The organism is Microbacterium sp. GW823-FHT02G05 (genome assembly GCF_058797175.1).
Map to the genome: position 1 here is coordinate 168745 of NZ_JBXAJK010000001.1, position 114518 is coordinate 283262.

103 protein-coding genes and 6 tRNA genes (2 of these 109 only partly in view) are annotated in these 114518 nt (G+C 67.9%); 55 read left to right on the top strand and 54 right to left on the bottom strand.

Annotated features, from left to right (window positions below):
* The 5 genes in view from AC1REM_RS00820 to AC1REM_RS00840 are tightly spaced (at most 11 nt apart) and all read left to right on the top strand, a layout consistent with a single transcriptional unit that may run on beyond the window.
* Positions 1–238, top strand: the 3' portion of a protein-coding gene (locus tag AC1REM_RS00820; RefSeq protein WP_492512868.1) for a dipeptide ABC transporter ATP-binding protein. Its footprint begins 1487 nt before the window's first position; the window shows 238 of its 1725 coding nt (coding positions 1488–1725); its start codon lies off the left edge, out of view; it ends in the stop codon at positions 236–238.
* Positions 225–1259 (top strand): LLM class flavin-dependent oxidoreductase, encoded by a 1035-nt coding sequence (locus tag AC1REM_RS00825; protein ID WP_492512869.1) that lies wholly within the window; start codon positions 225–227, stop codon positions 1257–1259. The genes AC1REM_RS00820 and AC1REM_RS00825 overlap by 14 nt, the downstream gene beginning before the upstream one ends.
* 11 nt (positions 1260–1270) lie before the next feature.
* Positions 1271–2404 carry an LLM class flavin-dependent oxidoreductase gene (locus AC1REM_RS00830; RefSeq protein WP_492512870.1) on the top strand — a complete coding sequence of 378 codons (1134 nt, stop codon included), beginning with the start codon at positions 1271–1273 and terminating at the stop codon, positions 2402–2404.
* On the top strand, positions 2401–3138 hold the full coding sequence (locus tag AC1REM_RS00835) for a DUF1684 domain-containing protein (RefSeq protein ID WP_492512871.1): 738 nt from the start codon (positions 2401–2403) through the stop codon (positions 3136–3138). Before AC1REM_RS00830 ends, AC1REM_RS00835 begins: the two co-directional genes overlap by 4 nt.
* On the top strand, positions 3135–4142 hold the full coding sequence (locus AC1REM_RS00840) for a ketopantoate reductase family protein (protein ID WP_492512872.1): 1008 nt from the start codon (positions 3135–3137) through the stop codon (positions 4140–4142). Before AC1REM_RS00835 ends, AC1REM_RS00840 begins: the two co-directional genes overlap by 4 nt.
* 62 nt (positions 4143–4204) lie before the next feature.
* Here the strand turns inward: AC1REM_RS00840 and AC1REM_RS00845 are convergent.
* Both AC1REM_RS00845 and AC1REM_RS00850 read right to left on the bottom strand, forming a co-directional pair.
* Positions 4205–4280: transfer RNA gene (locus AC1REM_RS00845), tRNA-Arg, on the bottom strand.
* Between the two features lie 121 nt (positions 4281–4401).
* Positions 4402–5019, bottom strand: coding sequence for an asparagine synthase (locus AC1REM_RS00850; protein ID WP_204938157.1), 618 nt, complete (start codon positions 5017–5019; stop codon positions 4402–4404).
* 134 nt (positions 5020–5153) lie between these two features.
* On the opposite strand from AC1REM_RS00850, the gene AC1REM_RS00855 reads away from it, so the two are divergent.
* Positions 5154–6002, top strand: coding sequence for an SDR family NAD(P)-dependent oxidoreductase (locus tag AC1REM_RS00855; RefSeq protein WP_492512873.1), 849 nt, complete (start codon positions 5154–5156; stop codon positions 6000–6002).
* A 20-nt stretch (positions 6003–6022) separates the two neighbouring features.
* On the opposite strand, the gene AC1REM_RS00860 is transcribed toward AC1REM_RS00855, so the two are convergent.
* The 4 genes from AC1REM_RS00860 to AC1REM_RS00875 all read right to left on the bottom strand — a co-directional run bounded on the left by AC1REM_RS00860 (position 6023) and on the right by AC1REM_RS00875 (position 10170).
* On the bottom strand, positions 6023–6679 hold the full coding sequence (locus AC1REM_RS00860) for a GntR family transcriptional regulator (RefSeq protein WP_492512874.1): 657 nt from the start codon (positions 6677–6679) through the stop codon (positions 6023–6025).
* Positions 6680–6795: 116 nt separating this feature from the next.
* The gene (gene pntB, locus AC1REM_RS00865; protein ID WP_492512875.1) at positions 6796–8205 is read right to left on the bottom strand and encodes a Re/Si-specific NAD(P)(+) transhydrogenase subunit beta; all 1410 of its coding nucleotides are present in this window, start codon (positions 8203–8205) and stop codon (positions 6796–6798) included.
* A 17-nt stretch (positions 8206–8222) separates the two neighbouring features.
* Positions 8223–9770 carry a Re/Si-specific NAD(P)(+) transhydrogenase subunit alpha gene (locus tag AC1REM_RS00870; RefSeq protein WP_492512876.1) on the bottom strand — a complete coding sequence of 516 codons (1548 nt, stop codon included), beginning with the start codon at positions 9768–9770 and terminating at the stop codon, positions 8223–8225.
* Between the two features lie 232 nt (positions 9771–10002).
* Entirely contained in the window at positions 10003–10170 is a 168-nt protein-coding gene (locus AC1REM_RS00875) for a hypothetical protein (RefSeq protein ID WP_378907633.1), read from the bottom strand.
* Between the two features lie 158 nt (positions 10171–10328).
* Between AC1REM_RS00875 and AC1REM_RS00880 the strand changes: the two genes are divergently transcribed.
* Together AC1REM_RS00880 and AC1REM_RS00885 are read left to right on the top strand one after the other, a co-directional pair.
* The gene (locus AC1REM_RS00880; protein ID WP_492512877.1) at positions 10329–11411 is read left to right on the top strand and encodes a carboxylate-amine ligase; all 1083 of its coding nucleotides are present in this window, start codon (positions 10329–10331) and stop codon (positions 11409–11411) included.
* A 58-nt stretch (positions 11412–11469) separates the two neighbouring features.
* Positions 11470–13143: a serine hydrolase gene (locus AC1REM_RS00885; protein ID WP_492512878.1), complete on the top strand. Its 1674-nt coding sequence runs from the start codon at positions 11470–11472 to the stop codon at positions 13141–13143.
* A gap of 9 nt (positions 13144–13152) precedes the next feature.
* On the opposite strand, the gene AC1REM_RS00890 is transcribed toward AC1REM_RS00885, so the two are convergent.
* Entirely contained in the window at positions 13153–14037 is an 885-nt protein-coding gene (locus AC1REM_RS00890) for an SDR family oxidoreductase (protein ID WP_492512879.1), read from the bottom strand.
* 72 nt (positions 14038–14109) lie between these two features.
* Positions 14110–14460: a DUF7882 family protein gene (locus tag AC1REM_RS00895; protein ID WP_492512880.1), complete on the bottom strand. Its 351-nt coding sequence runs from the start codon at positions 14458–14460 to the stop codon at positions 14110–14112.
* Positions 14461–14524: 64 nt separating this feature from the next.
* Between AC1REM_RS00895 and AC1REM_RS00900 the strand changes: the two genes are divergently transcribed.
* Positions 14525–14839, top strand: coding sequence for a DUF7882 family protein (locus tag AC1REM_RS00900; RefSeq protein WP_492512881.1), 315 nt, complete (start codon positions 14525–14527; stop codon positions 14837–14839).
* A 6-nt stretch (positions 14840–14845) separates the two neighbouring features.
* On the opposite strand, the gene AC1REM_RS00905 is transcribed toward AC1REM_RS00900, so the two are convergent.
* From AC1REM_RS00905 to AC1REM_RS00930, 6 genes are all read right to left on the bottom strand, one after another.
* The gene (locus AC1REM_RS00905; protein WP_492512882.1) at positions 14846–15796 is read right to left on the bottom strand and encodes a magnesium transporter CorA family protein; all 951 of its coding nucleotides are present in this window, start codon (positions 15794–15796) and stop codon (positions 14846–14848) included.
* Positions 15793–16860, bottom strand: a complete 1068-nt coding sequence (locus tag AC1REM_RS00910; RefSeq protein ID WP_492512883.1) for a DNA topoisomerase IB — start codon at positions 16858–16860, stop codon at positions 15793–15795. Before AC1REM_RS00910 ends, AC1REM_RS00905 begins: the two co-directional genes overlap by 4 nt.
* Positions 16861–16871: 11 nt before the next feature.
* A complete protein-coding gene (locus tag AC1REM_RS00915; RefSeq protein ID WP_492512884.1) occupies positions 16872–17141 on the bottom strand; it encodes a DUF7218 family protein in 270 nt (89 codons plus the stop codon).
* A gap of 78 nt (positions 17142–17219) precedes the next feature.
* Positions 17220–17972 (bottom strand): 5'/3'-nucleotidase SurE, encoded by a 753-nt coding sequence (gene surE, locus AC1REM_RS00920; protein WP_492512885.1) that lies wholly within the window; start codon positions 17970–17972, stop codon positions 17220–17222.
* Positions 17969–19018 (bottom strand): PfkB family carbohydrate kinase, encoded by a 1050-nt coding sequence (locus AC1REM_RS00925; RefSeq protein ID WP_492512886.1) that lies wholly within the window; start codon positions 19016–19018, stop codon positions 17969–17971. The genes surE and AC1REM_RS00925 overlap by 4 nt, the downstream gene beginning before the upstream one ends.
* An 11-nt stretch (positions 19019–19029) precedes the next feature.
* Positions 19030–19227, bottom strand: coding sequence for a hypothetical protein (locus AC1REM_RS00930; protein WP_492512887.1), 198 nt, complete (start codon positions 19225–19227; stop codon positions 19030–19032).
* A 215-nt stretch (positions 19228–19442) separates the two neighbouring features.
* Between AC1REM_RS00930 and AC1REM_RS00935 the strand changes: the two genes are divergently transcribed.
* Positions 19443–19958, top strand: a complete 516-nt coding sequence (locus tag AC1REM_RS00935) for an FHA domain-containing protein (RefSeq protein ID WP_492512888.1) — start codon at positions 19443–19445, stop codon at positions 19956–19958.
* Positions 19959–19997: 39 nt separating this feature from the next.
* Positions 19998–20177: a hypothetical protein gene (locus tag AC1REM_RS00940; protein WP_492512889.1), complete on the top strand. Its 180-nt coding sequence runs from the start codon at positions 19998–20000 to the stop codon at positions 20175–20177.
* Here the strand turns inward: AC1REM_RS00940 and AC1REM_RS00945 are convergent.
* Positions 20174–20821 (bottom strand): GntR family transcriptional regulator, encoded by a 648-nt coding sequence (locus AC1REM_RS00945; protein ID WP_492512890.1) that lies wholly within the window; start codon positions 20819–20821, stop codon positions 20174–20176. The genes AC1REM_RS00940 and AC1REM_RS00945 overlap by 4 nt on opposite strands.
* A 71-nt stretch (positions 20822–20892) precedes the next feature.
* Here AC1REM_RS00945 and AC1REM_RS00950 point away from each other — a divergent pair, with 71 nt between their 5' ends.
* Both AC1REM_RS00950 and AC1REM_RS00955 read left to right on the top strand, forming a co-directional pair.
* Entirely contained in the window at positions 20893–23733 is a 2841-nt protein-coding gene (locus tag AC1REM_RS00950; RefSeq protein WP_492512891.1) for an FAD-binding and (Fe-S)-binding domain-containing protein, read from the top strand.
* 89 nt (positions 23734–23822) lie between these two features.
* Positions 23823–26729, top strand: coding sequence for an exo-alpha-sialidase (locus AC1REM_RS00955; RefSeq protein WP_492512892.1), 2907 nt, complete (start codon positions 23823–23825; stop codon positions 26727–26729).
* A gap of 68 nt (positions 26730–26797) precedes the next feature.
* Here AC1REM_RS00955 and AC1REM_RS00960 read toward each other — a convergent pair whose 3' ends face one another.
* A complete protein-coding gene (locus AC1REM_RS00960; protein WP_492512893.1) occupies positions 26798–27175 on the bottom strand; it encodes a thioredoxin family protein in 378 nt (125 codons plus the stop codon).
* 37 nt (positions 27176–27212) lie between these two features.
* A complete protein-coding gene (locus AC1REM_RS00965; protein WP_492512894.1) occupies positions 27213–27329 on the bottom strand; it encodes a DUF8730 family Cys-rich protein in 117 nt (38 codons plus the stop codon).
* Positions 27330–27493: 164 nt separating this feature from the next.
* Between AC1REM_RS00965 and AC1REM_RS00970 the strand changes: the two genes are divergently transcribed.
* Positions 27494–30619, top strand: coding sequence for a hypothetical protein (locus AC1REM_RS00970; protein WP_492512895.1), 3126 nt, complete (start codon positions 27494–27496; stop codon positions 30617–30619).
* A gap of 40 nt (positions 30620–30659) precedes the next feature.
* Here the strand turns inward: AC1REM_RS00970 and AC1REM_RS00975 are convergent.
* The 6 genes from AC1REM_RS00975 to serS form a co-directional block, all read right to left on the bottom strand.
* Positions 30660–30751 (bottom strand) — tRNA-Ser (locus AC1REM_RS00975).
* 94 nt (positions 30752–30845) lie between these two features.
* On the bottom strand, positions 30846–32081 hold the full coding sequence (locus tag AC1REM_RS00980) for an LCP family protein (protein ID WP_492512896.1): 1236 nt from the start codon (positions 32079–32081) through the stop codon (positions 30846–30848).
* Between the two features lie 59 nt (positions 32082–32140).
* A complete protein-coding gene (locus tag AC1REM_RS00985) occupies positions 32141–33388 on the bottom strand; it encodes an LCP family protein (protein ID WP_492512897.1) in 1248 nt (415 codons plus the stop codon).
* An 18-nt stretch (positions 33389–33406) separates the two neighbouring features.
* Positions 33407–33491, bottom strand: a tRNA-Ser gene (locus AC1REM_RS00990).
* A gap of 127 nt (positions 33492–33618) precedes the next feature.
* Positions 33619–34482 (bottom strand): HAD family hydrolase, encoded by an 864-nt coding sequence (locus AC1REM_RS00995; RefSeq protein WP_492512898.1) that lies wholly within the window; start codon positions 34480–34482, stop codon positions 33619–33621.
* The gene (gene serS / locus AC1REM_RS01000) at positions 34479–35801 is read right to left on the bottom strand and encodes a serine--tRNA ligase (protein WP_492512899.1); all 1323 of its coding nucleotides are present in this window, start codon (positions 35799–35801) and stop codon (positions 34479–34481) included. Before serS ends, AC1REM_RS00995 begins: the two co-directional genes overlap by 4 nt.
* 86 nt (positions 35802–35887) lie before the next feature.
* On the opposite strand from serS, the gene AC1REM_RS01005 reads away from it, so the two are divergent.
* Positions 35888–36886 (top strand): diacylglycerol/lipid kinase family protein, encoded by a 999-nt coding sequence (locus tag AC1REM_RS01005; protein ID WP_492512900.1) that lies wholly within the window; start codon positions 35888–35890, stop codon positions 36884–36886.
* A 50-nt stretch (positions 36887–36936) separates the two neighbouring features.
* On the opposite strand, the gene AC1REM_RS01010 is transcribed toward AC1REM_RS01005, so the two are convergent.
* From AC1REM_RS01010 to AC1REM_RS01020, 3 genes are all read right to left on the bottom strand, one after another.
* Positions 36937–37653, bottom strand: a complete 717-nt coding sequence (locus tag AC1REM_RS01010) for a hypothetical protein (protein WP_492512901.1) — start codon at positions 37651–37653, stop codon at positions 36937–36939.
* Between the two features lie 53 nt (positions 37654–37706).
* Positions 37707–39170 carry a cardiolipin synthase gene (gene cls, locus AC1REM_RS01015; RefSeq protein ID WP_492512902.1) on the bottom strand — a complete coding sequence of 488 codons (1464 nt, stop codon included), beginning with the start codon at positions 39168–39170 and terminating at the stop codon, positions 37707–37709.
* A gap of 84 nt (positions 39171–39254) precedes the next feature.
* A complete protein-coding gene (locus tag AC1REM_RS01020) occupies positions 39255–39428 on the bottom strand; it encodes a hypothetical protein (RefSeq protein ID WP_204938188.1) in 174 nt (57 codons plus the stop codon).
* 146 nt (positions 39429–39574) lie between these two features.
* On the opposite strand from AC1REM_RS01020, the gene AC1REM_RS01025 reads away from it, so the two are divergent.
* Positions 39575–40741 carry a DUF4192 family protein gene (locus AC1REM_RS01025; protein WP_492512903.1) on the top strand — a complete coding sequence of 389 codons (1167 nt, stop codon included), beginning with the start codon at positions 39575–39577 and terminating at the stop codon, positions 40739–40741.
* Between the two features lie 13 nt (positions 40742–40754).
* Here the strand turns inward: AC1REM_RS01025 and lysS are convergent, their stop codons facing one another.
* The gene (gene lysS, locus AC1REM_RS01030; RefSeq protein WP_492512904.1) at positions 40755–42278 is read right to left on the bottom strand and encodes a lysine--tRNA ligase; all 1524 of its coding nucleotides are present in this window, start codon (positions 42276–42278) and stop codon (positions 40755–40757) included.
* 78 nt (positions 42279–42356) lie between these two features.
* Between lysS and AC1REM_RS01035 the strand changes: the two genes are divergently transcribed.
* Complete coding sequence (locus AC1REM_RS01035; protein WP_492512905.1) at positions 42357–44177, top strand: DUF2207 family protein; 1821 nt, start codon at positions 42357–42359, stop codon at positions 44175–44177.
* Positions 44178–44214: 37 nt separating this feature from the next.
* On the opposite strand, the gene AC1REM_RS01040 is transcribed toward AC1REM_RS01035, so the two are convergent.
* The 10 genes from AC1REM_RS01040 to hpt form a co-directional block, all read right to left on the bottom strand.
* Positions 44215–44955 (bottom strand): DUF2520 domain-containing protein, encoded by a 741-nt coding sequence (locus AC1REM_RS01040; RefSeq protein ID WP_492512906.1) that lies wholly within the window; start codon positions 44953–44955, stop codon positions 44215–44217.
* Positions 44916–46703 carry a PH domain-containing protein gene (locus tag AC1REM_RS01045; RefSeq protein WP_492512907.1) on the bottom strand — a complete coding sequence of 596 codons (1788 nt, stop codon included), beginning with the start codon at positions 46701–46703 and terminating at the stop codon, positions 44916–44918. The genes AC1REM_RS01040 and AC1REM_RS01045 overlap by 40 nt, the downstream gene beginning before the upstream one ends.
* Positions 46700–47275 carry a PH domain-containing protein gene (locus AC1REM_RS01050; protein WP_492514459.1) on the bottom strand — a complete coding sequence of 192 codons (576 nt, stop codon included), beginning with the start codon at positions 47273–47275 and terminating at the stop codon, positions 46700–46702. Before AC1REM_RS01050 ends, AC1REM_RS01045 begins: the two co-directional genes overlap by 4 nt.
* 67 nt (positions 47276–47342) lie before the next feature.
* Positions 47343–47858, bottom strand: coding sequence for a DUF3180 domain-containing protein (locus AC1REM_RS01055; RefSeq protein WP_492512908.1), 516 nt, complete (start codon positions 47856–47858; stop codon positions 47343–47345).
* On the bottom strand, positions 47855–48388 hold the full coding sequence (gene folK / locus AC1REM_RS01060) for a 2-amino-4-hydroxy-6-hydroxymethyldihydropteridine diphosphokinase (protein ID WP_492512909.1): 534 nt from the start codon (positions 48386–48388) through the stop codon (positions 47855–47857). Before folK ends, AC1REM_RS01055 begins: the two co-directional genes overlap by 4 nt.
* Positions 48385–48753, bottom strand: a complete 369-nt coding sequence (gene folB / locus AC1REM_RS01065; RefSeq protein ID WP_492512910.1) for a dihydroneopterin aldolase — start codon at positions 48751–48753, stop codon at positions 48385–48387. Before folB ends, folK begins: the two co-directional genes overlap by 4 nt.
* A gap of 121 nt (positions 48754–48874) precedes the next feature.
* Positions 48875–49666, bottom strand: a complete 792-nt coding sequence (gene folP, locus AC1REM_RS01070) for a dihydropteroate synthase (protein WP_492512911.1) — start codon at positions 49664–49666, stop codon at positions 48875–48877.
* Positions 49663–50271 (bottom strand): GTP cyclohydrolase I, encoded by a 609-nt coding sequence (gene folE, locus AC1REM_RS01075; RefSeq protein WP_492512912.1) that lies wholly within the window; start codon positions 50269–50271, stop codon positions 49663–49665. Before folE ends, folP begins: the two co-directional genes overlap by 4 nt.
* Position 50272: 1 nt before the next feature.
* A complete protein-coding gene (gene ftsH, locus AC1REM_RS01080; RefSeq protein WP_492512913.1) occupies positions 50273–52285 on the bottom strand; it encodes an ATP-dependent zinc metalloprotease FtsH in 2013 nt (670 codons plus the stop codon).
* Positions 52286–52396: 111 nt separating this feature from the next.
* Positions 52397–52948 (bottom strand): hypoxanthine phosphoribosyltransferase, encoded by a 552-nt coding sequence (gene hpt, locus AC1REM_RS01085; protein WP_204938199.1) that lies wholly within the window; start codon positions 52946–52948, stop codon positions 52397–52399.
* Between the two features lie 140 nt (positions 52949–53088).
* Here hpt and AC1REM_RS01090 point away from each other — a divergent pair, with 140 nt between their 5' ends.
* Entirely contained in the window at positions 53089–53688 is a 600-nt protein-coding gene (locus tag AC1REM_RS01090) for a DUF937 domain-containing protein (RefSeq protein ID WP_492512914.1), read from the top strand.
* Positions 53689–53949: 261 nt separating this feature from the next.
* On the opposite strand, the gene tilS is transcribed toward AC1REM_RS01090, so the two are convergent.
* Complete coding sequence (gene tilS / locus AC1REM_RS01095; RefSeq protein WP_492512915.1) at positions 53950–54942, bottom strand: tRNA lysidine(34) synthetase TilS; 993 nt, start codon at positions 54940–54942, stop codon at positions 53950–53952.
* 104 nt (positions 54943–55046) lie between these two features.
* On the opposite strand from tilS, the gene AC1REM_RS01100 reads away from it, so the two are divergent.
* Both AC1REM_RS01100 and AC1REM_RS01105 read left to right on the top strand, forming a co-directional pair.
* Positions 55047–55694, top strand: a complete 648-nt coding sequence (locus AC1REM_RS01100; RefSeq protein WP_492512916.1) for a TMEM175 family protein — start codon at positions 55047–55049, stop codon at positions 55692–55694.
* Positions 55695–55738: 44 nt separating this feature from the next.
* On the top strand, positions 55739–56230 hold the full coding sequence (locus AC1REM_RS01105; protein ID WP_492512917.1) for an inorganic diphosphatase: 492 nt from the start codon (positions 55739–55741) through the stop codon (positions 56228–56230).
* Between the two features lie 88 nt (positions 56231–56318).
* Here the strand turns inward: AC1REM_RS01105 and AC1REM_RS01110 are convergent, their stop codons facing one another.
* Positions 56319–57665, bottom strand: coding sequence for a peptidoglycan DD-metalloendopeptidase family protein (locus tag AC1REM_RS01110; protein WP_492512918.1), 1347 nt, complete (start codon positions 57663–57665; stop codon positions 56319–56321).
* Positions 57666–57921: 256 nt separating this feature from the next.
* Between AC1REM_RS01110 and AC1REM_RS01115 the strand changes: the two genes are divergently transcribed.
* The 6 genes from AC1REM_RS01115 (at position 57922) to AC1REM_RS01140 (ending at position 61205) form a co-directional block, all read left to right on the top strand.
* Positions 57922–57994: transfer RNA gene (locus tag AC1REM_RS01115), tRNA-Glu, on the top strand.
* Between the two features lie 25 nt (positions 57995–58019).
* Positions 58020–58093: transfer RNA gene (locus tag AC1REM_RS01120), tRNA-Asp, on the top strand.
* A gap of 70 nt (positions 58094–58163) precedes the next feature.
* Positions 58164–58236, top strand: a tRNA-Phe gene (locus AC1REM_RS01125).
* 131 nt (positions 58237–58367) lie between these two features.
* Positions 58368–59864, top strand: a complete 1497-nt coding sequence (locus tag AC1REM_RS01130; RefSeq protein WP_492512919.1) for a deoxyguanosinetriphosphate triphosphohydrolase family protein — start codon at positions 58368–58370, stop codon at positions 59862–59864.
* Positions 59865–59951: 87 nt separating this feature from the next.
* Positions 59952–60209 (top strand): hypothetical protein, encoded by a 258-nt coding sequence (locus tag AC1REM_RS01135; protein ID WP_492512920.1) that lies wholly within the window; start codon positions 59952–59954, stop codon positions 60207–60209.
* A gap of 75 nt (positions 60210–60284) precedes the next feature.
* The gene (locus AC1REM_RS01140) at positions 60285–61205 is read left to right on the top strand and encodes an NADP-dependent oxidoreductase (RefSeq protein WP_492512921.1); all 921 of its coding nucleotides are present in this window, start codon (positions 60285–60287) and stop codon (positions 61203–61205) included.
* A gap of 30 nt (positions 61206–61235) precedes the next feature.
* On the opposite strand, the gene AC1REM_RS01145 is transcribed toward AC1REM_RS01140, so the two are convergent.
* The 7 genes from AC1REM_RS01145 to AC1REM_RS01175 form a co-directional block, all read right to left on the bottom strand.
* Complete coding sequence (locus AC1REM_RS01145) at positions 61236–61766, bottom strand: histidine phosphatase family protein (protein WP_492512922.1); 531 nt, start codon at positions 61764–61766, stop codon at positions 61236–61238.
* On the bottom strand, positions 61763–62905 hold the full coding sequence (locus AC1REM_RS01150) for an ABC transporter ATP-binding protein (RefSeq protein ID WP_492512923.1): 1143 nt from the start codon (positions 62903–62905) through the stop codon (positions 61763–61765). The genes AC1REM_RS01145 and AC1REM_RS01150 overlap by 4 nt, the downstream gene beginning before the upstream one ends.
* Positions 62906–62957: 52 nt before the next feature.
* The gene (locus AC1REM_RS01155) at positions 62958–64631 is read right to left on the bottom strand and encodes an ABC transporter permease (RefSeq protein WP_492512924.1); all 1674 of its coding nucleotides are present in this window, start codon (positions 64629–64631) and stop codon (positions 62958–62960) included.
* Positions 64631–65674, bottom strand: coding sequence for an ABC transporter substrate-binding protein (locus tag AC1REM_RS01160; protein WP_492512925.1), 1044 nt, complete (start codon positions 65672–65674; stop codon positions 64631–64633). Before AC1REM_RS01160 ends, AC1REM_RS01155 begins: the two co-directional genes overlap by 1 nt.
* A 43-nt stretch (positions 65675–65717) precedes the next feature.
* Complete coding sequence (locus tag AC1REM_RS01165) at positions 65718–66506, bottom strand: metallophosphoesterase family protein (RefSeq protein WP_492512926.1); 789 nt, start codon at positions 66504–66506, stop codon at positions 65718–65720.
* Positions 66503–67195: a tyrosine-protein phosphatase gene (locus tag AC1REM_RS01170; protein WP_492512927.1), complete on the bottom strand. Its 693-nt coding sequence runs from the start codon at positions 67193–67195 to the stop codon at positions 66503–66505. The genes AC1REM_RS01165 and AC1REM_RS01170 overlap by 4 nt, the downstream gene beginning before the upstream one ends.
* A gap of 130 nt (positions 67196–67325) precedes the next feature.
* Positions 67326–68156 carry a MurR/RpiR family transcriptional regulator gene (locus AC1REM_RS01175; RefSeq protein WP_492512928.1) on the bottom strand — a complete coding sequence of 277 codons (831 nt, stop codon included), beginning with the start codon at positions 68154–68156 and terminating at the stop codon, positions 67326–67328.
* Between the two features lie 99 nt (positions 68157–68255).
* Between AC1REM_RS01175 and AC1REM_RS01180 the strand changes: the two genes are divergently transcribed.
* Complete coding sequence (locus tag AC1REM_RS01180; protein ID WP_492512929.1) at positions 68256–69080, top strand: M15 family metallopeptidase; 825 nt, start codon at positions 68256–68258, stop codon at positions 69078–69080.
* Positions 69081–69141: 61 nt separating this feature from the next.
* Here AC1REM_RS01180 and AC1REM_RS01185 read toward each other — a convergent pair whose 3' ends face one another.
* From AC1REM_RS01185 to AC1REM_RS01205, 5 genes are all read right to left on the bottom strand, one after another.
* Positions 69142–70392 carry a M28 family peptidase gene (locus AC1REM_RS01185; protein WP_492512930.1) on the bottom strand — a complete coding sequence of 417 codons (1251 nt, stop codon included), beginning with the start codon at positions 70390–70392 and terminating at the stop codon, positions 69142–69144.
* Positions 70392–71150 carry an amino acid ABC transporter ATP-binding protein gene (locus tag AC1REM_RS01190; RefSeq protein WP_378788476.1) on the bottom strand — a complete coding sequence of 253 codons (759 nt, stop codon included), beginning with the start codon at positions 71148–71150 and terminating at the stop codon, positions 70392–70394. The genes AC1REM_RS01185 and AC1REM_RS01190 overlap by 1 nt, the downstream gene beginning before the upstream one ends.
* Positions 71147–72106, bottom strand: a complete 960-nt coding sequence (locus tag AC1REM_RS01195; RefSeq protein WP_492512931.1) for an amino acid ABC transporter permease — start codon at positions 72104–72106, stop codon at positions 71147–71149. Before AC1REM_RS01195 ends, AC1REM_RS01190 begins: the two co-directional genes overlap by 4 nt.
* Entirely contained in the window at positions 72103–73047 is a 945-nt protein-coding gene (locus AC1REM_RS01200; RefSeq protein ID WP_492512932.1) for an ABC transporter substrate-binding protein, read from the bottom strand. Before AC1REM_RS01200 ends, AC1REM_RS01195 begins: the two co-directional genes overlap by 4 nt.
* A gap of 73 nt (positions 73048–73120) precedes the next feature.
* A complete protein-coding gene (locus tag AC1REM_RS01205; protein ID WP_204938229.1) occupies positions 73121–73807 on the bottom strand; it encodes a FadR/GntR family transcriptional regulator in 687 nt (228 codons plus the stop codon).
* Between the two features lie 81 nt (positions 73808–73888).
* Here AC1REM_RS01205 and AC1REM_RS01210 point away from each other — a divergent pair, with 81 nt between their 5' ends.
* From AC1REM_RS01210 to AC1REM_RS01220, 3 genes are all read left to right on the top strand, one after another.
* Positions 73889–74650, top strand: coding sequence for a sulfite exporter TauE/SafE family protein (locus AC1REM_RS01210; RefSeq protein ID WP_492512933.1), 762 nt, complete (start codon positions 73889–73891; stop codon positions 74648–74650).
* Between the two features lie 126 nt (positions 74651–74776).
* Complete coding sequence (locus AC1REM_RS01215) at positions 74777–75451, top strand: hypothetical protein (RefSeq protein WP_492512934.1); 675 nt, start codon at positions 74777–74779, stop codon at positions 75449–75451.
* A gap of 138 nt (positions 75452–75589) precedes the next feature.
* Entirely contained in the window at positions 75590–77038 is a 1449-nt protein-coding gene (locus AC1REM_RS01220) for an aldehyde dehydrogenase family protein (protein WP_492512935.1), read from the top strand.
* Between the two features lie 81 nt (positions 77039–77119).
* On the opposite strand, the gene AC1REM_RS01225 is transcribed toward AC1REM_RS01220, so the two are convergent.
* Positions 77120–80389 carry an MBG domain-containing protein gene (locus AC1REM_RS01225; protein ID WP_492512936.1) on the bottom strand — a complete coding sequence of 1090 codons (3270 nt, stop codon included), beginning with the start codon at positions 80387–80389 and terminating at the stop codon, positions 77120–77122.
* A 381-nt stretch (positions 80390–80770) separates the two neighbouring features.
* Here AC1REM_RS01225 and AC1REM_RS01230 point away from each other — a divergent pair, with 381 nt between their 5' ends.
* From AC1REM_RS01230 to AC1REM_RS01255, 6 genes are read left to right on the top strand one after another with little or no spacing between them, the layout of a single operon-like run.
* On the top strand, positions 80771–81772 hold the full coding sequence (locus AC1REM_RS01230; protein WP_204938232.1) for an amidohydrolase family protein: 1002 nt from the start codon (positions 80771–80773) through the stop codon (positions 81770–81772).
* A 30-nt stretch (positions 81773–81802) separates the two neighbouring features.
* Entirely contained in the window at positions 81803–82819 is a 1017-nt protein-coding gene (locus tag AC1REM_RS01235; RefSeq protein WP_204938233.1) for a DODA-type extradiol aromatic ring-opening family dioxygenase, read from the top strand.
* A 1-nt stretch (position 82820) separates the two neighbouring features.
* Positions 82821–83489, top strand: a complete 669-nt coding sequence (locus AC1REM_RS01240) for an RraA family protein (RefSeq protein ID WP_492514460.1) — start codon at positions 82821–82823, stop codon at positions 83487–83489.
* Between the two features lie 11 nt (positions 83490–83500).
* Positions 83501–84154, top strand: a complete 654-nt coding sequence (locus AC1REM_RS01245; RefSeq protein WP_492512937.1) for an RraA family protein — start codon at positions 83501–83503, stop codon at positions 84152–84154.
* On the top strand, positions 84151–84819 hold the full coding sequence (locus AC1REM_RS01250) for a 4-carboxy-4-hydroxy-2-oxoadipate aldolase/oxaloacetate decarboxylase (RefSeq protein WP_492512938.1): 669 nt from the start codon (positions 84151–84153) through the stop codon (positions 84817–84819). Before AC1REM_RS01245 ends, AC1REM_RS01250 begins: the two co-directional genes overlap by 4 nt.
* Positions 84816–86480: an FAD-dependent oxidoreductase gene (locus AC1REM_RS01255; RefSeq protein ID WP_492512939.1), complete on the top strand. Its 1665-nt coding sequence runs from the start codon at positions 84816–84818 to the stop codon at positions 86478–86480. Before AC1REM_RS01250 ends, AC1REM_RS01255 begins: the two co-directional genes overlap by 4 nt.
* 159 nt (positions 86481–86639) lie before the next feature.
* Here the strand turns inward: AC1REM_RS01255 and AC1REM_RS01260 are convergent, their stop codons facing one another.
* Positions 86640–88028: an aldehyde dehydrogenase family protein gene (locus AC1REM_RS01260; RefSeq protein ID WP_492512940.1), complete on the bottom strand. Its 1389-nt coding sequence runs from the start codon at positions 88026–88028 to the stop codon at positions 86640–86642.
* 109 nt (positions 88029–88137) lie between these two features.
* Complete coding sequence (locus tag AC1REM_RS01265) at positions 88138–89319, bottom strand: PucR family transcriptional regulator (RefSeq protein ID WP_492512941.1); 1182 nt, start codon at positions 89317–89319, stop codon at positions 88138–88140.
* Positions 89320–89461: 142 nt separating this feature from the next.
* Between AC1REM_RS01265 and AC1REM_RS01270 the strand changes: the two genes are divergently transcribed.
* The 19 genes from AC1REM_RS01270 to AC1REM_RS01360 form a co-directional block, all read left to right on the top strand.
* Positions 89462–91072, top strand: coding sequence for a thiamine pyrophosphate-binding protein (locus tag AC1REM_RS01270; RefSeq protein ID WP_492512942.1), 1611 nt, complete (start codon positions 89462–89464; stop codon positions 91070–91072).
* Between the two features lie 130 nt (positions 91073–91202).
* The gene (locus AC1REM_RS01275; protein WP_492512943.1) at positions 91203–91880 is read left to right on the top strand and encodes a FadR/GntR family transcriptional regulator; all 678 of its coding nucleotides are present in this window, start codon (positions 91203–91205) and stop codon (positions 91878–91880) included.
* A gap of 123 nt (positions 91881–92003) precedes the next feature.
* Positions 92004–93053: a pyridoxal phosphate-dependent aminotransferase gene (locus tag AC1REM_RS01280; RefSeq protein ID WP_492512944.1), complete on the top strand. Its 1050-nt coding sequence runs from the start codon at positions 92004–92006 to the stop codon at positions 93051–93053.
* 281 nt (positions 93054–93334) lie between these two features.
* Positions 93335–95098 (top strand): ABC transporter permease, encoded by a 1764-nt coding sequence (locus AC1REM_RS01285; protein ID WP_492512945.1) that lies wholly within the window; start codon positions 93335–93337, stop codon positions 95096–95098.
* Between the two features lie 22 nt (positions 95099–95120).
* On the top strand, positions 95121–96251 hold the full coding sequence (locus AC1REM_RS01290) for an ABC transporter substrate-binding protein (RefSeq protein WP_492512946.1): 1131 nt from the start codon (positions 95121–95123) through the stop codon (positions 96249–96251).
* Between the two features lie 36 nt (positions 96252–96287).
* Positions 96288–97445, top strand: a complete 1158-nt coding sequence (locus AC1REM_RS01295; protein WP_492512947.1) for an ABC transporter ATP-binding protein — start codon at positions 96288–96290, stop codon at positions 97443–97445.
* A gap of 29 nt (positions 97446–97474) precedes the next feature.
* Positions 97475–98740 (top strand): amidohydrolase family protein, encoded by a 1266-nt coding sequence (locus tag AC1REM_RS01300; protein ID WP_204938246.1) that lies wholly within the window; start codon positions 97475–97477, stop codon positions 98738–98740.
* A gap of 1 nt (position 98741) precedes the next feature.
* Positions 98742–99053: a hypothetical protein gene (locus AC1REM_RS01305; protein WP_204938247.1), complete on the top strand. Its 312-nt coding sequence runs from the start codon at positions 98742–98744 to the stop codon at positions 99051–99053.
* Positions 99050–99433: a Rieske (2Fe-2S) protein gene (locus AC1REM_RS01310; protein ID WP_204938248.1), complete on the top strand. Its 384-nt coding sequence runs from the start codon at positions 99050–99052 to the stop codon at positions 99431–99433. The genes AC1REM_RS01305 and AC1REM_RS01310 overlap by 4 nt, the downstream gene beginning before the upstream one ends.
* Positions 99434–99588: 155 nt before the next feature.
* Positions 99589–100065 (top strand): DUF2975 domain-containing protein, encoded by a 477-nt coding sequence (locus AC1REM_RS01315; RefSeq protein ID WP_492512948.1) that lies wholly within the window; start codon positions 99589–99591, stop codon positions 100063–100065.
* Positions 100066–100305, top strand: coding sequence for a helix-turn-helix domain-containing protein (locus AC1REM_RS01320; RefSeq protein WP_492512949.1), 240 nt, complete (start codon positions 100066–100068; stop codon positions 100303–100305).
* Positions 100302–104123 (top strand): SCO7613 C-terminal domain-containing membrane protein, encoded by a 3822-nt coding sequence (locus AC1REM_RS01325; protein WP_492512950.1) that lies wholly within the window; start codon positions 100302–100304, stop codon positions 104121–104123. The genes AC1REM_RS01320 and AC1REM_RS01325 overlap by 4 nt, the downstream gene beginning before the upstream one ends.
* 36 nt (positions 104124–104159) lie before the next feature.
* On the top strand, positions 104160–105329 hold the full coding sequence (locus AC1REM_RS01330) for a polysaccharide deacetylase family protein (RefSeq protein ID WP_492512951.1): 1170 nt from the start codon (positions 104160–104162) through the stop codon (positions 105327–105329).
* Positions 105330–105636: 307 nt separating this feature from the next.
* Positions 105637–107172 (top strand): sugar transferase, encoded by a 1536-nt coding sequence (locus AC1REM_RS01335; RefSeq protein WP_492512952.1) that lies wholly within the window; start codon positions 105637–105639, stop codon positions 107170–107172.
* On the top strand, positions 107172–107852 hold the full coding sequence (locus AC1REM_RS01340; protein WP_492512953.1) for a hypothetical protein: 681 nt from the start codon (positions 107172–107174) through the stop codon (positions 107850–107852). Before AC1REM_RS01335 ends, AC1REM_RS01340 begins: the two co-directional genes overlap by 1 nt.
* Positions 107853–107880: 28 nt before the next feature.
* Entirely contained in the window at positions 107881–111567 is a 3687-nt protein-coding gene (locus AC1REM_RS01345) for a fibrinogen-like YCDxxxxGGGW domain-containing protein (protein WP_492512954.1), read from the top strand.
* Complete coding sequence (locus AC1REM_RS01350) at positions 111564–112268, top strand: CDP-alcohol phosphatidyltransferase family protein (RefSeq protein WP_492512955.1); 705 nt, start codon at positions 111564–111566, stop codon at positions 112266–112268. Before AC1REM_RS01345 ends, AC1REM_RS01350 begins: the two co-directional genes overlap by 4 nt.
* Before the next feature lie 9 nt (positions 112269–112277).
* Positions 112278–113621: an O-antigen ligase family protein gene (locus AC1REM_RS01355; RefSeq protein ID WP_492512956.1), complete on the top strand. Its 1344-nt coding sequence runs from the start codon at positions 112278–112280 to the stop codon at positions 113619–113621.
* A protein-coding gene (locus AC1REM_RS01360) for a lipopolysaccharide biosynthesis protein (protein WP_492512957.1) crosses the window boundary here: on the top strand, positions 113611–114518 show its 5' portion. The gene runs 604 nt beyond the window's last position; 908 of the gene's 1512 nt are visible here — the first part of the coding sequence; its start codon is at positions 113611–113613; the stop codon falls past the right edge of the window. Before AC1REM_RS01355 ends, AC1REM_RS01360 begins: the two co-directional genes overlap by 11 nt.

The following is a 114518-nucleotide window of genomic DNA, read 5'->3' on the forward strand; positions in this document are numbered from 1 at the left end:
GGACCTGCGCGACCGCACCGGCGTCGCGCTTCTGTTCATCTCGCACGACCTCGGCGTCGTCCACCACATTGCCGACCGCGTTCTCGTCATGAAGGACGGACGCGTCGTCGAGCACGGCGATGTGCAGGAGATCTTCACAGCTCCGCAGCATCCCTACACGCAGCAGCTCCTCGCCTCGCTGCCGACCCTTCCCGCACGCATCAGCTCCTCCGAAAGGACATCCCATGCCCAGGATTGACCTGTTCTACTACGGCGACACGTCCCCCGGCCAGTCGGCCGTCCAGCTCTACCGCGACATCGAGGAGCAGGTCGTTCTCGGAGATCAGCTCGGTTACAACGGAGTATGGGTCACCGAGCATCACCTCGACATGCGCGGAGAGATCCCCGACCCACTGCTGATGCTCGCCCGGCTCAGCGGTGTCACACGCAGCATCCGGCTGGGAACGGCAATCGTCTGCGCGCCGTTCTACCACCCGATCCGCCTGGCTGAATCCGCGCTGCTGCTCGACGCGATCTCGGGTGGGCGACTTGACCTGGGTGTCGGATCCGGCGTCGGCGATGAGCGCTTCCTCTCTGTGTGGGGAGTGTCGCGCGCGGAATCCTCTGCGCGCGCGGCCGAGGTGTTCGAGATCCTCCGTCAGGCGATCGACATCGGCACCGTGAACTTCGAGGGCGAGCACTACCGCTTCGCCGATGTGGTGGTCTCGCCGCCTGCCGGCCGTCCTGCTCGTGAGCTGATCTGGACGGCGGCCGGACGCAACGCGATCCCGCTGGCAGCGGAACACGGATACCGCCTGATGATCCCCCGCCCCCTCCCGCTGGAAGAGCGTCTCCGGTTCAACAGCGAGTACCGATCCGTGACCGGAATCTCCGGCGAGGTGATCCACCTGCGCAGTGGTCTCGTGGCTCCCACCCGCGATCACGCTCGTCGCGACGCCGTCGAGTTCCTGCGTGAGTATGCCCGCATCTATCTGAAGCTCGACTGGACGGGCGGGCCGGACAGCGCGCAGTTCGACGAGATCGCCGAGCGACTGAGCTTCGCGATCGGCACCCCCGGAGACGTCGCCCAGAAGATCTGGGACTGGACCGACCAGTTCGACGGCACCGAGCAGACGGCGATCCAGTTCCAGGGCCCCGGTGTCACCCACGCGCACGTTCTTCGCGCGATCGAGCTGTTCGCCGACGAGCTGCCTGGCCTTCAGGGCAGCGACACGACCCCGGGCTCCGCCCCCGCCGCACACCTGGCCGCCTCGGCCTGAGAGGAATCACCATGACTCACGCGCTCCCCCGCACGCATCAACCGCTCGACACATCCAGCAACCCACACCTGCGTCTCGGGTTCATCACCCACTTGGATCAGACCGAGGATCTCGACCAGGTCTACAGCGACAACCTGCGGTTCGTTCAGGAGCTCGAGCGGCTCGGCTACGACAGCGCCTGGATCGCCACCCGGCACTTCCACTCGGGCTGGGCGAACCTACCAAGCCCGTTCGCTTTCTACGGCGCGGCCGCCGCACTGACCTCGACGATCACACTCGGCACGGCTGTCGTCCCGATCATCGTCGACGACCCCGTGCGTCTCGCCGAAGAGGCATCCGTACTCGACCATCTGAGCCGCGGGCGTCTGCAGCTCGGCCTCGGCAAGGGCGTGCCATCGACCGGCTACCACGTGTTCGCCCGATGGGGTCAGGAACGCGACGACGACTACCTTCGCAAGGTCGAGCAGCTGCATTGGGCCCTGCGCGGCGAACAGGTGCCCGACTCGAACGCCCGGATCCACCCGCCCAACCACGACCTCCGAGGACGGATCTACCATGGCACCTCGACCTGGTCGACGATCCGGCGCGCAGGGCAGCTCGGTGACGGGTTCATCCTCGAGCGCTTCGGGAACGGAGCCGAACGCACGCCAGAGGGACGTCCGCATTTCCTGAAGCGGCAGGCCGACTCGATCCTCGAATACCGTTCCGAGTTCACGCGTGCATGGGGCGACAGCCGGACGCCCCATGTGGTGCTCTCCCGCACGGCGTGGCCCGCAGACACGACGGCCGAGGCACTCGCCGAGGTCAGCGCAGCCACGCGCGAGTGGAACGCTGCGGCGCGCACGGTCGGACGCCTCGACGAGGGGTTGAGCCCCGCAGACGAGTTGCTCTCGGACAACGTCGCCTGGGGCACGGTCGACGACCTCGTCGCCTCTCTGGTCGCTGATCCGTCATTCGCGCTCACCGACGAACTCGTGCTCGGACTGCACCCGGGGCGACACACGATCCCGGTCGGGATCGCGAAGGCACGCCCCCTCATCGAGAAGGCGTATCCGCTCCTTGACGCCGAGTGGCGTCGCGCCCGCGCGTCACTCGACGAGCGCGTGGCCGAGCATGAGGCATCCCGAGCGGCGGTGACCGCATGACCACCATCGCAGCCGACACCACGTCGGCCCGCTGGCGCGCGGTCTCGTCCGAGTTCGGCATCGCTGCCCTGCGCCACACCCACTGGCTCGACGCGGAGTCGCGGACGTACGATGGCACACCCGGGACGTGGGCGGCGCGCGACGGTGCGATCATCGGCAGCATCGCCGAGCACGCAGGGAAGCATGTGCTTCGGCCGGGCGAGGCGATCCGCGTCGGTCGGCTCGAGTTGCGCGCGTTCTCCCGTGACGGCGCGCTCGCGTTGCGAGTGATCGATCCGGATGCTCCCTCGCGTCGCCGCCTGCGTGGCATTCTCTCCTATCCCTGGCGGTCGGACTGGGTCCTGCGCGGAACATTCGAACCGGCGTCCGACGGCGAGACGCGCGTCGTGCGCAGCATCGACGGCCACGAGCGCACGGAGGTCGGTGTCGGAGTCGTCGAGCTCTCCCTTCCCGGTGAGAAGGTACGGCTCACAGTGTCAGCCAGCGCATCAGGGCTGCAGGCCGTGATCGCGGATGCGACGTCGGGCGATGATGCGTACCGATTCCGCTTCCTGCCGATCGAGGCCCCGAACGCCGACGGCGCAGTGACCGTGGACTTCAATCGCGCCTACCTGCCGCCCTGCGCCTTCAGCGATCAGTACGTCTGCCCACTGCCGCCCGCAGGCAACCGTCTGAGCGTGCGGATCGAGGCCGGCGAGCGCCTGCCGGACGTGGCCGAAGGCGAGAACGGATGAGCCGCTACATCGTGGTGGGCGCCGGCGCGCTCGGCACCCTTCTCGCTGCGCAGTGGAGCAGCGCACGCGTCGCCGTCACCCTCGTCGGACGTGGCACGGCACTTGAGGTCATTCGACGCGACGGCGTCCGAGTGCGCCGCCCGGAGGGCGACGAGACAGTGGAAGTGGACATCGTTGGCTCGATCGCCGACGCGCGCCCACGGGCGAACGACGCGATCGTACTTGCCGTCAAGGCGCAGGATGTCGAGAGCACGATCGCCGAGATCGCGTGGGTGCAACTCGCCGATGGGACCGGCGTCGTCGCCGATCTGCCGATCCTCACGATCCAGAACGGGCTGGCGTCCGAAGCTGTCGCGCTACGCCGTTTCGCGAATGTGATCGGGATTTCAGTGGCCATTCCCGCCAGCCACCTCGAACCGGGGGTGGTCGTCTCGCCGGGTCGTCCCGTCGTCGGCGTCGCCTGGCTGGGCGGCTATCCTCGGTCCGCACCCGCGGAGGAAGAACGCCACCGGGCGGCGTTCACCCGCGCCGGATTCGCGGCCATCATCGAGCCGAACATCCTCGCAGCAAAACGACGCCGCCTCGTCGCGAACCTTCGCAATGTCGTCGATGTCTTCGGCGCCTCCCCCGAACAGCGCGAACGTGCGGAGAACGCACTGGCGAGTGAAGCACGTCGCGTGTTCTTCACCGCCGGTCTCGCCGTCGCCCCCGACGCATGGGATGCGCCGCGACTGGAGGTCGCCGACGTGCCAGGACACACGCCCGGGAGGCTCTCCACCTGGCAGAGCTTCGCCCGCGGCACATCGAGCGAGGTCGACTTCCTGAGCGGCGAGATCGTGCTCCTCGCGCGACGACACGGCATCGACGCCCCCCTCAACGCTGCGGTCTCTCGCGAGCTGGGCGTACTGTCCGCGCGTCGGGGTCGCCCGGGCGAGGTGCCGTTGCCGCCCGAATTCACCTCCGGGTCGCTGACCTCGGAGTACGCCTATGGGCACAGCGTCTGATCCTTCACCCGCCTGCGCAAGAATGAGAAAACCCCGCCGCTCACGCGACGGGGTTTTCTTGGTGGTGCGCCCCGAGGGACTCGAACCCCCAACCTTCTGATCCGTAGTCAGATGCTCTATCCATTGAGCTAGGGGCGCATCGTTTTCTTTCGAAAACTTCCCGCGTAGCGGGCCTCGTCAACAATACCCCAGGACCTGCCGGAAAGTGAAACTGAGCGAGGACGCCCGCGCGCGTCGCGCAGAAACTCCCGCTCAGCGGCTATTTCTGCTTGCGAGCGCTGCGGGCGTCTTTCGCGACTGCGGCTTCTTCCTTCTTGGCGGCGGCCGCTTCGCGCTTGCGCTTCGCCCGGGCGTCCGAGGCGAGCTCCTGCAGATCGACCAGACGGAGTGCCTGCATTCGCGCTTCGCGCATGACTTCGTAGTCCGGATCCTGGTCGGGACGCATGCCCTCGACCTGAAGTCGTCGTTCGAGGTTCGTCGCGACATCCGCCCATGCCGCTTCGCGCGCCTGCTCGACAAGCGCACGCAGCTCGTTGAGGTCGTCAGCGAACGCACGCAGACGCTGAGCGACACCGGCAGACTGCTTCGCGCGGCGACGCAGGTTGCGCACATCACGGTCGCGGTAATCGTGCGTGCCTCGCGGATCCGAGTACCGACCGTGCGCGCGCTTGCGCAGACGGGTCGTCATCTCGGCGGCCTCTTCGGCTTCCTTGGCCAGGGCGAGGATCGCCTCACGGGCATCGGTCACGTAGGCGTCGACGTTGAACGACTCATCGTGAGCGATCGTGCTGACGAGGATGCGGTTCTTGACAGCCAACCGCGCAGCCGACGTGGCGATCGCCACGCCTTCGGCGATCGCATCCGCTGTCCGTCCCACCGCTACCTCCCTCGCTCCGAGCGTACCCGTTCCACACCGCCGCAGTGTGAGTCAGAATAGGGAAGACGCGTGCCGACACCCGAAGTCGACGGACGCGGAGGGCCGCGATGGTGCGTGCGTCTCAAGGAGGAGAAATGCCCCGACTGACGGTTGCGGGTGCGACCAGTGTGATCACCGGCGCCGCGAGCGGGATGGGAGCCGAGATCGCACGCAATCTTGCGGCTCGCGGTGCACATCTGGCGTTGATCGACCGGGACTCAGGGGGCCTCGGAGAACTCGCCGGCGAACTGGCCGCGACGCACGTCACAACGCACACCGTCGACCTTCGCGACGACACCGCCGTCCAGGCTGTCGCGGAGGAGGTCATGGCACAGCATCCGCACATCCAGACGCTGATCACCTGCGCCGGGTCCTCGATGCTCGGATCCCTCGAGCAGCTCACGATGGAGGAGATGCGCTGGCTCATGGATGTGAACCTGTGGGGCACGGTGTCGATCACCCAGGCGCTGCTGCCGGCGTTGCGCCGCGCGCCGGAGGCGCACATCACGCACCTCGCGAGCGTCTATGCGCTCGCCTCCCCCGCCGGCCGCATCCCCTACGCGATGAGCAAGTACGCCGTGCGAGCATTCTCGGAGGCGCTGCGGCACGAACTCGAGAGCACGCGCATCACCGTCGGCGCCGTCTACCCCGCGGGCGTTCGCACGGGGATCATCCTGCACGGCCGGTACGCCGCTGCGATCGATCCGAACGTCGCCTCACGGGCCGCCGCCGCGCAGGCGGCGATGTACACGACCGACCCCGACGACGCAGCCGAGCAGATCGTGCGCGGCACGATCCACCGAAGAGCGCGTGTCTTGGTCGGCCGCGAAGCGCGTCTGATCGACGCTCTCGTCCGCGTCGCCCCCACCGGTTATTGGCGCGCGATGCGTGGCGCCCTGCGGGAGGCCATCGACACGACGACGCCGATGCCTCCGGTGTCCTGACGGCTGAAGAGCGGCTCCCGTCAGATCGACCACATCGTGCGTGCGTTCAGCCTCTCGACGGCCTCTTGACGGCCCGATTCCAGATGGTCGATGACGAGCCCCCGCACCCGTTCGGTGTCGCGCTGCTCGACAGCAGCGAAGATCGCCTCGTGCGCCTCGACCATGCCCGCCAGGTCCTCGTGGTGACCGAAGATCCAGCGCAGGCGTGGCGCCATTCCGGCGACCATCTCGTTGACCATGGCGTTTCCCGCCAGCTGCGTGACGAGGATGTGGAAGTCGGATGATGCACTCCACGCCGCCCGCAGGTCGTCCGCTCCCACAGCCGCACGCTGCCGATCGATGACCTCGCGCAGCGCGGCAAGGCCCTCGGGCGTATGCCGCTTGGCGGCGAGGACGAACGTCAGCGTCTCGATCGCCTCTCGCAGCTCCGCGAAGTCGTCGATGTCCTGCAGAGTGAACTGCCGCACGACCGCTCCGGAACGCGGCTTCGCGACCACCAACCCCTCAGCGGCGAGCTGCTTGATCGCCTCCCGCACCGGCAGACGACTCACGTTCATCGCGGCGGCGATATCCCGTTCGACAAGGCGGGTCCCCGGTTCGCGGTCGCCGATGATGATCTCTTCCCGCAGCACGCGCGCGACGCGAACCGACTCCAGTTCTCCCTCGTACTCCCCCATGCGCACATTGTCGCATCCGCTGCTCCCTTACCGAAGAGCGGGCCTGCAACGCAAGGAAAGGCGGATGCTGTCATCGGAACTTCCCGAGACAGCATCCGCCCTTCACTCGCCATTAATCAGAGCGCGCGCAGGATGTCCTCCACCCGCTCCTTGGCATCGCCGAAGAGCATCTGCGCGTTGTCGCGGAAGAACAGGGGGTTCTGTACGCCGGCGTAGCCCGAGGCCATGGAGCGTTTGAACACGACGACGTTCTCCGCTTCCCAGACCCGCAGCACCGGCATGCCGGCGATGGGGCTTCCCGGATCCTCCGCCGCGGCAGGATTGACGGTGTCGTTCGCGCCGATCACGAGAACGACGCTGGTGGCGGCGAGATCGTCGTTCACCTCGTCCATCTCGAGCACGATGTCGTACGGTACCTTCGCCTCCGCCAACAGGACGTTCATGTGCCCCGGCAGACGGCCGGCGACAGGGTGGATGCCGAAGCGCACATCGACGCCGCGGTCGCGCAGACGCGAGGTGAGCTCTGCAACCGGATACTGCGCCTGCGCGACGGCCATGCCGTAGCCCGGGGTGATGACGACGCTCTTCGCCCCCTGCAGCATCCGCGCGACCTCCTCTGCGTTCACCTCGTGGTGCTCGCCGTGCTCTTCCTCGTCGCCGCGGGCGGCGACAATCCCGAAGCCGCCCAGGATGACCGAGAAGAACGAGCGGTTCATCGCCTTGCACATGATGTACGACAGGTAGGCACCGGAGGACCCGACGAGCGCGCCTGTGACGATCAGCAGATCGTTGTTGAGCAGGAAGCCGGCCGCGGCCGCCGCCCATCCGGAGTAGCTGTTGAGCATCGAGACGACCACCGGCATGTCGCCACCGCCGATGGATGCCACGAGGTGCCATCCGAGCGCGAGCGCGACGAGGGTGACGGCGATCAGCAGCCAGAGCTGCGAGTCGATGACGTACCAGACGGTGAGCGTGAGGAACGCGACAAGCGCCAGCACATTGAGCACGTTCTTGCCGGGCAGCATGAGCGGCTTCGACGAGATCTTTCCCGAGAGCTTGAGGTAAGCGACGATCGATCCGGTGAAGGTCACGGCGCCGATGAAGACGCCGATGAACACCTCCGCGTGGTGGATGTCGCTCAGGGCGCCGGTGAGCGCCGGCGGGTTGAGGTGCCCGTTCCAGCCGACGATGACGGCGGCGAGACCGACGAAGCTGTGCAGCAGCGCGATCAGTTCGGGCATGCCGGTCATCTCGACGACGCGGGCGCGCCAGAGTCCGATCGCCGCACCGACGATGACGGCGGCGAAGAGCAGGACGATGCCGGTCGTGGCGGCCGGGTCGCCCCACGCACCGCTGATCGAGACGCCGACGGTCGCGATCAACGCGATGGCCATGCCGATGATGCCGTAGGTGACGCCCGCGCGCGAGGTCTCGTGCTTGCTGAGACCGGCGAGGCTGAGGATGAAGAGCAGCGCGGCGACGATGTAGGCCGCACCGACGAGGGCTTCCGCAGAGAAGAGGTTCATTGTGGTTCGGTCTTCCTCTACTTGCCCGCAGGGCTCGCGCCCTTGGAGAACATGGCCAGCATCCGCTTTGTCACCGCGAAGCCGCCGAAGATGTTGATGCTCGCGACCAACACGGCGATCGCCGCGAGGATCTGCACGAGAAGGTTCGGCTGCGTGATCTGCAGGAGCGCGCCGACCACGATGATGCCGCTGATCGCGTTGGTGACGCTCATGAGCGGGGTGTGCAGCGCATGCGCGACCTTGCCGATCACGTAGAACCCGATCACGACCGAGAGCATCAGCACGGTGAAGTGCTGCGGCAGGGGGTCGGGCGCGAAGAGGTTCACCAGGAACAGCGCGACGATGCCGACAGCGAACCAGGCGATCTTCACGCCACGGCTGATGCCCTTCTTGGGCTCGGGCGCGGGGATGGATGCGGCCGGCGCAGCCTTCGGTGCGGCCGATACCGTCACCGGGGGCGGCGGCCAGGTGCTCGCCCCATCGCGCACGACCGTCGCGGAGCGCTGCACGACGTCATCGAAATCGAGGACGAGCCGGCCGTCCTTGCCGGGCGTGAGAAGGGACATCAGGTTGACGAGGTTCGTACCGTAGAGCTGCGAGGCCTGCGCGGGAAGGCGCGAGGCGAGGTCGCTGTACCCGAGGATCGTCACGCCATTCGCTGTGACGACCTTCTCGCCCGAGATCGAGCCGGCGACGTTTCCGCCCTGCGCGGCCGCCATGTCGACGATGACGCTGCCGGACTTCATGCTCGCGACATCCGCTTCGGTGATGAGGCGCGGCGCGGCCCGGCCCGGGATCTGCGCCGTCGTGATGATGATGTCCACGTCGCGCGCCTGCTCGGAGTAGATCTCCGCAGCGCGACGATCGTAGGCCTCGCTCGTGGCCTTCGCATAGCCGTCGGTCGACTGATCCACCTGCACGTCGACCGGGAGATACTCACCGCCGATCGAGCGCACCTGGTCGGCGACCTCGGGGCGCGGGTCGGTGGCACGCACGATCGCGCCGAGACTCGAGGCGGCGCCGACCGCCGCAAGCCCTGCCACGCCGGCTCCGGCGACGAGCACCTTGGCAGGCGGGACCTTTCCGGCCGCGGTGACCTGTCCCGTGAAGAAGCGACCGAATTCGTGAGCCGCCTCGATCACGGCGCGGTAGCCGGCGATGTTCGCCATCGAGGAGAGGACGTCCATCGACTGCGCTCGCGAGATACGCGGCACGGCATCGAGAGCGATCGCGGTGATACCGCGCTGCGAGAGGGCTTCGATGAGATCCGGACGCAGGTTCGGGCTGAGCATGCTCACGAGGGTGGCGCCATCGCTCAGCATCGCGATCTCCGCCTCCGTCGGCGGGTTGACCTTCAGCACCACATCGGCCGCCCACGCGGTGTCGCGGTCGACGATGCGCGCTCCGGCCTCGGTGAACGAGGCGTCGCTGAACGACGCCGTCTCTCCTGCGCCGTATTCGACGACCACGTCATATCCGAGCCCGATGAGTTTTCCCACCGTCGTCGGAGTCGCGGCGACGCGTGTTTCGCGATCGCCCTCGACCACGATTCCCATCACTGTCATGCAAGTGCTCCCTCATAGCGACCTCCGGCAGGATGCGCGGAGATCCGATCAAACAGCCTCATAGTGGCGGACAAGATGGCCTGAAATCGAGATATTTCCGGCAGATCTCCGGAAAGAATCACCCTTCTTACGCTTGCGCAAGGACTGTCGGGCGATCCGCCGTACACGCAGACGAGGATGGCCGCCCCGGAACATCCGGAGCGGCCATCCTCGCCTGCGATGGTGACGGGCGTCAACGCGTGGTGTTGCGCCCCGAGATTGAGCGGAGCAGCCAGGCGATGACCGCGATGGCCAGCAGCACAAGGCCGACCCAGAGCAGGAAGTTGAGCGACTGCACCAAGCCACCAGTGATCGCCAGGATCACTGCGATCACGACGACGACGACCAAGAGAATGTTCATCTGCGTTCCTTTCGTCTCGGCACTGTTGCACCGTGAGGGAGATACCGACTATAGGGATCGGGATATCGCCCCGAAAGGGGGTTGACAGCGGCACTCCTTTTGCGCGAGCGTCACGGCACGCGCGACATCCGAGCGAGCGCAGGAGCGGGAGGCAGACGATGGCGAGGTTCGGCGTCGAAGAGGAATTCATGGTGCTCGATCGACGCACGCTGGCGCCCGCACCGAGGGGCATGGCCGCTCGCGCCGCACTGCACAGCGAAGCTGTGCGCACACATCAGGCGGATGCCCCCGTCGGCGGCGATTCCGAAGCGGAGTTCCTGGACTGCCAGGTCGAGATCTCCACGACACCCGCAACGACCCTGGCAGACGCCGCGCAGGAGCTCCGCGGGTTCCGTCGGGCTCTGGGAGAGTTCGCCGAAGGAGCGGATGCGCTCATCTGCAGCGCGGGCACCCCCTATGGCTCCCCGCGCTCCTCCGCTGTCACACCCAAGGAGCGCTATCGCGTGATCGCAGACCTCATGGGAGGTCTGACCCAGGAGCATTTCGTGAACGGGCTCCACGTGCACACCGAGGTCACCGACGTGGAGGACCGGATCAGGGCGCTGAATGCCCTGCGCCCCTGGCTCCCGGTGCTTCTGGCGATGACCGCGAACTCGCCGTTCTGGCGGCATCAGCCCTCGGGCTTCGTCAGTTGGCGCAGCATTCTTCTGCGCAGACTCTCGACCATGTGGTGTCCGCCGCTCTTCGTCGATGCCGACGACTACGAGCGGCGCATCGATCGCCTGGTGCAGACCGGCGCTGCTGTCGACCGTGGCGCAATCGCGTGGGCGGCGCGCGTCTCGGACAACTACCCCACCGTCGAGGTGCGCGTGTTCGATGCTCAGCTGACGACGGAGGACTCGCTCTTCGCGGCCGCGCTCACCCGCGCGCTCGTGACCGAACCTCCGGAGGCCATCACCCTCGAGTCCGAGGCCATCGATGCGTCGTTCTGGATGGCGGCGCGCGCCGGCATGCAGGCGCGACTCGTCGATCCGCGCACGGGCGAGGTCGCCCCCGCGACGGCGATCGCGGACGGGCTCGTGCATGCACTGCGCAACAGTCTCGACGCGCACGGTGACCTCGAAGTCGTGCACGCTCGCCTCGCCGTGATCCAGGCTCACGGAACCGGCGCGGACATCCAGCTGCGCGCGCTCGAAGAGGAGGGCATCGCCGGGCTCCGCCGGTTGTTCGCGGCGCACTGACCGGCCACCACTCGCAGACCCATCGACAATCGGGCTCACGGGCGCGCACAATATGACGGTGAGCACACGCAGAGCGGGACTCGACACCATCCATCGCGCACGTCCGGCTCTCGTCGGAGTGCTGGCCATCGCGCTGATCGGCGGGGCGACCGGATGCACATTCGGTGCCGCGTCCGCCTCTCCGGCGACGATCGCCATCACCACCGGCGACGTGCCCAGCCAAGACGTCGTCGCGCTGCCGGTCGACCGCGACGACGCCGTCGCGGCAGCGCTGGAGCAGCTGCCCGCGCTCGTCGAGGACGGCATGAAACGCACGGGCGTTCCCGGGGCCAGTGTGGCCGTCGTCTCGAAGGGCGAGACGATCTACGAGGGAGCGTTCGGAGTGCGCGACAACACGACGGATGACCCCGTCGACACCGAGACGCTGTTCATGATCGCTTCGCTCTCGAAGCCGCTCTCAGGCACGATCATCGCCAAGGCCATCACCGAGGACGAGAACCTGTCGTGGCAGACGCCGGTCTCGGAGCTCATGCCCGACTTCGAGATGAACGATCCGTACGTCACCGCGAACGCGCAGATCGGGGACTACTTCGCGCACCGCACGGGAATCCCCACCGGCGGCGGGGATGACCTGGAGGACCTCGGGTTCGACCGCGAGTACATCCTCGACCACCTGCGGTACATCCCGCTCGCGCCATTCCGGATCACCTATCAGTACTCGAACTTCGGCCTCACCACCGGCGCCGAGGCGGTCGCCGTCTCGCGAGGTGAGACCTGGGAGGAGACGGCGCAGGAACTGCTGTTCGACCCGCTGGGCATGACGTCGACGACCGCCTCGCACCAAGCATTCGTTCAGACGGACAACAGGGCCGTGCAGCATGCGCGCATCGGTGAGGATGACTTCCAGCCGCTCTTCGACCGCAACCCCGATGCGGAGGCACCCGCAGGAGGTGTCGCCTCGACGGCGGGAGACATCGCGAAATGGATGGCACTCGTGCTCGCCGACGGTGAACTCGACGGCACGCCGTTCATCGATCCGGTGCCATTCACGCAGACGTTCTCGGCACAGGTCATCAGCTCGCACAACAGCACCCTCGAAGAGCGCCCCAGCCACTACGGCTTCGGCATCAACGTCGGCTCGGGCGCCGGCGGTCGCGTCACCCTCAGCCACTCCGGGGCCTTCGGTCTCGGCACAGCCACGGGTGCGACGATGGTCCCCGATCTTGATCTCGGCATCGTCGTACTCACCAACGGCGCCCCCATCGGCCTGCCCGAGGCCATCACGCAGTCCTTCGTCGAGACGGTCATGTACGGCGCTCCGGCACGCGACTGGGTCGACGTCATGAGCGGCTTCTTCGCGGACTACAACGCGCCGGCCGGTGACCTCGCCGGCGAAGAGCCTCCCGCGGATGCGGCACCGCAGGGCCCGGCATCCGACTATGTCGGCACCTACACGAGCGACTACTTCGGCACCTTCACCGTGACCGAGTCCGGCGGGGCGCTCCAGGGAGCACTGGGACCGGACGGCGGCTACACGTTCGCACTCGATCCCTGGAACGGCGACACCCTGTCGTTCGCGCCAGTCGGGGAGAACACGCTGCCCGGCTCGCTCTCATCTGCGGTGTTCACGCGTGAGGGCGGAGCGATCACCGGGGTGACCCTCACGGTGTTCAACAAGTTCGAGCACGTCGAGGAGCCGTCGGGCCTCGGAGTCTTCACCCGAGTCGGCTGAGCCCGTCCCTCACAGCGCCTTCCCGCCCGTGACGGGGAGCACTGCACCGGAGGTGTACGTGGCCTCATCCGAGGCGAGATAGACATATGCTCCCGCCAGCTCTGCGGGCTGCCCCGCGCGCCCCAGCGGCGCATCCTGTCCGAAGGTGCGCACGCGCTCCTCACCCCACCCGGTCGCGGGGATCAGCGGCGTCCAGATCGGGCCGGGCGCGACCGCGTTGACACGGATGCCGCGCGGTCCCGCCTCTTCGGCGAGCGCTTTGACGAAAGCCACCTGGGCCGCCTTCGTCATCGCGTAATCGATGAGTCCCGGTGAGGGGTTGTAGGCCTGGATCGAGGCGGTGACGATGATGCTGCTGCCCGGTTCGAGCGTCGGATATGCGGCGCGTGCGGTGAAGAGCATCCCTGCGAGGTTCGTGTCGAACACGCGCCGCATCTTCTCGGTGTCGAGCGACTCGAAGCCGGCGACATCATGCTGGTACCCCGCATTGAGAACGAGGGTGTCGAGCCCGCCCAGGGCCTCCCGAGTTTTCTTGACGATCGCGGTCGCGAACTCCTCGTCCCGCAGATCTCCCGCGAAGCCGACCCCGATTCGGCCCGCGGCGCGCACCTGGTCGAGCGTGACATCCGCGTCGACCTGCTCCTCGTCCTGATGCACGATCGCCACATCCGCCCCCTCCCGGGCGAAGGCGATCGCCACGGCGCGTCCGATGCCCGAGTCACCTCCGGTGATGAGCGCGCGGCGCCCGTGCAGACGATCACTGCCGCGGTAGGTGTCCTCTCCGTGATCCGGAGTGGGATCCATCGGCGCGGTCTTGCCCGGCTGGCGTTGAGATTGCGCGGGGAACTCCGCCGAGTGGTGCACCGTGCGGGGATCAGTGAGCGAGTCAGTCATGAGGAGCTCCTCCGTTTCGATCTGGAGTCCTCTACCCTGCCGCCGCCCATCCGCCGTCGACAGGGGGTTGACTCAGCTCAGAAACGGCACCACATTCGATCCGGTCGCCGCCTCGTCGATGTCGTTCTCCGTGGGCTCGGGAACGAGATAGAGGCCCGTCGGGGCGTTGGCCGTGAACGCGAGGGCTTCGATCCATGCACGGTTGATCGACGGCTGCCTGCTGCCGTAGTACTTGAAGACGAGCGAACTGTTCGCATGAACCCACACGGTCGTGCGTCCGCCGCCGACGCTGCTGTCTTCCTTCCAACTGAAGGAGAAGGGCTCACCGCGACGGAGCTTGGCCGTGATCACGTGCTGGAGGTGCGTGAGCGCACGGTCCTCGATCTCGGTCTTCACGCTGCCGTTGTAGATGAACTTGCCCACGGGCTGTCTCCTCACCGCGCCGTACGCGCTATCGCACTTGATCGGGTGTGAGTAGCCTAGCCACATGGGAACGCTCTTCTACGGAGGTGCGGCGGAGCCGATCCATATAGAAGATCGTGCACTGGCGCACCTCAAGGTCGTCATCGCGACCAAGCTTCGGCGCAACGAGTGCTTCACGCTCTCGTGGGTTCACCCTGACGGCGATACTCCGGGACGTTCCACGCTGTGGCTGCACCCGGCGATCCCGCTCCGTTTCGTCTTCGATTCAGCCGAGCCGGACGAGCTTCGATCGGACTGGATCGTGGCTCTCGCGAACTCCGCGAGTTCCAGCGGTGGCATCTCGCTTCTTCCGGAGTTGATGACGCCCCCGTCCTCATGAGGTGACTCACGGGTCGTCGCCGTCACGGCGAGCCTGCTGGGCCCCGCCGAACCAGCCGAGGCGCAGAAACCACATCGCCAGGACGAAGTCCGCGATCACCATGGCGATCACGACGACGATCCATCCGAACTCCCACTGGAACGGCGGAAGGTTGTCGAAGTTCATTCCGTAGATTCCGGCGATCACCGTCGGGACGGCGAGAAGCGCCGCGAACGCGGAGATCGTCCGCATGTCCTGATTCTGTCGCGTCGCGACGTTGCTCTCGTGACTGGAGACAACGGCGTCCAGCGACGAGTGCGCAGAGTGCGCCAGGGTCGCAAGCCCACGAATCGTGCGATCCAGATAACCGAACCGCTCACGCAGGCCCGTGTCGTTCACCATGAGCACGTCGAGCGCTGCGTCGGCTGAGCGCATCGCCTCTCTGAGGCCTGTGATCGCTCGATCGATGCGTCCGATCCGACGGCGCAGCCGGTAGATGCGACGGTAGTCCTCTCGGACCGACGAGTCGAAGACATCCGCCTCGACCTTGTCGAGTTCCTGTTCGATCGCGGCGCCGGCATCCATGAACTCGTCGACGATCTCATGGAGCACGCGATAGACGCCCTCGCAGGGCGATCCGACGTCATCGACACCGAGCACGCGCCCCACATCCCGGAGAGATGCCCTGGGACCGGTCTGCAGGACGAGCAGCCGCGACGCATCGAAGACGAAGGTGAGTTGCGGATCTGCACCGCTGCGCTCAGAGCGGGTCTTCGTGGCATCCCACAACGACAAGGAAAGGAGCCCGCCGATGTTCTCGAACCTCGGCTCCTGCCGTCCATTGCGAAGATGCTCGGCGAGGAGCGGATGAAACTCGAGAGCGCGCGCGGCGTCGTCGAAGCCCTCCGTGGAAGGATTCTCCAGCAACCAGAAACGAACGCCCTCCTGCGCGATCGTCAGTTCTCGCATCCCACTCATGTCGTCGCCACCTTCGCTTCTCTCGCGGATGACCGTGTCTTCGGGCTCCTCTGTCGCCGCGGACGGGCGCGACGCGGGGCGCTGCGACGCGGTTCGGCCAGGAGGCGCCGCAGAGCCGACTCCGGCGAGACGGTGAGATCAAGCAGCTCACCCTGGGCATGTCGGCGAAAGACCCGCGGATCGATGTAGCTGTTGCGCGCCACGGTCGGGGTGTTCCCGAGCACGGCGGCGGCAGCACGCGCCGCCGCCGCGTGCGCACCTCGGCGCTCCCGGGGCGTGGTGGCGTTGCCGAACTCCGCGAGAGTCTGCGCGGCGACGATCGTGCCACGAAGGGTGCGGAAGTCCTTTGCCGTGAAGGACCCACCCGTGAGTTCGCGCACGTACGCGTTGACATCAGCAGGGGTCAGCGGCCGCTGACGGCGACCGTCTCGATACCAGAGCAGCGATGCACCGGGGCGGCCCGCGGCGAGCGCCGCGAGCACGGCGGCCAACTCGGGATCGACGACCTCCAGCTGGGCGCGCTGTCCGCTCTTTCCGGGGAACGACAGCGCGACCGTCTCGTCGTCCACCCTCGCATCTCTTCGCACCAGGGTGGTGAGCCCCCGGCTCCCGTGCCGCTCCAGGTAGCGACTCGATCCGATTCGGGGGGCCAGCTCATCGAGCATCCGGAACGCGACGGCAAGTGCGTTCTCGCGCTCAGGGTGTTCGCTGGTCGACGCGGCCCGCAGCGTTCGAGTCACCCGTGCGCGTGCTCGGGGCAGCGCCTCGGCAAGAGCCAGAGCACGGGCGAACTTGCCGCGGCTGCGGCGCTGCTGCCACTGCGAGTGATAGATGTACTGTCGGCGGCCCGCAGCGTCCGTGCCGACCGCCTGAATGTGGCCGTGCGGGTCGGCGCAGATCCATACGTCCGTCCAGGCCGGAGGGATGGCGAGCGCGTCGATGTCTTCACGCGCTCGGGCTTCCACGGCGCCCCCCTGGGGCTCGACGTAGCGGAAACCGGATCCCGCACGTACGCGGCGCACCCCCGGGTCGACATCGGGGTGCACACGGATGACCTTCGCCATATCCCCTCACCTCAATGGTTGCGAAGCATCTCGACCAGCGCGGACTTGCGCTTGTCGGAGTATCCGCGCAGACCCAGTTCCTTGGCTCGCGCGCGAAGCTCGGAGACCGTCCGATCCTCATAGTCCTCGGATTCCCCTCCGCGTCGACCCACCGCTGAACGGCCGTCGCGCGCCGCCGCATTCGAGATGCGAGCCGCCTTCTCCTTCGAGTCCCCCTGCTTCCGCAGCTCCTCATAGAGCTCCGGATCTTTGAGGCTGTTGGATCCTTGCTGTCGGGGCATGGCGTCCTCCTTCACTCATTCGCAGGTTAGAAACCCCGGCACGCGAGCAGAAGGGGGTTGACACCCGAAACGAGGACGCTAAGTGGACGAAGAATCCCAGCCGAACGGTTCGCTGGAAACCGGAAGGATGCCCGTCAACGTCGCCCACCCCTCGGCGAGCGCGGCCGCATCGCTACCCGGTTCGGGGGTGTTCGGAAGATCCTCCACCGCAAGGCGCACGCGGTGCTCGCTGCTCTCGCTCAGGGTGGTCTGCACGATGCCGAACGGCGCCAGAGACGCCTCGCGCACGCCGCGAGGCGTCTCGACATTCGGCACGTTCACGTTCACGATCGTGCCGCGCGGGCGCTCCTGCAGCGCCGGCAGCACCTCGAGGGCGACCCTCGCAGCGGCATCCCAGTGGAACTCGTGGGGATTCATCCCCACATCGAGCGAGACCGCCATCGCCCAGGCGCCGTTGAGACCGCCCGTGAGAGCGGCGCCGACGGTTCCGGAATGCAGGATCGCGCGGCCCACGTTCGCTCCGTGGTTGATCCCCGACAGCACGATCTCCGGCGGGTCGCCGAACGCGCCGTGCGCGGCGATGAGGGAGATGAGTCCGGGCCCGCCGTGCACGGCGAACACCGGCACCTCCGGGAGTTCAGCGAGATCGCGTCGTTCGACGCGAATGTGTCCGTCTTCCTCCGCGGCCATGATCGATGCGCTGGAACCACTGGACTGTCTCGCTGGAGCCGCGAGGGTCACACCGAACCCCGCCGCCTGCACCTCCCGCGCGAGGACGAGAAGTCCCGGCGCGTCGATCCCGTCGTCGTTGGTGACGAGGAGCCGGGTCATGCCGTGTCCTCCGCACGACCTGCAGCTGCGGCATCCGGTGCCTGGTCCGCGCCGGTATCGACCATCGACGCGAGCGCATCCGGAGTGACGTGCTCGGTCGTCGGCTGCTCGGGCTGCGGCTCGGGGGAATCGGTGACCGTGCGCACGGTGACCATCTCGCGCAGCGCGAGGACCGTCTGTGGGTCCCCGGTACCGAGGCCGTGCCGGGTGACGTTCATCGCCCCCGCCGCGGCACCCAGCGTGAGTGCATCGCGCACGGACTCTCCGCGGACGATCCCTGCCGCCACGCCGGCGGTGAGCGAGTCCCCCGCGCCGCGCGTGTCTGCGACCTCCAGGCGTTTCATGGTCGCCTCCAGGAAGCCGTCGTCATCGAGCAGCAGGGCCGGCTCCGCCTCGCGGGTGACGATGACGGTGCCGACGCCTCGCGTCCGAAGGTCACGCATCGCACGCATGACCTCGGACGCAGAACCCTCCGTGATCAGACCATCGGCACGCAGTTCTTCGTCGCTCATCTTGAGGACGTCAATGCCGCCGTCGATGGATGCCGCGAGCCGCTCGCCGGCGAGGTCGACCATCACGGTCGTTCCCGCTGCGCGCAGATCCGCCGCGAGTCGTCGGTATGTGTCTGCGGGCAGGGTGTCCTCGTCTCCCGGACCGCTCAGCAGAACAAGGCGCGACCCGAGACCCTCACGAAGAACGGCCCCGTAGACCTCGTCGAGGTCATGACGCCCGAGCGGCTCTCCGTGCTCCTCCGCGATGACGGTGCGCTGCCCGTCGCGACGATCGTGCACGTAGGCGGCACCGCGCGCATCTCTGCGGGTCTCGGCAACGGTGACACCCTCTTCTTCCAAAAGGTATCGCAGAACAGTCCCGGTCTCACCGCTGAGCACGCAGCACATCGTGACAGAGGCGCCGAGCCTCAGCAGCATCCGGGCCTGCCACACGCCCTGACCGCCAGCGTGGACGTGGATCTCGCTGCCAGCGGGATGATCCTCCACGGTGACGGTCAGGATGGGCGATGGCGCGAAGATCGTGACATCACTCATAGTTCTCGTTCTCAGTCGCCGCGCAGATCTTCCTTCAGGTCGTTGCGCTTGCGAACCGACTCGGCCTCTGCTTCCGCCTTCTTCACCTCAGCGTCGGCCTTCATCTCGTCGACCTTGTCGCCGATGCGATCGGTCGTGTCTTCCCAGGCGTCCTTGGCCTTGCGTCCGAGCGTCTCAGCGGTTTCCTTGGCGTCGTCCAAGAGTCCCATGTCGGTGCTCCTTTCCTGAGCGTGTTGAAGCCTCGACGATAGGCGGGGCTTGCGATTCTCTCCAGGGGATTGCGTTGCGCGCCTCGACTTGCTAACGCTCTGTGATCGCCCCGCTGAAGCATGCCCCGGGGTCGTCGTCAACCCCCTCGATCCGCTGCGGTGGCCGGCTTAGATTCTCTTCACACGAAGCAACCGACATCGTGAGAGGTGCTGAGATGACGCACGAGACACCGCACTACGCTCCGGGCAATCACCCGACGACGACGCACGCAGGATGGGGCGCGGGAGAACCGCACCTTCTCATCTCGCGTGGCGATGATCACTTCGTCCACCACCTGACCGCCGATCTGACGCGCATCGGGTCGGATGTCGGGTGCGATGTGCTCGTCGCGGACACCGCGCTCCTGCACGCCACGATCCTGCATGACGACAATGACGAGTACGTGCTGACCCTGCACGGCGACGGCGAGATGAACGCGCGTGCCACGACGGCCGGCGACGCCGTCGGCGAGCACTCGGAGATCCTGCGCACGGGTGCGCGCTTCACCGCGGGTCCGTGGACATTCGTCTTCGCGCGCGCAGAGTTCGCCGACCACGGTCGCCCCTACGGAGGCCGCGAAGGCGGCGAACTGTCTGATCAGCCGCCGCAGCCGATGCGCCCGGACTACGACGCCGAACGAGGCCACACATCGGATGACTCCGGCGCCCAGTACGAGGTGAAAGACGGCTGACCGCCGATTTCCACACCACACGAGAGAAAGGACACGATCATGAGCAATCCGATGGTTCCCCCGGTGCCGCTTCCGGACGGTGACGACGGCATCGACGCCACCGTCACCGACGAGCAAGGCAAGGAGCGGATCGACCCCGACATCAACGACGACCTGATCGACAGCGCCGAGGCCGACCGGGCCGCCGCCGGTGCGGACGAGGGCGAACCGCGCGTCTAGTTCTCGATCAGGGTTGCAAGCCGCTCTGCGGCGCGTTCCAGATGCTGGGACAGCGCCGCAGCAGCGGCTTCTCCATTGCCTGCGGCGAGGTGATCGAGGATCTCACCGTGCTCGCGAATGATGAGGTCATTGGGGAGAAGCGACGCACCCTGCACGTGCGACATGCACAGCATGACCTCGGACGCGAGGGCGGCGTAGGCGCGGCTGATCCGTTCACTGGCGAACGCGTCGACGAGTGCTCGATGGAAGCGCATGTCGGGCTCGACGAGTTCGCGCGGTGCGGCATCGGCAAGGGCGACGAGTTCGTCCTGGGCGGCACGCGCCGCGGACGGGACGTCGCCCGTCGCAGCGAGTTGCCGCAGCACCGGGGACTCGATCAGCAGCCGGGAACGATAGATGTCGCGCACATCCTCAGCACTGAGGGTCACGACGCGGGCAGTCTTGTGTGCTCTGCGGACGAGCAGCCGCTCACTCACCAGGCTCTCGATTGCCGCCTTCGCCGTCGTGCGCGCGATGTCATAGGTGTCCGCGACCTCGGCCTCGGTCAGCGCTGCGCCCGCACCCAGTTCGCCGGCGAGCACACGACGGCGCAGGTCGACGATGACCGCATCGACGATCGAGACGACTCCGAGGGCTTTGGGCACTCTTGAATGGTAGCCACCGCCGCGACGCTTGTCTGTTTGACTTGCCAGCCCACTTGTCTAACAATTTGTCTATGTCCGCTGTCGCACACGCTCCCCTCCTCGCTTCCGGCACCGTGCCTGAGTCACTGTCTCGCGCCGTACGCGATGACGCCCGCGTGAGCACGCGTGCGATCGATCGCGTGGCGTACGCGTCCGACGCATCGCACTTCCTCCTCACTCCCACCGGTGTCATCACCGCAGCGGATGCCGCGGAGGTCGCCGCACTGCTGCGCGGAGCCGCGGAGAGCCGCACACCCATCACTTTCCGCTCGGGCGGCACGAGCCTCTCCGGACAGGCCTCGAGCGCGAGCATCCTCGTCGACACCCGCAAGAACTTCCGGGGCATCGAGGTTCTCGACGGAGGCACCCGCGTGCGCGTCGAGCCCGGCGCGACGGTGCGCCAGGTGAACACCCGACTCGTCCGCCACGGCTACCGCCTCGGACCCGATCCGGCCAGCGAAGCCGCGTGCACGATCGGCGGCGTCATCGCCAACAACTCCAGCGGCATGGCCTGCGGTATCGACGAGAACACGTACCAGACGCTCGAGTCGATGGTCTTCATCCTGCCGTCCGGCACGATCGTCGACACGGCCGCGTCCGATGCCAACGCGCACCTGAGGGCGACCGAGCCCGAGCTCTTCGACGGTCTGCAGCGTCTGCGCCGACGCGTCGTCGACAACCCCGCCTCTGTCGAGATCATCCGCCGGCAGTTCTCGATGAAGAACACCATGGGCTACGGCATCAACGCGTTCGTCGACTTCGAGTCGCCCGTTGAGATGCTCATGCACCTCATCATCGGCAGCGAGGGCACGCTCGCCTTCGTGGCATCCGCGACCTATCGCACCGTGCCGATCCAGCGCGAGATCACGACGACGCTCGCGGTCTTCTCGACTCTGGAGGAGGCGACGCAGGCCCTGCCGGCACTCGTGAGCACAGGAGCCGCGACGCTCGAGCTGATGGATGCGACGAGCATCCGCGTCGGTCAGGGATTCGCGGATGCGCCGCCGGAGATCCTCGGATTCACCCCGACCGGCGAGGCAGCGCTGCTCATCGAGTACCACGCGAACTCGGCGGAAGAGCTGGCCGCGCTCACGAGCCTCGGCACGAAAACGCTCGGAGCGCACCCGCTGCGCACGGCCGCCGCATTCTCGACCGACGCGAAAGAGCGCGCCCGGGCCTGGAAGCTCCGCAAAGGCCTCTACGCGACCGTGGCCGGTGCGCGCGCCGCAGGCACGACAGCACTTCTCGAGGACATCGTCGTGCCGGTGCCGCGCCTCGCGGCGACCTGCGAGAGTCTGCAAGACCTGTTCACGCAGTACTCGTACGCAGACAGCGTGATCTTCGGGCACGCGAAGGACGGCAACATCCACTTCATGCTCACCGACCGCTTCGGTGAGACGGAGGCGATGGACCGCTTCGAGCGCTTCACGGAGGACATGGTCGATCTCGTGCTCGACGCCGGCGGCAACCTCAAGGCGGAGCACGGAACCGGTCGTGTCATGGCGCCGTTCGTCGAGCGCCAGTACGGCGCTGAGCTGTACGGCGTGATGCGCGAGTTGAAGACGCTGTGCGACCCAGGGAACATCCTCAATCCCGGTGTCATCATCACGGATGATCCTGCTGCGCACCTCGCCGACTTCAAGCCGACGACACAGATCGAGGTCGAAGCTGACCGCTGCGTCGAGTGCGGATACTGCGAACCCGTCTGCCCGTCGAAGGACCTCACCCTCACCCCGCGTCAGCGCATCGTCGTGCGCCGGGCGATGAACCGCGCCGAGGAATCCGGCGACCATGCGCTCGCACGCGAGTTGGATCGCGACTACGGCTACGACGCCGTCGACACCTGCGCCGCCGACGGCATGTGCGTCACCGCGTGCCCGGTGCTGATCAACACCGGTTCCCTCGTCAAGCGCCTGCGCCGCGAGAAGCAGAACCCTGTGCTCGCTGCCGGATGGAGCGCCGCCGCGAAGGCCTGGGGTCCGGTGACCCGTGTCGGCGCGACGGCGCTGACGGTCGCCGACAAAGTCCCCGTCGGACTCGTTCGCGCGGCGACCACTGTCGGTCGTGCGGTCCTGGGCAGCGACACCGTGCCTGAGTACTCGGCGGAACTGCCCGGGGGTGGCACAGATCGACGCCGACTCCGCGGCATCCAGGGTTCTGCGGAACTCACACCGAAGGCGCTGTATCTGCCTGCCTGCGTCAACAGCATGTTCGGTCCCGCCGACGGCGGACAGGGAGTCACCGACGCCTTCCTGCAGCTCTGCGAACGGGCCGGCATCTCGGTCATCGTGCCCGACGCGATCGAGTCGCTGTGCTGTTCGACGCCCTGGACCTCGAAGGGCTACACGGCCGGGCGCAGCACGATCAGCGACCGCGTGGTCGAGGCGATCCGCTCCACCGACCCGGGCGGGACCCTGCACATCATCAGTGATGCGGCCAGCTGCACCGAGGGCTTCGCGCACCTCCTCGAGGACGCAGGTGTCACCGCGGTGGTCGAGGATGCTGTCGCGTTCACCGCCCGTGAGATCCTCCCCCGCCTCGGTGAGATCACCCCTTCGATGGACACACTCGCCCTGCATGTCACCTGCTCCTCGACGCAAATGGGCCTGAACCCTGATATCCAGACCATCGCCGCAGCGATCGCGACGACGCCGGTGGTGCCGGATGCCTGGGGATGCTGCGCCTTTGCCGGCGATCGCGGGATGCTGCATCCCGAACTCACCGCGTCCGCCACGGCCGCCGAGGCCGCCGAGGTGCAGACTCTCGATGCCGACGCCCACGCGTCGTGCAACCGCACCTGCGAGATCGGCATGACACGCGCCACCGACAAGAACTACAAGCACATCCTGGAACTGCTTGCGGAGGCCGTGTAGAGCCGAGCCTCTTGCAACTCACGCGCACCTCGGATACCTTCCGAATGTACGACGTCTGATGTCGTACATTCAACGAGGAAAGGATCCACGTGCGCTCTCCCCTCTTCCGTCGACGACTGGCGCTCGCCGCTGCCACCGTCACCGCCTGTCTGGCCCTGTCGACGTTCGGCGCCTCCGCCGCTCTCGCCGCGACACCGTCAGAAGGCGAATTCACCACCACCAACATCGGGGCCGACCGAACATCGGCCAACTTCTTCTATCGCATTCCCGCGCTCGCGCATCTGGGCGACGGCGTCGTGCTCGCATCGTGGGATGGTCGTCCGGGCAGCGCCGCCGACGCCCCCAACCCGAACTCCATCGTGCAGCGACGCTCGACCGACAACGGTCAGACGTGGGGGCCGATCGAGACGATCGCGGCCGGACACCTCGGCACCGCGTCGGCCCCGAAGTACGGATACTCCGACCCGAGCTACATCGTGGACCGAGAGACGGGCCGCGTGTTCTCGTTCTTCGTCTACTCGAAGGATCAGGGCTTCCACGGCTCCATCCACGGCAACGACGATGCCGACCGACGCGTCATCAGCAGCGCCGTGATGCACTCCGATGATGGCGGCGTCACCTGGAGCGAGCCCCGACTGATCACCTCCGTGACCAAGCCCGCAGGCGGCACCACCTCGGGCGGCACCTACACACCGACCGCAGGAGACGTGCGCACCACGTTCGCGACCTCCGGAGAGGGCATCCAGCTGCAGTACGGCGAGTACGCCGGACGACTCATCCAGCAGTTCGCCGGATGGGTCGTGCAGGCCGACGGATCCTCGCTCCTGCAGGCGTACTCGGTGTACTCCGACGACCACGGCGAGACCTGGCACAAGGGCGAGAACGTCGGAACGGGCATGGACGAGAACAAGGTCGTCGAACTCTCCGACGGCACGGTCATGCTCAACTCCCGCGACAGTGACAACGGACGTCTGCGCAAGATCGCGCTCTCCACGGATGGCGGCCACTCCTACGGCGCCGTGACCCGCGATGACGAACTGCCCGACCCCACCAACAACGCCTCGCTGATCCGCCTGCACCCCGATGCGGCCGCCGGCACCCCGGAGGCGAGGAAGCTCCTCTTCACGAACTCCAACAACGGCGCGAACGGGAACCGTGTGAACGGTGCGGCACGGGTGTCCTGCGATGACGGGCAGACCTGGCCAGGACTCGCGTCGATCGACCGCGGCTCGTTCGCGTACTCATCCGCCACCATGCTCGACGACGGTCGCATCGGCGTGCTCTGGGAACGCAACTACACGAATGACATGCAGTTCTCGACGTTCGATGAGAAGTGGCTCAACTACGTCTGCGCGCCGCTGTCTGTCGCTGAGACTCCGCTCGCTGCGGGCGAGACCCGTGCGATCGATGTGACGGTCGCGAACCAGGAGGCCGTCGCACTCTCAGGCGCTGTCACGATTGCCGTGCCGTCGGGCTGGAGCGCCACGACAGCCCAGATCGCCGACCTCGCCCCGGGCGCCTCGGCGACGGTGTCGGTCGACGTCACCGTGCCCGCATCCGCCACGGGTGCACAACGCCCCCAGGCGACGTTCACCGCCGCTGACGGACGAGTGAGCCAGACCACGACGACGCTGCGCCTGCCCGTGGCATCCGTCATGGATCTGACCCTGACCGCAACCAACACGAGCCCCACCCGCGACGTCGTCGCGAACCCCTACACCGCGGGAGAGGTGCTGAGCTTCAGCCTGCGCGTGACCAGTCGCGCCGACGTGGCCACGGTGGTGACCCCACACGAGACCACCTTCACGTCCGGCTTCCTGCCCACCGCATGCCGGTGGCAGAACCTGGGCGCGCTCGGCGCGTACGACTGCAAGACGCCCAAGCGCACCCTCACCGCCGAGGACATCGAGCGCGGTTGGTACACTCCGGAGTTCAGCTTCACGATCGCGCCGATGAGCGACACGGCGAACACCACGGTCGTCCGGCACGTCGGCACACCGGTCGTGCTGCGCGACGGCGTGCTCGATGCGACCATCACCGGTGCCCGCACCGACACCGATCGGGACCTCGCCGGTAGCCCCTACGCGGTCGGCGAGAAGGTGCCGTACGCATTCCGCGTGGACAGCGCATCGCCGGTCACGGCCGATGTGACGCCCACAGCCGGGTCGTTCTCGCCATTCCTCCCGGCAGGTGCCGGCAACTGCAGGTTCCGCGGTCTGGCGGCCTTCAGCGGTTTCGACTGCGCGACGCCGCGGCATACGGTGACGGATGCTGACCTGGCCGACGGCTTCTTCATCGCCGACACCACCTGGACGGTCAGCGCAGCCGGCCAGAGCAGCGCGACGATCGAGGTGGAGGGCGGCGAGGTCGACGTGGTCGCGCGTGCCCCGCAGCTCACCGCCGGCGAGACCGGCGTGTGGAATGACACGAACGGGAACGGCGTCGCGAACGTCGGCGATACCGTCGCCTGGACGACCACCGTGACCAACACCGGCAACGTCCGCCTCACGGACGTGTCAGCGCCCGGCATCGAGAGCGCCGCGCTGGCCGTCGGTGAGAGCGCGACCGGAGCGACCCGCGTGAGCGTGCTCGATGCCGCCGCCCTCGCCGCGGGTCACGTCTCCGCCGAGGCTGTCGAGGCAACCGCCCAGAACGGCTCTCGAGCGGCGGAGATCATCGCCGCCGCTGAACCGCTGCCGCTGACGCTCGCCCCGACGTGGACGGCGAGCGCCGCCTACGTCACAGGCGAACTCACCACGCACGACGGCCAGCTCTGGGTCGCCAGCTGGTGGACTCGCAACCAGACCCCTGGCAGCCCGCAGGGCCCCTGGCAGCAGATCGCGACGGATGCGGACGGCACCGCCCTCTGGGCAGCATCACGCATCTTCGTGACGGGCGACGAGGTCACGCACGACGGCCAGTCGTACGTCGCCAAGTGGTGGACCCGCAACCAGATACCGGGCGACAAGAACGGCCCCTGGCGCCTGCTTCCGTAGCCGCGACGCGCAGCCAGAGAAGAGGGCGGCACCAGGATGACCCGGTGCCGCCCTCTTCTCGTCGAAGGTCAGGCCTGCGCGGGGTCTTCCTCCTGTGCGGCAACGGCTGCGCGCACCTCGTCCATGTCGAGGGCGCGGGCACCGGCGATCACCTGGTCGAGCTGCGCGGCGTTGAGCGCGCCGGGCTGGGAGAAAACGATGATGCCGCCGCGGAAGACCATGAGCGTCGGGATCGACGTGATCCGGAAACCGGCGGCGAGTTCGCGTTCGGCTTCCGTGTCGATCTTTCCGAAGACGATGTCGGGGTTGGCTTCGGCCGCCTTCTCGAAGACCGGCCCGAATGCGCGGCACGGACCGCACCACTCTGCCCAGAAATCCAGGAAGACGATGTCGTTCTGATCGATCGTGTCGTTCAGCGTGTCAGCGGTGATGGCGATGGAGCTCATGAGGTGATCCTCTCAAACCTCTGGACAGGGCGAGGTATCACGCCGCGGCGGAGTGCCCCGGGCAGCGGTCGGCCTCCGCGACGCCGACGAGGGCCTCTTCGATGTGCTGGCCGCAGCCGTCCCAGGTCGGCTTGCCGCAGGTGTCACAGGTCACGCGAGCGCACATACTCGTCCTTTCGATGTTTCCCCGAGCGTAACATACCCCTAGGGGTATATCCTGGAAGCCTGCCAGCCTCCCCCTGTTCCCGCCCGCACGACCGGACTATGATCTGACCTCACACAGGCGCGCAGGGCGATTTCGTTTCATCGGGGAGACGAATGAGAACACGTAGTGCGATGCAGACCAGGCCGGGAGCCACAGACTCTGGGCTCTCCCCTGGCGTGCCTCTGACGCTCGGGACGAAACTCGAGACCACCCGGCGGTGGGTCACGCTGGCGACCGTCATCGCCGCTGTTCTCATCGCGATGGCCGAGATCGATCGTCTCATCTCGGCGGTCGTGAGTCTCGACGACGATGGACGCGAATCCGGGGCCAGCCATTCGTTGAGCTCCGTGACCGGGCTGCTCCCCTTCAGTGCCACGGATGCATGGTCGAACTGGCAGTCGAGCGCGTTCGCCGAGCAGGTGGCCCTGTGGATCGTGTTCTCGGTCGCACTCGATGCCGTGTTCATCGTCTGCTACGCCCGAGCCGCTGGGCGGTTCATCTCGAGCTTCGGCTCCCGCAGCACCGTCGCGATGCGGTGGACGCTGCGCCTCTTGATCAGCGCGGACGTCGCGGAAGGCGTGGGGCTCCTGCTCGGCGCACTCTGCGTCGCCGTTGGATTCCCGACCGCGGTCGTGGCCGGCGTTCTCCCCGCCGTATCGATGGCGAAGTGGGCGCTGACAGCGGTCCTGCTCGTGCTCTTCCTCCGCGCTCAGACGACGCGCGGCGCACTGCGCGCAGCGGCTCGACGTGGGTCGCAGGCACTGTGGACCCACCGACTCTCGGCCGTCACCGTGCTGCTGCTGGGCGTTCTGGCATGCATCCCGAAAGACGGGGTGCTCGATCAGTTGCCTGACGTGCAGAGGCAGTGGATCGGCGGGGAACACCTCGGGCAGGCCGCATGGGCGGGGGTGGCCGTCGTACTTGCAGCCCTCTCGGCATTCGCGCTCGGAAGGGCGCGCACGCGCCTGGTCGTCGCGCGCTTCGCGCGCACTCCCGCCCAGCGTCAGGTCGAGCGGACGGCACGAGAAGTCGCGTGGTGGTGGGCGATCCCACTCATCGCCTGGCTCGTCGTGGCCGCGATCGCCTTCGCGCTCAGCAGAGATCTGCCATCTGTGCTCGGCGCGGGTGCGATCGCGTTCGTTGCGATTCCCATCACCGTCTGGTGCGTGTCCTGGCTCCTGGAGCGCGGGCGACGGATGCCGAAGGACCCACCGCAGCCGAGCGATGTCGACCGCGCTCGCTACGCGTGGCTCACCGGAGACGTGCTCGCATTCGCGGTCATCACGACGGCCGGCCTCGGCCTCGTGCGCTCCGCCACGGTTCCGGCGGCACTCGCACTCGCCGACCTCGACGTCGCCCAGGCCGGGTGGAGCGTCGTGACTCTCGCGCTCTCGGCCGCACTCGCGATCGCCTCGCCGCGCCTTCTCCGCGCGCTCAATCCCGTCACTCGGCCGCCGTCGCGGATTCTGGCACCTCTCCTCGACTCGAATGACCCCAACGAGGCGCGCATTCCCGCTCGCGCGATCGGCGCGCCGCACGATGCGCGCTCCAGTGCCGAGCAGCGCAGGTGGCGAGTTCACCAGGGATGGCTCACCGCAATCATCGTCATCGCGCTGCTCATCCTGCTGCTGCTGGCTCTGCTCCCCGCCGTCGCGGGCGCCCTCGGGATCGTTGCGACGGCGGTGCTCGTCATCACCTGCTGGACCGCAGCTCTGGGGGCGTTCACGGTCGCTCTGCAGGAGTACCAGCCACTCGCACTCTTTCGCAGGCTGCGTCTGCGGGCGACTCCGGTCCTGACGCTCGCGCTCGTACTCCCCCTGCTCTACGGTTCGACCTTCGGGGTGCTGGCGATCGATGGCAATCCGCACCTGATCCGCGTCCTGCCCACGGCAGAGGCCGAAGCCGAGAATCCGAATGCGCTCGCCGACCGACTGTCTGAGAACACCTGCACGATCACGGTCGGCGATGGCATCAGAATCCGCCCCGTCCTGCTCGTTGCCGCGGAGGGCGGGGGCATTCGCGCGGCGTACTGGACGGGTCACGCGATGCAACGGATCCTCGGCACCGGGTGCTACGACTCCACCGTTCTCGTCTCGAGCGGCGTGAGCGGCGGATCGGTGGGGCTCACGCTCGCTGGCCTCGATGACGGAGCTGCGACGATGACCGATCGGCTCGTCTCGCTGGCATCGCCCGACACGCTCGCCATGGCGGTATCGGGCCTTCTCGTCGGCGATGTGAGCGCGAGCGCGCTGGGCGTCAAACTGCCGTCGATCATCGCTCAGCCCGCCACTTTCCCCGAGAGCGACGCCACGTCGAACCCGTTCGGTGTGCAGTGGCGCGACCGGGCCGCGCTCATCGAGACCGGGTGGATTCAGGATGTCACTGAACTGAGCGCCCCCTACTCGACACGAGCCAACCCGCGAACCGGAATCACTGTGCTGAACTCGACCGACGCCGACTCCGGGTGCCGCGTCGGCGTCGGTTCGGAATCGGCGCTCGGGATCACAGACACGGCCCCCACGAACGATGAGTCCCCCTCCGCCGCCGAGCGCTGCGAACAGGCGTGGGCGGCGCCGGCGATGACCTGGTGGGCGGGAGAAGAGTGCCTTGCGCATCTCGACAGCGCGACGGCGGCGATGCTCTCGGCCCGCTTCCCGATCGTCACCCCGGCCGGCCGCCTGCCCGACGACGGATGCGACCCACACGCGCAATTGATCGACGGCGGGTACGCCGAGGGCACCGGCATCGGCACGATCGCCGACGTGTCCACCCGCATCGCCGCTGCTGTGCGCGCCGAGAACAGCACGTCTGCGGTGCCGCTCGTGCCGATCGTCGTGTATCTGCGGAACTCCTCCGGGTTCGACCTGTTCGAATCTCTCAACGGGATCACGGCCGAGCCTCTCGTGCCGCTCGTCGGCTACGGCGCCAAGGCGCAGCAGCTCACCGACACGGCCTGGCTGCAGCGTGCCTCACTCGCGCTGGCAGACGTGTGCGACGGGGCCTATGAGCCCAGGTGCGAGACGGCCATCACCGGCGTCGAGAAGATCCTCCCGAGCCGACTGGTCGTCGTCTCACCTCAGACACGGCCCGCTGTCGTGCCGCCGCTCGGATGGGCGCTCTCGGAGTACAGCCGCACGTCGCTCGACGATGCCCTCAGTGCGGAGGCCAAATGCGGTCGAGAGCCGCTCAGCGACGACAGTCCCGCTCGCCTGTGCAACCTGCTGAAGCTCGGCAAGTAGTGCACAGAACGAAGAAAACCCCTGCCTGAGCAGGGGTTTGTGGCGGAGACGGAGGGATTTGAACCCTCGGTCCCCTTGCGAGGACTCCACCTTAGCAGGGTGGTGCACTAGGCCTGACTATGCGACGTCTCCAGGCATCCAGCTGGAGTGCAGTGGATGCGCGTAGCTATCCTAACCTCTCAGTGACGCCCGCGCGAACCACGCCCATCGGGCGCGTCCACATCGCTCATCCGTTGCCGTTGGAGCACGTGCGCGTCGCCGCACTGTTGCCCTTGACGGTCGACGGCAGTTCGACCGTGGCCTCATCAGGCGTCGGGGCCTCCGCGGGTGGCGCTGCAGGCTCCGCCAGCACGACACCGTCGTCCTCGGTCGGCACGTTCGTGATCTGCAGCGGTTGATTGGCATTGATCGCCGCGAACAGGACGCCTGCCGCCTCGAGGTCCGGGACCACGTGGTTGGCGTTGTCGGGATCTTCGACCGTCGGGTACTGCACGAAGACGATATCTTCGATCGGAACGCTCTTCATCGCCAATGCGATCTGCGTCAGCAGAAGCGGGTTCGTCAGGCTCGTACTCGGTGTCACATTCGCGAATGCTGTCGAGACGAGTCGCATAAGTGCACCCGTGTCCTTGAGCACCTCATCGCTCGTGACCTTACGCGCGAGGCTCGACATGTACTGCTGCTGATTGCTGATGCGTCCGAGGTCTCCTCCGTTGCCCACACCGTGGCGCGTCCGAAGGAACTGCAGCGCCTCGATCCCGGCAATGGTGTGGTCACCTGCTTCGAGGAAGAGGTTCGCATCGGGGTCGTTGATCGGGCTCGCCACGCAGACGTCGACCCCGCCGATCGCATTGGTGATCTCAATGACACCGCCGAACGTCACTGATGCCGCGAACTCGATGTCCTGCCCCGTCAGAGCAGTGATCGTCGCCGCCACGCACCCCAGCTCGCCGTATGAGTACGCCGAGTTGATGGGCTGCTTGGTCATCGCAGAGCGGGTATCACCGTCGGCGTCCACACACGACGGAATCGGGATCTGCAGATCCCGCGGGAAGCTCACGGCCGTCACGCGGCGGGGCTCAGGCGACACATGCACGAGGATGTTCACATCGTTCAGCGTCGCGGTCTCATCCGGCAGCAGAATGCCGTTCTCATCGACCGGGCAACGGTCGCCGAACAGATAGGCGTAATCCTGTTCGCAGGTATCGACGCCGACGAGCAGCAGATCGAAGCCGCCGTTCAAGGCGCCGATATCGGGCGGGAGGTTCTCCTGCCCAGGCAACGTCACCGCATTGCTGGCGTACGGACGGGTGATGTCGTACGCGACGTAGGCGCCGACGCCGACCGCACTGACGAGGACCACCGCGGTGGCGATACCGAGAGCCTTCAGCACCTGCTGCCACCATCGGGGTCGACGCAGCTGTCCATGCCGCGCCAAAGGCACCTGTGACCTACGAGCCATCTGAAATCCCTCGTTACCCGTCCCTCACGCACGGGGAAGCGCGAGAAGCTGGGTTCAGCCTAACCGGCGCCGTTCGCGCAACTCTGAGTGGCAGCCGACTGTCCCTTGATGTTCTCGGGCAGGCCCACGGGCCCGGCCGGCGTCACAGGGGCCGCTTCCTCGACGGATTCACCCTCACCGGGCGTCGGTTCGACGGTGGTTGAAGGCAGCGCGCTGCCATCGGCCGTGACGGCATCGGTGCCCCCGGTAACCTGCATCGGCTGGTTGGCTTCGATGAGAGCCCAGAGCTGTTCTGCACTGGCGAAGTCGGGGACGACACGCCCCGCGCTGTCCGGGTCGTCGAAGACCGGGTACTGCAGGAAGTTGATGTCTTCGAACGGCACGTTCTTCACCGCCATGGCGATCTGTGCGAGCAGCACGGGATTCGTCAGGCTCTGACTCGGAGTGACGTTACTCAGTGCGGTGTTGGCGAGGCGCAACAGGGTTCCGAAGTTTCCGAGCACCTCATCGCTCACGAGCTTGCGGGCAAGCGAGGCCATATAGACCTGCTGATTGCTCACGCGCCCCAGGTCGCTGCCGTCGCCGACTCCGTAGCGGGTGCGCAGGAACTGCAGTGCCTGCCACCCTGCGAGCGAGTGCGTTCCCGGGGGGAGGCTCAGTTCGGTATAGCTGTCTTCGATGCCGTTCGCGATGCAGACCTCGACGCCGCCGATGGCGTTCGTGATCTGGATCACGCCGTCCCAGGTGATCTTCGCGGCGAACTGGATCTGCTGCCCGGAGAGCTCCGCCACCGTGTTGACGACGCAGCCGAGACCCCCGCGTTCGTTCGTCGTGTTGATCTGACCGTACCCGGCGCTGACGGTGTTGCCGTTCTCATCCGTGCACTGAGGGATGTCGACCATCAGATCCCGCGGGAAGGTGATCACCGTGACGCGACGCGGCTCATCCGAGATGTGCAGCAGCATGTTGACGTCGTTGCGCGCGCCGCCGTCGTCTTCCGTGCACCGGTCGCCGAAGGAGGCCTCGTAACCCTCTTCGCACTCGTCGCTGCCGACGAGCAGCATGTTGACGCCGCCCTTGAGCTCACCGATGTCGGGCGGAATCGCCTCCTGGCCCTCGATCTCGACCGCGTCGGCGACGAATGTCTGCGAGAGGTCGTAGACGATGTACGCGGCGACACCCACACCGCTGACGAGGACCACCGTCATCGCGATGCCGATGATCTTCAGCAGTTGCGTCCAGGCACGTGGGCGACGGAGCTGTCCGTGGCGGGCGACGGGTCGCCGCGTGCGGGAGTTCGCGCTCACTCAGTGCCTTTCACTCTGCGGAGGGTGTGGGATTCGAACCCACGAGACATTTCTGCCCACTGGTTTTCAAGACCAGCTCCATCGGCCGCTCGGACAACCCTCCTCGGCGTCGAAGTGCACACGCCGATCAGGGGTCGAGTCTAGTCGATCAGTCGGGTCGCCCTGTTCGGGCGTGCCCCTATTGTCTCGGGCGCGCCTGGAGACAGCCTGGAAGAGGGCTAAGGAACTGCTCAGTCCGCAGTAGCAGCGGATGCTTCCGCCGAGACGTCCACGAGCGCGCGCAGGGCGAGCGCCAGACCACCGCGCTCGACCTCGACGGTCACACCGGTGGCCGCCGCCTTGACCTCGTCAGGGGCCTGCCCCATCGCGATCGCGTGCCCGCCGATCCGGGACGACCATTCGAACATGCCGATGTCGTTGCGACCGTCTCCGGCGACGAAGACCTGGTGCGGGTTCCATCCGAGATGGTCACGCACCCGCTCGAGGGCCGTGCCCTTGTCGACACCGTACGGGGCGATGTCGAGCCAGGCCGTCCAGCCGATGGCGTAGGAGACGTCGTTGAGACCGGCTTGCTCGACGATGCGGTGAAAATCCGCCTCGTCGTGGCCGGGGGCCACGACGACCACACGCGACACCGGTTCGTGAGACAGCTCGGCGAACGTCACCTGACGACCGCCGTCGAGCGTCCAGTCATCCAGATGCTCCGTGAACAGACGCTTGCCCGAGCCCAGCTCCACCATGTACTGCGCCTGGGGAAGATGCTCGCCCAGCAGCTCCAGTACCACGGTCGGATCGAACGTCTCGACGTGCCAGCGCTCGTACGACGCCGCAGCCGGAGACGCGAGCGCCTCGTCGACGGAGACCGTACGACGCATCGTGACGGCACCGTTCGAGGACACGACGAACTCGGGCCGCAGGCCCAGCAGGTCAAGGAACGGGTGCGTGGCCATCCAGCTGCGGCCGGTCGCCAGCGTCACCTCCGAACCGCTGTCGCGCAGATGCGCGATCGCCTCGGGAACGCCGGGGCTCATCTCCTCGGTCTGCAGGATGATCGTGCCGTCGACGTCGAGCCCGATGAGCCACGGCGCCGTCATGCGGTCGTGCTCTCTTCGGCGCCCTTGCGTCCCTTCGACGGCAGTGGGTCGATGACCTCCAGCCCGCCCAGATAGGGACGGAGCACCTCGGGCACACGGACCGAGCCGTCCGCCTGCTGGTGCGTCTCGAGCAGAGCGACGATCCAGCGGGTGGTGGCGAGCGTGCCGTTGAGCGTCGCGACGAACTGCGTCTTCGCCGCCTTGGGGTCATCGCTCTCAGGGCGGTGGCGCACGTCGAGGCGTCGAGCCTGGAACGTCGTGCAGTTCGAGGTCGACGTCAGCTCGCGGAAGGCATCCTGCGTCGGAACCCAGGCCTCGATGTCGTACTTGCGCGCGGCGCTCGAACCGAGGTCGCCCGCAGCGACATCGATCACCCGGTAGCTGAGGCCGAGCGCGGTGAGCATCTCCTCCTGCAGCGCGACCAGGCGCAGATGCTCGGCCTCGGCCTCTTCGACCGTCGTGTAGACGAACATCTCGAGCTTGTTGAACTGGTGCACGCGGATGATGCCGCGGGTGTCTTTTCCGTGCGAACCGGCTTCACGGCGGTAGCAGGTCGACCAGCCCGCGTAACGGAGCGCACCGTCCGACAGATCGACGATCTCGTCCTTGTGGTAGCCCGCGAGAGCGACCTCGCTCGTGCCGACGAGATACAGGTCATCGCCCTTGTCGAGGTGGTAGACCTCATCGGCGTGCTCGCCGAGGAAGCCGGTCCCCTGCATGATCTCGGGCCTTACCAGCGTCGGGGTGATGAGGGGCACGAAGCCCGCCTGCAGCGCCTTGTCGAGCGCGAGGTTCATGAGCGCGATCTCAAGACGTGCGCCGATGCCGCGGAGGAAGTAGAAGCGCGCACCGGAGACCTTCGCACCCCGCTCCATGTCGATCGCGCCGAGCATCTCGCCGAGCTCCAGGTGGTCGCGCGGCTCGAAGTCGAACGTGGGCGTCTCGCCGACACGACGCAGCTCCACGAAGTCGGCTTCGCCACCGGCGGGCACGCCGTCGATGACGACGTTCTCAATGCGTCCGAGCGCGTCAGCGGCAGCATCCGCGGCTTCATTCGCCGCCTGCTGTGCCTGCTTGACCCGGTCGGCGAGGTCTTTCGCCTGCGCGACGAGCGCAGCTTTCTCGCCCTTCGGAGCCTTCGCGACGAGTTTGCCGAACGCGTTCTGCTCGGCGCGCAGCTCTTCGAACGCGGCGAGCGCGGCGCGGCGCGATCGATCCGCTTCGATGGCCGCATCGACGGTCTCGGGCGCGTTGCCGCGCGCGGTCTGGGAGCGACGGACGAGCTCGGGCTCGTCGCGGAGAAGTGCGAGATCGATCACCCGTCAAGTCTAGTCAACCTGCCTGACCGCCCATCCGGGTGCCGGCGAATCACGAGGGCGACCAGACCGCGCAATAGAGTACAGACATGACCACCCCTGCCGCCGATGCACGTCGCGCGGCCCTCGTGGTGAATCCGGTGAAGGCGGATGCTCCGAAGCTGCGTTCCCTGCTGACGAGCCTCTCTGCAGCCGCGGGCTGGGCGCCGCCGCTCATCCTGGAGACGACAGTCGAAGATCCCGGGCAGAGCATCACCCGTCGCGCGATCGACGACGGCATCGACGCGGTGCTCGTGGCGGGTGGAGATGGCACAGTGCGCGCCGTGTCCGAAGCGATCGCCGGCAGCGGAGTGCCCCTCGCGATCGTGCCGAGTGGCACCGGAAACCTGTTGGCGCGCAACCTGAACCTGCCGCTCGACGATCCCGCCGCGGTCATCCGGGCGGTGTTCGCGGGAGACGAGCATCCCATCGACATCGGCTGGGCCGAGATCACCGCTCCCGACGGCAACCAGAGCACGCATGCCTTCGTCGTTCTCGCCGGCATCGGCCTCGACGCCGACATGATCGCGAACACGCGCCCCGATCTCAAGAAGTCCGTGGGCTGGGTCGCCTACATCGACGGCGCTGCGCGCTCGCTCCCCAAGGCCAAGCCTTTCCGTGTCGTCTACCAGATCGACTCACGACGCCTGCACTCGACCAAGGCCTACAGCATGCTGTTCGCGAACTGCGGCACGCTCCCGGCCGGCATCGCGCTGATCCCGGATGCCTCCATCACCGACGGCGGCCTCGACATGGTGATCTTCCAGCCCCGCGGCCCGTTCGGCTGGCTGGCCGTGTGGCGCACGGTGTGGTGGCAGAACTCGGTGCTACGGCGCACGAAGACCGGGCGGCGGATGCTGGAGCTCACCGGCACCGGCGGATCGGTGCGCTTCCTCCAGGGAACCGCCGTCGAGGCGGCGGCATCCTCGGCCGTCCCTGTGGAGCTCGACGGCGACGAATTCGGGCTCGCCTCACGAATTCATTGCCGCATCGACGAGGGCGCACTGCGAATCGTGCTGCCTGCGGGCCACGACGTCTCAAGGCTGTGATATGACGAACGCCCCCTCACACGGAGGGGGCGTTCGCACAGCGTCTGCGGTCAGTCGCCGAGGATCGTGACGGTGCCGTCGAGGTTGTCACCGACGAGCGTCAGCGTGGTGATGTCGTCGTTCGTGGCCTGCAGGACCGTCGCACGCGGAACCATGTCGAAGGTGCACGGCGCTTCACTGGCCGCGAACGTGACCGTGAGGGCATCCGCGGTCTCTGCAAGGTCTTGCACGACAGGACGGCACGTGCTCGATCCCCAGGTCAGCAGGACGAGGCCGTTGTCATCGAACCAGCCCGCGCTCGGCAGGTAGTCGGTGGGCTCGCCCGGAACACCGGTGACGCCCTTCGCCCCGTCGAGGTCGGTGTCGAACTTCTGGTCGCCCATCGCGACCGTGACAGTGATCTCCTTGGTGGGATCCACTCCCGCCGGAAGCGCCACCGGCGTCGCGCGTGCGGTGAAGTCTGCGGTGCAAGCGACGGTGCCCTCAGCCTCGGCCATCGTCACGGTGATGTTCTGCCCGTCGGCGGTGACATCTGCTGCCTGCGGAGTGCAGTCGACCGAGGAGGAGCCCCAGGTGATGACCGCGATCATGCGGCCGTTGTCGAGCCATGCGGCATCGATGTCATCCGGCTGCGGTTCGGTCGTCTGCGGTGCATCCGTGGGCACCGGGCTCGGCGCAGGAGTCGCGGGCGAGGTGGCGCAGCCTGCGAGGACGAGAACGGCGCTCGCGAGCACAGCGGCTGCGGCGATACCTGCACGAATCTTCATGCTCCCCACGGTACTCCGCGCGGTATAACGCTGGGTAACGAGTCGCTGTGCGTCTACTGCAGGGCCGAGGTGAGTCGGGCGAGGTTGTCGAGCACGGTGGAGCGCAGCGGCTGCTGCTTCCACTCCTCCAGTGTGAGCTCACGGCTGAGATCGCGGTACTGGTCTTCGACCGCGCGCATCTCCTGCACGAATTCCTCGCCGCGCACGAGCATCGAGATCTCCATGTTGAGACCGAAGGAGCGCATGTCCATGTTGCTCGATCCGATGACGGCGACCTCATCGTCGATCGTGAGGCTCTTGGTGTGCAGGATGTACGGCTTCTTGTACATCCAGATGCGCACACCCGCGCGCAGGAGCACCTCGTAGTAGCTGCGCTGCGCGTGGTAGACCATCGCCTGATCGCCCTCTTCGGAGACGAACAGCTCGACCTGGACGCCACGGTCGCAGGCCGCTGTGACAGCCAGCAGCAGAGCCTCATCCGGAACGAAGTAGGGGCTCACGATCATGATCTCGCGCTTGGCGGCGTAGAGCAGTCCGAGGAAGAGGCGCAGGTTGTTCTCAACCTCGAACCCGGGGCCGGAGGGAACGATCTGGCAGTCGAGGTCCCCGCTGCCGATCTTCGCAGCGGTGAAGTCGACGGAGGTGAGCACCTGATCGGTCTCGCTGTACCAGTCGCTCAGGAAGACGGCATTGACGCTCGCGACGACCGGTCCGTCAACGCGCACCATGAGGTCGACCCAGTGCAGTCCGCGCTTGATGTTCTTCGGCAGGTTGTAGGTGGAGTCGGTGACGTTCTGCGACCCGAGGAAGGCGACGTCGCCGTCGATCACAAGAAGCTTGCGGTGATTGCGCAGGTCGGGGCGCTGCGTCTTGCCGCGCAGCGGCTGCACCGGAAGCATCACATGCCAGTCCGCGCCCATCGCGTCCAGGCGACGGACCGTCTCCTTGTACCGCGGCTTCCACCGGTTCGCCCAGTGATCGAGCAGCACCCGCACGGGGAGACCGCGCGCCGCGACCTCCTCCATCGCACGGAAGAAGTTGTCGGTGGAGGCATCCGCCTGCAGGATGTAGAACTCGACGTGGACGTACTCCTTGGCCTGACGGATCGCGTCGGCCATCTCGTCGAGTGACTCCTGATATCCCGAGATCAGGTGCGCACCGTTGTCCCCCGAGATCGGCATCGCACCCAGCGACTGGTTCATGTGCACGAGGGCGCCGAACCAGTCCGGCGCGTGGGGACGGAGCGTGCCCAGCTGCAGGCTCGCGCTCGTCTCGGAGATGTACTCGTTGATCGCTGCCTGCTTGCGGCGGCGCGGACGGGGAAGTCGCGGGTTGCCGATCAGCAGGAAGAGGAAGACCCCGATGATGGGGATGAAGTAGATGGCCAGGAGCCACGCCATCGCGGCGGTGGGGCGGCGGTTTCGCGGGACGACGATGATCGCGGTGATGCGAATCGTGAGGTCGACGATGACCGTGAGGGCGATGAACCACCACGACAGCGTGAAGTCAAAGTTCATTCGGCTCCTCCGCCATACGCCTCACCGAGACCGGTAGGCCTCGTCCCCACAGTAGTGGGGCGATCGACAAAGGTCGCGCGCGACTCAGGCGCGCGGGGGCAGGCCGCGCGCGGCGCGCTCTTCGGCCTCGATGCGCGCGTGCGTGCGTCGTTCGGTGCGGTCGAAACGCAGGATGCCGCGAAGCACGATGAAGAACGCAACGCTGACGCCGACCGTCGGGATGAGCGACCAGGCGGCTGCGAGCCAGAAGTTCTCCATGCCCCCAGTGTACGTCGTGGGCCGAGGAGATGCCTGGGCGCAGGAGATCCCGTCGTTTCCTCCACAATCGCCTCCCCGACGAGCCCTTCGCACCGTTCCCGCAGCCCGCGAGAGCGGGCAGGACCCGGATGCTCAGGATGGTGGCCATGACGACGATTCTCACCGCCTCCGGCCCGGCCGATCTGCTCGGCCTGATCCCCACACTCGCCGGGTTCACTCCGCGCGAGAGCCTTGTGCTGCTCCCCTTCACCGGTTCTCGGGCGGGCGGCGCATTGCGCGCGGACCTGCCGAAGAACGATGACGTCGACCTGCACGAGTACGCCGCAACGCTCGTCGGGATGACCTGCCGTGTCCCGTCCGTCGACGGGCTCGCCGCCGTCATCTACACCGACGACGAGATCGACCCCGACGCCCTCCCCTTTGCGGAGGTCGCCGACATCACGATCGCCTGCGCGGAATCGTGCGGGCTGCGTATCGTCGAAGCCCTCTGCGTGGGTGCCGACGGATGGGCAAACTACCTCGTAACGGCACCGATCGTGCACGGCCTTGCAGAGATCCCGGATCCGCCGTCCGTGCCGGGCATCGTCGACGTCGCCGCCGATCAGGCCGCGGGCGGGGAGCTGCCGACCGTCGACCTCGCTGAGAAAGAGCGTGTCGGTCAGGCTCTGGCCGCCGTCGACCAGATGTTCACCGCGCTCATGCCGGACGGTGAATCGGCGGAAGAGCCCCTCGACGGCGAGAGACCCGCGGATGCGGAGAGCCGCCTCGACCCGCGTGCGTATCTGTCCGCCCTCGCGCTCGACGACCTGCCGCAGTTCCTGGAAGATCTGCTCGACTCTCCGGAGAACATCGATCCGTTCGCAACCGCTGCGCTGATCTGGTGCCTCGAACGGCCCCTTCTGCGCGACGTCGCCCTCGCGCAGTGGGCCACCGATCTGCCGACGGGCGACGAGGTCCTCGCGGCGCAACTGGCATTCCGCGGCGACATCTCAACGTTCCCGCCCCACCTCGGAGACATCATGCTCGGCCAGGGACCGCGTCCTGATGCCGACCGGCTCCGCCTCGCGCTCACGCTCACGCGTAATGCCGCCGCTCGCGCTCCGCGTGCCTCACGCGTCGGCGCACTCGTGGCATCCGGGTGGCTCTCGTGGGCACTCGGGCGTGCCACACATGCCCACCACTACCTCACGCTCGCCCACGAGATCACGCCGGAGCACACGTTCGCAGGCATGCTGCGCACGATCATCGACGCCGGGCTGCTTCCGGCGTGGGCGTTCTCCGCCGCAGGAGCGGCAGAACAGCCCGCCCCGTGAGCCCCGCGCGGGTCTACTTGACGAGCGGGAAGAGGATCGTCTCGCGGATGCCGAGGCCCGTGATGGCCATCAGCAGGCGGTCGATGCCCATGCCCATGCCACCCGAGGGCGGCATGCCGTGCTCAAGTGCACGCAGGAACTCCTCGTCGACCGGCATCGCCTCGACGTCGCCGCGCGCGGCGAGCTTCGCCTGCTCGACGAAACGCTCCCGCTGAATGACCGGGTCGACCAGCTCGGAGTAGCCCGTCGCCAGCTCGAAGCCGCGGATGTAGAGGTCCCACTTCTCGACGACCCCCGCGATGGAACGGTGCTCGCGCACCAGCGGAGATGTGTCGACCGGGAAGTCCATGACGAACGTGGGCCGCACCAGATCGCCCTTGACGAAGTGCTCCCAGAGCTCTTCGATCAGCTTTCCGTGCGTCGCCTGCGCGGGGATCTCGACCTCGTTCGCCTCCGCGAACGCGATCAGGTCTTCCACGGCGTCGGTCGGGGTGAAGGTGCGACCGGCAGCCGCCGAAAGCGAGTCGTACATCGAGATGCGGTCCCACTCGCCACCCAGGTCGTACTCGGTGCCGTCGGCCCAGGTCACGGTCGTCGAACCGGCCACCGCGATCGCCGCGTTCTGCACGAGTTCCTGCGTGAGCGCGGCCATCTGGTTGTAGTCGCCGTACGCCTGGTACGACTCCAGCATCGCGAACTCGGGGCTGTGCGTGGAATCGGCGCCCTCGTTGCGGAAGTTACGGTTGATCTCGAACACGCGCTCGAGGCCACCGACGACGGCACGCTTCAAGTAGAGCTCCGGCGCGATGCGCAGATAGAGCTCGGTGTCGAACGCGTTCGAGTGCGTGACGAAGGGACGAGCGGATGCGCCGCCGTGCTGCACCTGCAGCATCGGCGTCTCCACCTCGAGGTAGTCATGCTCGGCGAACGTGGCGCGCAGGCTCGCGTTCACCGCGGCACGGGCGCGGACCGTCGTGCGGGCCTGCTCGCGGACGATCAGGTCGAGGTAGCGGCTGCGGACGCGGCTCTCCTCGCTCAGGTCGCCGTAGACGTTCGGCAGCGGGAGGATCGCCTTCGCGGCGATCTGCCAGCTCGTCGCCATGATCGACAGCTCACCTCGGCGGCTGGAGATGACCTCGCCCTCCACGAAGACGTGGTCCCCGAGGTCGACGAGCTCCTTCCACTCCTGCAGCGACTCCTCGCCGACGTTCGCCAGCGAGATCATCGCCTGGATGCGGGAGCCGTCGCCGGCCTGCAGCGTCGCAAAGCAGAGCTTTCCGGTGTTGCGGCTGAACACCACGCGACCCGCGACGCCTGCGATCACGCCGGTGGCGGTGTCGGGCTCGAGCTCGCCGTACTGCGCTCGCAGCTCGGGGATGCGGTGCGTCACGGGAACGGCGACCGGGAAGGCGCCACCCGCGGCATCCGCCCGCGCAGCGATCAGGCGCTCGCGCTTCGCGAGGCGCACGGCCTTCTGCTCGAAGACGTCGTCCTCAGCGGGGGTGTTGTCAGCGGGCGCGGCGGACGCGTCAGTCATTCGGAGCTCCTTGGAAAGTCAGCGCTCAGTTTACCGGCGTCGCCTGGATGTCTCGGCCAGCCCGGCTACCCTCGGAGCATGGCCGTCCGTCTGCGCTCGCGTCCGCTGATCATCGCAACCCTGGGGATCGCTCTGCTCGCCGGAACCAGCACCGCCGCGGCTGCTGCGACGGCCACGGACGTCAACGACTTCTCCTACGCCAGCTGGGACGCCGACCTCCGCGTCGGGATCGATGAGCGCGGCCGCTCGACGCTGCACGCCGTCGAGACCCTGCAGGCGCAGTTCCCCGAGTTCGACCAGAATCGCGGCATCGTGCGCGGCCTGCTGCAGCACTACCAGGACGCCAGCCTCGACACCGACGTTCTCTCCGTCCGGGACGACACAGGCGCAGCCGTGCCCTTCGAGCTCGAAGAGGACGACGACATGCTGTTCGTCCTCATCGGCGACGATGAGTTCCAGCACGGACTCACCACCTACGTCATCGAGTACACGATGCAGGACGTCATGATCGCCGCGTCCGAGACGGGCATCGACGAGTTCTACTGGGATCTCCTCCCCCTCGACAGCACCCAGCCCATCAACGCCTTCCAGGCCGAGATCACGTTCGACGAGACCCTCAGCGCAGCGCTCATCACCGATGCCACCGCCTGCTATCAAGGCCCTGCGGGCGCCGCCGATCCCTGTGCGGGCTCCGGCTTGCGTGGTCCGACCGTCTCCGCGGGCGAAGCATCCTTCTCAGTCGAAGCGCAGAACCTGCCCGCGGGCGACGGAGTGACCGTCGCCATCGGCATGGACGCCGGAACGGTCGTTCAGCCCGGTCGGCGCATCCCGAACCTCTTCCTCGAGCTCGCACCGGTCGTCTTCGGCGGCGCCGGGATGCTCGTCGCCGTCGCCAGCCGGTTGATGCTCGGGGCGTTCGTCCGCCGCTCGCGGCGCGGCACCGGCCTCGTGATCGCGCAGTTCGATGTGCCCGCGACGCTGCCGCCGCTGGTTGCCGCCGCGGTCCTGCCGAAACCGGACAACGTCATACCGGCCGAGATCGTGCACCAGGCGGTGTCCGGCATGCTGATCATCCACGACGCCGACGGCCGCCCCGTGCTGCGTCGACTGGCCGGCGCCGTGGCGCCCGATCCGCTCGACGCCGAGGCCCACGAGAAGATCTTCCGCGGCGCCGATGCCGAGGGAGATGTCACGATTCCCGAAGAGGACGAGGCCTTCGGCACGCGGATGCGCAGACTCATCGCCCGCGGCGAAGAGGAGGCGGAGACCCGCGGACTCATGACGAAGCGCCGCAGTCGCGCAGCCGCCGCGGTGCTGCTCCTCGGACTTCTCCTCGGTGCGGCAGGGGTCGCGATCGGCATCGCCGGGCTCATCTTCGGCCGTCCCATCGCCGCGGGGGCCTTCGTCGCCGCGCTCTTCGCAGTCATCCTCGCGCTCATCATCGGCGGACCGGCGCTCACAAAGAGACGCGTGCACACGCCCGAGGGGGCGCTGGCGTACGAGTATCTACTCGGCGTGAAGGAGTTCATCCGGGTCGCCGAAGCCGATCGTCTGCAGATGCTGCAGTCGTACTCGGGTGCGGAGCGACGCGACGACGGCACGATCGACGTGATCCACGTCTACGAACGGCTTCTGCCCTACGCGATGCTGTTCGGGATGGAGAAGGAGTGGGGCCGCGTGCTCGAGGTGTCCTACGCGGAAACCGGCGAGACCGCGCTCTGGACGACGAGTCCGACGACAGCACTCGCGCCGGCGCTGTACACCTTCGCGCACACCACCACATCCTCCTCCGCGTACCACGTCACGGCCGCCAGCACCTCGTCCTCGGGATTCGGCGGATCGAGCGGAGGCGGGTTCTCCGGCGGAGGCGGCGGAGGCGGGTTCTCCGGAGGGCGCTGAGCCGGCGGCACCCCGGACCGCCCGTTCCATCGAGTGGTCAGCCCTCGTCGGGGAGGCGGAACTCAGGCGGGGTGACGTCACGCAGCGCACGGTCGAACGTCGACGAGACCAAGGCCGACAGATATCCCCCGGGGTTCTCCACGCCGATGCCGCGCAGCAAGCCCGTCGCCTGTCCGACGATGGAACGCGCGAACTCGGATGCTGTCGAAATGGCCTCGGCGTACGCAGCGCGATCCGCTTCGGCGATCACGACCGGTTCGCAGCCGAGCTCCACCGCGAGAGCCTGGCCGATCGGCAGGACGGCGGCAGGCGCGGTGACCGCGGCATAGGCGGCACGCAGCTGGCGCAGGTCGATCGAGGTGCCCGTGAATGAGATCGCCGGATGCACCGCGAGCGGAATCGCCCCGCGCTCCATCGCAGGGGCCAGCACCGCCGTGCCGTATCCGGGGTCGGTGTGGAGGACGAGCTGCCCCGGCTGCCAGGACTCGGTCTCGGCGAGCCCGGCGACGATCCCCGGAAGCTGATCCGAAGGCACGGCGAGCACGACCAGCTCGCTGATGCGCACGATCTCGTCGGCATCGCGCACGGGCACATCCGGGAGGATCGCCGCGACGCGGTCCGGGTCGGAGCCCGCCGTGATCCCCGTCAGGGCGTGGCCGGCGCCGGCGAGCGCCGCGCCGATGACCGGCCCCACCCGCCCGGCACCGATAATGCCGATGCCGAGGCGTCCTGCCTGCGTCACGCCGATGGTCCGTCCTGACGCGGTGATTCCGGCCATTCGACCGTCACGGTTCCGGCGCCCGTCGCCGCCGTCGGGGCCACGGGAGGAACCGCCGCCATAACGTCCGAGGCTGAGGCCTGATCGAGCGCTTCCTCCAGTGCCTCCGCCCAGCGGTGGCCACGGTCCTGGGCGGCCGCGAGCGCCGTGAGCCGGGCGACCTCGTCGAGAAGTCCGAGTGCGGAGTCCCGCTCGATGCCGGCGAGAACGCCCTGCACAGGCCCGGTCACCGAGTGCGCCTGCACACCGGTGACCCGCTGTACCCGGTCGATTGGACCCTGCGAGAGCGAGAAACCCTGCAGACGTGCCAGCGGGAAGATCACGAGTTTGCGCCACACCACACCGCGGCGCTGGAACAGCGCGAAGGGGGTGACCGCGTAGCCGTGGCGTTTCCACGAAAGCGGGCGGCGCCATGCGGCACGGCGCGGCATGGTCTCGTACGGGTCGTTCTCGCTCGGTCCCAGCGCGCCGTTCTCCCAGATCAGCGAGCGAACGCTCTCGGGGGCATCCGGAAGGATCAGCGCGAGCACCCGCTCCACATCCGCCCGCGTGCCCACGGGGAGCACGACGTTGAACTGCTGCGCACTGCTGGACTGCTGCTGCGCGAGGCTCTTGCCCGACATGCGGTTGATACGAACGACCCACCAGCCGAACGGCCGCCACAGCAGCGACTGCGTGATGTCGACGGCGAAGATGCGGCCCGGGGGGATCGTCTCCGTGACGGTCGTGAGCAGACCGTACGTGATGCGCACACCATCCGGGGTGGACGCGATCGAGTACCGCAACGACTTGGAGATCTGCGCCCAGGTGACACCGATCGTCGCGATGATGAACGGCACCGCGAGACCCACGGACATCGTCAGGATGATGATGCCGCCCTCCGGATCTCCGTCGCGGAACACGCTCCAAGCCACGCCACCCAGCGCGGCGACGTAGATGAGTGCGAAGAACAGGAACCAGAGCACGCCCGAGAGCAGGTGCGATCCGACGAGTCGTCCGGTCGGAATCTTGACGACGCTCTCCGCCTGCACGTCGGCAAGGTCGACGCCCGTGATGAGATCGGTGACCCCGTGGTTCACGGAGTTCACGAGCTGCGCCCGCGCCGTCGCCGGTGCGCCGGGAGCGATTCCTGCGATCCGGTCCTGTCGTGCCGCGCGCGCACCGGATGCGAGGCGCAGGATGTCGGCACGCACGGATTCGGCGCGCGCGGTCGCCAGGTACTCCAGGGGCACGTTCGCGTCGGTTCCGGCTCCGACCACCTCGAGCTTCGCCAGGCCGATGATGCGGGCGGGGAAAGGACGAGTGAGGTTGACGCCCTGCACGCGGTCGAGCGGTGCACGACGCTGCGAGCGGAACAGGATGCCCTTGCGGACCTCGACGTGCTCGCCCGTGATGCGGAACTCCTGGAAGCGCCACACGAGCCAGAAGATCCCGATGAAGAGGACCAGCACGCCCAGCACGACGCCGAGCCCGACGAGCACGAGATTGTTCTCCAGCACCCAGTCGAGCGGGTCGCCGCCCGTGAGACCGTCGATGTCGGCGTCGGGCGCGACGAGACTGAAGAACCAGAACCCGAGCCGCTCGCGCATGTTCGAGATCACGATGCCCGCGATGATGATGAGCACCAGTCCGCCCTTGAAGAGCGGGGTCAACGGGTGCATCCGATGCCATTCGCCGTCCGCGAGCGTGATGTGCTCGTCGACCGGCGGAGTGGGCGCGGATGCCGGGGGCAGCAGCGGCTCGCTCACAGGCCGGTCCGACGGGTCTCAGCGACCTCGATGAGCGTGTCGCGCAGCGCCTCCGCCGCGCCCTGCGTGAGGCCGGGGATCTCCACACCCGTGGTCGCCGCCGCGGTGACCATCTTGAGTTTGGCGATGCCGAAGGCGCGGTCGAGCGGACCGTGCGTGATGTCGACGAGCTGCATGCGGCCGTAAGGCACCGCGATCACGCGCTGCCACAGGATGCCCTTGCGGAACACGATGTCGTCGGCGCGCAGCTGGTAGCCGATCGCTCGTGCCTGCCGCGGAAGGATGATGAGCGTCGCGAGCGTGAAGAACGCCAGGATGCCGGCCGGAATCCAGACCCAGTTCATATGCAGCACCAGTCCGCCGACGAGTGCGGCAGCCAGGATGAGCACGAGGATGACCACGTTCTGCAGCACCTGCGAGACGACGTAGCGCGGTGAGATCTGGTGCCAGACGCCGTCCAGCGCGAGAGCCGCCGTCGACTTCGGCGCGCGCAGCGACTCGTAGGTGCCCTCGTCGAGAGCGGCGGCTGCGGTGGGGGCGACGGCGAGAGGCGCGTCGACGGGCGGTGCCACCGGCGCAGCATCCGCTACCGGAGCCGTGTCCGGGACCACTGGTGCCGCGGGCGGTGCCGCTGCGAACTCAGTGGGCGGGGTGGCCTGCGGGTCGGGGATGTTCGTCATCGTCGCCTTTCAATGCTCCGGGGCCGTCAGGTCCGTCGGAGTCGGTCGGAAGCGTGCAGAAGTGTTCCGCGACGAGCGCCGCGATCACGAGCACAAGCGCTGCGCCCAGCGTGACTGTCAAAGCCAGCACCGAGCCTATCGGTGGTCCGACCGGCCGCGTGGAGATGTAGGCGAGGGCCCCGGCGGCGAACCCGAGCAGAAGTGCGCCGACAATGCTCGAAGCGCGGGCGAGCACAGCGATGCGCAGCGCACGGAACGGGTTCATGCGCGGATGCTCCGGGCTGCGGATGCTGCGCCGCACCGTCCATCCGAGGGCCAGCACCGCCACTGCGAGAAGGGCGAGCAGCAGCGGAAGTCCGAGCGCGGGGGTGAACGTGGCGCGACCCGAGACCGTCAGCGCGTGGTCGAGAAGGAAGCCGCCCGCGCCGCCCCCGAGGGCGACGAGCAGCAGCACGGTGATCGATGTGCGCTTCATGCCTGCCCCTTCAGCGCCGCGACAAGATCGGCGACGCGCCCGCGCCCGGGGAGGGTCGCGTCGGGGTCGACGTCGAGCCAGGGCTCCAGCACGAAGAGGCGCTCGGCGGCACGCGGATGCGGCAGCAGCAGACGCTCGTCCTCACTGCGCTCGTCGCCGTAGGCGATGAGGTCGAGGTCGAGCGTGCGGTCGCCCCAGCGCTGTGCACGGACGCGGCCATGCTGCTCCTCGATCGCGTGCAGCATTCCGAGCAGCACCGAGGGCGCGAGGCGGGTCGTCACGATCGCGACCGCATTGACGAACACCGGGGCATCCGGATCGGGTCCGCCGAGGCGCATGGCGACCGTCTCGAACGGCTTAGAGACACGCACCTCGTCGACGAGCGGAAGGCGCGCGATCGCAGCGACCGCCTCGTCGATCGTCTCTGCACGGTCGCCGAGGTTCGAACCCAGGGCGACGACGGCGTCGACCGCCTCGCGCCCCGGTCGCGGATCGTGCGCCGGGAACTTCCTGCCGGGCTGGTAGATCACGCGGCACCCCGCTCACGCGTGACGCTCACCGAGACATCCGTGAACGTCAGCGGGATCGGCGCATGCGGCTTGTGCACGGTGACGCTCACGCTCTGCACCCGGGCATCCGCGAGCGCAGCGTCTGCGATGCGCTCGGCGAGCGTCTCGATGAGGTTGACCGGTTCGCCCGCGACGATTGCGGCGACCCGCTCGGCGAGCTCACCGTAGTGCACGGTGTCTCGTACGTCGTCGGATGCGGCGGCGGGAGCCAGCGGCAGACGCAGGCGCACGTCGATCGTGAACTCCTGCCCCTCAGCGCGCTCGTGGTCGAAGACGCCGTGATAGCCGAAGACAGTCAGCCCGGTGAGGGCGATCTCGTCGCTCATGCATCCAGGGTACGGGGCAGGCGCAACAGCGCACCGCCCGGGGGCAGGGCGGTTGCGCGATTGCAGGGCGACACGCCGTCATCCGACCCGCCGGACGCGCATACTCCCTGCAGACGCGAGCTCAGCCGTCCCAGGCACCGAGCACGGAGAGGGCGTCGCGGGTCGCAGCGACGTTGTGCACGCGCACCGCCCACGCACCGGCGCGCGCGGCGAGCACGCTCGTGACGGCGGTCGCCGCATCCTTGCGCTCTTCTGTCGCATCATCGCCGAGAGCGGTCGCGAGCAGGCGCTTGCGCGAGGTGCCGACGAGTACGCGCGGGCCGAGAGCGACGACGTCGGACAGGTCGCGCAGCAGCTCCCAGTTCTGTTCGGCGGTCTTCGCGAAGCCGACACCCGGGTCGATGATGAGCCGCGACGGGGCGATGCCCGCGGCGGCCGCGACCCCCATGCGCTCGCGCAGCTCACCGGCGACCTCTCGGCCGACCCGCACGTAGTCTGCGCGGGCGTACATGTCGGAGGACGGCCCGCGCCAGTGTCCGAGGGCGAAGTCGGCTCCGGATGCGGCCACGGCGGCGAGCATCTCCGGGTCGGCGAGACCGCCGGAGACGTCGTTCACGATGCGTGCGCCCGCCTGCACGGCAGCTGCCGCGGTCGAAGCGTTCAGCGTGTCGATACTGACCGGCACGCCGTCGGCGGCGAGAGCGGCGATGACCGGCAGCACACGGCGCTGCTCTTCGGCGACGCCCACCCGTTCGGACCCCGGACGCGTCGACTCACCGCCGACGTCGATCACCGCGGCACCCTGTGCGCGCAGCAGGCGCGCATGCGCGAGGGCGATCTCCGGGTCGAGGTAGCGGCCACCGTCGCTGAAGGAGTCGGGGGTGACGTTCAGAATGCCCCAGATCGCGGTCACTCGGCGGTCATCCCGTGGTCAGGCCGAGCACCGATCAGCGCGATGAGCTCGGCGCGGGCCGCGGCATCCGCATAGGCGTCGCGGGCCGCGATCGTGACCGTGGATGCCTCGGGCTGACGCCCGCCGCGCATCGTCACGCAGCCGTGGCTCGCATCCAGCACGACGAGCACGCCGCGCGCGTCAAGGTTGCCTGCGATCGTGTCGGCGATCTGCTCGCCGAGGCGCTCCTGCACCTGCGGTCGCGAGGCCAGCGTCTCCACGACCCGCACGAGAGCGCCGAGACCCACGACCTGCTCCCCCGGCAGGTACGCGATGTGCGCGACGCCGGCGAAGGGCAGAAGGTGATGTTCGCACACGGAACGGAAGCGGATGTCACGCAGCAGCACCGCGCCCGAGGGCAGGGTGTCTGGCGCAGGCCCGCGCGCCACGCTGATCGTGTGCGCGAGCGGCGCCGCGGGATCTTCGCCGACACCGGCGAAGAACTCCGCGTAGAGCTCGGCCATGCGCGCAGGGGTCTGCTTCAGCCCCGGGCGCTCCGGGTCTTCGCCGATGGCTTCCAGCAGTTCACGAGTGAGGGCGGCGACCCGCTCCCGGTCGACCGCCATGTCAGGCCGTCGCGGGACGGGGGTGACCGGTGCTGCCTGCGGTGCCCGTGGCCGTGCCGGGCTTCGCGGGAGCCTCCGCCTCAGTCGACGCGGCAAGTCCTGCCTCGCTGGCCGTGACGGGCACGTCGATCGGGGGCAGCGTCGAGACCGGGCGATCTTCGCTGGAGAGCCACAGCTCACGCGGCGGCAGCTTGCGCACGTCCTTGAAGATCTCGGCGATCTGGTGGTGGTCGAGCGTCTCCTTCTCGAGCAGCTCGCGGGCGAGCGTGTCGAGAATGTCGCGGTTCGCGCTGATGACCTCGTAGGCCTCGTTGTGCGCCTGCTCGATGAGCTTGCGCACCTGCTCGTCGACGCGCTCGGCGATCGACTCGGAGTACTCACGTCCGCGGTTCATGTCGCGTGCGACGAACATCTCGGCGGAGCCGGATCCGAGCTTCACGGGGCCGACCTCGGTCGTCATGCCATACTCGGTGACCATCTTGCGGGCGATGTCGGTCGCTTTCTCGATGTCGTTCGATGCACCCGTCGTCGGATCGTGGAAGACGATCTCTTCCGCGACGCGACCGCCCATGGCGTAGGTGAGCTGATCCTGCAGCTCGTTGCGGGTGACCGAGTACTTGTCATCGACCGGCAGCACCATCGTGTAGCCGAGAGCGCGGCCACGCGGCAGGATCGTGATCTTGGTGACCGGGTCGCTGTAGTTCATCGCGGCGGCGGCGAGGGCGTGGCCGCCCTCGTGGTACGCCGTGATGAGCTTCTCCTTGTCCTTCATCACACGGGTGCGGCGCTGCGGACCGGCGATCACACGGTCGATGGCCTCGTCCAGCGCGCGGTCGTCGATGAGCTGAGCGTTGGAGCGCGCGGTGAGCAGAGCGGCCTCGTTGAGGACGTTGGCGAGGTCGGCACCCGTGAAGCCGGGCGTCTTGCGCGCGACGGTCTCGAGGTCGACGCCGTTCGCGAGGGGCTTGCCCTTGGCGTGCACCTCGAGGATCTTGTGACGGCCCTTCATGTCGGGGGCGTCCACGCCGATCTGGCGGTCGAATCGGCCGGGACGGAGAAGAGCGGGGTCGAGGATGTCGGCGCGGTTCGTCGCGGCGATCACGATGACATTCGCGTTGGGGTCGAAGCCGTCCATCTCGACGAGCATCTGGTTGAGGGTCTGCTCGCGCTCGTCGTTTCCGCCGCCCATGCCGGCGCCGCGGTGGCGACCGACGGCGTCGATCTCATCGATGAAGATGATCGCGGGGGCGTTCTCCTTCGCCTGGGTGAAGAGGTCGCGCACACGCGACGCTCCGACACCGACGAACATCTCGACGAAGTCCGAACCCGAGATCGAGTAGAACGGCGCTCCGGCCTCACCGGCGACGGCGCGGGCGAGCAGGGTCTTTCCTGTTCCGGGAGGGCCGTACAGCAGCACGCCCTTCGGGATGCGCGCACCGATCGCCTGGAACTTGGCGGGGTCCTGCAGGAACTCCTTGATCTCGGCGAGCTCTTCGAGCGCCTCTTCCGCACCGGCGACGTCAGCGAACGTGACGGTCGGGGTCTCCTTGGAGACCAACTTCGCGCGGGACTTGCCGAACTGCATGACCTTGCTTCCGCCGCCCTGGGCAGAGGACAGCAGCCACCAGAAGAGCAGACCGAGCAGGATCAGCGGCAGCAGCAGCGAGAGGATGCCGTCGAACCAGGTGGGCTTGGGCACCGTGTCGTTGAAGCCGTCCTTGGGCTTCGCATCGTTGATCGCGCTGATCACGCTGTCTGCACGCTCGGAGACGTAGTAGAACTGCACGGACTCGGAGCCCTCGAAGGGCTTCGAGAGCTGCATGTCGACGCGCTGGTCGCCGTCGGTCATGACGACCTTCGTGACCGTGTCTCCCTTGAGCAGCTCGAGGCCCTCCTGGGTCGAGATCTGCTTGGCAGCTCCGAGGCTCGAGATCAGCATGAACCCGCCGATCAGCAGCAGGCCGATGAGCGCCACGTAGATCAGGGGGTTCTTGGTGATCTTCTTCACATCCATGATGTGAGCCAGCGTAGCGCGGAGTCCCTTAGGCCTCGCTGGGATTCGCCGAGGGCGTACCCTCCGCGCGGTGCGATTCAGAGACGCGGATGCCGCAGCATCCGCGTCTTGTCAGCTGTAGACGTGCGGCGCGAGAACCGCGACGTCACGCAGGTTGCGGTAGCGCTCGGCGTAGTCGAGGCCATAGCCGACCACGAAGTCGGTCGGGATGTCGAAGCCGACGTACTTGCAGTCGATGACGACCTTCGCGGCTTCGGGCTTGCGCAGCAGGGCAAGCACCTCGATCGACTCGGCGCCGCGCGACTCGAAGTTCTCGAGCAGCCAGCTGAGCGTCAGACCCGAGTCGATGATGTCTTCCACGATGAGGACGTGCTTGCCGTGGAGGTCGGTGTCGAGGTCCTTTCGGATCTGCACGACACCGCTCGACTTCGTGCTGGCGCCATAGCTCGACACGGCCATCCAATCCATCGGCGCGTGCATCGGCAGCGCGCGGGCGAAGTCAGCCATGACCATGACCGCACCCTTCAGCACACCCACGAGCACGAGGTCTTTTCCGGCGTAGTCGTCGGCGACGCGAGCGGCGAGCTCGTCCAGCTTGGCGATGATCTGCTCCTCGGTGACGAGGATCTTGGCGAGGTCTTGCTGGATGTCGGCTGCACGCATGCATCGATTTTACGGGGCGAAACCGGATGCTGCGCCGGGCGGCACCGGGCGCCGTTCGCGCGCAGTCATTCCGCACGCCGACCGCGCCCACTACTGTGAGCGGAGAGAGCGCAGGCAGCGCGCCCAGGGGAAGGAAAAGCATGGACGTCAACGACATCCTCAAACTCGCACCGATCGATGACATCGCCGAGAAGTTCGGCGTCAGCACCGACGTCGCACGCCAGGCCGTGCAGGAGGGCAGCGCGACGCTGCTCGGCGGCCTCGCGAAGTCGGCGGAGACCGAGAGCGGATCCGCCGCGATCGAAAAGGCGCTCGGAAAGCACGGCGGCTTCAGCGGCGCCTCGAAAGTCGATGACATCGACCAGGCCGACGGAGAGAAGATCGTCACGCACATCCTCGGCGACAAGAAGCAGCAGGTCGCGGAGACCCTGACGAAAGAGCCCCAGACCGCCGGCATCGACTTCGGCAAGCTCCTTCCGATCCTCGCGCCCATCGTCATGGGACTGATCGCCAACAGCCAGAAGGGGTCGACTCCGGCCGGTCAGCAGTCCGGCGGTGGCATCGGTGACATCCTCGGTGGCCTGCTCGGTGGCGGTAACCAGAGCGGCTCGGGCGGTGGCGGACTCGGTGACATCATCGGTGGCCTCGGCGGCCTGCTCGGCGGCGGCAACCAGGGCGGCTCCGGTGGCGGCATCGATCTCGGAGGATTGCTGGGCGGTCTGCTCGGCGGCAAAAAGTAGCATCCGCTGCATGACGGGCGCTCACCTTCGGGTGGGCGCCCGTTTTTCTGTGCGGACGTTTCGTCTCGCTCGCTGCGGTCCCTCGCTCAACGTCCGATTCAAGCGGTCCCAGAAACTCCGCCTCGTACCCCGTGCGTTGCTGAGTTGTTGGGACCGCTCAGAGGGCGAACAGGTCACACGTGCGAGCGGTCCCAGGAACGCAGGGCCGGACGCGGTGGCGGGCGGTGTTTTTGGGACCGGTCGGATCTGCGCGGGTCGTGCTCAGCCCCGGGCGGTGAAGACGATCTGCCCGCCGACGCGCTGCGCGGAGCAGCCCGGCAGGTCGATCGGGCCCTGACCGGACCAGTCGGTCGCGAGGCGCGCGACTTCGAGCGTCTGGACGCGACTGAGGCTCGCGCCGAACTCGGCATCGACGACAAGGCGGATGATGCGGTTGCGCAGCGCCGCCGGGTTCGCGGCGAGCGCGGCGACGCTGACCGAGATGCCCGCTTCGGCGTGCTCGACGATGTCTTCGATCGTCTCGTGGATCATCTCCTCGAACGCGTCGGCGTCTTCTCGCAGCTGCTCGGCGGTGCGGGCGAGCGCCTCGGCGATGCCCGGGCCGAGCTCTGCCTCAAGGACGGGAAGAACCGACTCCCGCACCCGCACTCGTGCGTACCGCGGATCGAGGTTGTGCGGGTCGTCCCAGAATTCGAGGGCGGATGCTGCGCACGCGGCCCTCGTCGTCTCGCGGCGCACGCTCAGCAGCGGCCGCACCCAGCGCAGCCCCTCGTCGTCGACGCGCTCCGGCGCCATGCCTTGCAGGCTCGCAGCACCCGAGCCGCGGGCCAGTCCCAGCAGCACGGTCTCGGCCTGATCGTCGAGCGTGTGTCCGAGCAGCACCGCCGCCGCGCCCTCTTCGAGCGCGACGGTGCGCAGTGCGGCGTAGCGGGCCTCGCGCGCGGCGGCCTCCGGCCCGTCGGGGTGCGCGAGATCCACCTCGACGCGAACGACGCGGGCGTCGGCGCCGAGGGCACGCGCAGCATCGGCGGCTCGCGCTGCGACAGCATCCGACCCCTCCTGCAGACCGTGATCGACGACGACCGCGACGACCGTGGCATCCGCCTTCTGCGCTTCGAACACGACCGCAGCGGTCAGCGCGAGCGAATCCGCTCCGCCCGACAGCGCGACCGCCAGGCGGCGCTCCGCAAGGTGAGCGAGCACGGGACGAACAGCCCGGCGCAGCTCGGCGACGGCAGGAGACAGGGAAGGCACGACTCCACGGTAGACGAGGCGTGCGGCGCCGCGCGCACCGACGGGATCGGAAACCGGCGATACGACCTCTTCCGCCGTCGCGCCCGCTCCCCTACCCTGGTGGCGTGTCGCGCGCGTCATCCTCCCGTCAGCTGAGTGTCGAGCGGTTCACCGCGTTCGTCGACGCGGTGGTCGCGATCGCGATGACGCTGCTGATCCTGCCGCTCATGGAAGCGGTGTCCGACGCCAGCGGCGAGCACCTCTCGACGCTGGAGTTCCTGGCCGATCATCGCGGGCAGCTCATCAGCTTCGCGCTCAGTTTTGCGCTGATCGCGATGTTCTGGATGGAGCACCACCGCGTGTACGGGCAGGTGCGCAGCGTCACCGCACCGCTCGTCGTGATCAACGTGGCGTGGCTGTTCACGATCGTGTGGCTTCCGGTCGCGACGGCGATGGTCGGGCAGATGCCGTTCGACTCTGCACAGGCGGCCGTCTACATCGGCTCGCTGATCGCAACCCAGCTGCTCACCCTCACGGCCAAGGCCTATCTGCTGCGGCATCCGCAGATGCACGACTGGGGTGACGAGCGCATGCGCTCAGGCATCATCGGGGATACCGCATCGACTCTCCTCTTCGGTGTCGCTCTCGCCCTGGCCGTCAGTGTGCCGGGAATCGCCTACGCCAGCCTGCTGCTGACCGCGCTGACCTGGCCGGTCTCGCTGCTGATCCGTCGGATTCTCCGCCAAGACACGCCCGCTCGCACACGCGGGTAGGCTAGTCCGCGGCATCCCCCGATCATTCTTTGAGGAGCACACGCATGGGCGCACACGACGCCGTTATCGAGATCCCGCGCGGCAGCCGCGTGAAGTACGAGGTCGACCACGAGACCGGACGAGTGCACCTCGACCGCGTGCTCTACACGGTCTTCGGCTACCCCGCCGATTACGGCTACTTCGACAACACGCTCGGCGAAGACGGCGACCCGCTCGACGTGCTCGTGCTCATGGACCACTCCGTGTACCCGGGCGTCGTCGCCTCGGTGCGCCCCGTCGCCGTCCTCAAGATGAGCGACGAGGCCGGCGGAGACGACAAGCTCGTGGCCGTCCTCGCGAAGGACCCGCGCTGGGAGCGCATTCAGGACATCGGTGACCTCGCCGAGTACACGAAGAAGGAGATCGAGCACTTCTTCGAGCACTACAAGGACCTCGAGCCCAACAAGTGGGTCAAGGTCGACGCGTGGGGCGACGCCGCTGAGGCGCAGCGCATCCTCGACGAGGCCATCGAGCGTTTCGGCGCAGAGGGCCACTGATCTGACGCAGAAGACCCCCGGTTCCGCAGAGCGGGCCGGGGGTCTTCTGCATTTCCGGATGCTGCGAGGCGCAGCATCCGCGAGGTTCTCAGCCCATCCAGACGCCGCGGTTCTCCATGAACCAGATCGGGTTGATGACGTCGCCCCACTCGTACACCTCGAAGTGCAGGTGGCAGCCGAAGGACGCACCGGTGTTGCCGGCATAGGCGATGACCTGCCCGGCCGACACCCACTGGCCGTAGCTGACGGCGATGCCGCCCTCAGCGATGTGCGCGTAGCTGGTCTGGATGCCACCGCCGTGATTGATGCGCACCCAGTAGCCGTAGCCGCCGTTGTAGAACGCGGCATCGACGGTGCCGTCTGCCGCAGCGTAGATCGGAGCCCAGCATCCGGCGGCGAGGTCGACGCCGCGGTGGAAGCTCGACGAGCATCCGGACGAGTCGCAGTCAGGAACACGCGGACCGTAGCCGGACGACTGGTAGCCGCCGTGCGGACGAACCCAGCCGTTACCGGGCCCGGTTCCGCCGCCACCGCCGCCACCGTTGTTGCCGCCGCCGCCATTGTTGGCGTTCTCCTGCTCCTGCTTCCGGCGCTCTTCTTCCAGGCGCTTCGCCTCGGCGACACCGGCTTCGTAGTCGGCGATCGTCTTGGCGGTGTCATCCTGGAGCGCGGCAAGCTGCGCCTCGAGCTGAAGAAGGTACGTCTGCTGCTCGGCGAGAGCGGCCTCTGCGGCGGCCTGCGCTTCCTGTGCGGCCTTGAGCTTCTCTTCTGCGAGCTTCTGCAGGCGGTCGCGCTCGGTGCGCGCAGTGACCGCCTGGTCGCTGAGGTTCTGGGCCGAGTTGCGGGCAGACACGGCGTCGTCGTAGACAGCCTGGTTGCGCGAGAGCAGCTTGTCCATCTGGCCGAGCTTCGAGAGCAGCTCGTCAGCGCTGGCAGCGGAACTGGAGAAGAAGAGCTCCAGCGAGGTGTTGTCGCCGCCGTTGCGATAGATCTGCGAGGCGACCTGACCCGCCTTGCGTGCAGAGTCGAGTGCGAGCGCATCCTGGGCGTCGGCCTGCGACTGCAGATCCGTGGCGCGCTGCGCGGCTTCGAAGAACGCCTGCTGCGCGTTGTAGTACTCGGTACCGGCGGCGCGAGCAGCGGCCTGCGCATCGGCGACCTTCTGCGTGAGGCCGCTGATCAGTCCCTGGATGCGCGCGATCTCGTTCGCCTTGGCGGCTTCGTTGTTCTTCGCGTTCTGCACGTCGTCCCAGCTGGGGTAACTGGCGGCGTACGCAGCGTTGAAGCCGGCGCCGACACCGAAGGTGCTCAGAGCGGCGACCGTCAGGGCGCCGAGACCGATCGCGCTCCGTCGCGAGACGGAGCCCTTCTCCCAGAATCCGCGCTTTTCTGCATCGGTCGGGCCGCAGCCGCAGTCAACATCCTGCTCGCTCACACGCTTCCCTTCCTCAGCAGTCACAGGTGCCACAGTAACAACATCTGTCACATACACAACACCCCTCGGATGCGCAACACGGCATCTCAGGGCGATTCTGCGCGCACGACGCGGCGTGGACAAGGGGTATCGGTCACACTCATCGTGCATCGAACACGCCCGGGAAACAGGAGGACGCGCCCTCGATTGGCATTTTGCTCTCGGAATCACTTATGCTTGAGCGTCGGCAAGGAAGACCTGCGAAGGTCAACCAGACGGCCCCATCGTTTAGCGGCCTAGGACGCCGCCCTTTCACGGCGGTAGCACGGGTTCGAATCCCGTTGGGGTCACTCTCCGATATAACTTAACAAGCATGGCCCTGTAGCGCAGTTGGTTAGCGTGCCGCCCTGTCACGGCGGAGGTCGCGGGTTCAAGTCCCGTCAGGGTCGCTCCGAGCGACAGGCCCTTTTTTACGAGAGGGCCTTTCGTCTAGGATGTGACAGGCTCGGCCAGTCACATGGCTCTGTAGCTCAGTTGGTAGAGCGCACGACTGAAAATCGTGAGGTCACGGGATCGACGCCCGTCGGAGCCACAAGGATCATCATTACAGTGATCCCAGAAACCCTCGTCTAGCTTCTACATGACGGGGGTTTTGCTTTGCCCTGCTCCGGCCCTCCGGTCGTCGAGCACGCACCGGGTCACGGTCTCTGAAACACTGGCCTCATGCCTCAGTCGATGACCGACCCCCGCCAGGCGCGTCGCCTGCCCGAGACTCTCAACGAGTTCCAGCAGGCGGAGGGCCATCCGCAGTTCCGGGTCGATGTGGAGCGCATCCGCTTCTCCCCCTTCTACTCGCGGCTCTCCGCAGTCACGCAGGTCATCTCGCAGGCCGGCGCGGGGCTCGCGGTGCACAATCGTCTGACGCACTCCGTGAAGGTCGCGGCCGTCGCGCGGGCGATCGCCACACACCTGTCGACGCGCGACGATGAGCGCGCGAGCATCGCCGCCGAGCTCGGCGGCGCGCATCCGGTCGTCGTGCAGGCCGCATCCGCCGCCCACGACCTCGGGCACCCGCCCTTCGGACACCTCGGCGAGCAGACGCTCGACCGTCTCGCGCGCACCCGCTTCGGGCTCGACGAGGGATTCGAGGGCAACGCGCAGACCTATCGCATCCTCACCCGCCTCGACGAGCACGACCGTCCCGGCGTCGGCCTCAACCTCACCGCGGCGGTGCGCACGGCGGTGTTGAAGTATCCGTGGCGGCGCGGCGAAGGAGGAATCCGCCGCGGCGGTGCGAGCAAGTTCAACTACTACGCCATCGACGAGCAGGACGCCCTGCAGGCGCTCTCGGCGTACCCGCTGATCGAACGCGGGCAGCAGACCGTCGAGTGCTCCATCATGGACATCTCCGACGACATCGCCTACTCGCTGCACGACCTCGACGACTTCTACCGTGCCGGCCTGCTCAACCCCGCGACGATCTCGGCCGAGTTCCGCACCTGGAATCGCGACCTCGCGAAACTGCGCGCGCTCGACGTCGAGGAACTCGCCGCCGACACCCGCACGCCCGGCCACTCCCTCGAACTCCTCTGGCGCCGCCTGCTCAGCAAGGATGCCTGGATCGCCGACGCCGACGCCTTCCGCGACGCCGTCACGAAGGTGCAGGCCGAGGTCATCGACGGCCTCGTCGCCGTGCCTTTCGACGGCTCACTTGAGAGCGAGCGCGTGCTCGCTCGCTTCACGTCGGCGTGGATCGCGCGCCTGCAGTCCTCGATCGAGGTGCACCGGCACCCCGACATCCGCTCAGGTCATGTCAGCCTCAACCAGCAGGCCTGGCACGAGGTCGCCGTGCTGAAGTTCCTGCACGAAAGGTTCATCCTGGAGCGCCCCGACCTGGCCGTGTACCAGCGCGGGCAGGCCAGTGTACTCGAACGTCTCGTCGACGGCTTCGCCGCCTGGCTCGACGACCCCCGTGACGCTCGTCGTGCACCGCGTCGTCTCATCGACCTCGTCGAGCTCGCCACCGACGACTACCGTCAGCTCGCGCAGGATGCTCCACAGCTCGTCGACTCCCCCACGAACGCCGACCTCGCCCGGCTCGGTCGTGGCCGCGGCATCATCGACTACGTCGCCGCCCTCACCGATGCGCAGGCGATCTCGCTCGACGCACTGCTCGCCGGGCAGACCGAACGCCTGTGGGATGCCGGGCAGGGGCTCTAGACCTCGGACCGCTCGAGATCCTCACCCATGGATGACAACCTCCCTCCTCGACCACCGCGTTCCGCCGGAGCGGCGTGGATACTCACCGTGCTGACCGCACTGATCGCACCTGTCACCATCGCCATCAACGCCATCCCCACCATGACTCAGGGCGGTGAACTCAAGAGCGCCGCGACCGTCACCGCGTTCTTCGGCAGTGCCGTCGTGCTGGTCGTCGCGGTCATCGCTGGGATCATCGGACGGAGATCACCGCGAGCGCGGCGCATCATCCCTGCGGCCGCCCTCACCGCGGTCATCATCGTCACTGTCATCGCATCCGTGCTCATGTGGATGTCGGCGCAATAGCGGGTCACACCGGAATAGCCTCCGCCTTCCGAGCGCTTACCCCTTCCACGAGCATCACCGACCGAAGGACTTCTCATGCGCGCTGCTGTCTACGACCGCTACTCCACTGACGCCGCAACACTTGAGGTGCGCGACCTCGACGCCCCGACGCCCGCGCCGGGGCAGGCGCTCATCAAGGTGCACGCGGCGGGTGTGAATCCCGTGGACTGGAAGGCGATGGCCGGATACATCGACGCACTCTTTCCCGCGGCCTTCCCCGTGATTCCGGGATGGGATGTCGCCGGCACCGTGGTCGCCGTCGGCACCGACACCCCGGAGTTCCAGGTGGGCGATGAGGTACTCGGCTACGCCCGCAAGCACGTGCTCTCGGGCGGAACGTTCGCCGAGTATGTGGCGGTCGATGCGGTGAGCCTTGCGCACAAGCCGGCGTCGCTCAGCTGGGAGACGGCGGGCGCACTCCCCCTCGCGGGCGGCACAGCCCTGCGCACGATCGAGGCGCTCGGCGACATCGACGGGAAGACCGTTCTCATCCACGCGGCCGCCGGTGGCGTGGGCAGCCTCGCCGTGCAGATCGCCGTCGCCCGCGGTGCACGGGTGATCGGCACCGCATCCGAGGCGAACCATGACTTCGTCCGCTCCCTGGGCGGCGAGCCCGTGACCTACGGCGACGGTCTCGCAGAGCGCGTGCTCGCTCTCGCCGGAGGTGCCGTCGATGCCGTCGCAGACTTCGTCGGCGGGCAGCGCGAAACCACGCTCGCCGTGCTGCGCGAGGGCGGCCGGCACGCCTCCATCGCGGATGGCTCAGTGGAGGAATTCGGCGGACGCGCGATCTGGGTGCGCCCCGACGGCGCCGTGACCGCACAGCTCGCGAACCTCGTCGCCGACGGCACGCTGAACGTCGAGATCGCGCAGACGTTCGGACTCGACGGTGTCGCGGACGCCTTCGCGCAGAGCCGCTCTGGTCACACGCGCGGAAAGCTCGTCATCGTCCCCTGACGGCGGGTGGGGGATGCGCGTGCGCGCCGCCTAGCTCACGATCCGCGCCGTGAATCCCTCGCCAGCACGTCGCTCGATCAGCACGACCTGTCCGTTGATGATGCGCGGGCAGGTCGTGCCGGTGAGTGCCTCGATGCCGATGCGCAGGAAGGTTCCGTGCGCGACGACGATCGTTCCGCTCGCCTCCGCCTGGGCGCGCAACGCTGCTCCCGCGCGCGCGGTCAGCACGTCCAGCGGCTCTGCCCCCGGGTAGTCGCCGTCGGGCCAGCGCTCGTGGGCTTCACTGACCGACAGCCCCTCGGCAACGCCGTAGTCGCGCTCGATGAGCGTGGGATCCCGCACGACCTCGACACCGGCCAGTTGTCCGATGATCTGCGCGGTCTCGTGCGCACGCTCCAGCGGCGAGCTCACGATCCGCCGCCACTGCGCCCGCGCGAGCAACCGGCCAGCCCCGAGCGCCTGCACCCGCCCCTCGTCATCGAGCGGAAGGTCAGAGCGCCCCTGCATCCGACGATCCCGGTTCCACTCCGTGCGACCGTGGCGCACCAATGCCAACGTCATGCGGATACCGCCGCGCGGTCGGGTGCAGCGATCCCCCACGGCGCGGTCAGCATTGCCACACGATCCGGGCGGGCCGTCACACCTGCGCCATTCGACGGGTAGACGATCCCCCGCCGCACCGACACCGAGACGCGCGCGCCGACCGCAGGCCGCAGTCCCCGCGTCTTCACCCGCAACGGCACCCCCGCCCACTCGACCACGAGGTCGCCGCCGTCCGCACTGAACAGCGACGAGCGCACGACCGCATCACCGAGCGGGTCGACAATCACGTCCACATCTGAGGGGAGCACCGCGAGCGTCGCCGGGCCGGATGCCGCAGCATCCGTGAGCGACAGGCGAAGCGGATGCTGCGCTGCAGCGAACTCCGCGCCAGACACCTCGCCCTCGATGAGGGTCGCATCCGACAGGAACCGTGCGACGAGTCCGGTGGCGGGCCTCGTGACGAGCTCTTCGGGCGTGCCGATCTGCTGCACCCGGCCGGCGTCGAGCACGACGAGCCGGTCGGCGAGCGCGAGCGCCTCGGAGCGGTCGTGCGTCACGTGCACGACCGTGAGACCGAGCTCGCGGGTGAGGCTGTGCAGCTCGAGCCGCAGCCGGTCGCGCAGCGGCTCATCCAGTGCCGACAGTGTCTCATCGAGCAGCAGCACCCGGGGGCGCGCGACGAGCGCGCGAGCCAACGCGACGCGCTGTCGCTGTCCGCCCGAGAGCGTCGCCGGATCACGCCGCGCGTACCCGGCGAGGCCCACGAGTTCCAGGGCCTCGTCGATCCGTGCGGCGCGCTCCGCACGGGCGAGGCCCGCGCGACGCAGCGGATACTCGACATTGCGCCCGACGTTCCAGTGCGGCCACACGGCATGCTGCTGGAAGACCATGCCGAGCTCGCGATGCTCGGGCGGAACCGTGACAGCGCGGTCGCGCGGTCGCGCCGCATCCGCCACTGTCCTGTCCCCGATCTGCACGGTTCCCGTCGTCGGAGTGAGGAAGCCCGCGATCGTGCGCAGCAGTGTCGTCTTGCCCGAGCCTGAGGGCCCGACCAGCGCGATGAACTCGCCATCGGCGATCTGCAGATCGATCTCATGCAGACCGACAGCACCGGAGGGGTAGCGGAGCGAGACGGTGTCGAGGGTGACAGAGGCCACGGGACTCTCTTTTCTGACGGTGAAGGGGCTTTTCTGACGATGAAGGGACGGTTTAGGTGTCTGCGGGGCGACGCGTCGCGAAGCCGATCACAGCGATGCCGACGATCGCGACGATGAGCGACCACGCCGCCGCCGTGCTGAATGCGCCTGCCTGTTGGAAGCTGAAGATCGCGACGCCCAGCGTCTGTGAGCCCGGCGACAGCAGCAGCACCGACAGGGTGAGCTCGCGCACGGCCGTGACGGCCACGATGACGGCTCCCGAGAGCGCCGCGGGCAGCGCCATGCGGCAGGAGATGTCGAACAGTGCGCGCAGGCGACCGGCACCGGAGACGCGAGCCGCTTCCTCGGCGCTCGACGGTGTGCTCGCAAGAGGCGCGTTCACGGCCTGCAGGACAAGCGCCGTGAACGAGGTGACGTACGCGGCGAGGATCAGCCAGGGCGTGTTGAACAGGCCGATGCGCGGGGCGATGATGAGCCACGCGACCGCGATCACGATGCCCGGGATCGCCTGCGGCAGCATCGCCGCACCTCCCAGTGCCCGGGATCCGCGCAGCGAGGTGCGCGTGGAGAGCACGCCGATGCCGAGGCCCAGCACCCCGCAGATGACCGCGGCCAGCACGGCGAGCATGACGGAGTTCTTCGCGCCGTCGAGCGCCGTCTGGGTCGTGAGCGCGCGCACAAGGTGATCGAGGGTCAGGTTGTCCCAGACCAACGGCACGCCGGGTGCTCGCAGCAGCGCCTGCACGAGCAGCGCCAGCAGCGGCAGCACCGTGATCATCAGCACGAGCACCCAGACCACGATTCCCGTGACGGCGCGAGCGCGCCCGAGCGCAAGAACCTGCGGCGGTGCCGAAGAGGCATCCAGCTCCCACCCACGACGCCCGATCAGCAGGTTCAGCAGCAGCGCGCCGATCGCGAGCACGAGCAGCACGACGCCGATCGCCGCAACCACCGCGAGCGGATCATCGACCGTGCCCGACTGCAGATAGCGGTACACGAGGGTCGCGAGCGTCACGAACCGCTCGGGCAGCCCGATGATCGACGGGATGCCGAAGTCTGCGAGATTTCCCACCGCGATCAGCAGGAATGACGACAGCAGCGCCGGACGCAGGAGGGGTAGCGTAACAGCGAAGAGCGCCCGCGCAGGGCTCGCACCGGCGATGCGCGCGGCCTGTTCCAGGTCAGAGGGCACGCGGCGGAGCGCCGCCGCGACGATGATCATCGCGAGCGGATAGCTGTGCACCGTCAGCAGGAAGATCACGCCATCGGCCCCGTAGATGGACCACAGCGGAGCGCCGAAGGTCTCACGCCACCACAGGTTGACCGGGCTCGTGGGGCCGGCGACCCCGAGCCATGCGATCGCCCCGACGAAGGGCGGCATGAGAAGAGGGGTGAGCGCCAGCAGGCGCAGGGGGCGACGCCCGGGAAGGTCGGTGCGATCGAAGAGGATCGCGAAAGCGGCACCGATCACCACAGCGAGCAGGGCGGATGCCACGGCGGAGACGAGGCTGTTCGTCGCCGCCTCGACGACGTCGCCTTCGAGCAGCATCCCGAACTGCGATCCCCCGACCGCGAGCACGAGGATCGCTCCCAACGGGAGCAGCACGAAGAAGGCGCACGCGATCCACAGGGCAAGGCTCACCCCGGTCAGCCCGTCGCGGCGCGGGCGCACGGAGCCGCGGGCCCGGCGCATGGCCGGACCCGCGGTGCCTGTGAGAGTGGTCACTACTGGAACAGCCCGCGGAAGGTCTCGACCGCAGCATCCTGCGTCGCACGGATCTTCTGCACGTCGGGCGAGAGGATCGCGATCTCGTCCATCGCCGGGGCGCCCTTGGGCGTGCCGACATCCGAACGCACCGGCAGGTACGACTGCGCGACGGCGAGCTTCTGGCCCTCCGCGCTCAGCAGGAAGTCGACGAACGCCTGCGAGGCCTCGACCTCGTCACTGTCGGCAAAGATGCCGACCGGTTGCGAGACGTAAGGCACGCCCTCCTTCGGGTAGGCGACCGCGATCGGCGAACCCTGCGCAGCGAGTTCGCGCACGAGGTAGTCGACGACGATGCCGACCGGCTGCGCGCCGGTCGCGACGGCCTGCGAGACCGGGCCGTTGCTGTCGGCGATCACGGGGCGGTTGGCGGCGAGCGCTGTCATCCACTTCTCACCCAGTGCTTTCTCGTCGAGCCAGACGGCGGCGTTGTAGGCCGCGGCCCCCGAGACATCCGGGTTCGGCATGACGATCCGCTCGGCGTACTCGGGGTCCGTCAGGTCGGCCCACGAGGTGGGCGCCTCGGTGATGATGCCCGTGTTGTAGGCGATGACCGTGGGGATGATGCGCGTGCCGACGTAGAAGCCCTCGGGGTCGACGACGTCGGGGTTGATCGCGTCGATGTCGGCCGGGTCGAGCTCCTGCAGCAGGCCGTCTGCGGCGTAGTTCTCGAAGGTGCCGGCGTCAGCGGCGAGGAAGACATCCGCCTGGATGCCGCCCGAGGCCTGCTCGGTAGCGACGCGGGTCGTGAGGTCTCCGGTGCCGGCACGGAACACCTCGACGGTGACGTTGGGCTGCACGGTGTTGAAGGCCGCGACGACCTCGTCGATCTTCGCCTGGGGCTCAGACGTGTAGACCGTGATCGTCGCGGGGGCGAGGGCCTCGGCCTCGGCCGTCGGCTCCGTCGTGGGCTCGGGCGCTGCGGCGGCCGGAGCGCAGCCGGCGAGAACGAGGGTGGCGAGGCCGAACGCGGCAATGCCGGCGGTGGTGCGCAGGGGGGACATGGCTTCCTATCTGTGGGTGGGGTCGTGCAGGGGTGAGTGGGTATCAGCGAATGACGGGAGACAAGAACAGGGGCGAGGGTGATTCGAGGCTGACGCTCGTGCTCGTCACGGCCTCGGGCAGCAGATGCACGAGCGAGAACATCGCGCGGTCGTGGCCGCTCACGTGGTCGGGTCCGGCATCCATCACCTGGTGGTAGGCGAGAGAGGGGCCGACGAAGACAGGGATGCTGCGCACGGTCGCCGCGAGCGGGTGGTGAAAGTGCCCCGAGAGCACCGCGCGCACGTCGCTGCCTTCGAGCACGTCGAGCAGGGCATCCGCATCACGCAGTCCCGCCTTGGCGAGCGTCGGGAGGGGCGAGCCGAGCGGCGGGTGGTGCACGGCGATGACGGTGCCTTCCCCGTGCGGCTCGGCGAGCTCTGCGTGCAGCCATTCGAGCTGTTCCTCGCCGAGCGCGCCGCTCGACGAGTCGAGCAGCACGAAACGGAGCGTGTCGAGCAGGACGGTGCGTGCGTGGCCTCTCTCATGGCCAGCGAGGATGCGCGCCGCATCCGGGTCATCGTGATTGCCGATGACCGTGAGCACAGGAACGCCGACGGCGTCTTCGAGTGCGGCGAACGCGTCGCGCACCATGGGGTAGGCACTCGCGTTCCCGCGCTGCACGAGGTCGCCCGTCACCAGGATCGCCTCGGGAGTGGCGCCCGCCTGCCGCACGTAGTCAGCGACGGCCCGCAGACGCGCGGTGCCATCGACGGCGTCGTAGAGCAGCGCGCCGTCGGTGGCGTGCACGTCACTCAGGTGGAGGACGGTAAGGCGTCCGTTCTCGCGGCTCACGACCGAGCCTCCCCGACGAGGACGGGCTGCGCGCGCTTGGCTCGCAGCGCGGCGAGGTGCGTCTCGCGCAGACCGTGCGCCCGCAGGTACTCGCCCGCATCGCCCCACTCCTCGATCACGGCGAGCGCGTGCACGATGGCCTCGCGCGGGCTGTCGAGGTGAAGGCGGAGGATCTCGGCGCGCTCGTCGAGCGCGGACTGCGCGGCGACCGATTCCGCATGCGCGGCGCGCACGGGGCGCACCTCCGCACCCGAGAGCACGTAGTCGTCGATGACCTCCTCCGTGCTGGCACCCCCGGCCAGTCGGGCAAGCGCTACGACGAGACCCGTGCGGTCTTTGCCGGCGGTGCAGTGCACGAGAACGGCGCCGTCTGCTTCGGCGATCACCGTGACGGCCGCGGTCAGCGCCGCACCGCGGGTGCGCAGCAGCGCCTCGTAGATGTCTTCCAGCCGCCCGGTGTCGGGTGGGTTCGTGCCGTAGATCGACACGAGGCGCACCGGGATGTCGTGGCCGATCGGGCCCTGCTCGAACGGCTCGCGCAGATCGACGATGACCCCCACTCCGCATTGGCGCAGCGTCGCCACTCCCGCGGGTGTCAGGTTCTCGGTCGCCCCCGTACGCACGAGCCAGGGGATGCCTGCGTCGACGGCCCTCGCATTGAAGAGCCCTTCGACCTCGATCATGCGCATGCTGCGTGCCCCGCTCCTGTGTTACTTCCGTTACATCCCGTTCGGAATGTGATTACACAGGTACTGTCACCGCGGAAGGTGACCAGCAGGTGACGTGCGGGAGACGCCGTGGCGAACGCTGCGTGTGCGGTCAGTCCTCGCTGAGCGCGTCGGCGACGACATGGCGCATGCTCGCCACGCTGACAGCCCCGCCGCCGCGTGCCAGAGCGGCGTGCAGGGCGTGCAGCACGACCGTGTGGCCGAGGCGAGCGAGATAGGGATCGATGTCATGGGCGGCCGCCGCAGCGCCAGTCGCGATGACGATGTCGGCCGTGCGACCGATGGGTGATCGCGCATAGCTGGTGACCACCGCGACCGTGGCGCCGCGTTCGGAGGCGGCCGTGCAGGCCCGCAGCGTCTGGACGTTTGCCCCGGAGTAGCTCAACGCGAGGCAGAGGTCGCCGTCGACGAGGGAGTTGACCGCGAACTGCTGGGCGAGCGGATCGACCGGCGCCTCCACCGGCCGCCCGAGGGTGCTGATCCGCATCGCGAGATCCTGGAGCGGGGGCCCGGAGAATCCGTTGCCGACGAGCACGATGCGCCGCGCGCCGCGCAGAGCATCCGCCGCCTTCTGCAGCATGTCGGGAGCGACGCTCTCCTGCGCGAGGCGCAGCGCATCGATCGCGTCATCGAAGGTGCGCTCCTCATACGCCTCGTCCGCACCGCGCGGCAGCAGTGGAGCGGCTCGGGCGAGCTCCAGGCGAAGGTGCTGGAAGCCGCGGAACCCCGCACTCTGGCAGGCACGGATCACCGTCGCCGTCGAGGTTCCCGCCGCCTGGGCGAGCTCAGCCGTCGACCATTCGACGACATCCTCCGGATGCTCCAGCACGACGGCCGCGACCCGGGCCTCGCTCGGTCCCAGGCTCGTCATGGCGGATCGCACGCGCGTCAGTGCGCCGATCTCGGGACGCAACACAGGCATTGGGGCTCCTCTCCTCGCCGCCTCCAGGCGACAGGTAGCGGAACGCTAACCGGCAAAGGTTAACGGCGGCCTCCCTTCGCACACCCTTAGGCTGGAAACGTGGATGGTATCCAAGTTTTGCCCCTCGTCGGCAGTGTGATTCTCGCGCTCGTCGCCCTTGCTGCTCTCTTCCTGCTGCCGCGCATCTCACGCCCCGCGGGGAAGGGTCTCCTCGTGCTCGGCGTGCTCGTCGCACTCGGCACCGCCTGGACCACCGGGTCTCAGGCGCTCGCACCTGCCGGACAGGCAGGCTGGGCGCTGACGACACCGTCGGAGGCGCCACGACCGGCGGACTTCGTCGACGCCCGCAGCCTCGACAAGACGATCCAGGTGGAGTTGCGCTACGCGACGACGAACAACTTCACGGGCGAGAAGGTCGACGGCTACGAGAGCGCCGACGTCGTGATTCTGCATCGGGACGCCGCATCCGCCCTCGCAGCAGTCCAGAAGCAGCTCGTTGCCGACGACCTCGGCATCCTCGTCTACGACGCCTACCGCCCGACCACGGCAGTGGGGTTCTTCCAGGCGTGGTCGCAGACCCCGGATGACTCGACGAAGGACGAGTACTATCCGACGTTCGAGAAGCCGCAGCTCTTCGAGCTCGGCTACATCGCCGACCACTCGAAACACTCGCTGGGCGGCACGGTCGACCTCACGATCATCGACCTCGCCACCGGAGCGCCACTCGACATGGGCGGCCCCTTCGACTTCTTCGGCGAGCGCTCGCACTACGACGCGGATGGGCTCAGCGCCGAGCAGGCCGAGAACCGCGCCCTCCTGCGCGAGGTCATGACGGCACACGGGTTCGAGCCGTACGAGATGGAATGGTGGCACTTCACCTTCCCGCTGACGGATGCGGTGGCGCAGAGCTTCCCGGTGCGGTGAATGGCGCCCCGAACCCGCCGGCTTCCTTGCCGACGAGCTCGGGACAGTGCGGACTCGTGCGTTACGCCGTCATCGCGGCGAGTGTGACGAGCGCGGTGACGATGGCACCGTGCTTGAGGTCGAGCGGCTCGACCCGGTGCCGGGTGTCGGCTGCCGTGAGCAGCAGACGGCTGCCTGCGGAGTCGTCGTTGTAGCCGCCGATCAGGCGCACTGCCGGAATCCCCGCCGCCAGGAAGTTGGCGTGGTCGGAGTTCGTGGTGTGCGCGTAGATCGGATGCACGGGCGTGCCGCCGACGACGCTGGCCTGACGCAGCAGCTCCAGGATGCGCGGATGCCCCGCCGTCAGCCCGAACAGGCGCGGGTAGCCGACCGGGGTGTCGACGTTCACGTTGCAGTGGATGAGTGAACGCTCTGCCTCGTTCAACGACGCCACGTACTCCGCCGACCCCGTGAGGGCCCACTCCTCGAAGGTGAACAGCGCCAGCGTCAGACCCCGCTCGCTGTCTGCGGCGAGCGGCCCGAGACGGCGGGCGACCTCGAGTACGGTGGCCAGGCCCGACCCGTTGTCCATCGCGCTCTCGGCGAGTCCGTGTCCGTCGATGTGCGCGCTCAGCACGACGTGCTCCTGCGTGCGACCGGGGAAGTGCACGAAGATGTTGCGTCCGGTCCATTCGCCGGGAGTCGCCCGGTTGAACAGGCGCACCCGCGCAGGACCGAACGCCAGCGCTGTCGACAGCTCGCTCGTCGCGTCGTAGCTCAGTCCGAGCGCGGGCATCTCGCCCGGCTCCCCCGCCCCGCCGGAGCCGCTGACGGGGCCGGCGCCCGGCTGGTTGTTGCCGATCAGGAACGCCGCGGCCCCGTAGGTGCGGGCGAGTTCGAGCTTCACGCCGCGATGCACGTGATTCGTCGAGAAGGGGAACTCGTGACGCACGAGAACTGCCTTGCCGGGAATCAGATCGCGCGCGCCCTCGAAGTCGACGGGCGTGCCACGGCCGAGGTCGATGACCTCGAACTCGTCGTCCACCTGCGCGCAGTTCAGCAGCGGGTAGCTCTGCAGCTCGCGACCGCTCGAGACCATGCTCACGCCGTGCTCGTCGCTGCGCAGGCCGGTGACCGTGAACGTCTGCTCACGGTACTCGCCGCCGAGCGCACGCGCGGCGCCCTCGAGGTACGACTGCGCGGCCGTCTCACTGTCGGTTCCGGCCACACGCCCGCCGGTGTCGCACACGGCGGTGAAGTCGGCACCGAGCTGACCGCTCAGCCAGATGTCGCCGATGAGGTCTCGAACGTTGTCGTGCATTTTCTCTCTCATTACAGAACGCTTTCCAGGAACGCGCGGGTGCGCGGATGCTGGGGATTCGCCATGATCTCGCGGGGGTCGCCGTCTTCGACGATGTGGCCGCCGTCCATGAAGATCAGCCGGTCGGCGACCTCACGGGCAAAACCCATCTCGTGCGTCACGACGATCATCGTGGTGTGCTCTGCGGCGAGATCGCGCATGACACCGAGCACCTCGCCCACCATCTCGGGGTCGAGGGCGCTCGTGGGCTCGTCGAACAGCAGCAGCTTCGGCCGCATCGCGAGCGCGCGGGCGATCGCCACGCGCTGCTGCTGGCCGCCGGAGAGCTGCTTCGGGTAGGCATCGCGCTTCTCCGCCAGGCCGACCCGTGCAAGCAGCTGCAGCGCGTGCGCGACAGCATCCGCCTTCTTCTCGCCCCGCACCCCGACCGGCGCCTCGATGATGTTCTCGAGCACCGTCATGTGCGGGAACAGATTGAACGACTGGAACACCATGCCGATCTGCTCCCGCTGCGCGCGGATCTTCTTGTCAGGAGCCGCGTGCAGCCGTCCGCCGCGCACCTCCGCCCCGATCGGGTCGCCCTCGATCGCGATGAGCCCGGCGTCGATCGTCTCCAGGCGGTTGATGCAGCGCAGGAACGTGCTCTTGCCCGAGCCGCTGGGCCCGATCACGCACACGACCTGGCCGCGTTCCATCTCGAGCGAGACGCCCTTGAGCACCTCGTTGCCGGCGAAGCTCTTGTGCACCTCGCGCATGCTCAGGAAGCTCATGCGGATGCCTCCTCTCGGGCGGGCTGCGCAGGTCGTCGGAATCGGATGCCGGTGAGCCGCTGCAGCGAACCGGGTCCGCTCGTGCGCTGAGAGCCGCGCGAGTAGAAGCGCTCCAGCGCGTTCTGCCCGATCATCAGGATCGAGGTGACGATGAGGTACCAGATCGTCGCGACCATGAGCAGAGGGATCGTCTCGAAGGTGCGGCTGTAGATGACCTGCACCGAGTAGAGAAGCTCCGGCAGGGCGATGACCGACACAAGCGAGGTCGACTTCAGCAGCGAGAGCACCTCGTTGCCCGTCGGCGGGATGATGAAGCGCATCGCCTGCGGGATGACGATGCGGCGCATCGTGCGTCCGCCGCTCATGCCCAGGGCCTTGGACGCCTCGATCTGTCCGCCGTCGACCGAGAGCAGACCGCCGCGAATGATCTCCGCCATGTACGCCGCCTCATTGAGGGCGAGCGCCGCGACAGCCACCACGTAGGGCGTCACGAAGTCGTTGACGCTGCCCTCGAAGAAGGTCGGACCGAAGGGGATGCCGATCGAGATCGACGGGTACAGCGCGGAGATGTTGTACAGCAGGACGAGCTGCACGAGCAGCGGCGTTCCGCGGAAGAACCACACGTACGCGCCGGCAACGGCATTGAGCACCTTGTTGTCGGAGACGCGCATGAGCGCGATCACCAGACCGATGATGATGCCGATCACCATCGACACGATCGTCAGTTCGATCGTCTTCCACAGGCCCTGCAGCACCGACCCGGAGGTGAAGTACTGCCAGACCACGTCCCACTCGAAGCGCGGGTTGGTCACGATCGAGACGGCCACGGCGACGGCCAGTGCGATGACCACCACGGTGGCCAGCCACATGAAGGGACGTGGACGCCCGATGACCCGGTAGTCCTTCACCTCGTGAAGGAGTGAGTCAACGGACGCCCGCGGAGCGGCGCTCGTCACTCCATCGCCTCATTGTTCTTGCCGGCCATCGGAACAGCCAGCTGCTGGACGCCGTAGGTGGTGAGGATCTGCTCGTAGACGCCGTCGTCGATGAACTTCTGCAGCGTCGCCTGGATCACCGGGAGCAGTTCGCTCGTCTTCGGGAACGCCATTCCCGACAGACCGCCGCGGAACGGCTCGCCGCTGAGTGTGAGGCGGTCGTTGTCGGTCTGCGCGATGTAGCCGCCCTGCGCGGCAGCCGTGCCGTAGGCGTCGATACGGCCGCTCGTGAGTGCCAGGATGCCCTCGTTGTTGGTCTTGTACGAGAGGATCTCGATCGCCGGCTTGCCTGCGGCGGTGCAGACCTCGTTCTGCTCGGTGAGCGAGATCTCCTCGACGGAGCCGGTCGTCACGCCGATCGCGAGGCCGCAGGCGGTCTCGGGCGAGAGGTTCTTCGGTGCGTCCGCATCGTCCTTCGCGACGATGAACTGCGACCCGCCGCGGAGGTAGTCGATGAAGTCGACCTGCTCCTGGCGCTCTGCCGTGTCGAGCATGGGCGCGAGCGAGAAGTCGTAGCGCTCCGCTGCGAGACCGGGGATCAGGTTCGCGAAGACGACCTGGCGCAGTTCGACGTCGACGCCCAGGGCGTCGCCCATCGCGTAGGCGAGGTCGGGAACGATGCCGACGATGGTGACGCCGTCGGTGTCGTACGACGCGAACGGCTCGCCGATCGTCGCGTCGGTCGCGATGACGAGGGTGCCCTTGTCGGAGACCGCGGCCGGAAGCATGCCGGCGAGCGTCTTGTCGGCGTCGCCCGCCGCTGCGTGGTAGTTGATGTCGGCGGTGTTCGATGACCCACCGGAGGTGGAGCCGGGAGTCGCGGATCCGGTGCACGCAGTGAGGGCGAGAGCGGAGATTGCGAGAGCACTGAGGGTGACGGCGGAGCGGGTGGATCGCTTCATGCGGGTGATGGCTTTCTTGATGTGTGAGGGTGCCCGGTCTCGGGTGGAGGGGCGGAGCGCGGAGCGGGTCGGCTCAGATGCGCCCCACCTCCGCGACGTGCTCGCGCATGAGGCGCGCAGCATCGTCCGGTCGTCCGGCCTCGATCGCCGCAAGGATGGCGCGGTGACCGTTGAGAGACGTGGTGCGACCCTCTGCTGTGGAGTGGGAGGTGCGTCGGAACTCGCTGACCCATTCCGAGGTGGCTCGGCTGAGGGCGAGGATCAGATGGTTGTGAGTGGTCGCCGCGATGGTCTCGTGGAACCGCTGGTCGTACTCGAGGGAGTGCTCCAGCGTGGCCGTCACCGGGTCGAAATCGCACAGGCTCGCGAGGAGGAGCAGGTCGCTGTCGGTGCGACGACTCGCCGCGAGTCCGGCGATCTCGGGTTCGAAGGTAGATCGGAAGTCGGTGACCTCGACGGCCTCGCGCTCGGTCTGCGACATGTCGCGCAGAAGCGAGGACGCCGCGTCCGACGGATCCAGCACGACCGTGCCGGATCCCTGACGACGCCGCACGACACCCTTGAGCGTGAGCTCATGAATGGCCTCGCGGATCGTCGTCCGTGACACGCCGAGCTGCGCAGCGAGGTCGCGCTCCGGGGGGAGCGCGGAGCCTGCAGGAACCGCTCCTGTGCTCACGAGATCCATCAGCCGAGCCGCGATCGCCGTGGCGGTCGCGGTGCGCGGCGTTGCGCTGAGCTGATCCCAATCGATCGATGACATGTGCTGTACGGTAGCAGAATTGGTCGGACCACCCAACCAATCAGCCGATATTCCGTTGCAGCGACTCCGCAGAAGGGCACCATGGATCTCCTCAGCCCTCTCGGCGTCAGCCTGCTCGCCCTGGCCGCGATCGGCGCCGGCATCATCAACACGGTCGTCGGATCCGGGAGCCTCATCACCTTCCCCACGCTCCTGGCGTTGGGGGTCCCGCCCGTGAACGCGAACGTCGCCAACACGGTCGGCCTCGCGATCGGCAACGTTGGCGGCGTCGTCGGCTACCGACGCGAACTCGTCGGCACACGACGCATCCTCCTGCCCCTCATCGCCGTCACGATCGTCGGCGCGGTGGCCGGCGCGCTCGCACTGCTCGCTCTGCCCGCATCGATCTTCCGTCTCGTCGCGCCGGCACTCATCATCGTCGGGTGCATCCTCGTCGCGATCCAGCCGATCCTGAATCGACGTGCATCACAGGAGGCGGGCCACCCGCCGCTCGCCCCGGCCTGGCTGCGCACGCCCCTCACGCTTCTCACCGGCGCGTATGGCGGCTACTTCGGCGCGGCGCAGGGCGTGCTGATCGTCGGCATCCTCGACCTGACGATGCGCGAGGACCTGCAGCGCATCAACGCCATCAAGAACGTGCTGCAGACCGTCGCAGGCTGGGTGGCGACGATCGTCTTCGTTCTGCACATGGCCCTGCCATGGGTCGCGATCGGCGTCATCGCGGCGGGCTCTCTGCTCGGCTCCGCGATCGGCTCGGCGATCGGCCGACGCCTGCCGGCCTGGCTACTGCGCGCAGCGATCATCCTGATCGGCGCCATTGCCGTGGCCTTCCTCCTCGCGTGATCTGAAGTGGGCCTTGTCGGGAGCAATCGCATCCGATATTCTCCATGGGAGCGCTCCCATGCCCGATGGCGAACGCCTTCCGCGCGGAACAGCTGCCTTCGCGCACCCCGAACGTGAGGAGCTCCCATGCCCGCGCCCACCGCCCCGACCACTGCACACGCTCTCGGCCGACGAACGATCCTCCGCGCCGGAGCATGGTCCGTGCCGATCATCGCCACCGCCATCGCGACACCTCTCGCCGCAGCATCCACCTCCACCGCATCGTGCAATGCCGCCGACAACGGCACGGCTCTGACTATCAGTCCCGGCTCCTGGTCGGCCACATCCGGCACCCTCAAGACCGACGAGAATCAGACCGGGTGGTTCGGGACGAACGGTTTCCGCTCCTGGGACAACAATGCCTCGGACACACAGGACGCCGTCGTGACGGCGACGTTCACCTTCGACGCACGCGCAGGCGCCTCGTACAACATCAGTGCCACCGTGCAGGTCGGAGCCGGGAACAGCCCCCTTGGCGTCAGCCGTCAGAATGTCTGGGTCGACGTCGTCTCTTCCGCGGGGGCTCAGAAGCTCGTCGCCGTGCACACGAGCGATGGAAACCCCTACCCCGACAACATCGCCGACCACACGACGCAGTACACCTGGGAGACCAGCCCGCTCCCCTACAGCACGAACTTCGTCGCGCCACTGACCGAGACCGTCACTCTCCGCTACCGATTCACGCTGCTGCCCACGGCCGACGTCAACGATGACATCTGGGTCAACAACCTCGCCGTCACGCAGATCGGATGCAGCATCTGACCCTGCACACTCGACACGGTGTCGGATCCTCCTACGCCGGTTTGCGGCGACGCGGCGGATGTCGGCTCCGCACCCCGCGGATAGCATCGGTGTGACTTCGCGCACGAGCGCGCCCAGCACGGATTGTCGAGGACTGCGATGGAGCGGTGGGACCTGAAACCAGCCGACGGCGGAATCTACTCCGACGGATGGCGCCCCGGCGGCGGCGGCACGCTCGACGTGACCTCCCCCGGTGACGGCACCGCGGTCGGAACGATCGGCATCGCCGATGAGGCCGATGTCGAACGCGCGGGGCTGCGCGCCATCGAAGCACAGAAGGCATGGGGTGCCGCGTCCTACCGTGTGCGCGCCGAGGTCCTGCGCAAGGCCGCGAACGCACTGGAGGAGATTCGCGCCGACGTGGAGCGCGTGCTCGTCCGCGAGAGTGGATCCCTCCCCGGCAAGGCCCACCACGAGGTCGAGAAGGTCATCGACGAGCTGCGCGAGGCCGCAGGGCTCGTGACGATGTCGCAGGGCGACATCCTGCCGGTCGAGGATCCCACAACGATCGGCATCGCCCGCCGTATCCCGGTCGGCGTCGTCGGAGTCATCGCGCCCTGGAACGCTCCGTTCATGCTCGCGATGCGCTCGGTCGCGCCGGCGATCGCTCTCGGCAACGCCGTCATCGTGAAGCCCGACGTCAAGACGGCGCTCTCCGGCGGCGCCGTGATCGCCGAGATCTTCGAGCGCGCGGGCCTCCCTGCCGGTGTGCTGCACATTCTTCCGGGCGGCCCCGAGACCGGCGAAGCCGTCGTGCGCTCCCCGCACACGAACGTCATCTCCTTCACAGGATCTTCCGCCGCAGGCAAGCGCGTCGGCGAGGTTGCCGGAGGCCTGCTCAAGCGCGTCATCCTCGAACTCGGCGGCAACAACGCCTTCATCGTCATGGCCGATGCCGATCTCGACAAGGCCGTCGCCGCGGGCGTCGGCGGCTCCTTCCGCCACCAGGGCCAGATCTGCATGGCCACCGGCCGCCATCTCGTGCATGAGAGCGTCGCCGACGAGTACGTCGAACGTCTGCGGGCGGCCGCGGCCGCCATGCGTCTCGGCGATCCGCTGGCCGAAGGCACGACGCTCGGACCGCTCATCAACGTGCCGCAGGCAGAGCGCGTACAGGGCATCGTGGACGCCGCTGTCGCCGACGGCGCAACCGTCGTGCAGGGCGGCACGCACGACGGCGTCTTCTTCGCCCCGACCGTGCTCGACGGCGTCGGGATCGACAACCCCGCCTTCCAGAGCGAGATCTTCGGCCCCGTCGCCCCGGTGACGCGCTTCTCCACTGAGGAGGAGGCCCTCGCGCTCGCCAACGCCAGCGCCTACGGCCTCTCCGCCGCGATCCATACCCGCGACACCGCGCGCGCCCTCGGCTTCGCCTCCCGTCTGCACGCCGGCATGGTCGCCGTGAACGGGCAGACGATCTACGACGCCGCGCACATCCCGATGGGCGGAATCGGCGCCTCCGGAAACGGCGGCCGCCACGGCGGTCACTGGAACCTCGACGAGTTCACCTACTGGCAGTGGATCACACTGCCCACGATCTCGGGCTGAACCCAGCCTGCGGGCACAAGGAGGCGAGCTGCGCCGAGGGGGTCGGCTCGCCTCCTTTGTCGTGCGCCGGCGAATGTCGGGTCAGACAGCCCTGCGGCGACCGCCCCAGAGGAGCCCGGCGCCCACGATCAGGGCGAGCACGCTGAAGACGGTCCAGGAAAGCGGCGGGGCCTCTGCACCGGTTGCAGCGAGCGCCTGCCCGGCACCGGCGCCGTCCGGCCTCGCGCCCGGGTTCTCTCCCCCACCGTCGCCTCCGTCCCCGCCCGGCTCCGCGGTGGCGGTCTCATACTGCGCCGTCACGGCGTAGAGCCCGAACGTCGACGTCGCAAAAGTGACCGTTCCGCTCTTCACGATCGCCGGAACCTGTTCCAGCACGCCCTCTGAGGCTTCGCGCACAAGGCCGATCGTTTCCCAGCCGTCAAGCGGTGCCCGTGTGAACTCGATCGTCACCGGGCTCTGCGGCTGCCAGGGCTGACCAGTGAGTGTGTCGACGAAGCTGAGGTCGTAGAGAGCAAGCGCGAGCTGGTTCGACGGCGCAAGCGCACCGGCCACCCGCGAGTACGTGGCCGGCGAGCCATCCCAGGTGCGCGGTGTGACAAGCATCCGGATGTTCCAGTTCGCAGCCAACTCCTCACTCGCCGATTCGACGCCGTCTTCGAGATCGTTCTGGTTCACCGGCCCTGCCTGCTGCTGGGCAGCATCCAGCGCAGTGAGCAACGCCGGCGCCACCTGAGCTGCATTCGGCGGGGTCAGCGCGGCGTAGAGGGTGGTTGCCTGCGCAACCAGATCAGCCTCATCGAGAGTCGTCACCGGGTTCGGAATCAGATGCATGAGCGCCTCGAGTTCAGCAACCTCGCGCGCCGGAGCAACCACGAATGTGCCCGGCACGAAGGTGAAGGCGTAGTTCGGGTTCGACAGATCGAGAGTGCCCTGCGTGATGTCGTACGAACCGACCGGGGTCAGGGAGCGCGGCCCGACCGCCGCGAGCGCTCCCGCAAGAGCATCACCCGGGGCGAGGGCGGGATCCGCATCCCAATCCAGCGAGGGCATCCCCTCGCCGTGCACCATCACCTCATCATCGGCCGTGATCGTGACGGGCTGCGGCGCGATCACGAACGTCTGCACGGCCGTGCCCGTGTACCCACGCTGGCCGGTGATCGTGACGCTGCCCACACCGGCGTCGGTGGTGTTCGAGCTGTAGGCGACTGTGTAGTCGCCCGTTTCGAGCACGGTTCCGTCGCCCAGCGTCACCGACGCGATACCGGGCTGAATCGGGGCACCCGTGTACACGAATGGTGCACCGTTCAGCACGACGGCCGCTCCAGCAATGCCCACGGGCGACGGCGCCGGAACAGCGCTCGGGGTCACCACCGCGAAAGCGTGCGAAGCGCTGGTTTCGGCATAGGTCGCGTCTGCGCGCTTCACCGCGGTGATGGTGAAAACCCCCACCGAGCGCAGGGTGACGAGGCCTGTCACGTCGATCGATACGGCAGACGGGTCGCTTGCCTCATATTCCACTTGTCCGGTTCCGGATGCTCCGGAGACCGAGAGCTGGAACTCGTCTCCGACCTCAAACGTGTCGTCCACCCCGTGCAGTTGCATCGTCTGCGCTGCGAGCCCGACGGTCACTGCCACCGGAGCGGACGTCACGGCCGCATAGCCGGAGGCGCCGCCGTAGGTGGCAGTAAGCGTGTGACTTCCCGGCGCCAGATCGGTCAGCGTGAACGTGGAGAGACCGCCGCGCGTCGCATCCGAATCGACGGGCACTCCGTCGACCAGCAGCTCGACGGAGTTGCCATCCGCGGGCAGACCGGGTGCTGCGAGAGTGGCACTCACCTCAAGGTCGTCCGGGAGCACCAGCGAACCCGCCGGATCGGTCGTCAGAGTGAGAACAGGCGTCTGCACGATCTTGACACCGCGCGTGGTGAGTTTGTCCCAGTAGTTCTGAGACCCCACGCGCACGCTGAGAGTTCCCCCGACATCATCCGGAGTGAGGGTGTAGCTCGCGCCGGTCGCGCCCGGGATCGCCCGGTCGTTGCGTTGCCACTGGTAGCTCAGCGCCCCGAGAGGCGCAGGCGAGGTGATCCCGGATGCATCGACCGTCAGCGTCTCTCCGACGGCGGGCGTGCCCCCGATGGACACGGTGCCGGTGAGGTCAGCCAGCGACCTGACAACGGCCGTCGCTGTGGCCCGCTCTTCAGGGTAGGCGTAGTCCTGTGCTTTCTTGCCTCCGACATACGTGGCCACGTACGTGTGCGTCCCCAGCGCGAGACGTGGGAGCGTGCGGTACATGGGCCCATAGGAGTACTTTCCGTCGGCGCCCCGCGACCACACGGTGTCGACGTCGCCGTAGGTGCCCTGGCCGGCGCCGTCCAGGGTGAGAGTGACACGCCCGTACACCGCCTCTCCCGCCTTCGGCCCGCCCGTGATCGTCGAACGGAAAGCCACGGAAGGCCACTGCTGTGGCGACACGGTCGAGCTGGTCATGATCTGCACCTCAACCGGCCGAGGGATCACGATCTTCACCGTTCCGGCCTCGGCCACGGGTCCGCGGTAGGTGCGCATGTCTGTCGGCAGGGTCTCAGCGTCGGTCACTCGGGTGACGCCCGAGACCAGTCCGGTCACGGCGCTGGATCCGGCCGCGCCGCCGCCGCCGCCACTGTTGCCTGCGAGGAAGAGCGCGGCACGGCGACCACCGTCGCCGCCCTTCCCTCCCTGCCAGCCGCCGCCTCCCGCGCCGCCACCGCCGCCCGCTGAGATGTTGGGGGCGGTGCCGCCGTTCACGCCGGCACGCCCGGAGGCCGTCGCCAGCCCCGCACCGGCTCCGGGATGCGCTCCGCCGCCGTTGACTCCGGGGGTGCGACCGGCGCTGCTCACGCTGCCACCCGCACCACCCGCGCCATGACCGGCGCCGGAGCCGCCGGTGCCACCCGCACCACCGCCGCCGCCGGCGACCGCCGCCACGGTGCCGTTGATGAGCAGGGCCGCAGCCCCGCCCCCGCCGCCGCCGTTCTTGCCGTCAAGACTGCTGCCACCGCCCGCACCGCCCGCGGCGTACCCGGCACCGGCCACACGCTGCTGGGCGTTCTTGCCCGCGTAGACCGTGATCCGGTCGCCAGATGCCACGGCGACACGCACCACCATGTTGTCGCCGACGCCTGCGGCGATCTGCGGCATCGTCGACCCGCCGTTCCCTCCACGCAGACCCACATAGATGGTGCTGACGCCGGACGGGACGATCCAGTCTGTGCCCGACGCGCTCTCGAAGATGAACTCCTCCTGCGGAGCGGGCGAGGCGAGCGCCGCATGCGCCGGTGCGGCGCCGCCAAGGATGAGTGCCGATGCTGTCATCGCCGCGCACGCGACAGTGGCGATGAGGGTCAGCAGGCCTCGTCGGGGCGCTCTGTCAATCCGACCTGATGCTCCTGACATGACGTCCTCTCGCGTGATGGGTGGTGACGGCGAGCGCCACGGAATGAACACCCCAAAAGTCTACTTTGGACAGAGTCCTTTCTTGAACTCTATCCAAAGTTTGCGGCCTGCACCCTCACCACCCGCAGGAATCCGGCCTTTCCGACACGGTGTCGGAACGCCCCGAAGGAGATTCCCGCAGGACGCCGATCCGTACGAAGGTGACCCTCACCTAGCGTCGAACCATCAGCCTCGACCGTCGTTGCGGACGGCTCGCAGGATCACAGGTTCGCAGACCTATCGACGACGAAGGAGTCACTCGTGATCATCGATGCCCACGCGCACATGACCGCTCCCGACAGCTACTACGCCTGGAAGGCCTCGCTGCTCGCGGCCCGCGGATCGCACGGCGGCAAGCCCCCGGTCATCAGTGACGACGCCCTCATCGAGTCGTATCACGCGCCGCACCCCAGCTTCGGCCACGCATCGCACATGCAGCACATCGACGGCGCAGGCATCGACGTGCAGCTGATCTCGCCGCGTCCGTTCCACATGATGCACAGTGAGCGCCCCTCGAAGATCGTCGAGTGGTTCACCGAAGAGACCAACAACATCATCCACCGCACCACCGAGCTCTTCCCGGGACGCTTCAAGGGCGTCGCCGGCATGCCGCAGAGCCCGGATCTGACGCCCGAGCAGTGGACCAAGGAGCTGCGTCGCGCCGTGACCGAGCTGGGCTTCGTCGGCGCCATGCTCAACAGCGACCCGCACGAGGGCACCGAGACGCCGCCGGCACTCGGCGAGCGCTACTGGTACCCCGTGTACGAGGCCCTCTGCGAGCTGGATGTCCCCGTGCTGCTGCACTCCGCCAGCTGCAAGCCGCCGGCACGAGAGCCCTACAGCCTGCACTTCATCCAGGAAGAGACGGTCGGCGTCTGGAGCCTCATCAACTCGCAGGTGCTGCAGGACTTCCCCGACCTCAAGGTCATCGTCTCGCACGGTGGCGGCGCGATCCCCTACCAGGTGGGTCGCTTCCTCCCCTCCGTCGTACGCACCGGGGTCTCGTACCTCGACAAGCTGCGCAAGCTCTACTTCGACTCCTGCCTCTACACGCAGGAGAGCCTGGAGCTGCTCATGAAGGTCGTCGGCACCGACCGCGTGCTCTTCGGCTCGGAGAAGCCGGGAACCGGCTCGCAGATCGACCCGGAGACGGGCCGCTGGTTCGACGACATCCACCTGCTCATCGACGACATCGAGTGGCTCGACGCCGACAGTCGCGCCGACGTCCTCGAGAACAACGCCCGCTCGCTTTTCCGCCTCTAAGCATCCGAAGCATCTGAGAAAGGACCGACCATGACCGAGATCGTCGCCGGATTCGGCACCTCGCACGGACCCCAGCTCAAGGCCGCACCGCCTGAGGCCTGGGAGACTCGCGGCACCGCAGACCGTCGCAGCAAGGGCCTCAAGTTCCGCGGAGGCACATACACCTTCGATGAACTGCGCGCTGAGCGAGAGGACTTCTCGCACGAGATCACGCACGACGTGATGCAGCGCCGCTGGGACAGCTGCCAGGGCTCGATGGACGCCGTCGCCGAGTACATCAAGGCGCAGGACGTCGACGTGCTCGTGATCGTCTCCAGCGACCACAAGGAGACCTACGGCGACGAGTGGCTCGCACCGTTCTCGGTGTTCTGGGGCGACGAGGTCGCACACGTGCCGTTCACGCAGGAGCAGCTCGACGAGATGGCCCCTGGCCTCGCCGAAGCCGCCATGGGCGATGTGCCGGACCACACGATCATGCGGCCGACGCACCGCGCGCTCGGCAAGCACATCATCCAGTCGACGCAGGCCGAGGACTTCGACACCGGCGCCACCGAGATCATCCCGGCCGGCCGCTACGAGAACTACTCGATCCCGCACGGCTTCGGCTTCATCTACCAGCGCTTCATGGGCGAGGACTCGACCATCCCCATGGTGCCGATCTTCATCAACACGTTCTGGGAGCCGAACCCGCCGAGCGCCAAGCGCTGCTATGACTTCGGTCGCGCGGTCGGTCGTGCGATCCAGTCGTTCCCCGGTGACCTGCGCGTGGGTGTCGTCGCCTCCGGTGGCCTCAGCCACTTCGTGATCGACGAGAAGCTCGACACCGAGTTCATCGAAGCGATGAAGAACCATGATGCCGAGTACCTGTCGTCGGTTCCCGCATCCGAGATGCACTCGGGCGCCTCGGAGCTGCGCAACTGGATCGCCGTCGCCGGCATCGCCGACGAGGTGGGCCTGCAGGTCACGAACGTCGACTATGAGCCCTGCTACCGCACGGAAGCCGGCACCGGCAACGCGATGGGCTTCGTCACCTGGGGGCGTGCCTGAGATGACCGCAACACCGGCAGAGATCATTGCGGCGCTGCGCGCGCTCGACAGCTGTGCGATCTCGGATGCGCTCGACACCCTGGGCCTTCCGGGAGCCGTGACGGCTCTGTCACCCATGTGGCCGGTGGGATCCGTCGTGGCGGGGCGCGTGCGCACCGTCACGGCGGCCCCCAAGGCCGCAGCGGGACCCGCAACGCACATCGCCACCCCGCTCGTCGCAATCTCCGAGAGCGATGACGTCGTCGTCATCGACAACCACGGACGCACGGATGTCTCGTGCTGGGGTGGCCTGCTCGCCGAGGCCGCCACTCAGCGCGGCGTCGCCGGCGTCATCGTCGACGGCGCCTGCCGCGATGTACAGGAGAGCGAGGCGCTCTCGCTGCCGCTCTTCGCCCGTCAGGCCGTGCCGGTGAGCGCGCGCGGTCGCATCGTGCAGCAGGCGATGGACGAGCGCATCCAGATCGCCGGCGTCTCCGTCGCCTCCTTCGACTATGTGATCGCCGACGTCAATGGCGTCGTCTTCGTGGCCGCCGATCATGCCGTCCGCGTGATCGAGCTCGCCCAGCGCATTGCTCAGCGCGAGGCGCTCATGGCCGACGCCGTCCGTAGCGGCCGCGACGTCAGCGAAGTCATGCACGATTCCCAGTTCCCCACCGTCACCGCGGAGTAAGAAGCACCACCATGAACGACACCCTGCTCGCGCGCTTCGGCGCCCTCGGCACCGCCACCGTCTCCGACGCCCTCGACAAGCACGGCCGCCCCGGCAGCCTGCTCGGCATCGCCCCGCTCGCCGACGACCAGCACATGGTCGGCCGCGCCTTCACCGTCCGCTACGTCAGCGCGCAGGTTCCGGCGGGCACGGTCGGTGACTTCATCGACCAGGTCGAGCCGGGCCAGGTCGTCGTTCTCGACAACGACGGCCGCGTCGACTGCACGGTGTGGGGAGACATCCTCACCGCCGTCGCCCACCACCGTGGCATCGCCGGCACCGTCATCGAGGGCGTCTGCCGCGACACCCACCGTGCACTCTCGGTGGGTTACCCGATCTTCAGCCGGGGGCGCTTCATGCGCACCGGAAAAGACCGCGTCGAGGTCGCAGAAGAGCAGGGTCCCGTCACGATCGGCGGCGTCACCGTGCGCCCCGGCGACATTCTGCTCGGCGATTCCGATGGCGTCGTCGCGATCCCGCAGGACCTCGAGAACGAGATCCTCGCGACCGCCGAGATGATCCACGCCCGTGAGGAGTCGATCGTCGAGGCCGCGCTGAACGGCGCGACGATCGCCGAGGCACGCGCCCAGTTCGGCTACCACGACCTGCAGCGGGCCGACGCATGAGCGAGGTCAGCATCCAGAACGAGGTCGACGAGCTCCTTCGCCTCGGCAGCGCGACGCTCTACGAGGCATCCGGCCTGGACTGCTTCCTCGACGCCGCCTTCCGCCCCTCCTGGGAGGGCGCGACGATCGTCGGACGGGCATTCCCCGTCTCGGCGCAGATCGGCGACAACCTGGCCCTGCACCACGGCATCGCCGAGGCCGGCGAGGGCGATGTGCTCATCGTCGACGGCGGCGGCGCGCGCTTCGGCTACTGGGGCGAGGTGATGACCGTGGCCGCGCAGGCCAGAGGCATCCGCGGTCTCATCATCGACGGCGGCGTCCGCGACACTGCGCAGATGGCCGCCCTGGACTTCCCCGCATTCAGCACGTCGATCTCGATCCGCGGCACCATCAAGCAGTGGCCCGGAACCGTCGGCCTGCCGGTGACGCTCCGCGGCCGTGTGATCCGCCGCGGTGACATCGTCGTCGCGGACCGTGACGGCGTCGCCATCTTCCCCGCCCGTGCCTACGGCCGCGTTCTCGACGCCGCCCGCCAACGCGCCGAGAAGGAAGAGGTCTACATGGAGCGTCTGCGCAACGGCGAGACCACTCTCGACGCCTACGGATTCCGCCACCTCGGTGAGCCGCTGCGCGATACAGACGAAGTGGAGGCGATCGCACGATGACCGCCACAGCGTACGACGCCGACGTCCTCATCGTCGGCGCGGGCCCGGTCGGGCTCGTCGCCGCGCTCGACCTCAGCGCCCGCGGCATCTCGACGATCGTGGTCGAGGAGCGTGAGTTCCTCGAGCCGCCGAACGTGAAGTGCAACCACGTCGCCTCGCGCACCATGGAGGCCTTCCGTCGCCTCGGCCTCGCCGCGGAGGTGCGAGCATCCGGTCTCCCGAGCGACTACCCGCAGGATGTCGCCTTCCGCACGTCGCTCACGGGCCCTGAGCTCTCGCGCATCCCGATCCCGGCGAGCGGCGAGCGCTACACCTCGACGGTGGGCCCGGACACGACGTGGCAGACGCCCGAACCGCCGCAGCGGATCAACCAGACCTTCCTCGAGCCGATTCTCGCCCGTCACGCGGCGGAGGCGCCCGGGGTGACGCTGCTGAACCGCACAAGCTTCGTGTCGGTGTCGCAGGACGCGGACTCCGCGGCCATCGTCGTGACCGACCTCGACGGCACGAACGAACGCACCCTGCGCGGGCGCTACGTGATCGGCGCGGACGGCGGACGCTCGCAGGTCCGCAAGCAGATCGGCTCGAAGCTCAGCGGCGACCCGGTGCTGCAGAACGTGCAGTCCACCTGCGTCCGCTCCGCCGAGCTGTACGGCATGATGACCGCGGAAGAGCCTCGGGCCTGGGGCTACTACACCTCGAACCCGCGCCGCTCCGGTCACGTCTACGCGATCGACGGCGAAGAGGTCTTCCTCGTGCACACCTACCTCTCGCCGGAAGAGGCCGAGAACGACTCGGTGGATCGGGATGCCGCGATCCGGGCGATCCTCGGCGTCGATGCCGATTTCTCCTACGAGGTGATCTCGAAGGAAGACTGGGTCGCTCGTCGTCTGCTCGCCGACCGCTTCCGCAAGGACCGCGTCTTCATCGCCGGCGACGCCACCCACCTGTGGGTGCCGTTCGCGGGCTTCGGCATGAATGCGGGCATCGCGGATGTGCTGAACCTCACCTGGCTGCTCGGCGCACACCTCAACGGCTGGGCGGATGCCTCGATCCTGGACGCCTACGAGTCAGAGCGTCGCCCGATCACCGAGCAGGTCTCGCACTTCGCGATGAACCACCAGCAGAAGCTCGCGAAGCCCTCGCTGCCGGAGAACCTCGAGGAGGACTCCCCCGAGGGCGAGGCCGCGCGCCGCGCTTACGGCGAGGCCATGTACGCGCTCAACGTGCCGCAGTTCGCCGCGCAGGGCCTCAACTACGGCTATGCGTACAACGACTCTCCGATCATCGCGTACGACGGGGCGGAAGCGCCGGGCTACTCGATGGGCGAGTACACGCCGTCGACGGTTCCCGGATGCCGGGCCCCGCACTTCGTGCTCGCGGACGGCACCTCGGTGTACGACCAGTTCACGTCCGGGTACACGGCCATCGCAACGCCGGGAGCCGACACAGCAGCCCTGGTGGCGACGGCGGCAGAGCGGGGCATCCCGTTCCGTGTCATCGAGGTCGAACCCTCGCTGCTGCCCGAGGCCTACGCGCACCCGGTCACGATCGTGCGCCAGGACCAGCAGGTCGCCTGGCGCGGAGTCGGTGCGGATGCCGCCGAAGCAGCCGAGCTCTGGGAGCTGCTGCGCGGCGCGCGCGTCGCGGTCTCTGCCTGACGAGGCGTACACAACTCCTCCGGAAACATCGCCACAGCGAAGGGTGCCAGCGGAATTCCGCGGGCACCCTTCATGCGTCTCTCCGTTTTAGAGGAGTTATGAACGCAGAAGGGGCGGGCCTCCCCCGAAGCCCGCCCCTTCTGTGTTCCTCCGCGCCGTTCAGCGGCGGATGACCTTGGTGGCCGCCATCGCCTTGAGACCTTCGACTCCGAACTCGAGGCCGTAGCCCGACGCCTTGGTGCCGCCGAAGGGAATGGAGGGGTCGACGCCGCCGTGCTGGTTGATCCAGACCGTGCCGGCCTCCAGACGCGCGGCCACCTGGACGGCGGCATCCGCATCCGGACCCCAGACCGAGGCCCCCAGCCCCTGCTCGAGACCGTTCGCGCGGCGCACTGCATCGTCGACATCGCTGTACTTGATGACGGGCAGAACCGGGCCGAACTGCTCCTCATCGACGATCGCGGCGCCGTCTTCGACATCGGCGATGATCGTCGGACGGTAGAACAGCGGACCGAGGTCGGCGGCAGGCGCCCCGCCCGCGGCGATGCGCGCACCGCGCTCGCGTGCGTCCTCGACGAGACGGGAGACGATCGCGAACTGGTCGGGGTTCTGCACCGGTCCGAGGCGATTGGTCTTGTCGTGGCCCGAGCCCATGGGAGCGGCGTCCGCTCGCTCGGCGAGTGCGGCGACCATCGGCTCGTACACCGACTCGTGCACGTAGACGCGCTTCAGCGCGGCGCACACCTGCCCCGTGTTCATGAACGCGCCCCAGAAGAGCTTGTCGGCGACGGCGTCGACATCGGTGCCCGGCAGGACGATTCCGGCGTCGTTGCCGCCGAGCTCCAGTGTGAGGCGCGCGAGGTTGTTCGCCGAGCTCTCGACGATACGTCGGCCGGTCGCGGTCGATCCCGTGAAAACGATCTTCGCGATGTCGGGGTGCGCGGCGAGGGCGGCACCTACCTCACGGTCGCCGGAGATCGCCGTGATGACCCCCTCGGGCAGGTGCCGACGGAAGATCTCGACGAGGGCGAGCACGCTCAGCGGCGTGTACTCGGAGGGCTTGATGACGACGGCGTTGCCCATGCGCAGTGCGGGCGCGATGTGCCAGACGCCGATCATGACCGGGAAGTTCCAGGGGCCGATCGAAGCCACGACGCCGAGCGGCACATAGTGCAGCTCGGAACGGGAGTCACCGTCCTGCGCGAGCACCTGCGGTTCGAGCACGATGTCGGCCGCGGCGCGCAGCCAGTGTGCGGCGCCGTGAGCCTCGCCTTCGCCGCCGACCTTGCCCTGTTCGTGGGTGATGATCTCGCCGAGCTCCACCGCGCTCGCGTCGATGTCGTCGGCGATCAGGCGCAGCAGGCGTGAGCGCTCCGCGTGGCCGAGCGCGGCCCATGCGGGTTGTGCAGCCTGCGCTGCGGCGACGGCCGCGTTGAGTTCGCCGACGGTCTGGATCGGCGCGTGACCGATGACCTCTCGGGTCGCGGCGTCGAGGATCGGACGCCCGCGATCGGCGTCGACCGAGACGGATGACAGGAGTGCGTTCATGGGATTCCCTCCGCAGGCGTGGGCTCGGCATCAGCGCCGGCCAGATCACATCAATTCAATATAGTCAATTATTCGGGAGTGCTCCACCGCGTGCGAGTGGATGCCGCGCTCAGCGCAGGCCGGCCAGCGTCGCGATGCGCAGTGCGGTGTGCATCTCGCGGCGCACCGCCCCGTCTGAGAGGTCCACCTCGGCGATCGCGCGCACGCGATCCAGACGGTAGTAGAGCGTGCTGCGGTGCACATGCAACTGCTGCGCCGTGCGCTGGGCGTCGCAGCCGTAGTCGAGATACGCCTCCAGCGTCTGGGCGAGATCCGGGCCCGACTGCGCCGTCAGCAGACGCTGCAGAGAGACCGGAAGATCGCCGACGGTGAGATCCGTGAGCGGCAGCTGCAGCAGCATCCGATCCAATCCCAGCTCATCCCAGAGCGCCACACCCGCATGCCCGGGATCGACCACCGCGCCGCGCGCAGCGATCCGCGCCTCCCGCAGCGAGCGATACGCATCCGTGAGCGGCGCGTGCGCCCCTCCGACACCCGCGCGCAACCCCGAGAACGCCTGCACTTCGAGCAGCGCACCGAGCTTGCTCGCGTCGATTTCGTAGGGCACGACGAGCACGGCCTCACCCTCGATGACCGCACCGACAGCCTTGAGCGACGGAAAGACGGGGATCATGACGAGCGCACGATCGAGCACGAGGCGCATGGTCGCCGCACTCGACTCCGCGACGGACGGCGCCTGGATCGAGATGACCGTGTAGTGCGGCACGGGTGCGATGAGCGCCGCCGTGAGCAGTTCATCCGCGGCGCGGGCACGCTGCCCCTCATCCCCCGTGAGCAGTCCCGTCACGAGGCGCAGACTGCGGTCCTCGTCCTCGCGGATTCCGAGCGCCATGGCGGCCAGGATCACACCGATCTGCACCCGCCCCTCGCGGGTCGCCTCATTGTCGAGCACGGCATCCTCATCGACATCCGGATGCAGCAGATCTTCCGGAATCGTCGACGAGATGTATCCGACGAGGTGGCCCTCATGGCGGACGGGCGCGACCTGACGGGCCTGGCCGCCATTGATCGGAGGGATGCGCACAGGACCCTCGGCATAGCCGACGCGGTACTTGCGGATGGACTCCTTCGCACGCGAGGAGCCCTTGTGCGACAGGATGATCGCGAGCCGGGCGTGGTCGACGTCACGATCATGCACGCTGAAGGCGACGACGTTGAGATCGACGTCGAACACGATGATCGGTCGCCCCAGTTGGTCGGCGTAGGCCTGAACATGCCCTTCGAGATTCATCGATCACACCTCTCTATGACGCGCCGGCGCATCGGACTCCAGTCTAACGGCGGCCTCATCACCGCCCGTTCCGCTGCGGTTGCACCCACGTCTCGCATCGGTCTATATTCAATATAGTCAATTATGCGAGAGGTGGCCAACGATGGCACAGATGACAGGCGGCGACGCGCTCACCCAGGCGCTCATCAGCGAGGGCACCGACACGGTCTTCGGCATCCCCGGCGTCCAGCTGGACGGTCTGACCGACGGCATGTACCGCCGCCAGGACGACGTGCACCTCATGGTGCCGCGCCACGAGCAGAGCACGACCTACATGGCCGACGGCTACCACCGCGTGACCGGCAAGCCCGGCGTCGCCATGGTCGTCCCCGGCCCGGGTGTCCTCAACGCCGGCGCCGGCATGTCCACCGCCTACGCCTGCAGCTCGCAGGTCATGCTGCTGGCAGGCACGATCCCCTCCACCTTCGTCGGCAAGGGCTACGGAGCCCTGCACGAGATCCCCAAGCAGACCGAGACCATCGAGGGCCTCACCAAGTGGACGGCACGTCCCACGCGGGTGGAGGAGATCCCCGAGCTCGTGCACGAGGGCTTCCGGCAGATGCGCACCGGCCGCCCCCGCCCCGTCGCGCTGGAGCTGGGACCCGACATCCTGCACGCGGTCGCCGACCTCGAGATCGGCGAGCCCTTCGCCGTTGCCGAGCCGGTCGCCCCGGAGGACAAGGTCACCGAGATCGTGCAGCTGCTCGCCACGAGCGGCCGTCCGGTCATCCACGTCGGCGGTGGCGTCAAGGGCCAGAAGGCCTTCGACCTGCTCCCCCGCCTCGCCGAGCTCCTCGACGCCCCCGTCGTCATGAGCGAGAACGGCCGCGGCGCGATCGACGCCCGCGAGCCCCGCGCCCTCCCCGCCTTCGCACTCCGCGAGCTGCGGAACACCGCCGATGTCGTCCTGTCGTTCGGCAGCCGCTTCCTGACGCCGTTCGGCCAGCCGCAGAACATCGGCGACGCACGTCTCGTGCTCGTGAACATCGACGCGGACGACCTGCGCGCACCGCGCACCCCCGACATCGCCGTGAACGCCGACGCGACCGCAGTCATCGCCGCCCTCGTCGAGCGCCTGGAGCAGCGCGAAGGATGGGGCGCCGAGATCGCGCGCCTCCGCGCCGAGGGCGAAGCCCGCGTGCGTGAGCAGGTCGCGCCGCAGATGGCGTTCGTCGACGCGATCCGCGCCGCACTGCCGGCGGACGGCATCTTCGTCAACGAGCTCACGCAGATCGGCTACGTCTCGACATACGGCTACCCGGTGCAGGCGCCGCGCTCGTACGTGTGGCCCGGATACCAGGGCACCCTGGGCTACGCGATGCCCACTGCGCTCGGCGCGGCCGTCGGCGCGGGCGACCGTCCCGTCGTCGTCGTGACCGGCGACGGCGGCATCGGCTGGTCGCTGCAGGAGTTCGCGACGGCCAAGAAGTACGGCATCCCGCTCATCACCGTGCTGTTCGAAGACAAGCGCTTCGGCAATGTGTGGCGCATCCAGCGCGACACCTACGGTGGCCGCTTCATCGGCTCGGACCTGGAGAACCCCGACTTCGAGCTGCTCGCGAAGGCCTTCGGCATCGACTTCGCGCTCGCGCAGGACGCGGATGCCGTGCAGCGCGAGATCGGCGCCGCCGTCAGCGCCCGTCGCCCGGCGATCATCAAGGTCCCCGTCGATGTCTTCCCGTCGCCGTGGGGCTTCATCCACGAGAAGCACTGATCGCGGAATCCGGGGCGGTTCTGCACATGCAGATCGCCCCGGATGCGACGGAGCGCGGTTCTTCTCTAGGGTAAGAACGCCGCGCTCATGCCGGACGCCTGCAGGAGCGGGCACACACAAGGGGGACGACATGTCGCAGATCGCCACTGCCGCCGTCGCCGTGCAGGTCGCACGCGCGCTGGAGGAAGAGATCACGTCGAACGGTTTCAAGCCGGGCCACTTCATCGGTCGCCGACAGGAACTCGCCGCGCGGTTCTCCGTCGCTCCCGCCACCCTCGGCGAGGCGATCCAGCTGCTGCGCTCGCGCGGCATCGTCGACGCGAAGCCGGGCCCGGGCGGCGGCATCTTCGTCTCCGAGCGCTCCCCGTTCGCGCAGCTGAGCGACCACCTGCTCGCGCTGCGCGAAGAGCAGACGACGGCCGAGCAGTGCCTGCGCGTGCTGGACGCCCTCGACGGTGCGGTCCTGCGCGACGCCGTGGACTTCGCGACGGAAGACGACATCGCCGACATCGCGCGCTGCGCCGATGAGCTGCAGGCGGCCTGGGGCACGTCGGAGAGCGCCGCGACGATGTGGAGACTTCACGAGCGGATCGCCCAGACGACACCGAACGAGCTGCTGCGCGGCCTTTACACGAACCTCGTGAAGTACATCACGGAGGAGCTCGACGACGCCGTCGCTCCGCACACGGAGGAGCGTCTGCACACGCACCTCGACTTCGCGAAAGCCGTCGTGCAGCGCGATCACGAGCTCGCGGCATCCGCGATCGCACGCCACACACACCCCGCATCCGGCGCGGGCGCGCACTGAGCCTGAGCCGCGATCCACACTGATCGAGCCAGCCCCGCAGACATGCGGCGCTGGCTCGATGTCGCATCGACTGCTATTGTTCATATTCAATATGAATGATTTTTCCGACCAAGGAGAGAGCGCATGACCATCGAGTTCCGCAGCGTGATCGACGCGATGATGTCCACGCCCAACCGCCCGGCGGGCGCGACGCCGCCGCCGATCCGCCTCTCGCAGAACGAGATGCCGTGGCAGCCCGCAGAGGTGATCACCGCCGCGATGACGCAGGCGATCGGCCAGACGCACCGCTACCCCGACTACCACCGCCTCGCCGCCCGCGAGGCCGTCGCCGCCAGCATGGGGCTCACCGCCGACCGGATCGCGATCGACAACGGCTCGGGCTCGCTGCTGCACGGACTCGCCCGCCTCGTCTGCGAACCCGGCGTCAACGGCGTCTACTGCTGGCCGTCCTTCGAGGCCTACCCGGCAGCGCTCGGTCTCGCCGGCGCTTCCAAGACCCCCGTCGGCATCGCCGAGAACGGCGCGATGGACATGGACGCGATGCGCGCCGCGCTCACCGACGAGACGCGCATCGTCTACCTCTGCAACCCGAACAACCCCACCGGCGGCATCGTCTCGACGGCGGAGATCCGTCGCTTCCTCCAGGACATCCCCTCGAACATCCTCGTGGTGCTCGACGAGGCCTACCGCGAGTTCGTCACCGACGAGCCGGTCGAGGCGACCCTGGCTCTGCTCGACGAGTTCGAGAACCTCGTCATCCTGCGCACGCTGTCCAAGTCCCACGGCCTCGCGGGCATTCGCGCCGGCTACGCGGCCTCCTCCCCGCGGATCGCCGAAGCGCTGCGCCGCACCTCGGTCGGCTTCGCGCTCAACAGCATCGCCGAAGCCGCAGTCATCGCGGCCTTCAGCCCCGAGGGCATGGCGGTCGCCGAGGAGCGCATCGCCATGATCGTCGCCGAGCGCGCACGTATCGAGGCCGCCCTCGCCGACGCCGGAGTGTCGTTCCTGCCGAGCCAGTCGAACTTCATCTTCCTGCACGGCGACGCCGCCGACCTCCTGGCCGGATTCGCCGCCCAGGGCGTGCTCGCCCGCCCCTTCCCGAACGCCGGCGGTGCGCGCATCACGGTCGGTCTCCCGGCCGAGAACGACGCAGTGCTGTCCGCCCTCGTCTGATCCGTCTGCGACACTGGATACAAGAGAGCAGGATGCCTCCGCGCATCCTGCTCTCTGCTCTTTCCGCGTTCCTCCACGCACCGAACGAGCTCCTTCCACGTCTGCACGAACCCCCTCCCCACCATCCATCCGACACCGTGTCGGATCGCGACTCATCGACTTCGGAGCACCCGCCGAAGATCAACGGGGCCTGTGATTCATACGCTGACAACACAACGGACAAAGCGGTTCGTCGCCACTCGACCCGACGGACGCGAACCGCTTGCACGAAGGGATGTGCAGTGACTGCGACCGATTTCGAGCGCGACCAGCGAGCGTCGCTGCGACGCTCCATCACGAGCAAGGTCCTGTGGGGTCTGTTCATCGCCGTGCTGGCCCTGATCTTCATCTACCCGGTGACGATGATCATCCTCGGAACCTTCCGGGACGGCCTCCCCACGAGCCCCGCGCCCTTCACGCTCCAGGGATTCGTCGACGCCTTCACGTCCGAGATGACCTGGACGACGCTCTCGCACTCCTCGATCCTCGTCGTCGTCTGCGGCGCGATCGCCGTGTCCGGCGGGGCCATGTTCGCCTGGGTCGGCGCCAACACGAACGTCCCCGGCCGCAAGTGGCTGACGCCGCTCATGGTCATCAACCTGTTCATCCCGCCGCTGTTCCACACCATGGGCTGGCTCATGCTCGGCAACAAGCAGAACGGTCTGCTGAACCAGCTCGGACAGCTCATCGGCCTTCCCGAGGGCTTCATCAACATCCAGTCCTGGCCGGGCCTGATCATGCTGCTGTCGCTCGGCTACATGCCGTTCGCCTACCTGCTCATGCTCGGCGCGTTCAAGAACCGCGACCAGGCACTCGACGAGGCCGCATCCATCAGCGGTGCGAGCACGATGCGCACGTTCTTCACGATCACGCTTCCCTCGGTCGGCCCCGCGATCACCGGAGCCGCACTGCTCATCGCCGTGCTCGTGTTCCAGGCCTTCGACAGCCCCCAGATGATCGGCCGCCAGGCGGGCATCTACGTCTTCTCGACGCAGATCTACCGCTATGTGCGCGACTCCGTCCCGGCCGAGTACACCCGTGCCTTCGCGCTCGCGCTCATACTGATCGTCCTCGTGCTCGTGCTCTTCCTCGTGCAGCGCTCGCTCCTGCGCGGCCGCTCGTTCACGACGCTCACCGGCAAGACCTCGCGCCGTGAGCCGCAGGAACTCGGCCCCGTGCGCTGGGTCTTCACCGCTCTCATCGCGATCTTCATGCTGCTGAACCTCGTGCTTCCGCTCATCGCCATGATCATCGGCAGCATGCAGAAGATCTACGGCGTCATGAACCTCGGTCTCTCGTTCGACAACTACGTCACGATCCTCACCGACCCGAAGCTCAGCGCGACGCTCACCACCACCGCACAGCTGGCAATCCTCGGCGGATTCGGCTCGATGGCCGTGGCTCTGCTCACGACCTACGTCGTCGCCCGCCGCGGTGGCTTCCTCAAGGCGTACACCTCGTTCGCGGTGTGGATCCCCTGGGCTCTGCCGGGTCTCGTTCTCGCCCTCGCGTACATGTTCGCGATCCTCTACATCCCGGCGTTCCGCCCGCTGTACGGCACCGCAGCCCTCATGACGATCGTCCTGATCGTCGCGACGATCCCGGTCTCCAGCCGCATCGCAGAAGGCGCGTTGGCCCAGCTCTCCCCCGAGTTGGAAGAGGCCGGAGCGATCTCCGGCGCCGGCCGCATGCGGGTGCTCGTGAGCATCGTGCTCCGCCTCGTGCTGCCGAGCTTCCTCGCCGGATGGTTCCTCGCCGCGCTGTTCATCATCGGCAACCTCGCGGTTCCGCTGCTGCTCGCACCGCCGAAGGTCACCCCGGTGTCGATGGCCGCCTACGAGCTGTTCCTCTCGGGCGAGATGAGCACGGGCGCCGCCCTGTTCATGATCATCCTCGCCGCTGCCACCGTCGTCGTCCTCGTCGGCGCGATCGCCTTCAAGGTGTTCTCGCGCTGGCAGGCGAAGCGCGGGCACGCCACGACTTCCCTGTCCCACATTGCGTCCTGACAATCACCCAAGGAGAAGAATAATGAAGTTCAATCCAGTAGTACGCACGGCCACTGCGGTCGTCGCGATCGGTGCACTCGCCTCCCTCGCTGCCTGCGCCAGCACGCCGGCAGCTCCCGAGAAGCCGGATGCCGGCTCGTCCACCGGCATCGAGATCCCCGGCGCCACCGAGGAGCAGACGGCCAAGTTCAACGAGCTCTATGAGGCCGCCGTCGAATCCGGGAACACGGACATCGTGTTCTACGGCCCGTCGGCGACGACCTCCACGGCACTGCTCAAGGTCTTCACCGACCGCTTCCCCGAGCTCTCGGTGACGCTGAAGGACATGGCCGACGCGCAGATCCTCACCACGATGCAGACCGAGGCCGCCACCGGCCAGCGCGTCGGCGACCTGTGGTGGGGTGGCGACTCGATCCAGGCGGCCATCGAACCCGACATCTGCACCCCGGTCGACGTGTTCTCCGGCCCCGACGGTTTCACGCCGCCGACCGCGCAGGACGACCGTCTGATCTACTTCGCCTACCGCATGTTCGGATTCGTCTACAACTCAGACAACGTCAAGGCCGCAGACGCGCCGAAGGGCTGGAACGACCTGCTCGATGCGGAGTGGAAGGGCCAGATCGCGATGGGCGACCCCAACGCTGGCGCCCTGCGTCACATCTTCACGGGCATGATGCGCCCCGACGGTCACGCCGAGCAGTTCGGTGAGGCCTACGTCGAGAAGCTCGCCGCGCAGGACATCCAGTTCGTCGACCCCGAGCGCAACGTCTCGGCCGAGGTCGCCAGCGGTCGCTTCCCTGTCGGTGCCGGTGTGTTCTACGGTTACTACCTCGCGCAGAAGGAAAAGGGCGCTCCGCTCAGCTTCGTCTTCCCGCTCGAGGGCGGCGGCAACTTCCTCAGCCGTTCGAGCCTCTGCGTCGCCGCAGACGGCCCGGCTCCTGAGGCGACCGAGCTGCTCGTGAACTGGATCTTCACCGAAGAGGGCCAGCAGGCACTCGCCGAGAAGGACTTCTCGTACGGCAACACCCCGACGGCCCCCGGCCCCGAAGGCATGGACTCGCTCGACAAGATCGACAAGCTGCCGTTCGCGAACCCGGACCCGGACTTCAACAAGCCGTACTTCGAGTTCATCGAGAAGACGTTCACGAAGTAATCCTTCACGCACGAACAAGCAGTAAGAGAGCACAGCATGACTGAGGTCCTGGTTTCCGGGCTGACCAAGCAGTACGGCGGAAAGTCGGCACTGCACGGAATCGATCTGAAGATCGCCTCCGGCGAGTTCGTCACCCTGCTCGGCCCTTCGGGCTGCGGCAAGACGACGACTCTGCGTTGCCTCGCCGGTCTGGAACGCCCCACCACAGGCAGGATCACGATGGCCGACCGCGTGGTCGTCGACACGGACAAGAAGGTCTTCGTCCCTGCCGACAAGCGCAAGGTGGGCATGGTGTTCCAGAGCTACGCGCTGTGGCCGCACCTGAGCGTCGCCGAGAATGTGGCGTACCCGCTCAAGGTGGCCCGGCTCGGAAGCCAGGACCGTCAGTCTCGTGTGCAGGAGATGCTGCAGGCCGTAGGCCTCGCGGGCTACGAGAAGCGCCCGGTGACGGCGCTCTCGGGCGGCCAGCAGCAGCGTGTGGCTCTGGCCCGCGCGATGGCCGCCCGCCCGGGCATCATCTTCTACGACGAGCCGCTCTCGAACCTCGACTCGAAGCTGCGCTACCAGATGGGTCAGCAGGTCCGCGCGCTGCACAACCAGTTCGAGACGACCTCGGTGTACGTCACGCACGACCAGGAAGAGGCGATCACGCTCTCGGACCGGATCATCGTGATGAGCGAGGGCAACATCGTGCAGGACGGCGCACCCGCCGACCTGTACGACCGCCCGAAGTCCGCGTACGTCGCCGACTTCATGGGCTTCCAGAACATCCTCCCGGGCACGGTGGAAGCCGTGAACGGCAACGTCGCCGACATCCGCGTCGACGGCACCTCGCTCGTCCTCTCCGGCGTCGCCACCTCGGCCGTACAGGTCGGGGAGCGGGCGGATGTCGCGTTCCGCGCCGCACATGCCCGCATCGACGCGTCCGGCCTCACGGGCGCGGGTCGCCTGGAGGGCGTCGTCGAGCGCACCACGTACCTGGGCAGCGCGGTAAACCTCCTCGTGCGCGCAGACGGCCTCCCGCTGCGCGTGCGCGTCGAGACATCCGACCTCGCGCCCGAACAGATCCCCGCTGCCGGCGACACCCTGCGTCTCGCCGTCAACCCCGCCCGCGCAGTGGTGCTCTCCCACAAGGAGGCCGCCGTCGACGGCTATCTCACCACCATGACCGACGCCATCGTCTCGCCCCGCTGACGCCTGACCCCCTCAGAGAGGAACCCCCAATGAGCGAACTCCCCACCCCCCGCTCCGACAGCCCGCAGATTCGCGAGCTGGCGGAGATCGGCGGACGCTCCGACTCCCGCGATGTGCTGGCCCATGCGACGAAGCAGGCCGAGAACGAGTACGACGACTACTTCATCGTCGACATCGACGCGCACGTCTCCGAAGACCACTTCTGGGGCGAGGTCCTCGACCTCATCGACAACGATGTCTGGCGCCAGATCGGTCTGCAGCAGCACGCCGGCTTCGGCGGCAACAACGCTCTCCTCAACATCCAGCCCGGAATGTCGCACCAGAGCGTCGGCGGCCGCATCGGCCACCAGGGCCGCAAGGAGCCCGTCGACGGCGCCGCAGGGCACCCCTTCGTCACGGCCGCACGCCGCGGCATGGACGCCATGGGTCTCGACTACCAGGTCGTGTTCCCGAGCGCGATGCTGCTGCTCGGCATGCACCCGCAGGACGAGGTCGAGGTCGTTCTCGGCCGCGCGTTCAACCGCTGGCTGACAGAGGTCATCCTCCCGCCGAACCCTCGCCTCAAGGGCATGCTCTACCTGCCCTACAACACCCCCGAGGTCTGCGAGGAGCTCGTCGAGAAGTACGCCGACGACCCGGGCATCATCGGCTACACGGTCTGCTCCACGCGCAACAACCCCGTCCACTCTGACGTCTACACGCGCCTGTACAAGCTCATCGAAGACAGCGGCAAGCCGCTCGCCTTCCACTCCGGCTACCACTGGGGCGACCCGTCGTTCGCGCAGCTCAACCGCTTCCTCTCGATGCACGCGCTGTCGTTCACGCACTACAACCAGATCCACGTCACGAACTGGATCATCAACGCGATGCCGGAGCGCTTCCCGAAGCTCAAGATGGTGTGGGTCGAGAGCGGCCTGGCGTGGATCCCGTTCCTCATGCAGCGCCTCGACCACGAGGTCCTCATGCGCCCGAGCGAGGCACCCGGCCTGAAGCGGCTGCCGAGCGAGTACATGAAGGAGATGTGGTACACGACGCAGCCCATGGAGCGCACCAACATGGAGCTGCTCGAGGCGACGTTCAAGTCCTTCAACGCCGAGACGCAGCTGCTGTACTCGTCGGACTGGCCGCACTGGGACTGGGATGCGCCGTCGACCATCACGCGTCTGCCATTCCTGTCGGAGCAGGCCAAGCGCAACATCCTCGGGTTGAACGCGGCGAAGCTGTTCAACCTGCCCACTGACCGCATGAAGCCTTCGGCCGCCGATGTGCTTCGGGATCGTCCGGGAGTCTCCTGACATGTCTGAAATCACCACCACCTCCCCTGCCGTCGAAGAGCTCGCGGCCGTCGTCGCCCGCCTGGGCGAGCTGACCGCGCAGATCACCGAGGCAGAGCTGGGCGCCCAGGTCGAAGACGAGCAGATCGCCGATGTGCTCTACGCCGCGGCTCGCCTGTTCTCGGCGAAGACGGATCGCGTCGGCAAGATGGCGTGGCCGGTTCGTGCCGACGCCCTGAACGCCACCGAGACCGTCGTTCTGGTCACGGCGCTGCTGGATGCGGCCGACGTGAACCTGTTCGACATGGCCATCTGGTACCGGAGAGCAGAATGAGCGCAACGATCGTCCGCCGCGACATCCGTGTCGCCAGCCTCGCCGATCTGAAGGAACGCGAACGCATCGTCCTCGATGTCGAGGGCACCGAGCTCGGCCTGTACTTCTACCTGGACGAGGTGCGCGCCTGGTACAACGTCTGCCCCCACCAGGGTGGACCGGTCTGCCAGGGCAAGACGATGGCGCGCACGATCCAGCTCGTACGCGACGACCTCAAGAGCGGTGGGCCCGGCCACCACCCGACCGATCGCAACATCGTGTGCCCGTGGCACGGTTTCGAGTTCAACCTGCTGACGGGCCGTCACACGACGGATGAGACGGTGCGCCTGCGCCCGATCCCGGTCCGCGTGGACGGCGATGACGTGATCGTCACCGTCTGACGGCAGCACAGCGAAGGGGTGCGCCTCGGCTTCGGCCGGGGCGCACCCCTTCTGCGTCGGCGCTTGCTGTGAATTTGCCCGTCGGCTTGCGACCCCGCCGCGCACGTGGCTATCGTTTTTCGATAGATACACGTCGCTTTTCGATAGGGGATCCGATGCAACCGCGCGTCACCGCCACGCTCAAGGCACTCATCGCCGTCATGATCGCACTGCTGCTCGCCAGCCAGATCTTCGCGATCCCGGAGATCGCCCAGATGACGGCGGACCGCAACCCCGACGTCGCGCAGTTGAAGATCCCGGGCATCATCGCCGCGATCCTCTTCCTCGTCCTCGTGCAGGTGACCCTCGTCTGCGTCTGGCGGCTGCTCTCACTCGTCCGCGCGGATCAGATCTTCAGCCCGAAGGCCTTTCGCTATGTCGATGTCATCCTCGCGATGCTGATCTGCGCCGGTGTGCTCATCGCCGCCTCCTATGTCGTGATCATGTTCGCCCGCGCCGTCTCGCCCACGGTGCAGCTGCTGGCCTCACTCGGTGTGGTCGTGAGCTTCAGCCTCGGGCTGCTCGTGATCGTCCTGCGCGGCCTCCTCACGAAGGCCCTGCAGCTCGAGCAGGACATGTCCGAGGTGGTCTGAATGCCGATCGTGATCGACCTCGACGTCGAGTTGACCAAGAAGAAGATGAGCGTGCAGGAGTTCGCGGATGCCATCGGCATCACCCCTGCGAACGTCGCCGTGCTGAAGAACGGACGCGCCAAGGCCGTGCGCTTCACGACGCTGGAAGCCATCTGCCGTGTGCTCGACTGCCAGCCGGGCGACATCCTGCGCTGGGTTCCGGATGCCGCGCAGACGACCGAGACGGAGCCGCGCCCATGACGACCATGCCTGCCTGGAGCGAGACCGCGATCCGGGTACTGCGAGACGGCACGACCTGTCCCCTGTGCCGTTCGGCAGCTCTCGTCGAGGGACAGTGCCCGGCGTGCGCCGCCGACCTGCGCGGCGCGGCCGGCGAGCAGCTGTGGGATGCCTCTCAGAGCGCCGCCACCGCCTTGGAGAGACGCCAGCGACTGCTCAATCGTGTGCCAATGACTGCGCGCGCGATCACACCTGTGGCGGTGTCGCAGCCGCAGGCTCCCTCCTCGACCGCACCGATGCCTTCGTCTTCCGCGCCGCGCAGCAGCGCCACCCTGCAATCGGTGCTGGCGATCGCCGGCGCCGGCCTCTTCGCGATCGCGGCGATCGTCTTCACGTTCTTCAATCCCGACCTGACCGATCGCGCACTGCGCAGCCTCATCGTGGCCTTCATCACGCTCGTGTTCCTTGGCGGCGCGTGGCTGCTGGCCCGGCGCGCACTGCAGTTCTCGGCGGAGGCGGTCGGAGCGCTCGGCCTCGTGTTCGTGGCGCTCGACGTCTGGGCGCTCGCCCAACTGGCACCGCCATCACTCAGCCCTTGGCTTCCCATCGCGGGCCTCACGCTCCTGTCCTCGATCGCCATGATCGCGGCGGCGTCTCTCGCCGGTATCCGCATCTGGCTCTGCCTGCCGCTCGTCACGCTCGCACTCGTGCCGACGATGTGGGGCGAGGCCGCAGGCCAGGAACCGGCGGCGGTTCTCGGTCGTATCGGCACCTCTTTCGCGGCCGTCGCGCTGATCGCGCTGCTGCCGCGCATCGGCTCCCGCTTCGCACCGTCCGAGGCGCCCGACACCGCACCGGATGCCTCGGGCGAAGAGACCGCCCTACCGCGGAGACCGTTCGGCGCCGAACGCATCGCGCTGCTGATCCTCCAGCTGCTCGCCTCGGGGACCGCGATCCTGCTGCTGCCGCGGGTCTTCGTGCTGACCGCCGATCTGCCCTCCCGCGCGACCCCCAGCCTGCTGACCGTCGCGCTGCTCCTCGGCCTGCTGGCCGTGCACGCGCTCCTCGCTGCCCGGCACGCGCTTTCACGCTTCTGGAGCTTCGCCGCCGGCGGCATGGGCACCTCCGCTCTCGCGCTCGCGCTCTACGCGCCCTCCGTCCTGTCCGACGCGGCGAGCAGCTGGTTCCCGGCCCTCATGCCGGCCGCCTTCGCGGCGGCCCTCGTTCTCGTCGGACCCGTTCGACCTCTCGCCCGTGGCCGCCGTCTGCCGCAGTACCTGGCGGGAGCCATCACGGCGACCCTCATCGCCGCCGTGCCAACATCTGTCACCTCGGCGTTCTTCACCCTGGAGACCGCGCTCTCGATCGCTGCGAATCTGCTCGACGGCGAGCTCGCCCGCCCCGCGACCTCGCTCGGGGTGCACGCCTGGGCCTTCCCGCTCGGTCTTCTCGCGACGGCCTCGGGGTTCGCCGTCTTCGCGCTCCGCGCGCGCCGTCATTCGGCCACGCGCCCCGCCGTCCTCCTCGCCGAGGTGCTCACAGGGGCCTTCGCGACCCTCGCGCTGCTGACGACAGCGGCGGCGACACCACTGCCCTTCCTCGCCCGTGTGCTCCTGGGACTGAGTGCTGCCGCGGTGATCGCACTGGTGGTTCTGCGCATCCCGGCGTTGTCGCTCGCACGTCGGGTGACCGCCCTGATCGCGGCGCATCTTCTCCTCGCCTTCGGCGTCATCCTCTCCTGGGCGGATGTCACCTGGGTGCCACTGCTCGGCATCGCGGCACTCATTGCTCTGACGGCGGTGGCCCGCGCGATGCCGCAGGCGACCCGATTCGCCCACGTCGGGGTCGGGTACGCCTACGCACTCGTCCTGATCGCCACGACGTTCGATCTGCTCGGCGTGCGCGGCACCGCGGTGCCGGCCGTCACGACCTCGATCGGCCTGCTGGGCGCGATCGTGGCCACCTTCCTTCCGCGCGTGGGCGCCCGCTCCTGGTACGCGATCCTGACCGTGACCGCCGTGCCGTTCACTCTCGGGGTCGTGCAGGTCATCTTCGAGCGCAGCGGATGGACGGCACTGTCGACGGGCATGATGTTCGCCCTCGCCCTGACCCTGCTCCTCACGCGCCGCCCCGGTGTGACCCCGGTTCTGCGCACCGCGGCCGCCGCTCTCCTGGTGCCGACGCTGGCGGTCCTGATCATCTGTCTGGGCGCTCAGGTGCTCGCGATGAGCGCCTCGCCCGTGACGCTGCCGATCATCGCCGTGCTCGTCGCCCTCGCGCTGCCGTCGACCACGATGATCGCCGATCTGCTGCGTCGCAACGGCCTCGGTGGGACCACTGCGCACGCGGCGCGCCTCGCTATCGAGGCCTCCGCGCTCCTGACCGGCGCGATCGCCGTTCTGCTCGCCCTCGTCCGCGAGGCATCCGGACTCGGCACAAGCGTTCTCGTCCTGCTCATCCTGGGGGTGGGCTCGATGGCGAGCGCTCTGCTGACCGGGCGTCGGTATGCGTGGTGGGCCGCCGGCGCCTCCTTCACCGGCGCGCTGTGGTGCGTGTGGGCGCTGGCCGGGATCGCACTGCTCGAGCCGTACCTGCTGCCGCCCGCCGTCGCCGGAATGGCCGTCGCCGTCGCGTTGCGCCTGCGCGGGCTCAACACCTCCGCGCTGTACGCGACGGCTCTCGCGGTGGCGATCGTGCCGATTCTCATCCTCACGATGATCGGACCGGACGCCGCGACGTCACCGGTCACGCTCTGGCGCGGTGTCGGGCTGGCGATCACCGCCTGGGTGCTTCTCGCCGCCGCAGCGATCACCCGCACCTCCGCGCCTCGCAGCGAGGACGGCCTCAGCGCGCTGCTCGACGAGCGCGGAACACGCATCCGGCATCTGCGACGGCTGCGACTGCGCCCCCTGCAGGTCCCGACTCTGATCGCGGCCGCGGTCGCCGCGGTCGGCGCGACGACGCTCGGCGTGCGGATCGGTATCGGAACCGGCACGCCGTGGACGGTCTCCCCGGCGACGGCGTTCGGGCTGAGCCTGCTCGCGAGCGCGGTCGGTGCCGGTGCGATGTTCGTCGCTGCCCGCGGCATCCGCGCGGCGCTTCCGGCTGACCATGTTCTCACCTCCACCCGTTGGCTCGAAGCGCCCGCCGCTCTCGCGCTGCCCCTCGGCGCCTGGTTCGCCATCGAACGCGACTGGGTCGTGATCTGGGCGATGTGGGCGCTGCTCCTGGCGATGCTGACGATCATGCTGGTCGTCGCCCGCCGCACCGACCACGCGCACCCTCCGGTGTGGTTCCTCTTCGGCATCGCTTTCGTCACGGCGATCGTCGCCTGGAGCCCCCGCGATCTGCGTGTCGAGTGGTTCTCGCTACCGCTCGGACTGTTCCTGCTCGCCGCAGGAGCGTCTGCGCTGCGACGCCGCCCCCGTCCCGCGAGCCCCGGCGCCCCGGCGCCGACACTCGCCAGCTGGCCGGGACGCTGGAGCGGGTCGTGGGCTCTGCTCGCCCCGGGTCTGATCGTCACGGTGCTCGCCTCGATCGTGGCGACATTCACCGATCCGCTGACATGGCGCGCGATCCTGGTGATCGCCTTCGCGCTGCTCGCGATCCTCGTCGGCGCTGCTCGACGACTCGCTGCGCCGTTCGTGATCGGAATGCTCGTGCTGCCGGTCGAGAACGTCTTCGCCTTCTCGGTACAGATCGGCCGCGGCATCGAGTCGATGCCCTGGTGGATCACGCTCGCGGTCGTGGGAGCGGTGCTGCTCATCCTTGCGGTGACCTATGAGCGACGCGCGGGTGAATCCGGGAGCGTGATGGCCAGGATTCGTGACCTTTCGTAACATATCGGACGGCCGGATCCCCATAGGATCGGTGCCATGACCGCAGAAACGCGCCCGCCTCGTCGATCCCAGGGCAGGCCGTCCGCCGCCGTCATCCGCCGCCGTCGGATCCTCGTCGGTGTCATCATCGCGCTCGTGCTCGCGATCGTCGCGACCGTCGTCGTCGTCGCCCTGCGCGCACTCGCCGATCCAGCCGCAGAGCCCGGCGCGTCGAAGCCGACGTCGACCTCGACGCCGACTCCGACACCGACGCCGCTCTCACCGTCCGAAGCCCTGCTCGCGACGACAGACGACCCGGCAGCGTGCGCCGTGTCCTTCGCGGGCGAGGGCATCGCGCTCGACCCGCAGCTGCAGACGCAGGGCGTCCTGTACACCGACCTCCCCCTTCCCCTGCGCGACGGTTTCGTCTTCGCCGGCTGGTATGCGACCGAGGCGGATGCCACCGCCCTGGCCGTCCCCGCCCGCATCAACGGGGCTGAGCTCACCGCGTGCATGGATCAGCAGATCACACTGCACGCCGGCTGGGTCTCTCCTGAGCAGAACGTCGAGACGAACACGCAGGTTCCGATCCTGATGTACCACCAGTTCACGACGAACCCCGAGGGCGAAGACCACTGGCTGCGTGGCAACTACGCATACATCGGCGACTTCGAGGCGCATATGGCCTACATCGCCTCCGAGGGTTTCTACCTGCCCACCTGGCCGGAGCTCAACGCGTTCGTCGACGGCACTCTGTACCTTCCGCCGCGCTCGCTCATCATCACGGATGACGATGCCGACCAGACCTGGCTCGACCTCGCCGTGCCGGTGGTGACGAAGCACCAGCTGCTCACGACGTCGTTCGTGATCACCAACGTGCGCCAGGACCCCTCCCCGTCGCCCTATGTCATCCAGCGTTCGCACACGCAGAACATGCACGAGGCGGGCGACAACGGCAAGGGCCGGATGGTGAACTGGTCGGCAGAGGAGATCGCCGCCGACCTTGAGGAATCCGCTGCGGTCCTGGGCGGCGTGAAAGAGGTCGTCGCGTACCCCTACGGCCACCACAACGACACGACGAAGGCGGGCGTCGCCGCCGCCGGATTCATGTTCGGTCGCACGATCGATTGGGGTTATGTCTCGATCGGCAGCGACAAGTATGCCTTGCCGGTCATTCGCGTGAACTACGGCACGACCCTTGAGGACCTCATCCCCGACATCGGCTGACACTGCGGGGCCCTTCGCGGGCAATATATCTATTCGCGGGAGAAATTCGGAAAGTTGCTCTTTCCCTCCTCGCGGATCCGCGCTAATCTGTGCCTGAGCCCGCATGCCTGATGCGGTGCAGCGACGATGTGGGAATCGTCACTGCGATCTCTTCGACTGGGAATCGAAGAGACGAGTCAGGCGTACCCGAGGGGTCGGGTGATGGGCTCATGCCGCGAGCGTGTCTGCTCGTGGTCTGGGGAAACTGGGGAACGACCATGACGCACTGGGGATATTTGCGCACGGTTCCGGCTCACGGAGCATCGCTATGACATCCGTCGACGACGCTCTGAGCCTGGTCGGTGCTTCGGCGCCGACCGTTCGTCCCGTGGCGGCGCCGCTTGCACCGAAGGCTTCGACACGGACGGTGGCGACACCGCGTGCGACGCCGACGTTGACGCGGCGCCGCCAATGGGAACGCCGCTATCGCGCGCGCCTGCAGATCACGGATGCGTCCGTCGTGCTGCTCGCCGCGGGCACAGCCGCCGGTATTCAGCTCGGCCTGGGACTCGATCCGCTGGCCGTCGGACGCATGGCGGTGATCCAGGCGGCGCTCTGGGTCGCGATGCTCAGTGCTCTGCGATCACGCGATGCCGCCATCCTGGGATCCGGCCCCACCGAGTACAAGCGAGTCGTCAATGCCAGCGGCGTCGCCTTCGGCCTGCTTGCCGCGGTCGCCGTACTCCTCGGAACCGACACGCTGCGCATCCCGCTTCTGGTGGCGATGCCATTCGGCATCCTGGGGCTCCTCACGGAACGCTGGCTGTGGCGCCGGTGGCTGCAGAATCAGCGTCGCCACGGGTGCTTCGCCTCCCGCACACTCGTGGTCGGGGACCGCGCCGACGTCGAGTACGTCATCAGCACCCTCCGCGAAGGGGCGATCTACGGCTACAACGTGATCGGCGCGACCCTCCTCGACGGCAACGCCCGCGAGGTGGGCGGGGAATCCGCGCCGATCCCGGTGCTCGGCAACATCACCTCGGTCGCCGAGGTCGCCGGCCGCATCAGCGCCGACACGATCCTCGTCGCGAGCCGACCGACAGGCGCGCCCAACTTCATCAAGCGCCTCAGCTGGCAGCTCGAAGGCACGGCCGCCGAGCTCGTGCTGTCGAGCCAGCTGACGGATGTCGCGGGTCCGCGCATCTCCTTCACGCCCGTCGACGGCCTGCCCCTGATCCAGGTGCAGATCCCGACGTACGAGGGCGGCCAGCACATCCTCAAGCGCGCACTCGATGTCGTCGTGGCCGCCGTCGCATTGCTCGGAATCGCCCTGATCACGCCGATCATCTCGCTGTTCATCGTGATCGACTCCTGGGGACCGGTGTTCTTCTTCCAGGAACGCGTCGGGCGCGACGGCCGGACGTTCCGGATGGTCAAGTTCCGCTCGATGCGCACCGACGCCGAACAGCAGCTCCTGGCCTTGCAGGAGCAGAACGAAGGCTCCGGGCTGCTCTTCAAGATGAAGGACGACCCGCGTGTGACTCGCGTCGGGCGCGTGCTTCGCAAGCTGTCCTTCGATGAGCTGCCGCAGTTCTGGAATGTGCTGATCGGCGACATGAGCGTCGTCGGCCCCCGCCCGCCACTGCCGAGCGAGGTCATGTCGTACAACGGCAAGGTGCACCGCAGGCTCTACATCAAGCCCGGCATCACGGGTCTCTGGCAGATCAGCGGGCGCAGCGATCTCAGCTGGGAAGAGAGCGTTCGCCTCGATCTTCGCTACGTCGAGAACTGGTCTGTCGTTGGCGACCTGCAGATCATGTGGCGCACGGCCAAGGTCATGATTCGCCCGACAGGAGCGTACTGATGAACGATCTCTCCGCGGCAGAGGAGCCGCGCCCCCGTCGTCGGTGGCCGATCATCGTGGCCGTCGCCGCATCGCTCGCGATCGTCGGCGGATCCGTCGCCTTCGCGCTCAGCACGCGAGGTCCGGGACAGGAGGCCAGCACCGCGCCCACTCCCGCGCCCACGCAGAGCAGCGCCGAGCAGACACAGGAAGCCTCGGACGAGCCGCTCGCGATCGCGGCCACGCCGACTTCGGGACCCGTCAGCGACGACGAGACCGTCGAGGTCGCACGCGCCGAGTCCGTGGCGACCGCGCTCGTCAGCGTCGTCGACGAGATCGGGCAGCGCGCCGACGGATCAGCCGTGGGCGCGGAGGCCATCGCCACCGGCTTCGTGCTCGGTGAGATCCAGGCCAAAGCGCGCGAACAGCTCGACCTCGGCTACACGCAGGTCGGTGAGGCCGTCATCACGAGCATCACCGCCACCGACGTCAACCTGGCGGGCGAACCGCCGACCATGACCCTCACCGTCTGCGTCGATGTCTCGAAGATCGACGTTCTCGACGCAGCCGGGAACTCTCTCAAAGCGTCGCTCTACAACCCGGGCCACCCTGTCGCCCATGTATACGGCGCCGAGTTCATCGACGACACCTGGAAGATCTCCAGCCACGACATACCCGACCAGCAAACCTGCGCCGCTTGACGGCCGCCCGAACAGAATCGACACCACCATGGGCTCTTCACCGCAGACCCGCATTCGTCGTCTCGCTGTCACGACAGCGGTCGCCGTCACCACTCTCGTCGCTTCACTCCTGAGTCCGATGGCGGCCAGCGCCGCCGATCCTCTGCCCAACGGCCTCACCTCCGAGACCGCCGCAGGTTCGTGCTGGGAGGTCAAGCAGAACTACCCCGCTTCGACCGACGGCGTCTACTGGCTCGTGACTCCGGCGCTCGTCGCGCCCGAGCAGTTCTACTGCGATCAGACCACGTCCGGCGGCGGGTGGGTCCTGGTAGGCCGCGGACGCGAGGCATGGAAAGAGGGCTACAACGGACTACGCACACCCGCAGACATCCGCAACACCCCGAGCGGTACCGGCGCATTCCAGCCTGCGCAGCTCCCGGCTCCGACGATCGACGGCCTGCTCAACAACGGGCGCGTGGACGCGCTTGGCGACGGCATCCGCCTCCGCCGTGCAACCAACACCGCGGGCAGCTCCTGGCAAGAGGCACGGTTCAAGTTCCAGAGCCGCGACCGGTGGGTCTGGACCTTCGGCGCCGAGCACCGGGTAGGCACGTACTCCTTCGACGGCGTCAACGGCTCCGGCGGGCAGACGAACAACTTCGGCAGCAACAACCAGACGCGCCGTGTGGTGTTCTCCGAGCAGTCTTCGCATCAGTTCCTGAACGGCTGGGCCTTCGGCTCCAGCACCGGCGGAAGCACCGCCGCGACCTCGTACCTGTGGGCACCGTCGGGTCAGGGCTACGCCCGTCCGTTCACGCAGGTGTTCCTGCGCCCGCAGTTGAAGATCGCCAGCATGGACTTCGGCACGATTCCCGCGGGCGGCATCGGCGCCTCCACGGTCGCCGCGATCCCCGAGAGCGACGCGATGCGCACCGTGTGGGGCGTCTCCGGCTTCGCGAACGGCAGCTCGGGCGAGCTGAACACCGAGGTGGCAGAGTTCGCCGAGACGGCCGCCAAGGTCTACGTCGGCGGTAACTTCCGCTACGTGCAGCGGACCGAAGCAGGATCCGGCCAGGTGGAGCAGCCCAACCTCGCCGCGTTCGACGTCAACACCGGTGAATGGGTGTCGTCGTTCCGACCCGTGCTCAACGGCCAGGTCAAGGCGATCGCCGCTCTTCCCGACGGGCGTCTCGCCGTCGGCGGACAGTTCTCGATGGTGAACGGCGTCGCGCAGAACGCCCTCGCCTTCCTCGACCCCACGACCGGCGCGCTCTCGGGCACGCAGGTCGTGGCCGAGCATCGCACCGCCGGTGGGGTGCCGTACGTGCGCGATCTCGACGTCCAGGACGGATACCTGTACGTCGCCGGCGCGCTGACGCACCTCACACGGGTCGGTGCGAGCAGCAGCGCGAGCGCCTGGAACGGCGGGCGCATCCTGCTCTCGAACAGCACGCCTGACACGGGGTGGAACGCGTTCCTCAACGGCACCTCCGTGGCCGTCGACGCCTCCGATCAGGGCGACCGCGCGTACTTCTCCGGCTACTTCAAGATGAAGCAGTCCACATCGACGCCGAGCGCGGCGGCCATCCAGACGGCGGCAGGCGCCCCCCTGGTCGCACCGCTGTGGACCCCCAGCTTCAGCAAGGCGTCGATCGATGGGTCGGGCAACTATGTCGGCAACATCTGGCAGCTGGGCGTCACTGAGGCGGGCGGCAAGGTCTGGCTCGGCGGATCGGAGCACTCGCTGTTCGCCTACGACCGCAGCACCTTCCAGCGGTTGAGCGGCTCCATCACGAAGGCAGGCGGCGACTTCCAGACGGTCGAGCACAACAACAACCTCGTGATCGGCGGATGCCACTGCGGCCACTGGGTGTACCAGAACGCATACGCCTGGAGCGACGTCGGAACCGGGTGGTCTCAGGCCGACAAGATCAACCTGATGGGCGCATGGAACGCGGCGACGGGCTCCTACGTCGCCGCCTGGTCGCCCGTTGTGCAGGCTCGCGCCGGCTACGGCGCCTGGGGCACGTTCTTCGACTCGACAGGCGTCCTCTGGGCCGGCGGCGACTTCAGTCGCTCCGTGAGAGCCGGCGAAGTACTGCAATGGTCGGGCGGGTTCATCCGCTTCGCGCCACGCGACACGGCAGCCCCGACGACGCCTGGGGCGATCTCCTCGACCTTCGGCAGCGGCGGGACGCAGGCCACACTCTCGTGGGGCGGGTCCACCGATCCGGGCGGAGTCACCTACGAGGTGATCCGCGGTAACCGAGTGATCACGTCGACGACGACCACGTCCTACACGGTGCCGGTCACGACGACGCCCACAAACTACTTCGTGCGCGCTCGGGACGCCGCAGGAAACCGCTCGGCGACGACGGCCGCGATGGTCGTGCAGCCGCCCCCGGCGAGCGCGCTGACGTTCATCGAGACGCTCTCCCCGTGGTCATGGCGGTTCAGCGCGGATGCACTGGCGGCCAGCTGGAACACTTTGGCCTTCGACGACGCATCCTGGCCGACGGGCAACGCCGTACTCGGCCGCGGCACGACCGGACTGGGCACGAACATCGACCCGACGGCGCTCTCGCCGCGACCGCTGAGCGCGCAGTTCCGCAAGGAGTTCACGGTGACCGATGCGTTGACCGTCGTGAACGGCAAGATCACGGTGATCGCCAATGACGGTGTCGTGGTCTACCTGAACGGGACCGAGATCGGCCGCCATCGCATGCCGGCCGGCACCCTCACGCAGAACTCCTATGCGAACGGCGTAGTGACAGCGGCGGCCGCCGCCGCGAGCCGAGTGACATTCGATGTGCCGCAGGGGCTTCTCGTCGATGGCGTGAACGTGATCGCTGCATCCACGCACTCCAACTTCCGCAGCACGGCAGATGTGACCTTCGATCTGTCGTTCACGGCGGAGCGGGGGGCGGCGCCGCAGCCTCCGGCAGCGGTGGAGGGCGCGACGGCGACGGCGACCGCTCCGGATGCCATCACGGTGTCCTGGACGGCACCGGCAGCGGGCACACCGCCGCAGTCCTACACGGTGCAGCGCGACGGCGCCGAGGTGGGCACGGTGGCTGCGCCGACCGTCACCTTCGACGACACGGGTCTCACTCCCGAGACCACGTACGAGTACACGATCACCGCGGTCGGAGTCGGCGGACTCACGTCGCCGCCGGTGACCGTGTCGGCGACGACACCCGCCGTCGAAGACCCGGGTCCCGGCGACGTCACGGTCGCCAATGGGGCGACGTGGTCGTGGCGGTACACGGCGGATCCGCTGCCGGCGGACTGGAACGCTCCGGCGTTCGACGCCTCCGCGTGGGCGTCCGCCCCAGCGCTGTTCGGCATCAACGTCCCCGCGCAGGTCACCAACCTGAACGAGGCCGCACTGTCACCACGTCCGCTCAGTGCGCAGTTCCGCACGAGCTTCGAGGTGGTCGATGCCTCGACCGTCACGGACGGCACCGTGACGGTGATCGCCGATGACGGCGTCGTGGTCTACCTGAACGGCACGGAGCTCGGCCGGGCGAACCTGCCCACCGGCACACTGACGCAGAACTCCTACGCCACGGCAGCACCGCGCTACACGGCGGCGACAGCGAACCGCGTGACGTTCGCTGTTCCGGCCAGCCTTCTCGTCGACGGGGTCAACGTGCTGGCGGCCTCGGTGCACGCGAACTATCGCACAACACCGGACCTCAGTTTCGACCTCGCCCTGAGTATGCTGCGGCAATGAGCAGGATCTCCTACGCAGAGGCGCGACAGACGCTCACATCCGCCCGCAAGGCTGGTGCGGGCGTCCCCGCGTATCTCCGCTGGGTGAACCGTCCGCTCGGAGGTCAGGCCGCGATTCTCGCCGCGAGCTGGGGTTGGACGCCCAACGGGGTCACCGCGCTGAGTGCCGCCCTCGGTGCGATCGGACTCGGGATCCTCGTCAGCGTCACGGAGCCGTGGGCGCCACCGGTTGCGGCACTCCTGCTGCTGGCGGGGTACATCCTCGATTCCGCCGACGGGCAGCTCGCCCGCATCCAGGGCCGGGGCGGGCCCGCCGGCGAATGGCTCGATCATGTCGTCGACGGCGTGCGCGCGCCGCTCGTGCACATCGCGATCGCGGTGGCGCTCGTACGCGCGGAGGCGCCCGCCTGGCTCGTGGTCGTCGCGGCGCTGTTCTCGGTTCTCGTCTCGGGGTGGTTTCTCTCGCAGCTACTCGCTGAGAAGCTGCTCCCCAAGGTCCCTCACGGTTCCGACGACTCCAGGCGCAGCACCCTCGAGTCCTTCATAAAGCAGCCGCAAGATCCGTCCACGACATACCTGGTCCTCGCGCTCTTCCCGCTCGCCCTGCCCTTCGCCGTCGCCTACACGGCACTGTTCGCCTGGCACGTGCTGATCTTCGTGGTGTCGCTGCGCCGAAAGTTCGCGCAGCTGCGAGCCCTGTGACGGTGTGAGATGACATCGCTGATCACGTCGCCGAGTCGCTCCCTCCTCGCCGCCACCGGGCAGGACGCGGACCGCGAAGTCGAGACGCGTGTGCTCCCCGCCTGGCCGGTGCTCACGGTGCTGTGGGGATACCCGATCTTCTGGCTTCTGGGTCTTCTGCCCTTCGCGTCCGTGATCATGGCGATCCCGATGGTGGCGTTCCTCATCCTGCGTCGCCGCATCCTCATCGTCCCCGGCATCCTCCCCTGGATCGGGTTCGTGCTGTGGATGATCCCCTCGGCGCTCATGATCGACCAGGTCGGTCGCGCGGTCGGACTGGGCGTTCGCATCAGTCAGTTCCTCGCTCTCGCGATCATGATGGTCTACATCGTCAACGCACGCTCATCGCTGTCCCCGAGACGGATCTTCAACGGACTCACCTTCATCTGGGTCTTCGTGATCATCGGCGGTTATCTCGGGATGCTCTTTCCCGAGACCCGGCTGACGTTGACGATCGGGCTTCTGCTTCCGGACGCGATCGCCGGCAACGACTACGTCTCGGAACTCGTGTTCCCGACCCTGGCGGAGATCCAGACACCCTGGGGAGCAGAAGAGCCGTTCGTGCGCCCATCCGCCCCGTTCTCCTACACGAACGGATGGGGTGCGGCGATGGCGGTGCTGACCCCGATCGCAATCGGCACCGCGATCGGACACCGCACGGCCCGCGCGATGTGGTTCCTCGTCCTCGCGCTCGTCGCAGCGATCCCGCCCGCGATCGCAACGACGAACCGCGGCCTCTTCCTCGGCATCGCCGGGGCGATCGTCTACGTGATGTTCTGCCTGCTGATGCGCGGACGCATCCTTGCCTTCGTATGGGTGTCGCTTCTGAGCCTGGCGGGTGCTCTGGTGTTGTTCCTTTCCGGCTTCCTCGACGGCATCGCCGCGCGCCAGGAGACCGTCGACACCACCGAGGGTCGAGGCAATCTCTACGCAGAGACGTTCGAGCGCACGCTTGAGTCACCCGTCCTGGGCTTCGGTGCACCGCGCCCGAGCTACTGGAGCGAGATCTACGTCGGCACGCAGGGCGCGATCTGGAATGCCATGTTCTGTTTCGGGTTCGTCGGGCTGGCCCTCTTCCTCGGCGCCATCGTGCTGGGGGCGGTGCGCACGGCGAGTGCACCCAATCTCTCTGCCCTCTGGATCCACACGAGTGTCGTCGTCGCCGCGTTCCTGTCGATCTTCTACGGTCTCGACCGCCAGCTCGTCTTCGTGGGCATCGCGGTCGCGGTGCTCTTGCGCGAGAAGTACCTCGGCAACTCCTCGTACTGGACGGCACAGCCCATCCCCTTTGCAAGAGCGCGCAATGAGGAGTGAGGGCCTGGCCCGCAGCGGCGTCGTCAGCCTCTTCGGCTCCGCCTTCGCAGCGCTCGCCGCCCTCGTCCTGACCGCGATCGTCGGCAATGCGCTAGGGGCCGACGGCACGGGGCTGTTCTTCCAGGCGATGGGGGTCTTCACGATCCTCACGCAGGTGCTGCGGCTGGGCACCAACAGCGCGATCGTGCGCTTCCTCGCCGAGCAGCGGGCATTCGGGCGCGCGGGTGCGGAGTGGCGCATCGTCGCCTACGCGCTGGTTCCCGTCGCCGCCGTGTCTGCGCTCGCCTCGCTGGCGATGTGGTTCTTCGCGGACGCACTGGGATCGTGGCTCGCGTCTCCGGCGGATGCTGCGGCGCTCAGCGACCTGCTCCGTGCGATGGCACCGTTCGTGATCGCAGGCGCCGTCATCGGGGTGCTGCAGATCGCGGCGCGGATGCTGCGAGGGGTGACGACCTTCACTCTGCTGCAGAGCGTGCTCCTGCCGGCGAGCCGCCTCCTGACGGTGGCGGTCGCCGTCACCGTGGTGGGGGCTGCGGCCTGGGGGGCTTTCGAGGCCTGGCTGTGGCCGCTGCCCGTGTGGTTGGTGCTGACGCTCGCGATCGTGGCAGACCCGCTCGTGCGCGACTTCCGTCGTCGACGGGAAAGCATCGCCGCCACCCGCCCGAGCGCTCTGACCTTCTGGAGGTTCACGGGGCCGCGCTCGGTGAGCTCGGGGCTGGAAACCGCACTGGAGTGGTCTGATGTGCTGATCGTCGCCGCGCTGGCATCCCCGGCTGCTGCGGGCATCTATGCGGTGTTGACGCGAGCGGTGCGGGCAGGCGGTGTCGTCGACAAGGCCATGCGCGTCGCGGTGTCCCCGACGATCTCCGCGCTGCTCGCCACAGAGCAGCGCGACGA

Bases quoted from the DNA above. Each gene is read 5' to 3' on its own strand.
- AC1REM_RS00950 (WP_492512891.1), top strand. From the start codon at position 20,893: ATGTCCGCTGTCGCACACGCTCCCCTCCTCGCTTCCGGCACCGTGCCT.
- AC1REM_RS00890 (WP_492512879.1), bottom strand. From the start codon at position 14,037: ATGACTGACTCGCTCACTGATCCCCGCACGGTGCACCACTCGGCGGAG.
- AC1REM_RS01325 (WP_492512950.1), top strand. From the start codon at position 100,302: ATGACGACCATGCCTGCCTGGAGCGAGACCGCGATCCGGGTACTGCGA.
- cls (WP_492512902.1), bottom strand. From the start codon at position 39,170: ATGAACTTTGACTTCACGCTGTCGTGGTGGTTCATCGCCCTCACGGTC.
- AC1REM_RS01140 (WP_492512921.1), top strand. From the start codon at position 60,285: ATGCGCGCTGCTGTCTACGACCGCTACTCCACTGACGCCGCAACACTT.
- AC1REM_RS01040 (WP_492512906.1), bottom strand. From the start codon at position 44,955: ATGGCCGGAATCACCGCGTCAGGACGGACCATCGGCGTGACGCAGGCA.
- AC1REM_RS01205 (WP_204938229.1), bottom strand. From the start codon at position 73,807: ATGTCATCGATCGATTGGGATCAGCTCAGCGCAACGCCGCGCACCGCG.
- AC1REM_RS01020 (WP_204938188.1), bottom strand. From the start codon at position 39,428: ATGGAGAACTTCTGGCTCGCAGCCGCCTGGTCGCTCATCCCGACGGTC.
- AC1REM_RS01345 (WP_492512954.1), top strand. From the start codon at position 107,881: ATGGGCTCTTCACCGCAGACCCGCATTCGTCGTCTCGCTGTCACGACA.
- AC1REM_RS01355 (WP_492512956.1), top strand. From the start codon at position 112,278: ATGACATCGCTGATCACGTCGCCGAGTCGCTCCCTCCTCGCCGCCACC.
- AC1REM_RS00905 (WP_492512882.1), bottom strand. From the start codon at position 15,796: ATGAGTGGGATGCGAGAACTGACGATCGCGCAGGAGGGCGTTCGTTTC.
- AC1REM_RS00995 (WP_492512898.1), bottom strand. From the start codon at position 34,482: ATGACGGCGCCGTGGCTCATCGGGCTCGACGTCGACGGCACGATCATC.
- AC1REM_RS01330 (WP_492512951.1), top strand. From the start codon at position 104,160: ATGACCGCAGAAACGCGCCCGCCTCGTCGATCCCAGGGCAGGCCGTCC.
- AC1REM_RS01315 (WP_492512948.1), top strand. From the start codon at position 99,589: ATGCAACCGCGCGTCACCGCCACGCTCAAGGCACTCATCGCCGTCATG.
- AC1REM_RS01005 (WP_492512900.1), top strand. From the start codon at position 35,888: ATGACCACCCCTGCCGCCGATGCACGTCGCGCGGCCCTCGTGGTGAAT.
- AC1REM_RS01265 (WP_492512941.1), bottom strand. From the start codon at position 89,319: ATGAATCTCGAAGGGCATGTTCAGGCCTACGCCGACCAACTGGGGCGA.
- AC1REM_RS00925 (WP_492512886.1), bottom strand. From the start codon at position 19,018: ATGAGTGATGTCACGATCTTCGCGCCATCGCCCATCCTGACCGTCACC.
- AC1REM_RS01350 (WP_492512955.1), top strand. From the start codon at position 111,564: ATGAGCAGGATCTCCTACGCAGAGGCGCGACAGACGCTCACATCCGCC.
- AC1REM_RS01055 (WP_492512908.1), bottom strand. From the start codon at position 47,858: ATGAAGCGCACATCGATCACCGTGCTGCTGCTCGTCGCCCTCGGGGGC.
- AC1REM_RS01245 (WP_492512937.1), top strand. From the start codon at position 83,501: ATGAACGACACCCTGCTCGCGCGCTTCGGCGCCCTCGGCACCGCCACC.
- AC1REM_RS01210 (WP_492512933.1), top strand. From the start codon at position 73,889: ATGGATCTCCTCAGCCCTCTCGGCGTCAGCCTGCTCGCCCTGGCCGCG.
- lysS (WP_492512904.1), bottom strand. From the start codon at position 42,278: ATGACTGACGCGTCCGCCGCGCCCGCTGACAACACCCCCGCTGAGGAC.
- AC1REM_RS00855 (WP_492512873.1), top strand. From the start codon at position 5,154: ATGCCCCGACTGACGGTTGCGGGTGCGACCAGTGTGATCACCGGCGCC.
- AC1REM_RS01280 (WP_492512944.1), top strand. From the start codon at position 92,004: ATGACCATCGAGTTCCGCAGCGTGATCGACGCGATGATGTCCACGCCC.
- AC1REM_RS01185 (WP_492512930.1), bottom strand. From the start codon at position 70,392: ATGAGAGAGAAAATGCACGACAACGTTCGAGACCTCATCGGCGACATC.
- AC1REM_RS01320 (WP_492512949.1), top strand. From the start codon at position 100,066: ATGCCGATCGTGATCGACCTCGACGTCGAGTTGACCAAGAAGAAGATG.
- AC1REM_RS01190 (WP_378788476.1), bottom strand. From the start codon at position 71,150: ATGAGCTTCCTGAGCATGCGCGAGGTGCACAAGAGCTTCGCCGGCAAC.
- AC1REM_RS01300 (WP_204938246.1), top strand. From the start codon at position 97,475: ATGAGCGAACTCCCCACCCCCCGCTCCGACAGCCCGCAGATTCGCGAG.
- AC1REM_RS00835 (WP_492512871.1), top strand. From the start codon at position 2,401: ATGACCACCATCGCAGCCGACACCACGTCGGCCCGCTGGCGCGCGGTC.
- AC1REM_RS00900 (WP_492512881.1), top strand. From the start codon at position 14,525: ATGGGAACGCTCTTCTACGGAGGTGCGGCGGAGCCGATCCATATAGAA.
- AC1REM_RS01250 (WP_492512938.1), top strand. From the start codon at position 84,151: ATGAGCGAGGTCAGCATCCAGAACGAGGTCGACGAGCTCCTTCGCCTC.
- AC1REM_RS00930 (WP_492512887.1), bottom strand. From the start codon at position 19,227: ATGGGACTCTTGGACGACGCCAAGGAAACCGCTGAGACGCTCGGACGC.
- AC1REM_RS00825 (WP_492512869.1), top strand. From the start codon at position 225: ATGCCCAGGATTGACCTGTTCTACTACGGCGACACGTCCCCCGGCCAG.
- AC1REM_RS00860 (WP_492512874.1), bottom strand. From the start codon at position 6,679: ATGGGGGAGTACGAGGGAGAACTGGAGTCGGTTCGCGTCGCGCGCGTG.
- AC1REM_RS01160 (WP_492512925.1), bottom strand. From the start codon at position 65,674: ATGTCCCCCCTGCGCACCACCGCCGGCATTGCCGCGTTCGGCCTCGCC.
- AC1REM_RS01105 (WP_492512917.1), top strand. From the start codon at position 55,739: ATGGGCGCACACGACGCCGTTATCGAGATCCCGCGCGGCAGCCGCGTG.
- AC1REM_RS01145 (WP_492512922.1), bottom strand. From the start codon at position 61,766: ATGACGTTGGCATTGGTGCGCCACGGTCGCACGGAGTGGAACCGGGAT.
- AC1REM_RS00840 (WP_492512872.1), top strand. From the start codon at position 3,135: ATGAGCCGCTACATCGTGGTGGGCGCCGGCGCGCTCGGCACCCTTCTC.
- AC1REM_RS00980 (WP_492512896.1), bottom strand. From the start codon at position 32,081: ATGGCTCGTAGGTCACAGGTGCCTTTGGCGCGGCATGGACAGCTGCGT.
- AC1REM_RS01215 (WP_492512934.1), top strand. From the start codon at position 74,777: ATGCCCGCGCCCACCGCCCCGACCACTGCACACGCTCTCGGCCGACGA.
- AC1REM_RS01220 (WP_492512935.1), top strand. From the start codon at position 75,590: ATGGAGCGGTGGGACCTGAAACCAGCCGACGGCGGAATCTACTCCGAC.
- AC1REM_RS01295 (WP_492512947.1), top strand. From the start codon at position 96,288: ATGACTGAGGTCCTGGTTTCCGGGCTGACCAAGCAGTACGGCGGAAAG.
- AC1REM_RS00940 (WP_492512889.1), top strand. From the start codon at position 19,998: ATGAGCAATCCGATGGTTCCCCCGGTGCCGCTTCCGGACGGTGACGAC.
- AC1REM_RS01225 (WP_492512936.1), bottom strand. From the start codon at position 80,389: ATGACAGCATCGGCACTCATCCTTGGCGGCGCCGCACCGGCGCATGCG.
- AC1REM_RS00935 (WP_492512888.1), top strand. From the start codon at position 19,443: ATGACGCACGAGACACCGCACTACGCTCCGGGCAATCACCCGACGACG.
- AC1REM_RS01025 (WP_492512903.1), top strand. From the start codon at position 39,575: ATGACGACGATTCTCACCGCCTCCGGCCCGGCCGATCTGCTCGGCCTG.
- AC1REM_RS01010 (WP_492512901.1), bottom strand. From the start codon at position 37,653: ATGAAGATTCGTGCAGGTATCGCCGCAGCCGCTGTGCTCGCGAGCGCC.
- hpt (WP_204938199.1), bottom strand. From the start codon at position 52,948: ATGCGTGCAGCCGACATCCAGCAAGACCTCGCCAAGATCCTCGTCACC.
- AC1REM_RS01170 (WP_492512927.1), bottom strand. From the start codon at position 67,195: ATGCGCATGATCGAGGTCGAAGGGCTCTTCAATGCGAGGGCCGTCGAC.
- AC1REM_RS01290 (WP_492512946.1), top strand. From the start codon at position 95,121: ATGAAGTTCAATCCAGTAGTACGCACGGCCACTGCGGTCGTCGCGATC.
- AC1REM_RS01335 (WP_492512952.1), top strand. From the start codon at position 105,637: ATGACATCCGTCGACGACGCTCTGAGCCTGGTCGGTGCTTCGGCGCCG.
- AC1REM_RS01305 (WP_204938247.1), top strand. From the start codon at position 98,742: ATGTCTGAAATCACCACCACCTCCCCTGCCGTCGAAGAGCTCGCGGCC.
- AC1REM_RS00880 (WP_492512877.1), top strand. From the start codon at position 10,329: ATGGCGAGGTTCGGCGTCGAAGAGGAATTCATGGTGCTCGATCGACGC.
- AC1REM_RS01255 (WP_492512939.1), top strand. From the start codon at position 84,816: ATGACCGCCACAGCGTACGACGCCGACGTCCTCATCGTCGGCGCGGGC.
- AC1REM_RS00910 (WP_492512883.1), bottom strand. From the start codon at position 16,860: ATGGCGAAGGTCATCCGTGTGCACCCCGATGTCGACCCGGGGGTGCGC.
- folE (WP_492512912.1), bottom strand. From the start codon at position 50,271: ATGGCGGTCGACCGGGAGCGGGTCGCCGCCCTCACTCGTGAACTGCTG.
- AC1REM_RS01310 (WP_204938248.1), top strand. From the start codon at position 99,050: ATGAGCGCAACGATCGTCCGCCGCGACATCCGTGTCGCCAGCCTCGCC.
- ftsH (WP_492512913.1), bottom strand. From the start codon at position 52,285: ATGGATGTGAAGAAGATCACCAAGAACCCCCTGATCTACGTGGCGCTC.
- AC1REM_RS00960 (WP_492512893.1), bottom strand. From the start codon at position 27,175: ATGAGCTCCATCGCCATCACCGCTGACACGCTGAACGACACGATCGAT.
- AC1REM_RS00875 (WP_378907633.1), bottom strand. From the start codon at position 10,170: ATGAACATTCTCTTGGTCGTCGTCGTCGTGATCGCAGTGATCCTGGCG.
- AC1REM_RS00915 (WP_492512884.1), bottom strand. From the start codon at position 17,141: ATGCCCCGACAGCAAGGATCCAACAGCCTCAAAGATCCGGAGCTCTAT.
- AC1REM_RS01270 (WP_492512942.1), top strand. From the start codon at position 89,462: ATGGCACAGATGACAGGCGGCGACGCGCTCACCCAGGCGCTCATCAGC.
- AC1REM_RS00970 (WP_492512895.1), top strand. From the start codon at position 27,494: ATGAGAACACGTAGTGCGATGCAGACCAGGCCGGGAGCCACAGACTCT.
- AC1REM_RS01240 (WP_492514460.1), top strand. From the start codon at position 82,821: ATGACCGCAACACCGGCAGAGATCATTGCGGCGCTGCGCGCGCTCGAC.
- AC1REM_RS00870 (WP_492512876.1), bottom strand. From the start codon at position 9,770: ATGACAGTGATGGGAATCGTGGTCGAGGGCGATCGCGAAACACGCGTC.
- AC1REM_RS01130 (WP_492512919.1), top strand. From the start codon at position 58,368: ATGCCTCAGTCGATGACCGACCCCCGCCAGGCGCGTCGCCTGCCCGAG.
- AC1REM_RS01090 (WP_492512914.1), top strand. From the start codon at position 53,089: ATGGACGTCAACGACATCCTCAAACTCGCACCGATCGATGACATCGCC.
- AC1REM_RS01340 (WP_492512953.1), top strand. From the start codon at position 107,172: ATGAACGATCTCTCCGCGGCAGAGGAGCCGCGCCCCCGTCGTCGGTGG.
- pntB (WP_492512875.1), bottom strand. From the start codon at position 8,205: ATGAACCTCTTCTCTGCGGAAGCCCTCGTCGGTGCGGCCTACATCGTC.
- AC1REM_RS01035 (WP_492512905.1), top strand. From the start codon at position 42,357: ATGGCCGTCCGTCTGCGCTCGCGTCCGCTGATCATCGCAACCCTGGGG.
- AC1REM_RS01275 (WP_492512943.1), top strand. From the start codon at position 91,203: ATGTCGCAGATCGCCACTGCCGCCGTCGCCGTGCAGGTCGCACGCGCG.
- AC1REM_RS01260 (WP_492512940.1), bottom strand. From the start codon at position 88,028: ATGAACGCACTCCTGTCATCCGTCTCGGTCGACGCCGATCGCGGGCGT.
- AC1REM_RS01175 (WP_492512928.1), bottom strand. From the start codon at position 68,156: ATGCCTGTGTTGCGTCCCGAGATCGGCGCACTGACGCGCGTGCGATCC.
- AC1REM_RS00830 (WP_492512870.1), top strand. From the start codon at position 1,271: ATGACTCACGCGCTCCCCCGCACGCATCAACCGCTCGACACATCCAGC.
- AC1REM_RS01200 (WP_492512932.1), bottom strand. From the start codon at position 73,047: ATGAAGCGATCCACCCGCTCCGCCGTCACCCTCAGTGCTCTCGCAATC.
- folB (WP_492512910.1), bottom strand. From the start codon at position 48,753: ATGAGCGACGAGATCGCCCTCACCGGGCTGACTGTCTTCGGCTATCAC.
- AC1REM_RS01235 (WP_204938233.1), top strand. From the start codon at position 81,803: ATGACCGAGATCGTCGCCGGATTCGGCACCTCGCACGGACCCCAGCTC.
- surE (WP_492512885.1), bottom strand. From the start codon at position 17,972: ATGACCCGGCTCCTCGTCACCAACGACGACGGGATCGACGCGCCGGGA.